Origin of the sequence: Bradyrhizobium sp. MOS002 (genome assembly GCF_003020115.1) — a bacterium.
Lineage (GTDB): Bacteria > Pseudomonadota > Alphaproteobacteria > Rhizobiales > Xanthobacteraceae > Bradyrhizobium.
Genome location: NZ_PYFX01000001.1, coordinates 275,725 through 385,000, shown reverse-complemented (window position 1 = coordinate 385,000; position 109,276 = coordinate 275,725). Strand labels below are relative to the sequence as shown.

106 protein-coding genes, 1 tRNA gene and 2 pseudogenes (1 of these 109 cut by a window edge) are annotated in these 109,276 nt (G+C 64.3%); 58 read left to right on the top strand and 51 right to left on the bottom strand.

The genetic code is table 11. The features are described 5' to 3' along the window. Window positions 1–145: 145 nt before the first annotated feature. Window positions 146–742 carry a hypothetical protein gene (locus C7G41_RS01965; protein ID WP_106940992.1) on the top strand — a complete coding sequence of 199 codons (597 nt, stop codon included), beginning with the start codon at window positions 146–148 and terminating at the stop codon, window positions 740–742. A 244-nt stretch (window positions 743–986) separates the two neighbouring features. Here the strand turns inward: C7G41_RS01965 and C7G41_RS01960 are convergent, their stop codons facing one another. Further along, window positions 987–2,075, bottom strand: coding sequence for a TRAP transporter substrate-binding protein (locus C7G41_RS01960; protein WP_106940991.1), 1,089 nt, complete (start codon window positions 2,073–2,075; stop codon window positions 987–989). Window positions 2,076–2,378: 303 nt separating this feature from the next. On the opposite strand from C7G41_RS01960, the gene C7G41_RS01955 reads away from it, so the two are divergent. Then, window positions 2,379–3,464 carry an SDR family oxidoreductase gene (locus tag C7G41_RS01955; RefSeq protein ID WP_106940990.1) on the top strand — a complete coding sequence of 362 codons (1,086 nt, stop codon included), beginning with the start codon at window positions 2,379–2,381 and terminating at the stop codon, window positions 3,462–3,464. A 129-nt stretch (window positions 3,465–3,593) separates the two neighbouring features. On the opposite strand, the pseudogene C7G41_RS01950 reads toward C7G41_RS01955, so the two are convergent. After that, a pseudogene (locus C7G41_RS01950) lies at window positions 3,594–3,749 on the bottom strand (alpha/beta hydrolase); the annotation flags it as partial. Window positions 3,750–3,829: 80 nt separating this feature from the next. Next, the gene (locus C7G41_RS01945) at window positions 3,830–4,600 is read right to left on the bottom strand and encodes an alpha/beta hydrolase (RefSeq protein WP_106940989.1); all 771 of its coding nucleotides are present in this window, start codon (window positions 4,598–4,600) and stop codon (window positions 3,830–3,832) included. A 214-nt stretch (window positions 4,601–4,814) separates the two neighbouring features. Here C7G41_RS01945 and C7G41_RS01940 point away from each other — a divergent pair, with 214 nt between their 5' ends. Both C7G41_RS01940 and C7G41_RS01935 read left to right on the top strand, forming a co-directional pair. Then, window positions 4,815–5,777, top strand: coding sequence for an AraC family transcriptional regulator (locus C7G41_RS01940; protein ID WP_106940988.1), 963 nt, complete (start codon window positions 4,815–4,817; stop codon window positions 5,775–5,777). Window positions 5,778–6,186: 409 nt separating this feature from the next. Beyond that, window positions 6,187–7,116: a transglycosylase SLT domain-containing protein gene (locus C7G41_RS01935; protein WP_245446433.1), complete on the top strand. Its 930-nt coding sequence runs from the start codon at window positions 6,187–6,189 to the stop codon at window positions 7,114–7,116. Window positions 7,117–7,294: 178 nt separating this feature from the next. Here C7G41_RS01935 and C7G41_RS01930 read toward each other — a convergent pair. The 4 genes and pseudogenes from C7G41_RS01930 to C7G41_RS01915 all read right to left on the bottom strand — a co-directional run. Continuing rightward, window positions 7,295–7,664 (bottom strand): annotated as a pseudogene (locus tag C7G41_RS01930) (SAF domain-containing protein); the annotation flags it as partial. 20 nt (window positions 7,665–7,684) lie between these two features. Continuing rightward, complete coding sequence (locus C7G41_RS01925) at window positions 7,685–8,074, bottom strand: putative quinol monooxygenase (protein WP_106940986.1); 390 nt, start codon at window positions 8,072–8,074, stop codon at window positions 7,685–7,687. A gap of 60 nt (window positions 8,075–8,134) precedes the next feature. Then, window positions 8,135–8,530: a cupin domain-containing protein gene (locus C7G41_RS01920; RefSeq protein ID WP_199198152.1), complete on the bottom strand. Its 396-nt coding sequence runs from the start codon at window positions 8,528–8,530 to the stop codon at window positions 8,135–8,137. Window positions 8,531–8,646: 116 nt separating this feature from the next. Continuing rightward, window positions 8,647–9,429, bottom strand: coding sequence for a carboxymuconolactone decarboxylase family protein (locus tag C7G41_RS01915; protein ID WP_106940985.1), 783 nt, complete (start codon window positions 9,427–9,429; stop codon window positions 8,647–8,649). Between the two features lie 280 nt (window positions 9,430–9,709). On the opposite strand from C7G41_RS01915, the gene C7G41_RS01910 reads away from it, so the two are divergent. Further along, complete coding sequence (locus C7G41_RS01910; protein WP_106940984.1) at window positions 9,710–10,609, top strand: LysR family transcriptional regulator; 900 nt, start codon at window positions 9,710–9,712, stop codon at window positions 10,607–10,609. Between the two features lie 50 nt (window positions 10,610–10,659). On the opposite strand, the gene C7G41_RS01905 is transcribed toward C7G41_RS01910, so the two are convergent. The 5 genes from C7G41_RS01905 to C7G41_RS01885 all read right to left on the bottom strand — a co-directional run bounded on the left by C7G41_RS01905 (window position 10,660) and on the right by C7G41_RS01885 (window position 15,576). Then, window positions 10,660–11,973 (bottom strand): NAD(P)H-dependent oxidoreductase, encoded by a 1,314-nt coding sequence (locus C7G41_RS01905; protein ID WP_106940983.1) that lies wholly within the window; start codon window positions 11,971–11,973, stop codon window positions 10,660–10,662. 155 nt (window positions 11,974–12,128) lie between these two features. Further along, entirely contained in the window at window positions 12,129–12,929 is an 801-nt protein-coding gene (locus tag C7G41_RS01900; RefSeq protein ID WP_106940982.1) for a phytanoyl-CoA dioxygenase family protein, read from the bottom strand. Window positions 12,930–13,069: 140 nt separating this feature from the next. Further along, entirely contained in the window at window positions 13,070–13,747 is a 678-nt protein-coding gene (locus tag C7G41_RS01895) for a GntR family transcriptional regulator (RefSeq protein WP_106941459.1), read from the bottom strand. A 195-nt stretch (window positions 13,748–13,942) separates the two neighbouring features. Continuing rightward, window positions 13,943–14,755 (bottom strand): alpha/beta fold hydrolase, encoded by an 813-nt coding sequence (locus C7G41_RS01890; RefSeq protein WP_106940981.1) that lies wholly within the window; start codon window positions 14,753–14,755, stop codon window positions 13,943–13,945. A gap of 2 nt (window positions 14,756–14,757) precedes the next feature. Further along, window positions 14,758–15,576 carry an alpha/beta fold hydrolase gene (locus tag C7G41_RS01885; RefSeq protein WP_106940980.1) on the bottom strand — a complete coding sequence of 273 codons (819 nt, stop codon included), beginning with the start codon at window positions 15,574–15,576 and terminating at the stop codon, window positions 14,758–14,760. A 138-nt stretch (window positions 15,577–15,714) separates the two neighbouring features. Here C7G41_RS01885 and C7G41_RS01880 point away from each other — a divergent pair, with 138 nt between their 5' ends. Beyond that, the gene (locus C7G41_RS01880; RefSeq protein ID WP_106940979.1) at window positions 15,715–16,257 is read left to right on the top strand and encodes a methylated-DNA--[protein]-cysteine S-methyltransferase; all 543 of its coding nucleotides are present in this window, start codon (window positions 15,715–15,717) and stop codon (window positions 16,255–16,257) included. A 140-nt stretch (window positions 16,258–16,397) separates the two neighbouring features. Here the strand turns inward: C7G41_RS01880 and C7G41_RS01875 are convergent, their stop codons facing one another. Both C7G41_RS01875 and C7G41_RS01870 read right to left on the bottom strand, forming a co-directional pair. Continuing rightward, window positions 16,398–17,942, bottom strand: a complete 1,545-nt coding sequence (locus C7G41_RS01875) for an acyl-CoA synthetase (protein ID WP_106940978.1) — start codon at window positions 17,940–17,942, stop codon at window positions 16,398–16,400. Between the two features lie 186 nt (window positions 17,943–18,128). Further along, window positions 18,129–19,301, bottom strand: coding sequence for an acetyl-CoA C-acetyltransferase (locus C7G41_RS01870; protein WP_106940977.1), 1,173 nt, complete (start codon window positions 19,299–19,301; stop codon window positions 18,129–18,131). Window positions 19,302–19,510: 209 nt separating this feature from the next. Here C7G41_RS01870 and C7G41_RS01865 point away from each other — a divergent pair, with 209 nt between their 5' ends. The 8 genes from C7G41_RS01865 to C7G41_RS01830 all read left to right on the top strand — a co-directional run bounded on the left by C7G41_RS01865 (window position 19,511) and on the right by C7G41_RS01830 (window position 28,578). Continuing rightward, the gene (locus C7G41_RS01865) at window positions 19,511–20,113 is read left to right on the top strand and encodes a TetR family transcriptional regulator (RefSeq protein WP_106940976.1); all 603 of its coding nucleotides are present in this window, start codon (window positions 19,511–19,513) and stop codon (window positions 20,111–20,113) included. 67 nt (window positions 20,114–20,180) lie between these two features. Continuing rightward, complete coding sequence (locus C7G41_RS01860; protein ID WP_106940975.1) at window positions 20,181–20,939, top strand: SDR family NAD(P)-dependent oxidoreductase; 759 nt, start codon at window positions 20,181–20,183, stop codon at window positions 20,937–20,939. Between the two features lie 186 nt (window positions 20,940–21,125). After that, window positions 21,126–21,932, top strand: coding sequence for an enoyl-CoA hydratase/isomerase family protein (locus C7G41_RS01855; protein ID WP_106940974.1), 807 nt, complete (start codon window positions 21,126–21,128; stop codon window positions 21,930–21,932). A 45-nt stretch (window positions 21,933–21,977) separates the two neighbouring features. Then, window positions 21,978–23,849 carry an AMP-binding protein gene (locus C7G41_RS01850; RefSeq protein ID WP_106940973.1) on the top strand — a complete coding sequence of 624 codons (1,872 nt, stop codon included), beginning with the start codon at window positions 21,978–21,980 and terminating at the stop codon, window positions 23,847–23,849. A gap of 27 nt (window positions 23,850–23,876) precedes the next feature. Then, window positions 23,877–25,004: an acyl-CoA dehydrogenase family protein gene (locus C7G41_RS01845; RefSeq protein ID WP_106940972.1), complete on the top strand. Its 1,128-nt coding sequence runs from the start codon at window positions 23,877–23,879 to the stop codon at window positions 25,002–25,004. Window positions 25,005–25,121: 117 nt separating this feature from the next. Then, window positions 25,122–26,366: an acyl-CoA dehydrogenase gene (locus tag C7G41_RS01840; RefSeq protein ID WP_106940971.1), complete on the top strand. Its 1,245-nt coding sequence runs from the start codon at window positions 25,122–25,124 to the stop codon at window positions 26,364–26,366. Between the two features lie 135 nt (window positions 26,367–26,501). Further along, a complete protein-coding gene (locus C7G41_RS01835; protein ID WP_106940970.1) occupies window positions 26,502–27,746 on the top strand; it encodes an acyl-CoA dehydrogenase in 1,245 nt (414 codons plus the stop codon). 133 nt (window positions 27,747–27,879) lie between these two features. Beyond that, entirely contained in the window at window positions 27,880–28,578 is a 699-nt protein-coding gene (locus tag C7G41_RS01830) for a nitroreductase (protein WP_106940969.1), read from the top strand. 95 nt (window positions 28,579–28,673) lie between these two features. On the opposite strand, the gene C7G41_RS01825 is transcribed toward C7G41_RS01830, so the two are convergent. Together C7G41_RS01825 and C7G41_RS01820 are read right to left on the bottom strand one after the other, a co-directional pair. Beyond that, window positions 28,674–29,222 carry a sigma-70 family RNA polymerase sigma factor gene (locus C7G41_RS01825; RefSeq protein ID WP_084251855.1) on the bottom strand — a complete coding sequence of 183 codons (549 nt, stop codon included), beginning with the start codon at window positions 29,220–29,222 and terminating at the stop codon, window positions 28,674–28,676. Beyond that, on the bottom strand, window positions 29,222–29,452 hold the full coding sequence (locus tag C7G41_RS01820; RefSeq protein WP_027565572.1) for a NepR family anti-sigma factor: 231 nt from the start codon (window positions 29,450–29,452) through the stop codon (window positions 29,222–29,224). The genes C7G41_RS01825 and C7G41_RS01820 overlap by 1 nt, the downstream gene beginning before the upstream one ends. Window positions 29,453–29,672: 220 nt before the next feature. Here C7G41_RS01820 and C7G41_RS01815 point away from each other — a divergent pair, with 220 nt between their 5' ends. From C7G41_RS01815 to C7G41_RS01790, 6 genes are all read left to right on the top strand, one after another. Next, entirely contained in the window at window positions 29,673–30,479 is an 807-nt protein-coding gene (locus tag C7G41_RS01815) for a response regulator (protein ID WP_027565571.1), read from the top strand. A gap of 160 nt (window positions 30,480–30,639) precedes the next feature. Then, entirely contained in the window at window positions 30,640–31,239 is a 600-nt protein-coding gene (locus tag C7G41_RS01810) for a nuclear transport factor 2 family protein (protein WP_106941458.1), read from the top strand. Between the two features lie 266 nt (window positions 31,240–31,505). Next, a complete protein-coding gene (locus tag C7G41_RS01805; RefSeq protein ID WP_106940967.1) occupies window positions 31,506–31,922 on the top strand; it encodes a hypothetical protein in 417 nt (138 codons plus the stop codon). 120 nt (window positions 31,923–32,042) lie between these two features. Then, a complete protein-coding gene (gene htpG / locus C7G41_RS01800; RefSeq protein WP_106940966.1) occupies window positions 32,043–33,920 on the top strand; it encodes a molecular chaperone HtpG in 1,878 nt (625 codons plus the stop codon). A 128-nt stretch (window positions 33,921–34,048) separates the two neighbouring features. Then, window positions 34,049–34,324, top strand: a complete 276-nt coding sequence (locus C7G41_RS01795) for a DUF3551 domain-containing protein (RefSeq protein WP_106940965.1) — start codon at window positions 34,049–34,051, stop codon at window positions 34,322–34,324. A gap of 33 nt (window positions 34,325–34,357) precedes the next feature. Continuing rightward, complete coding sequence (locus C7G41_RS01790; RefSeq protein ID WP_106940964.1) at window positions 34,358–34,627, top strand: DUF3551 domain-containing protein; 270 nt, start codon at window positions 34,358–34,360, stop codon at window positions 34,625–34,627. A gap of 44 nt (window positions 34,628–34,671) precedes the next feature. Here C7G41_RS01790 and C7G41_RS01785 read toward each other — a convergent pair whose 3' ends face one another. Together C7G41_RS01785 and C7G41_RS01780 are read right to left on the bottom strand one after the other, a co-directional pair. Further along, on the bottom strand, window positions 34,672–35,379 hold the full coding sequence (locus C7G41_RS01785) for an SGNH/GDSL hydrolase family protein (RefSeq protein WP_106940963.1): 708 nt from the start codon (window positions 35,377–35,379) through the stop codon (window positions 34,672–34,674). A 97-nt stretch (window positions 35,380–35,476) separates the two neighbouring features. After that, window positions 35,477–36,457 (bottom strand): tripartite tricarboxylate transporter substrate binding protein, encoded by a 981-nt coding sequence (locus tag C7G41_RS01780; protein WP_106941457.1) that lies wholly within the window; start codon window positions 36,455–36,457, stop codon window positions 35,477–35,479. A 233-nt stretch (window positions 36,458–36,690) separates the two neighbouring features. On the opposite strand from C7G41_RS01780, the gene C7G41_RS01775 reads away from it, so the two are divergent. From C7G41_RS01775 to C7G41_RS01755, 5 genes are all read left to right on the top strand, one after another. Beyond that, window positions 36,691–38,505, top strand: coding sequence for a long-chain-acyl-CoA synthetase (locus tag C7G41_RS01775; protein ID WP_106940962.1), 1,815 nt, complete (start codon window positions 36,691–36,693; stop codon window positions 38,503–38,505). Between the two features lie 140 nt (window positions 38,506–38,645). Further along, window positions 38,646–38,891: an acyl carrier protein gene (locus C7G41_RS01770; RefSeq protein ID WP_007597226.1), complete on the top strand. Its 246-nt coding sequence runs from the start codon at window positions 38,646–38,648 to the stop codon at window positions 38,889–38,891. Beyond that, window positions 38,878–40,260, top strand: a complete 1,383-nt coding sequence (locus C7G41_RS01765) for a class I adenylate-forming enzyme family protein (protein ID WP_199198079.1) — start codon at window positions 38,878–38,880, stop codon at window positions 40,258–40,260. Before C7G41_RS01770 ends, C7G41_RS01765 begins: the two co-directional genes overlap by 14 nt. Further along, window positions 40,253–40,975, top strand: a complete 723-nt coding sequence (locus C7G41_RS01760) for an SDR family NAD(P)-dependent oxidoreductase (RefSeq protein ID WP_106940961.1) — start codon at window positions 40,253–40,255, stop codon at window positions 40,973–40,975. Before C7G41_RS01765 ends, C7G41_RS01760 begins: the two co-directional genes overlap by 8 nt. Window positions 40,976–41,101: 126 nt before the next feature. Then, entirely contained in the window at window positions 41,102–41,317 is a 216-nt protein-coding gene (locus C7G41_RS01755) for a hypothetical protein (protein WP_106941455.1), read from the top strand. A 4-nt stretch (window positions 41,318–41,321) separates the two neighbouring features. Here the strand turns inward: C7G41_RS01755 and C7G41_RS01750 are convergent, their stop codons facing one another. Further along, window positions 41,322–41,747, bottom strand: coding sequence for a ribbon-helix-helix domain-containing protein (locus C7G41_RS01750; RefSeq protein WP_106940960.1), 426 nt, complete (start codon window positions 41,745–41,747; stop codon window positions 41,322–41,324). A gap of 175 nt (window positions 41,748–41,922) precedes the next feature. Here C7G41_RS01750 and C7G41_RS01740 point away from each other — a divergent pair, with 175 nt between their 5' ends. Continuing rightward, window positions 41,923–43,062: a DUF3095 domain-containing protein gene (locus C7G41_RS01740; RefSeq protein WP_106940959.1), complete on the top strand. Its 1,140-nt coding sequence runs from the start codon at window positions 41,923–41,925 to the stop codon at window positions 43,060–43,062. A 4-nt stretch (window positions 43,063–43,066) separates the two neighbouring features. Here the strand turns inward: C7G41_RS01740 and C7G41_RS01735 are convergent, their stop codons facing one another. The 3 genes from C7G41_RS01735 to C7G41_RS01725 all read right to left on the bottom strand — a co-directional run bounded on the left by C7G41_RS01735 (window position 43,067) and on the right by C7G41_RS01725 (window position 45,590). Continuing rightward, on the bottom strand, window positions 43,067–43,501 hold the full coding sequence (locus C7G41_RS01735) for a DUF2147 domain-containing protein (protein WP_106941454.1): 435 nt from the start codon (window positions 43,499–43,501) through the stop codon (window positions 43,067–43,069). 93 nt (window positions 43,502–43,594) lie between these two features. Further along, a complete protein-coding gene (locus C7G41_RS01730) occupies window positions 43,595–44,980 on the bottom strand; it encodes an MATE family efflux transporter (protein ID WP_106940958.1) in 1,386 nt (461 codons plus the stop codon). Between the two features lie 82 nt (window positions 44,981–45,062). Beyond that, window positions 45,063–45,590: a GNAT family N-acetyltransferase gene (locus C7G41_RS01725; RefSeq protein WP_106940957.1), complete on the bottom strand. Its 528-nt coding sequence runs from the start codon at window positions 45,588–45,590 to the stop codon at window positions 45,063–45,065. 238 nt (window positions 45,591–45,828) lie between these two features. On the opposite strand from C7G41_RS01725, the gene C7G41_RS01720 reads away from it, so the two are divergent. The 11 genes from C7G41_RS01720 to C7G41_RS37635 all read left to right on the top strand — a co-directional run bounded on the left by C7G41_RS01720 (window position 45,829) and on the right by C7G41_RS37635 (window position 53,920). Beyond that, on the top strand, window positions 45,829–46,425 hold the full coding sequence (locus C7G41_RS01720; RefSeq protein ID WP_106940956.1) for a superoxide dismutase: 597 nt from the start codon (window positions 45,829–45,831) through the stop codon (window positions 46,423–46,425). Window positions 46,426–46,703: 278 nt separating this feature from the next. Continuing rightward, window positions 46,704–47,315 carry a permease gene (locus C7G41_RS01715; protein ID WP_106940955.1) on the top strand — a complete coding sequence of 204 codons (612 nt, stop codon included), beginning with the start codon at window positions 46,704–46,706 and terminating at the stop codon, window positions 47,313–47,315. Beyond that, window positions 47,312–47,812 (top strand): hypothetical protein, encoded by a 501-nt coding sequence (locus C7G41_RS01710; RefSeq protein ID WP_106940954.1) that lies wholly within the window; start codon window positions 47,312–47,314, stop codon window positions 47,810–47,812. The genes C7G41_RS01715 and C7G41_RS01710 overlap by 4 nt, the downstream gene beginning before the upstream one ends. 43 nt (window positions 47,813–47,855) lie before the next feature. Beyond that, a complete protein-coding gene (locus C7G41_RS01705; protein ID WP_106940953.1) occupies window positions 47,856–48,119 on the top strand; it encodes a hypothetical protein in 264 nt (87 codons plus the stop codon). A 2-nt stretch (window positions 48,120–48,121) separates the two neighbouring features. Continuing rightward, the gene (locus tag C7G41_RS01700; RefSeq protein WP_199198078.1) at window positions 48,122–48,877 is read left to right on the top strand and encodes a metal ABC transporter ATP-binding protein; all 756 of its coding nucleotides are present in this window, start codon (window positions 48,122–48,124) and stop codon (window positions 48,875–48,877) included. Window positions 48,878–48,883: 6 nt separating this feature from the next. Continuing rightward, window positions 48,884–49,753: a metal ABC transporter permease gene (locus tag C7G41_RS01695; protein ID WP_106940951.1), complete on the top strand. Its 870-nt coding sequence runs from the start codon at window positions 48,884–48,886 to the stop codon at window positions 49,751–49,753. 5 nt (window positions 49,754–49,758) lie between these two features. Then, window positions 49,759–50,619 (top strand): metal ABC transporter solute-binding protein, Zn/Mn family, encoded by an 861-nt coding sequence (locus C7G41_RS01690; protein WP_199198077.1) that lies wholly within the window; start codon window positions 49,759–49,761, stop codon window positions 50,617–50,619. Between the two features lie 54 nt (window positions 50,620–50,673). Beyond that, window positions 50,674–51,717, top strand: coding sequence for a GTP-binding protein (locus C7G41_RS01685; protein WP_106940949.1), 1,044 nt, complete (start codon window positions 50,674–50,676; stop codon window positions 51,715–51,717). Beyond that, complete coding sequence (locus C7G41_RS01680) at window positions 51,717–52,736, top strand: WD40 repeat domain-containing protein (protein ID WP_199198151.1); 1,020 nt, start codon at window positions 51,717–51,719, stop codon at window positions 52,734–52,736. The genes C7G41_RS01685 and C7G41_RS01680 overlap by 1 nt, the downstream gene beginning before the upstream one ends. Window positions 52,737–52,766: 30 nt before the next feature. After that, entirely contained in the window at window positions 52,767–53,483 is a 717-nt protein-coding gene (locus C7G41_RS01675; protein WP_106940947.1) for an MgtC/SapB family protein, read from the top strand. Between the two features lie 101 nt (window positions 53,484–53,584). Further along, on the top strand, window positions 53,585–53,920 hold the full coding sequence (locus tag C7G41_RS37635; protein WP_199198076.1) for a hypothetical protein: 336 nt from the start codon (window positions 53,585–53,587) through the stop codon (window positions 53,918–53,920). A gap of 231 nt (window positions 53,921–54,151) precedes the next feature. On the opposite strand, the gene C7G41_RS01665 is transcribed toward C7G41_RS37635, so the two are convergent. From C7G41_RS01665 to C7G41_RS01640, 5 genes are all read right to left on the bottom strand, one after another. After that, entirely contained in the window at window positions 54,152–55,594 is a 1,443-nt protein-coding gene (locus tag C7G41_RS01665) for a homospermidine synthase (RefSeq protein WP_106940946.1), read from the bottom strand. A gap of 48 nt (window positions 55,595–55,642) precedes the next feature. Then, window positions 55,643–56,032, bottom strand: coding sequence for a RidA family protein (locus C7G41_RS01660; protein WP_106940945.1), 390 nt, complete (start codon window positions 56,030–56,032; stop codon window positions 55,643–55,645). A gap of 134 nt (window positions 56,033–56,166) precedes the next feature. Further along, window positions 56,167–56,754 carry a GNAT family N-acetyltransferase gene (locus C7G41_RS01655; protein WP_106940944.1) on the bottom strand — a complete coding sequence of 196 codons (588 nt, stop codon included), beginning with the start codon at window positions 56,752–56,754 and terminating at the stop codon, window positions 56,167–56,169. Between the two features lie 132 nt (window positions 56,755–56,886). Next, entirely contained in the window at window positions 56,887–58,029 is a 1,143-nt protein-coding gene (locus tag C7G41_RS01650) for a type III PLP-dependent enzyme (protein ID WP_007615165.1), read from the bottom strand. A gap of 672 nt (window positions 58,030–58,701) precedes the next feature. Continuing rightward, window positions 58,702–58,956, bottom strand: a complete 255-nt coding sequence (locus C7G41_RS01640; RefSeq protein WP_027514072.1) for a hypothetical protein — start codon at window positions 58,954–58,956, stop codon at window positions 58,702–58,704. Window positions 58,957–59,092: 136 nt separating this feature from the next. On the opposite strand from C7G41_RS01640, the gene C7G41_RS01635 reads away from it, so the two are divergent. Genes C7G41_RS01635 through C7G41_RS01625 form a run of 3 tightly spaced genes read left to right on the top strand, consistent with a single transcriptional unit; the run spans window position 59,093 to window position 62,909 of the window. Next, window positions 59,093–61,174, top strand: coding sequence for a M3 family metallopeptidase (locus C7G41_RS01635; RefSeq protein ID WP_106940943.1), 2,082 nt, complete (start codon window positions 59,093–59,095; stop codon window positions 61,172–61,174). Further along, entirely contained in the window at window positions 61,174–61,812 is a 639-nt protein-coding gene (locus C7G41_RS01630) for a DUF1007 family protein (protein ID WP_106940942.1), read from the top strand. The genes C7G41_RS01635 and C7G41_RS01630 overlap by 1 nt, the downstream gene beginning before the upstream one ends. Beyond that, window positions 61,809–62,909, top strand: a complete 1,101-nt coding sequence (locus C7G41_RS01625) for a nickel/cobalt transporter (protein ID WP_199198075.1) — start codon at window positions 61,809–61,811, stop codon at window positions 62,907–62,909. Before C7G41_RS01630 ends, C7G41_RS01625 begins: the two co-directional genes overlap by 4 nt. Window positions 62,910–63,016: 107 nt before the next feature. Here the strand turns inward: C7G41_RS01625 and C7G41_RS01620 are convergent, their stop codons facing one another. Beyond that, window positions 63,017–63,415 carry an MAPEG family protein gene (locus C7G41_RS01620; protein ID WP_007615161.1) on the bottom strand — a complete coding sequence of 133 codons (399 nt, stop codon included), beginning with the start codon at window positions 63,413–63,415 and terminating at the stop codon, window positions 63,017–63,019. Window positions 63,416–63,495: 80 nt separating this feature from the next. Between C7G41_RS01620 and hemH the strand changes: the two genes are divergently transcribed. The 4 genes from hemH to C7G41_RS01600 all read left to right on the top strand — a co-directional run bounded on the left by hemH (window position 63,496) and on the right by C7G41_RS01600 (window position 67,325). Next, window positions 63,496–64,533, top strand: coding sequence for a ferrochelatase (hemH, locus tag C7G41_RS01615; RefSeq protein ID WP_106940940.1), 1,038 nt, complete (start codon window positions 63,496–63,498; stop codon window positions 64,531–64,533). A 25-nt stretch (window positions 64,534–64,558) separates the two neighbouring features. Continuing rightward, window positions 64,559–65,533: an ABC transporter substrate-binding protein gene (locus C7G41_RS01610; protein WP_106940939.1), complete on the top strand. Its 975-nt coding sequence runs from the start codon at window positions 64,559–64,561 to the stop codon at window positions 65,531–65,533. Between the two features lie 273 nt (window positions 65,534–65,806). Then, entirely contained in the window at window positions 65,807–66,805 is a 999-nt protein-coding gene (locus tag C7G41_RS01605; RefSeq protein ID WP_106940938.1) for an SPFH domain-containing protein, read from the top strand. Between the two features lie 73 nt (window positions 66,806–66,878). Then, a complete protein-coding gene (locus tag C7G41_RS01600) occupies window positions 66,879–67,325 on the top strand; it encodes an NfeD family protein (RefSeq protein WP_106940937.1) in 447 nt (148 codons plus the stop codon). Between the two features lie 118 nt (window positions 67,326–67,443). Here the strand turns inward: C7G41_RS01600 and C7G41_RS01595 are convergent, their stop codons facing one another. After that, entirely contained in the window at window positions 67,444–67,782 is a 339-nt protein-coding gene (locus tag C7G41_RS01595; RefSeq protein ID WP_106940936.1) for a helix-turn-helix domain-containing protein, read from the bottom strand. Between the two features lie 71 nt (window positions 67,783–67,853). Here C7G41_RS01595 and C7G41_RS01590 point away from each other — a divergent pair, with 71 nt between their 5' ends. Beyond that, window positions 67,854–68,408: a carboxymuconolactone decarboxylase family protein gene (locus C7G41_RS01590; protein WP_106940935.1), complete on the top strand. Its 555-nt coding sequence runs from the start codon at window positions 67,854–67,856 to the stop codon at window positions 68,406–68,408. A gap of 108 nt (window positions 68,409–68,516) precedes the next feature. Here C7G41_RS01590 and C7G41_RS01585 read toward each other — a convergent pair whose 3' ends face one another. Next, complete coding sequence (locus tag C7G41_RS01585; RefSeq protein ID WP_199198074.1) at window positions 68,517–69,524, bottom strand: SIS domain-containing protein; 1,008 nt, start codon at window positions 69,522–69,524, stop codon at window positions 68,517–68,519. Window positions 69,525–69,715: 191 nt separating this feature from the next. On the opposite strand from C7G41_RS01585, the gene C7G41_RS01580 reads away from it, so the two are divergent. After that, window positions 69,716–71,482: an outer membrane beta-barrel protein gene (locus tag C7G41_RS01580; RefSeq protein WP_106940933.1), complete on the top strand. Its 1,767-nt coding sequence runs from the start codon at window positions 69,716–69,718 to the stop codon at window positions 71,480–71,482. 210 nt (window positions 71,483–71,692) lie between these two features. Here C7G41_RS01580 and C7G41_RS01570 read toward each other — a convergent pair whose 3' ends face one another. Continuing rightward, window positions 71,693–73,144 carry a glutamate synthase subunit beta gene (locus C7G41_RS01570; protein ID WP_106940932.1) on the bottom strand — a complete coding sequence of 484 codons (1,452 nt, stop codon included), beginning with the start codon at window positions 73,142–73,144 and terminating at the stop codon, window positions 71,693–71,695. Window positions 73,145–73,291: 147 nt separating this feature from the next. Beyond that, window positions 73,292–78,025 (bottom strand): glutamate synthase large subunit, encoded by a 4,734-nt coding sequence (gene gltB / locus C7G41_RS01565; RefSeq protein ID WP_106940931.1) that lies wholly within the window; start codon window positions 78,023–78,025, stop codon window positions 73,292–73,294. Window positions 78,026–78,515: 490 nt separating this feature from the next. On the opposite strand from gltB, the gene C7G41_RS37630 reads away from it, so the two are divergent. Beyond that, a complete protein-coding gene (locus C7G41_RS37630; protein ID WP_199198073.1) occupies window positions 78,516–79,277 on the top strand; it encodes a hypothetical protein in 762 nt (253 codons plus the stop codon). A gap of 236 nt (window positions 79,278–79,513) precedes the next feature. Here the strand turns inward: C7G41_RS37630 and C7G41_RS01555 are convergent, their stop codons facing one another. Next, entirely contained in the window at window positions 79,514–79,975 is a 462-nt protein-coding gene (locus C7G41_RS01555; RefSeq protein ID WP_007597127.1) for an Hsp20 family protein, read from the bottom strand. Between the two features lie 220 nt (window positions 79,976–80,195). Here C7G41_RS01555 and C7G41_RS01550 point away from each other — a divergent pair, with 220 nt between their 5' ends. Then, a complete protein-coding gene (locus C7G41_RS01550; protein ID WP_106940930.1) occupies window positions 80,196–81,143 on the top strand; it encodes an alpha/beta fold hydrolase in 948 nt (315 codons plus the stop codon). 179 nt (window positions 81,144–81,322) lie between these two features. On the opposite strand, the gene C7G41_RS01545 is transcribed toward C7G41_RS01550, so the two are convergent. After that, window positions 81,323–84,088, bottom strand: coding sequence for a di-heme-cytochrome C peroxidase (locus tag C7G41_RS01545; RefSeq protein ID WP_106940929.1), 2,766 nt, complete (start codon window positions 84,086–84,088; stop codon window positions 81,323–81,325). Window positions 84,089–84,262: 174 nt separating this feature from the next. After that, the gene (locus C7G41_RS01540; RefSeq protein WP_199198072.1) at window positions 84,263–86,059 is read right to left on the bottom strand and encodes a tetratricopeptide repeat protein; all 1,797 of its coding nucleotides are present in this window, start codon (window positions 86,057–86,059) and stop codon (window positions 84,263–84,265) included. Between the two features lie 247 nt (window positions 86,060–86,306). Here C7G41_RS01540 and C7G41_RS01535 point away from each other — a divergent pair, with 247 nt between their 5' ends. After that, on the top strand, window positions 86,307–86,939 hold the full coding sequence (locus tag C7G41_RS01535; RefSeq protein WP_106940927.1) for a LysE family translocator: 633 nt from the start codon (window positions 86,307–86,309) through the stop codon (window positions 86,937–86,939). 6 nt (window positions 86,940–86,945) lie between these two features. On the opposite strand, the gene C7G41_RS01530 is transcribed toward C7G41_RS01535, so the two are convergent. Further along, window positions 86,946–87,698 (bottom strand): sulfite exporter TauE/SafE family protein, encoded by a 753-nt coding sequence (locus C7G41_RS01530; protein ID WP_106940926.1) that lies wholly within the window; start codon window positions 87,696–87,698, stop codon window positions 86,946–86,948. 89 nt (window positions 87,699–87,787) lie between these two features. On the opposite strand from C7G41_RS01530, the gene C7G41_RS01525 reads away from it, so the two are divergent. Beyond that, window positions 87,788–88,678 (top strand): LysR substrate-binding domain-containing protein, encoded by an 891-nt coding sequence (locus C7G41_RS01525; RefSeq protein ID WP_106940925.1) that lies wholly within the window; start codon window positions 87,788–87,790, stop codon window positions 88,676–88,678. Window positions 88,679–88,686: 8 nt separating this feature from the next. On the opposite strand, the gene C7G41_RS01520 is transcribed toward C7G41_RS01525, so the two are convergent. From C7G41_RS01520 to C7G41_RS01510, 3 genes are all read right to left on the bottom strand, one after another. Continuing rightward, a complete protein-coding gene (locus C7G41_RS01520) occupies window positions 88,687–89,652 on the bottom strand; it encodes a tripartite tricarboxylate transporter substrate binding protein (protein WP_106941452.1) in 966 nt (321 codons plus the stop codon). A 75-nt stretch (window positions 89,653–89,727) separates the two neighbouring features. Continuing rightward, the gene (hisN, locus tag C7G41_RS01515; RefSeq protein WP_106940924.1) at window positions 89,728–90,510 is read right to left on the bottom strand and encodes a histidinol-phosphatase; all 783 of its coding nucleotides are present in this window, start codon (window positions 90,508–90,510) and stop codon (window positions 89,728–89,730) included. Window positions 90,511–91,046: 536 nt separating this feature from the next. Then, window positions 91,047–91,937: an N-formylglutamate amidohydrolase gene (locus C7G41_RS01510; protein WP_106940923.1), complete on the bottom strand. Its 891-nt coding sequence runs from the start codon at window positions 91,935–91,937 to the stop codon at window positions 91,047–91,049. 381 nt (window positions 91,938–92,318) lie between these two features. On the opposite strand from C7G41_RS01510, the gene cpdR reads away from it, so the two are divergent. Continuing rightward, a complete protein-coding gene (cpdR, locus tag C7G41_RS01500; RefSeq protein ID WP_007597092.1) occupies window positions 92,319–92,678 on the top strand; it encodes a cell cycle two-component system response regulator CpdR in 360 nt (119 codons plus the stop codon). A gap of 74 nt (window positions 92,679–92,752) precedes the next feature. Then, window positions 92,753–92,827 (top strand) — tRNA-Val (locus tag C7G41_RS01495). Between the two features lie 126 nt (window positions 92,828–92,953). Here C7G41_RS01495 and C7G41_RS01490 read toward each other — a convergent pair. Then, the gene (locus tag C7G41_RS01490; protein ID WP_106940921.1) at window positions 92,954–93,478 is read right to left on the bottom strand and encodes a nuclear transport factor 2 family protein; all 525 of its coding nucleotides are present in this window, start codon (window positions 93,476–93,478) and stop codon (window positions 92,954–92,956) included. A gap of 215 nt (window positions 93,479–93,693) precedes the next feature. Here C7G41_RS01490 and C7G41_RS01485 point away from each other — a divergent pair, with 215 nt between their 5' ends. After that, window positions 93,694–94,179: an L-2-amino-thiazoline-4-carboxylic acid hydrolase gene (locus tag C7G41_RS01485; protein WP_106940920.1), complete on the top strand. Its 486-nt coding sequence runs from the start codon at window positions 93,694–93,696 to the stop codon at window positions 94,177–94,179. Further along, entirely contained in the window at window positions 94,176–94,436 is a 261-nt protein-coding gene (locus tag C7G41_RS01480) for a hypothetical protein (RefSeq protein ID WP_106940919.1), read from the top strand. The genes C7G41_RS01485 and C7G41_RS01480 overlap by 4 nt, the downstream gene beginning before the upstream one ends. Window positions 94,437–94,575: 139 nt before the next feature. On the opposite strand, the gene C7G41_RS01475 is transcribed toward C7G41_RS01480, so the two are convergent. Continuing rightward, complete coding sequence (locus C7G41_RS01475; RefSeq protein WP_106940918.1) at window positions 94,576–95,031, bottom strand: NUDIX hydrolase; 456 nt, start codon at window positions 95,029–95,031, stop codon at window positions 94,576–94,578. A gap of 119 nt (window positions 95,032–95,150) precedes the next feature. Here C7G41_RS01475 and C7G41_RS01470 point away from each other — a divergent pair, with 119 nt between their 5' ends. Next, window positions 95,151–95,573, top strand: coding sequence for a RidA family protein (locus C7G41_RS01470; RefSeq protein WP_106940917.1), 423 nt, complete (start codon window positions 95,151–95,153; stop codon window positions 95,571–95,573). A gap of 9 nt (window positions 95,574–95,582) precedes the next feature. Here C7G41_RS01470 and C7G41_RS01465 read toward each other — a convergent pair whose 3' ends face one another. After that, a complete protein-coding gene (locus C7G41_RS01465; protein ID WP_106940916.1) occupies window positions 95,583–96,674 on the bottom strand; it encodes an enolase C-terminal domain-like protein in 1,092 nt (363 codons plus the stop codon). A gap of 178 nt (window positions 96,675–96,852) precedes the next feature. Here C7G41_RS01465 and C7G41_RS01460 point away from each other — a divergent pair, with 178 nt between their 5' ends. Next, on the top strand, window positions 96,853–98,415 hold the full coding sequence (locus C7G41_RS01460; RefSeq protein ID WP_106940915.1) for an adenylate/guanylate cyclase domain-containing protein: 1,563 nt from the start codon (window positions 96,853–96,855) through the stop codon (window positions 98,413–98,415). Between the two features lie 242 nt (window positions 98,416–98,657). Here the strand turns inward: C7G41_RS01460 and C7G41_RS01455 are convergent, their stop codons facing one another. The 5 genes from C7G41_RS01455 to C7G41_RS01435 all read right to left on the bottom strand — a co-directional run bounded on the left by C7G41_RS01455 (window position 98,658) and on the right by C7G41_RS01435 (window position 103,026). After that, the gene (locus C7G41_RS01455) at window positions 98,658–99,881 is read right to left on the bottom strand and encodes an ABC transporter substrate-binding protein (RefSeq protein ID WP_106940914.1); all 1,224 of its coding nucleotides are present in this window, start codon (window positions 99,879–99,881) and stop codon (window positions 98,658–98,660) included. 384 nt (window positions 99,882–100,265) lie between these two features. After that, window positions 100,266–101,195, bottom strand: coding sequence for an alpha/beta hydrolase (locus tag C7G41_RS01450; protein ID WP_106940913.1), 930 nt, complete (start codon window positions 101,193–101,195; stop codon window positions 100,266–100,268). A 136-nt stretch (window positions 101,196–101,331) separates the two neighbouring features. Beyond that, complete coding sequence (locus tag C7G41_RS01445) at window positions 101,332–101,826, bottom strand: hypothetical protein (RefSeq protein ID WP_106940912.1); 495 nt, start codon at window positions 101,824–101,826, stop codon at window positions 101,332–101,334. 23 nt (window positions 101,827–101,849) lie between these two features. After that, window positions 101,850–102,254: a DUF3606 domain-containing protein gene (locus C7G41_RS01440; protein WP_106940911.1), complete on the bottom strand. Its 405-nt coding sequence runs from the start codon at window positions 102,252–102,254 to the stop codon at window positions 101,850–101,852. Window positions 102,255–102,456: 202 nt separating this feature from the next. Beyond that, a complete protein-coding gene (locus tag C7G41_RS01435) occupies window positions 102,457–103,026 on the bottom strand; it encodes an alpha-ketoglutarate-dependent dioxygenase AlkB (protein ID WP_106940910.1) in 570 nt (189 codons plus the stop codon). Window positions 103,027–103,105: 79 nt separating this feature from the next. On the opposite strand from C7G41_RS01435, the gene C7G41_RS37625 reads away from it, so the two are divergent. Continuing rightward, the gene (locus tag C7G41_RS37625; RefSeq protein WP_007597071.1) at window positions 103,106–103,246 is read left to right on the top strand and encodes a hypothetical protein; all 141 of its coding nucleotides are present in this window, start codon (window positions 103,106–103,108) and stop codon (window positions 103,244–103,246) included. On the opposite strand, the gene C7G41_RS01430 is transcribed toward C7G41_RS37625, so the two are convergent. The 3 genes from C7G41_RS01430 to C7G41_RS01420 are packed head-to-tail and all read right to left on the bottom strand — an operon-like array spanning window position 103,243 to window position 107,040. Further along, entirely contained in the window at window positions 103,243–104,829 is a 1,587-nt protein-coding gene (locus C7G41_RS01430) for an ATP-binding protein (RefSeq protein WP_106940909.1), read from the bottom strand. The genes C7G41_RS37625 and C7G41_RS01430 overlap by 4 nt on opposite strands. Next, a complete protein-coding gene (locus tag C7G41_RS01425) occupies window positions 104,826–105,530 on the bottom strand; it encodes a response regulator (protein ID WP_106940908.1) in 705 nt (234 codons plus the stop codon). The genes C7G41_RS01430 and C7G41_RS01425 overlap by 4 nt, the downstream gene beginning before the upstream one ends. A 19-nt stretch (window positions 105,531–105,549) precedes the next feature. Further along, window positions 105,550–107,040, bottom strand: coding sequence for a DUF4173 domain-containing protein (locus tag C7G41_RS01420; RefSeq protein ID WP_199198071.1), 1,491 nt, complete (start codon window positions 107,038–107,040; stop codon window positions 105,550–105,552). Window positions 107,041–107,223: 183 nt separating this feature from the next. Between C7G41_RS01420 and C7G41_RS01415 the strand changes: the two genes are divergently transcribed. Further along, entirely contained in the window at window positions 107,224–108,567 is a 1,344-nt protein-coding gene (locus tag C7G41_RS01415) for a glycoside hydrolase family 3 N-terminal domain-containing protein (protein WP_106940906.1), read from the top strand. Here C7G41_RS01415 and C7G41_RS01410 read toward each other — a convergent pair. Then, window positions 108,564–109,276: the end of an ABC transporter substrate-binding protein gene (locus tag C7G41_RS01410; protein ID WP_106940905.1), read on the bottom strand. 907 nt of this gene lie beyond the right edge of the window; only the last 713 of its 1,620 coding nucleotides appear in the window; the start codon falls outside the window, past its right edge; it ends in the stop codon at window positions 108,564–108,566. The two genes, C7G41_RS01415 and C7G41_RS01410, sit on opposite strands and share 4 nt — an antisense overlap.

Genomic DNA, 109,276 nt, shown 5'->3' with positions numbered 1-109,276 from the left:
CGGCGCTCGCCGCCCGCTGCATCCATTGTCCGTGCTCTCGATGAGTTGAAAGCGGTCAGGCGGAAGTTCATGAGGCATTCACGCGGGGATCGATAATCCGATCCCGGCTCTGACCCCTGCCAATCAAAGATCCGAGGAGACCTCCATGCCAGCCTTGCTTCGTCCCGCCCTCACCGCGCTCGGCCTCGCGTGCCTTCTGTCCGCGGCATCGCTTGCATCATCCGGCACCGCGCTCGCGCAGGCCAAGCAGCAGGCGGCGCCGGCACAGCAGGCCGCACCCGCACAGGCCCAGGCACCTGCGCTGAAGCAGATCGCGCTGACCGACAAGCAGCTCGACGGCGTGCTCGCCGCGCAGAAGGACATGGATGCGATCACGGAAAAACTCCCGGAGAACACGGCGCCCGACCAGAAGGTGATCGGTCAGCTCGACGGCGTCGCCAAGAAGAACGGCTTTGCCAGCTACGATGATTACAACAACGTCGTCGACAACATCAGCCTCGTGCTCGGCGGCTTCGATCCCGCGACCAAGAAATATGTCGGCACTGAAGCCGTGATCAAGGCGCAGATCGCGCAGGTCCAGGCCGACAAGAAGATGCCGGCCAAGGACAAGAAGGAAGCGCTCGACGAGCTCAACGAAGCGCTGAAGACGCCCGCGCCGCAGATCGAGAACAAGGCCAACATCGATCTCGTCGGCAAGTACTACGACAAGCTGGTCGCCGCACTGGGTGACGACCAGAATTGAGGAGGCAACTCTCACTGCTGTCATGCCCCGGCTTGACCGGGTCATCCAGTACGCCGCGGCGGTTACGATGAGAGCGAGCTCCATAACGCAGGCCTCTGGATACTGGATCGCCCGGTCAAGCCGGGCGATGACACCTTTGGTGACGCCAGCTTTCGCTTAACTCCACCATCATTGCCGCAACGAAAAGCCCCGGAGACATCTCCGGGGCTTTTGTCGTTTTCGACCTCACGCGTCGCTCAGCGTCTCACGTCCGTGTCCGCATCCGCATCATGAAACTGTCGAAGCTCAGCTCGGCGACCTGCATCCAGGCCAGCGATTCGCTGCGGAAAGCCGTCAGGCTCGCATACATCTTGCCGAAATGCGGATTGGTCTTGGCGAGATCGGCGTAGATTTCGTTGGCCGCGCCATAGCAGCTTTCGAGCACTTCTTGCGGGAACGGCTTCAGGATCGCGCCGGCCACCAACAGGCGCTTCAGCGCCGGCGGATTTACGTAGTCGTATTTGCCGGTCACCCAGGTGAAGGTATCGCGCGACGCGGCATCGACCGCGGCCTGATAGTGCTTCGGCAGCGTATTCCACTTGTCGAGATTGATGATGTTGTGACCCTGGCCGGTGCCTTCCCACCAACCGGGATAGTAATAGTATTTCGCGACCTTCACGAAGCCGAGCTTCTCGTCGTCATAGGGCCCGACCCATTCTGCGGCATCGAGCGTGCCCTTCTCCAGCGCGGGATAGATATCGCCCGCGGCAATCTGCTGCGGCACGCCGCCGACCTTGGCGATGATCGTGCCGGCAAAGCCGCCCACCCGGAATTTCAGTCCCTTGAGATCGTCGATCGACTTGATCTCCTTGCGGAACCAGCCGCCCATCTGTGCGCCGGTCGACCCGGTCGGAATGCCGATGGTGTTGTACTCCTTCAGGAGATTGTTGATCAGGTCCTGGCCGCCGCCCCACTGCAGCCACGAAATGTGCTGGCGCGTGTTCAAGCCGAACGGCAGCGAGGTGCCGAAGGTGAAGGCGGGGTTCTTGCCCCAGTAATAGTACAGCGCGGTGTTGCCCATCTCGACCGTGCCGTTCGCGACGGCGTCGAGCACCTGCAGGCCCGGCACGATCTCGCCCGCGGCGAATGGCTGGATCTGAAAACGATTGTCGGTGATCTCGGCGACGCGCTTGGCGAAATACTCGCAGCCGCCGTAGAGCGTATCCAGGGCCTTCGGCCAGCTCGCGGCATATCGCCATTTGATCTCGGGCATCGACTGCGCGATCGCCGGCGAAGCGACCGCACTTGCGGCCAGGCCCAATCCGCCTGCCGTGAGGAATTTACGACGTTCCATGCGCTTCCCTCCGTTAAGTCGATGCTTCGACCTGGGAACGATCTTGGTGTCGTCTTGTCTTCGTCGACGCTCGACGTTTTCTGTTGAGACGGTGTGGCGTTTTTGAACGGCCCTTGAGGGCACTCGTTGATGGAATTCCGATCGTTGCGGATCCGCGCGCGAGGATGACCGGGCGCTTCGCCAGAATCAAGCCTCACCTCTCAAGCCTCATGGGCGCCTCGCATTTGCGAACGCCAACCTGACGCAAGTCGGGCCTGCACGCGATCTGCTATTCAGTCGCTTAAAAAACCCGGAGACTTGCGAATGACAGGCAAGACGGTCGTGGTTGCCGGAGCGAGCGGTCTCGTCGGCAATGCCGCGTTGCGACACTTCGGCATATCGGGCGGCTGCGATGTCATTGCCCTCTCCCGGCGGAAGCCGCGCGAGCTCTATGGCGCCCATCATGTCCCGATCGACCTGACCAGCGCAGCGGATTGCCGGCGCGCCGCCTCGGAACTGAGCGGCGCAACGCATCTGATTTACGCCGCGCTCTACGAGGCGCCGCAGCTCGTCGACGGCTGGCGCGACCCGCAGCAGATCAAGACCAACGACCTGATGCTGCGCAATTTGATGGGTGCGCTCGAGCCGGTCTCACCCGGCCTCAGGCACGTCGCCCTGCTGCAGGGCACCAAGGCCTACGGTGTCCACGTGCGCCCCTTGACCGTGCCGGCCCGCGAAGGCCGCTCCGAAATGTACGAGCAGCCCAACTTCTACTGGGCGCAGGAGAACTTCCTGCGCGACCTCCAAGCCGGCAAGGGCTGGCATTGGAGCATCCTGCGGCCGGTGCTGATCGTCGGTCTCGCCATGGGCGGCGCCATGGATTTGATTCCGCCGCTCGGCGTCTATGCCGCGATGCTGCACGAGCAGGGCAGGCCGCTCGATTACCCCGGTGGCGCCGCGCGGGTGGGGCAGGCGGTCGATGTCGATCTCCTCGCCCGCGCCATCGCCTGGTCGGGCGAGGCCGAGGCCGCGCGTAACGAGGCTTTCAACGTGACCAATGGCGACGTCTTTACCTGGGAGAACATCTGGCCTGCGGTCGCCGATGCGCTGGGGATGAAGCCGGGCAAGCCGGTCCCGCTGTCGCTCGCCAAGGCGTTTCCATCCTGGGTCGGCCCCTGGGATGCGCTGCGCCGCAAGCACGACCTCGTATCGCCGGCGTTGGCCGAATTCGTCGGCCTCTCGTTCCAATACGCCGATTACAGCCTGCGCTACGGCCACACCGAATCCGGTCCGCCCTCGATCGTCTCGACCGTGAAGATCAACCGCGCCGGCTTCACCGAGATGATGGACACCGAGGACATGTTCCGGAAGTGGTTCAGGCAGGCGAAGCAAGAGCGACTGCTGCCGTGACGCTCAGCTGAGTCCTCGCGCCTCCGCCGGGGGCTGTCGTATCACGTGCCCCGCGTTCCGCGATTGGTATCAGCTGCCATATCCATCGGCCGAAGACGTCATCAGGACCCTTCAGCTCGCACATTCGCTCAGCGGCGTTCCGGTAGCAGGGCCGAGACGGCGATAGGCGAAGCGGATTCCGTGGCCCTCGACGTAATACGTCGGCGCCGTCTCGAGCATGGCGACGTCTTCGTTCGCAATGGCAAGTTGAGTCATGTTATCCTCCGGATGCTTAGCATGAAATATTCGAGTGGGGGAAATGCGTTCTGCATTCCTCTGAGCGAGGCCGGTGCGCTCCCGGCGCGAAAGCGCCAGGAGCAGTACCGTCACTTCACGAGTGCTGCCTTCTCGATGACCTCAGCGACTTGCGTCGCATGGACGACGAGCGAGGCATGACTGCCGGCGACTTCCGTTATCTGCGCCTTCATCCTCGCTGCGAACAACTTCTGGGCCTCGGGCGCGAGCAACTTGTCCTTGGTGCTGATCACATCGAATGTCGGCTTGTCGCGCCAAGCCGCAATGGTGACCGGAGCCTCGAACGCAACGTGATTTAACGGAAGTTGCGAGGCTGCCAGGTGCGCGGCTATCTCCGCGGGAAGATCAGCCGCGACCGCCGAAGGAAATACCTTCGGGTCGATGTAGAGGTTGCCCTTGTCGTCGGGATGAATGGCGTTGCCGCCTTCGGTCGGCGGGCCGGCTTTGGACAGCGATGCCAGAGACTCTCCGACGTTGGGCGCGAACGCGGAGACATATACCAACGCCGAAACCTTGGGATCGTCCCCTGCTTGCGTGATGACGATCCCACCCCATGAGTGGCCGACCAGAACGGTCCTGCCGTCCTGCTTCGCGAGCGCCTGTTTGGTGGCATCAACGTCCGCGGCGAGCGAAGTGAGCGGATTTTCGACGAGCGTGACGTTGTAGCCTTTCTTCGTGAGAATATCGGCAACCGGCTGCCAGCTCGTCTGGTCCACGAAAGCGCCGTGCACGAGCACGATATTGTGGGCTGCTCCCTTGGGCGGTTCGGCGGAGTGGACGGAGCCGACCAATGTCGTGCCGGCCAGGAGGACGGTGGCGGCTGAGAGGAGGATATTTCGCATTGATTGTTCCTGTTGGTGTGTCGGACGAAAACAGTCCGGGGAAATGGACAGGCGTTTCCAGCAAGGTCGCGGTTCTTCCATCTGCCCTTTGCGAAATGGTTGCCGCACGTCACGTCGGCCCGCCGCGGCATGACCTATTCCGCGGACCTCTCGGACGATAGGGACCAATCGTCCGGATCTTGTGTCCGATCGTCCACGGTTCTAGTCTCGGTGGATGGATATACTCACCCAGGTTCTCGATCGGGTTCGTCTCGGCGGGACGCTGCTCTTTCATTTCGAGCTCGGCCATCCATGGCATCTTGAGTTGCCGGCGCGCCCCTACGCCCTGTTTCACTATCTCAGCCAGGGTTCAGCGACCCTCGCGCTCGAACAGGGAGAGGAAATCCAGATCACCGGCGGCGATTTTGTCGTCATCACGCGTGGCGAGCCGCATGTGTTTTATTCGGATCGCCAGGCCGAGCCTTTGCGCATCGTGGATATCGAACGGTCGTCGCCACGCCTCGGATTCGTTCGTCACGGCATCGGTGCAAAGCCGCTCTCAACCATGCTCTGCGGCAATTTCACGGTGTCGCGGCCGATGTTTGGCAGCGTGCTGGAGTTGCTTCCACCCGTGCTCTTGCTGAAGCCGACGTCGGACCGTGGTTGGCTTGAAGCCATCCTGCGCCGCATGATGAGCGAGTCCGCGCTCGATCGTCCTGGCCAGGGCGTCGCGCTTTCACGACTGACGGAAGTGCTCTTCGTCGAGGTGCTGCGAAGCTGGATCTCGTCTCTCAGTCCCGGACAAGGCGGCTGGATCGGGGCCATATCTGACCCGCATATCGGACCGGCGCTCAAGCTGATTCACGAAAGTCCGGAGCAGCTTTGGACGCTGAGCGAGCTTGGCCGTCGCGTCGGGCTAGGCCGTTCGGCATTTTCGGCGCGCTTCACCAGGCTCGTCGGCCAGCCCATGCAACGTTATGTGATCGAACGCCGGATGGCGGAAGCGGCGTTCCTGCTCGAAACCAGTGATGAGCCGATCGCACGGATCGCGAGCCGGGTTGGTTACGAGACGGCGGCGGCGTTTTCAAAACTGTTCAACCGGCATCACGGATTGTCGCCCGGCCGCTATCGGGCCGCTCGGCGCCTTGATGGAAGCCATCCACAACCGGACGGTTCGGCAGCACAAGTAACCGATTGATCACGACCAAGCGCGCCGCGTTCTGACGCGGCGCACACGATAGCCGGCTCCTGGCCCATCACGTCGGTTGAGGCGGTGCCGTGTTATGTCCGTTCCTTGGGGCAGACCGGAAGCCGCTTGCATGGGTCGGAACGACGCGATTGCCCCTTAGCCGACCCCGCGAGCGTGTCCCGCCAGGGGAGTGGCGAGGCGGAAAGTCTGCTCTCGTTCACCACATTTAAACCTTAAGATTTTACGAAGAAGGCTCACCACAGGGCGCAGGAAACATGCGAACACCCTTCGTACAGAAGCCATCCGTGGACTTCAGGCAATGAGGGTTTTGCAGACGAGCTGCGTCGTGTGCGTTATCGCATCCGTGGGACTTTATCTGGCCGGCGGAAACAGACCGGCCGCGACGGAGCCGGATGTCATGCCGGAAGCTGCAGCGAACATGACGGCTCCGGCGCACATGGCGGCGCCCGCGTTGTACGCAGAGGCATCCGCCAGACTTGCGGCAGCGCTTCGGGCAGAAAGAGCAGAGCTTGGCGCGGCGACGTCAGCAGGTTCCGGACCATTGAGCACCGGAGCCGAGATCGTCGATGAACCCGTCGCACCGAAATTGGCGTCTTTGGGACAGGATATCGTCCGGCCGGTGCTGGCAGAGCGCGATGCGTCTGACGATGCTCCGAAAGCGGCATCGACGCAGGATTTCCGCTATCTGGTCTACTACGTCTGGTCCGAACTGCCGCCCGCCGAGAAACCGGCGGAGATCGTCTTGCGTGCGTTCAAGGACATTCCGGTCGGAACGCCGGCCGAGGAGATCAAGCGCGCTTCCGACGCGTTTGGTCTCGATTTCAATTTCATGATGGCCGTTGCGAAGATCGAATCCGGTTTTAATCCCAATCAGCGCACCGGGTCGTATATCGGCCTGTTTCAACTGAGCCTCTATGAGTTCGGGAAGTTCGGCTTCGGGCAGATTCGCAATCCGCGGGACAACGCCGTTGCGGCCGCCTACAAAATCATTACCGAAGGCGTCCAGTTCGGGTGGATCACGCACCGGACGCCGGACATGAGCGATCTTTACCTGATCCATCAGCAGGGCTGGGAAGGCGCCGCTGAGCACATCAGCCGGCCCGCTCGCAGCGCCTGGAAATCCATGTGCGCCACCAGCGAAGGCAAGGAGAAGGGCGAGAGGTGGTGCAAACGCGCGATCTGGGGCAATGTACTTCCCGCGTTCAAGCGCTCCTGGAAATCGGTGGACAACGTGACGTCAGAGGCGTTCGTCGGCATGTGGCGTGGCCGGGTCGCCGATTTCTACACGAAATATGTGGCGACCGCTGCTGCGGCGGCAAGCCAATAATTCCGTTGTCGGCAGGCCTTGCCACGATTGCATTGCCTTTAGCCGCCGTGGCGAAACAGACCGTGTCGGGTAGACCAAGTCCGCTCATGCCCCATAGCTGACCTGAATCGATGTTCAGCTTGATTCCGCAAAGCGTCGGGCAGCGGAGATCGCTCAGGCCGCACCAATGAATCTCGATCTATGAGTGCGCGGCCTGATCTGCGCTGACGAACGCCGCTTCCATTGCCTTCCGCGTCTTGATCGTCTCGTTGCCCGCGTCGAACTCGACGTCGCTCCAACGCACGATCTCGCCGTGGGCGACGTCGTGCTTCAGCTTCAGCCGATGCGCCAGGCCGATCGGCAAGGCACCGGCCCTGAGGCTCGCGGCGGCCGGCACCAGCTTGCCCCAAACGGTATAGCCGCCTTCGCCGTCCAGCATCTCGCCGGCGCGCAGATTGCGTTTTTGCCACGGCGGCGACGTCGCCGCGGAAACCATGAGGCTGCCCGGTCGGTTCGCCCCGCAGCGCGGCCGACAGCACCGAGATGTTCAACTGGAGGCCGATCAGATGCCTTGAGGCAGACCAAAACCTCACTTCGTTTTTGCTCCAAGTGCGATCGGCGTCGCCTGCACCAGCTTGAGCGACTTCACCATCTTCTCCACCGTCGCCTTGTATTTCCGGAAATGATCCGATCCGAGGTGTGCTTCGTACGCCTTCCTGTCGCGGTAGATTTCGAAGACCTTGACCCGGTACGGCTCGTCCTTCTCGGACACTGCGTAGAGCACCAGAACGCCCGGCTCCTTTTGGATTGCCGTGTCAATTTGCTCTTGGACTGCGGCCCTGTAGGTCTCCAATTGAGCAGGATCGACCTCGATCTCCGCCACCTGGACGTACTGTCCGCCCGCCTCTTGGGCGACGGCGGCGCCTAGCGACGTCGCCAGCAACGATGCACCGTAAACGTAAAGCTGCAACACATTCATGGCCTGCTCCCGTTGCGTGGCATGATCCTAAGGCTCGCGAACCGGGCGCGCGCCCAGACCTCACTTCCGGTAGTGGTCATCGGCGACCTTCTCCAGCCAGTCGACGTTTTTTCCGCCGAGGGATTCCTGAATAGCGACGTGCGTCATGGCCGTCGTTGGCGAAGCGCCGTGCCAATGCTTGAGGCCCGGCGGAAACCACACCACGTCGCCGGGGCGGATTTCCTCGATCGGTCCGCCCTCGCGCTGCACCCATCCGAGACCGGCGGTGACGACCAGCGTCTGGCCGAGCGGATGCGTGTGCCAGGCCGTCCGGGATCCGGGTTCGAAGGTGACCTGGCCGCCGCTTACCCGCCCCGGGTCTGGAGCCTGGAAGAGAGGATCCACTCGGACAGAACCGGTGAACCAGTCGGAATTCCCCTTCGTCGAGGGTCGCGAACCGTTTCGTTTGATGTCGATGTCCATGACTGCGTTCCTTTGCATGTTCGCCTCGTTGGCGTGTGCATCCAGCGCCGCCGATGCGGCGAAACCGGCGACGATGCCAATGGCTTGCCGACGGGAGTACGGCGACATCTCTACCGGGACCTTTTCTCGATGACTTCCTTGATCACCGGCGCCGCCGAGAACGCGTTGGGCCAACCGGCATAGAATGCAAGATGTCCGACGACCTCGCCGGCTTCTTCCTTGGTCAACCCGTTATCCATCGCTCGGTTCAGATGGTAGGTGATCTGCGCGACCTGGCCGGTCGCGATGAGGGCGCTGACCGTGGTGAGACTGCGGTCGCGCGGGGCGAGCCCCGGCCTGAGCCAGAGATCGCGGAATAGCACGTCCGTCGTGTACTGGACGAGGCTGGGCGTGATCTTGCCGAATTGCTCGCCGACTCGGGTCGCTCGCTGCGCCTCTGCCGCCTCGTCGAGGGGAAGCTGGGGACCGGAGGCGGGCGGAAGCTGGTCGGTGCCGATGTTGCGGCTCTTGAACACATCTTTGGCCGCGGCAACGGCATCCATCGCATTGGCCCATCCGGTGTAGAATGCCAAATGCGTGATGATCTCCGACAGTTCGGCCGGCTTCACGCCGTTGTCGAGCGCGACGTTGAGATAGTACGGCAATTCGACCGTCTGATCGCGAGCGATGAGCGCGGCGACCGTGACGATGCTCCGGTCGCGCGCGGTCAGCCCCGGCCGCGTCCAGAGATCGCCGCGCACGACGTCCTTTGCATATTTTTCGAGGGCGGGCGCGACGGCGCGAATGTCTGCGGTCGTGGGCATGGCTTTTTTTCCTTCGATGGTTGTCTGTTGACCGTTGGCCGCACCGGCAACGAGCGAAAGCGAAAGTACGGTTGCTGCGAGAAGCTTCATTGATGTCCTCCACGGTTGGGGTTTCATCATCAGCCACGACGCGACTAACGCGACGCAGGAGTACGGTGACGGCGCTGGTGGGAAACACGGCGTTCAGCCCGGCTCACTTGGCGACCAGGCCAAGCGCGGGCTTGCCTTCCGTCAATCCCTCCTCCGCCCGCCATTCCATTCCTGCTCGACGTTCGGCCGTCGGAGCCGCCGGTCAGCATCCAAAGTAGGCGCTTGGGCCCATTCAGATTAGATGATAAAAGCCAATTAGATTGATTGGAGTAGCCTATAAATGGAACGCGCCGATGCGAGCGATCTGCTCGCCTTCCTTGCCGTTGCGAGGGAGCGCAGCTTTACCCGTGCGGCGGCGCGGCTGGCGATCGCTCAGCCGACGCTCAGTCAAATCGTCCGGAATCTGGAAGAGCGGCTGGGCGTAAGGTTGCTGAACCGTACCACCCGCAGCGTTACGCCGACGCAGGCTGGCGAGCGGCTGCTGCAGAAGATCGGACCCAAGTTCGACGAGATGGATGCCGAGCTCGGAGCCTTGAGCGAACTACGCGAAAAGCCGGCAGGGACGATCCGAATTACCGCGACGGAATATGCGGCGCAGGCGATCCTGATGCCTGCCATGGCCAAACTCGCGCCGCTGTATCCGGACATCAAAGTCGAGGTGATGATCGACGTTGGCCTCACGAACATCGTGGCCGCGCAGTACGACGCCGGGATTCGGCCAGGCGAACTAGTCGCGAAGGACATGATCGCGGTGCGGGTCGGTCCGGACTTGCGCATGGCCGTGGTGGGCTCGCCGTCCTATTTCGCGTCCCGAGTGAAGCCGCGGACGCCGCAGGATCTGACGCAGCATAACTGCGTCAACCTTCATCTACCTACCCACGGCGGAAGTCTCTACGCGTGGGAGTTCGAGAGAAACGGACGCGACGTCAGAGTGCGCGTGGACGGGCAGCTTGTCTTCAACAGTTCGGGCGCCCTGCTTCAGGCGGCACTGCAGGGTCTCGGCCTAGCCTATCTGATCGAAGGCAACGTGCAGCCCTATCTCTCTAGCGGCGAACTCATTCGTGTGTTGTCGGATTGGTGCCCGCCGTTCTCCGGATATCACTTGTACTATCCGAGCCGCAGACAATCGTCGCCTGCGTTCTCACTGTTGGTTGATGCTCTTCGATATCGCGGAAAATAATGGAAGCCGAAGACTAACCTTCAGGAGGGTGAAGTCCATCCCGGCTCGGTCTACCCCTCTTTCGTGAACGCCGCTTCCATTGCCTTCCGCGTCCTGATCGTCTCGTTGCCCGCGTCGAACTCGACGTCGCTCCAGCGCACGATCTCGCCATGGGCGACATCGTGCTTCAGCTTCAGCCGATGCGCCAGGCCGATCGGCAGCGCGCCGGCCTTGAGGCTCGCGGCTGCCGGCACCAGCTTGCCCCAAACCGTGTAGCCGCCTTCGCCGTCCAGCATCTCGCCGGCGCGCAGATTGCGTTTTGCCACGGAGGCGACGTCGCCGCGGAAGCCATGGGGCTGCCCGGTTGGCTCGCCCCGCAGTGCGGCCGACAGCACCGAGATGTTCAGCTCGAGGCCGATCAGATGGTAGGGCTTGTACATCGCAGCGTACCGTCCGCTGCCGTCGGTCTTGAGGCCGTATTGCCTGAAGCAATCGGCGGCATAGTCGTTCGGCGCCTCCAGCACGACGTAAACGCCCCAGCGCAGATCGCGGAAGACCGGCCTTCCGTCGCGCTCGAGCGAAGAAACCACCTCCACCACGCCCGACCGCTCCAGCACGCCGCCCCTGCTGCGCGGCCGCATGATATGCGGCAGGTCGTCGACGCCGCAGGGCGGAAACAGAAGGCCCTCTGCAGGCACGTCCAGTCCGCAGGCGTTCGCAATCGCGGCCATCTCGATCGCCGATTTGGTGCCGTCGAGGAAGGAGTTGAACATCTGCGGATTCATCCCCGCCGATTGCGCCTCGCCCGCGGTCAACCCGTAATGCAGCCAGACGCTGTCCGGCGTCACGTCGTGATAGGCCGGCAGATACTTTGTCCCTTTGCCGGCGGCAACCACGTGAAAACCGGTGGCGCGGGCCCAATCCACCATCTCCGCGGTCAGCGCCGGCTGGTCGCCATAGGCGAGCGAATAGACCACGCCGGCCTTGCGGGCTTCCTGGGCGAGCAGCGGACCCGCCAGCACGTCGGCCTCGACATTGACCATCACGATATGCTTGCCCGCCGCGATCGCCGCGCGGGCGTGCCTGATGCCGACGGTTGGATTGCCGGTCGCCTCCACCACCACGTCCATCGCGCCGCCGGCAATGGCGCGCGCGCCGTCATCGGTGAAGACGGTGGCGGCGATCCGCGCCGCGTCCCAGCCGACGGTGCGGCAGGCCTCGCGCGCACGATCGCGATCGATGTCGACGATGATGGGCACCTCGAGCCCCGGGGTATGAGGCACCTGCGCCAGGAACATCGAGCCGAATTTGCCGGCGCCGATCAGCGCCACACGGACGGGCTTGCCGGCGGCAGCGCGGGCCTGGAGGAGGCGGAAGAGGTTCATGGGGCTTGTCCGACTGTGATCGTGTCCCGGACGCGGTGCAGCGCGTAGCGCTGCTCCGCAGAGCCGGGACCCAGTGTAAGGGATACCGTGTAGCTGGGCCCCGGCTCTGCAGCGCACCGCTTCGCGCTGCGCTGCGTCCGGGGCACGAGACGTGTTTACTCCGCCGCCTGCCGCGGCGCACGTGCCAGCCGCACCAGCGCGTCGTCGTCCACCGTCTTGATCGGCGCGAAATCGCGGTGCGCAATGTACTCCGGCCGCGTCGGGCTTCGGATGTAGTTCGAAACCGCGTTCAGCGTCAGGTACACGATCTTGCGCGGGTAGGGCGTGATGTTGCCGGCCGAGCCGTGCACAAGATTGCCGTGGAACATCAGCATGCCGCCGGGCTTGCCGGTCGGCGCCACGATGCCGCCCTGCTTGACGAGGCGCGTCACCGTCTCCTCGTCCAGCGTCCACAGCGGATAGGAGGTCGTCGCAAGGTCGTGCGAGGCCTTGAGGTCGCCGGCGTTCTGGCTCTGCGGCACCAGCATCAGCGGGCCGTTGATCGGCATCACCTCGTCGAGGAAGATCGCGATGTTCATCGCGCGCGGCTCCGGCATACCGTCGTCGCGCTTCCAGGTGCCGTAATCCTGGTGCCATTGCCAGACGTCGCCGGTGAAGGCGGATTTTGCGTTGATCTTGAACTGGTGCATGTAGACCTTTTCGCCGAACAGTTGCTCGACCGGGTCGATCATGCGCGGATGCGCACCGAGAATGCCGAACGCCTCGTTGTAGAGATGCGCGGCAAAGGCGGTGCGCGGCGCGCCGCTCTTCTCGCGCCAGACTTCCGGCCGGTTCGCGTCATAGATGGCGACCGCCTCGCGCGCGAGGAGATCGACCTCCTCCTGGCTGAACAGCTCAGGCAGGAACAGCCAGCCCTCGCGGTGGAAGAACTCCAATTGCTCCTGGGACAGTTTCATGCGGCGTCCTCCTTTGGTTCGTTTTTGTTATATTCGTCGTTCCGGGACGGTCCGAGGACCGAACCTCAGGTGCGCAATTGCGCACCGGGGAACCTCGAGATTCCGGGCTCACGCTTCGCGTGCCCCGGAATGACAGCGACCTACGCCGCCGCCTCGTCCGTCGCCATCAATCTCTCCTCGGTCATCCGTCCCGCCGTCTGCGCGTGCGCAAGCGCCGCACGTTCGGCCGCCTTCGCATCGCCTGCGAGAATGTGTCCGGCAATGTCGGCATGCTCGGCCCAGGCACTGCCGCGATAATCGAGCTCGGACAGCACCGTCGCCATTGAGCGGCGCATATGCGGCCATTGCGGCGTGATCGTCTCCTCGATCACGGGATTGCCGGAGAGCCGATAGATTGCCCGATGAAATTCGACGTCGAGCGCGATCAGCTCGGCGAGCGTGGTCTTGCCATCGATCCCGCGTCCGGCGGCGAGCGCCGCCTCCAGCCGCATGCGTCCCGCCGCATCGGTGCCTGCGCGCTCTGCTGCCAGCCGCGCTGCCAGCGCATCGATCGCGCCGCGCACCTCGTAGAGCTGGCGGATGCGTGCGGGATCGAGCTGGGTGACTTCAAAGCCGCGCCGGCCGCTTTCGGCGACGAGTCCCTGCCGGTGCAACAGGTGCAGCGCATGCGACACCGGTTGGCGCGACACGCCGAGCCTGTCGGCGAGCTCGTTCTGCCGGATGCGCTGGCCGGGCTGCAGCGTGCGGTCGGAGATTGCCTCCAGGATCCGCGCATAGACCTGGTCGATCAAGTTCGGAAGCGGGTCGAGAGGGATCACGCCGACAGCTCCCATGACCGTGAAAGGGAATACGGAATTCCGTATTCGAAGATAAGGCGAGAGCATAAGCGCGTCAAGCGCGACCAACGGGGCGTCCGACCCCGCTTTTTGCGCTCCTCTAAGTCATTGATATTGCTATGATCGGCTACTGTGCATGGGGTTGTTTTCGAGGAAAAGAAAAGAGGTGTGAGGCGCTTACTCCGCCAGGAACGCGCTCACCGCCTCGCCGAACTCCAGCGGCGCCTGCTCGAACATCCAGTGGCCGGCCTTGGGGATCACGGCCGTCTTCGCCCCGGCGATATGCTCAGCGAGCACACGCCACATCACCGACAGGCTGCCGGTGGTCGCGCCGCCGCCGACCAGCAGCGTCGGGGTCCTGATCGCCTGCGCGTCCGCGAGCGTGTAGGGCCTGCGCTGCTCGTTGATCTGGCCGAGGAAGGTGATCGCGTTGTCGCGCAATTGCTGCTTCGCCGCCGCCGGCACGCGCCGCCACGAGCCGTCGCCCTCGATGCCCTCGTAGAAGTTCTGCAGCGCGCCCTCGATGTCGCCGGCGCGGATCATCTCGACCGAGCGCGCCGTGCGCGCGGCCAGCGGTGGATGCGCGGGCGTGCCTGCAGGCACCGGCAGGCTGGCATCGAGATCGCCGCCGGGCTCGGCCAGCACCAGCTTTCGCAACAGATCCGGCCGCGTCTGCGCCACGCGAAACGCGATGTGGCCGCCGCGCGAATGGCCCATCAAATCGACCGGCGCGGGTTCGACCTGCTCGATGAAAGCGATCACGTCAGCGACGTGCTGGGCCATCTTGTAGTCGTCGCCGACGGCGTCCCAATGCTCCGGAAAGAAGTGCCGCAGGCTGACCGAGATCACGCGATGCGATTTCGACAGGGGACCGAGCACGGAATACCAGGTGCGGAAATCGCCCAGCGTGCCGTGCACGCAGACCAGCGGCGGGCCCTCGCCGACTTCGAGATAGGCCATGTCGTAACCATTGACGCGAAATGTCTGCATGTTCAGCCCGCCAGAAAATCCAGCACCACTTCCGAGTATCTCTGCGGCGCCTGCTCGAACATCGGGTGCGTTGCGTTCGGGATGACCGCCGTCCTGGAATACGGCACATGCGCGGCGAGCGCATGCAGCACTTTCGGCAGCAGGCCTTTGGTCCGTGCGCCCAGGATGAACAGCGTCGGCATCAGAATCGACTCCGCGTCCGCCTTCGAGAACGGCGGGCGGTTGTCGCGGACCTGGCCGATCAGCGTGAAGGCGTTGTCACGCAGATTCTGCTTCACCAGCGCCGGCAGCCGCGGCCAGGTGCCGGCGCCTTCAAGCGTGTCGACGAAGACGGCGAGGCCGCCATCGACGTCGCCGGCCGCGATCTTCTCGGCCGAGGCCGTGAACCGCGCCAGCAGCGGCGAGGGGCCGCCGGCATAATCTGGATCGAGGCTCGCATCGAGCTCGCCGCCGGGCTCGGCCAGGACCAGCCGCCGAAGCAAATCCGGCCGCCGCTGCGCCACGCGGAAGCAGATGTGCCCGCCGCGGGAATGGCCCATCAGATCGACCGGGCCGAGGTCGAGTTCCTCGATGAAGGCGATGACGTCGTCGACATGCTGGGCGATCGAATAGGTGTCGCCGACGCCATCCCATTGGGCCGGGAAAAAGTGCCGCAAGCTGACAGGGATCACCCGGTGCCGCTGCGTCAACGGACCGAGCACGCAGCCCCAGACACGGAAGTCGTTGAGCGAGCCATGCACGCAGACCAGCGGCGGCCGGCCTCGGTCTTCGCCCACGTCGAGATAGGGCATGTCGTATCCGTTGACGTGGAGGCTTTGCATTCTGGGCTCGCGAAAGGGGAGGCGGAACTCCTGTGTACGATTCCCGGAAACCGGGTGGATCGCAACTATTTCCAAGCCTAGATTTCGGCTCAGTTCACATTGGGGGCATGCGAGGGAACGCAAGCCAGGGACCAAACCATGACCGACCAGCATTTTGCCCTGTTCGATAGCAAGATCGGCCTGTGCGCCATTGCCTGGGGTCCGCGCGGCATCAACGGCACGCAACTGCCAATGGGCGGTGAGCAGAAGATCCGCACCCGCATCAGCCAGCGCCATGCCGGCGCCGGCGAAGCCGAACCGACCACCGACGTGCGGCAGGCGATCGACCGCATTACAAAACTGCTCGCGGGCGAGCCGGATGACCTCACCGACATCCCGCTCGATCTCGACGGCGTGCCCGACTTCAACCGCGGCGTCTACGCGATCGCCCGCACCATTCCGCCGGGCAAGACCGTCACTTATGGCGACATCGCCAAGCAACTCGGCGGTGTCGAGCTGTCGCGCGACGTCGGACAGGCGCTCGGCCGCAACCCGTGCCCGATCGTCGTGCCGTGCCATCGCGTGCTGGCGGCCGGCAACAAGCCCGGCGGCTTCTCCGCGAATGGTGGCGTGGTGACGAAGCTGAAGATGCTCGAGATCGAAGGCGCGCTGGTGAACCACACGCCGAGCTTGTTTGATTGAGGATGGGCTCTCGTGCCCCGGACGCGGTGCGGCACATAGTGACGCACTGCAGAGCCGGGGCCCAGCACCTCAGCGAGATGGGTCCCGGCTCTGCGGCGCACCGCTACGCGCTGCACCGCGTCCGGGACGCGAGATCTCTGCTAAATCTTCGCTGCCGCCTTCGGCCAATATTTGTCGCGCAAATGCCGCTTCACCAGTTTGCCGGTCGGCGTGCGCGGCAGCTCGGCTTCGAAATCGATCGAACGCGGGCATTTGATCGTCGAGAGGCGGCTCTTGCAGTAGGCGATCAGATCGGCCTCGAGCTCCCTGCCGGCGCGCTTGGGATCGTGCGGCTGCACCACCGCCTTGACCTCTTCGCCCATCTCCTCGTTCGGCACGCCGAACACGGCGACGTCGGCGACTTCAGGATGGGTGACGAGCACGTCCTCGGTCTCCTGCGGGTAGATGTTCACGCCGCCCGAGATGATCATGTAGGACTTGCGGTCGGTGAGGAAGAGAAAGCCGTCTCTGTCGAGATAGCCGACGTCGCCGAGCGTCGACCAGCCTTTTGCGTTGTAGGCCTTCTTCGTCTTCTCGGGGTCGTTGTGATAGGTGAAAACAGGCGCATCGGCGAAATAGACCGTGCCAATCTCGCCCGTCGGCTGCTCCTCGTCGTTCTCGTCGAGGATCTTGATCTTGCCGACCACGGCGCGGCCGACGCTGCCGCGGTGCTCCAGCCATTCTTTCGAGTTGCAGACGGTGACGCCGTTGCCTTCGGAGCCTGCGTAATATTCGATCAGGATCGGCCCCCACCATTCGATCATCTTGGCCTTGACCTCGACGGGGCAGGGGGCGGCGGCGTGGATTGCGCCCTTTAGGGTCGAGACGTCGTAGCGGTTGCGAACCTCGTCCGGCAGCTTGAGCATGCGCACGAACATGGTCGGCACGAGCTGTGCCTGGGTCACCTTGTACTTTTCGACCAGCTTCAGGAAATCTTCGGCGTCAAAGTGCTCCATGATGATGGAAGTGCCGCCGAGCGCGATCGCCATCATGTTGAAGCGCAAGGGAGCCGCGTGATAGAGCGGTGCCGGTGAGAGATAAGTCGTCTCGGCATTCATGCCGCACATGCTGGCGCAGAGCACGCGCAGAAACGCGTTCGGCTCGTCGATCGGCTTGCCCTCGAACGCCTTCTTGATGCCCTTGGGCCGGCCGGTAGTGCCCGACGAATACAGCATGTCGTAGCCGGCGACTTCGTCGTCAATCGGCGTTGTCGGCTGTGCGGCGGCTTCCTTGTCGTAGGAGCGGAAGCCGGCTTGCGGCTCGTCCATCATGTAGAAGACCGGCTCGTCCGCAGTGCCCTTGATCAGGGCCTTGATCTGGTCGGCGCATGTCGGTGTCGTGATCACGACCTTGGCGCCGCAATCGGCGATGATGTAGTCGATCTCGTCCTGCTTCAAATAGCGGCTGATCGCGGTGTAATAGAGCCCGCTGCGCTGCGCCGCCCAGCAGATCTCCATGAAGGCGAGGCGGTTCTCCATCAGCAGCGCGATGTGGTCGCCGGCCTTAAGCCCGAGCGAGCGGAACAGGTGCGCGCCCTGGTTCGAGAGCTCCTCGAGCTCGCGATAGGTGATCGCCTTGCCGGTCCCGGCCATCTGATAGGCGATCTTGTCGGCTGTGGCGCGGGCGTGGATGGACGGATGCGTCATGGTCGAGATCTCTCAACAAGAAAGGTGTCATCCCGGCGAAGGCCGGGATCCATAACCACCAGTCTAAATTGTTGAAGCACGCTGTCGCCCAAGCCCGACATAGCCATAGACTGCTGTGGTTATGGGTCCCGGCTTTCGCCGGGACGACACCGTTGTTGAGCGACGCGTCAGCGAAGCATCGGCAGCTTACAGCCGCTCCACGATCGTCACGTTGGCCATGCCGCCACCCTCGCACATGGTCTGCAGCCCGTAACGCTTGCCGCGCTGATGCAAGGCATGGACCAGCGTCGTCATCAGCTTGGTGCCGGAGCCGCCGAGTGGATGGCCGAGCGCGATGGCGCCGCCATTGACGTTGAGACGTTCCGGATCGGCGCCGGTGGTCTTGAGCCAGGCGGTCGGCACCGAGGCAAAGGCCTCGTTGACCTCGAACAGGTCGATGTCGTCGACCGCCATGCCGGCCTTTTCCAGCGCGCGCTTGGTGGCGTGCAGCGGTGCGTCCAGCATGATCACGGGATCGCCGCCCATCATGGTCATGTGGTGGACGCGCGCCAGCGGCTTCACGCCGAGCTGCTTCAGGCCACGCTCGTTCACCACCATCACGCCGGAGGCGCCGTCGCAGATCTGGCTGGCGCTGGCCGCGGAGAGCTTGCCGTTCTCGACGATCAGCTTGACGCCCTTGATGCCGTCGAGTGTGGCGTCGAAACGGATGCCCTCGTCGATGTGGTGGGTGTCCTTGGAGCCGTCGGCGCGGGTGATCTCAAGCGGCACGATCTCCGTCTTGAAACGGCCGGCCTGCGTTGCCGCGATCGCGCGCTGATGGCTGTTGTAGGAGTACTCGTCGAGCTCATCCTTGGAGAGACCGTATTTCTCGGCCATCATCTCGGCGCCGGTGAACTGGCTGAACACGATGTTCGGATAACGGTGCTCGATACCCGGGCTCTTGTTGCTGCCAAAGCCGTTCTTGGCCGGAAGCTGCGACGACAGGCCCATCGGCACGCGCGTCATCGATTCCACGCCGGCGGCGATCACCACGTCCATCGCGCCGGACATCACGGCCTGGGCTGCGAAGTGCAGCGCCTGCTGCGAGGAGCCGCATTGGCGGTCGATCGAGGTGCCCGGCACGCTCTCCGGCAGTTTCGAGGCCATGATGGCGTTGCGCGCGACGTTGTTGGACTGCTCGCCGACCTGCATCACGCAGCCCATGATCACGTCCTCGACCAGCGCGGGATCGACCTTGGTGCGGTCAACCAGCTCGTCCAGCACCTTCGCGGCGAGATCGGCCGGATGCCATCCGGCGAGGCGGCCCCCCTTGCGCCCACCGGCGGTACGCGCAGCGGCGACGATATAAGCCTCGGCCATGTCGGTTTCTCCCTGGATTATTTTGAACGGCTGGTTGTCGGGGCGGATTTAAGGGGCGACTGGCTATTTAGTCAATCGATCAATTAACTCTTGTGGCGAGGCGCTGCTTGGGCTTATCTGCGGCCGCTCTCGCGCCAAAATCAGGGATCTCCGTGACTACCAGCGTACCGAACAGGCTCCCAAGCGCAAAGAATTCCACGGCAGAGAAATTGCTCGTGGCCGCGAGCGAGCTGATGATCGAACGCTCCTCGATCGAGATTTCGCTGAGCGACATCGCCCAGAAGTCCGGCGCCAACGCCGCGCTGGTCAAATATCACTTCGGCAACAAGGACGGACTGCTGCTGGCGCTGCTGGAGCGCGACGCGGGAACGGAACTGTCCAATCTCGAATACTTGCTGGCGCAGCCGATCACGCCGACCGCGAAGCTGAAGCTGCATATCGGCGGCATCATCCGCGCCTATCACCGGTTTCCCTACATGAACCGGCTGATCCACTATCTGCTGCACGAGAGCGTCGCGGGCTCTGCGGACGAGGTCTCGAAATTCTTCGTCGCGCCGCTGCTGGACTTCCATCGGCGCCTGCTCGCCGAAGGCGTCAGTCAGGGCGAGTTTCGCGCGACCGATCCGGTGCTGTTCTACACCAGCCTGATCGGCGCCTGCGATCATTTGTTTTTCGGCCGGCATGCGATGTCACGCGCGACCGGCGTCGGCCCCGTCACCGACGACGTCTGCCGGCAATACATCAAGCACATGGAAACGCTGATCTGCGGCGGCATCCTCACGCAAGGCGAGGAAGCTGTCGCGGCCGGATGATCCGGCCAGAACGCCGAAGTCTAGAGAAGAAACGCCCAAGGAAAAGGTAGAGGAAAGGTAGCTTACGATGCAGTTGAAAGACGTAGCCGTTCTCATCACGGGCGGCGGGTCGGGCCTTGGTGCTGCGACCGCCCGCGCCATGGCGGCCAAGGGCGCCAAGATCGGCGTGATCGACCAGAGCAAGGAAAACGCCGAGAAGGTTGCCGCCGAAGTGAAGGGCATCGCGCTCCACGCCGATGTCACCAACGAGGAGCAGATCAAGGCAGCGATCGCCAAGGCGGAAGCTGCGCACGGCGTCGCTCGCGTGCTGATGAACTGCGCGGGCATCGGTGGCTCGCAGCGCATCGTCGGCCGCGACGGTGTCTACCCGCTGGAGAAGTTCGCGCGCATCATCAACGTCAATCTGATCGGCACCTTCAACTGCCTGCGTCTGTTCGCCGAGCGCCTCGTCACGATCGAGCCGGTCGGTGAAGAGCGCGGCGTCATCGTCAACACCGCTTCGGTGGCCGCCTACGAAGGCCAGATCGGCCAGATCGCTTATGCGGCGTCGAAGGGCGGCGTCGTCGGTCTCACGCTGCCGGCCGCGCGCGACCTCGCGAGCCAGAAGATCCGCGTCAACACCATCGCGCCCGGCCTGTTCCTGACGCCGCTGCTGATGGGCTTGAACGAAGAGGCCCGCAAGAGCCTCGGTGCTCAGGTGCCGCATCCCGCGCGTCTCGGCGACGCCAATGAATATGGCTCGCTCGCCGTGCACATCGTCGAGAACCCGATGCTTAATGGCGAGACCATCCGCCTCGACGGCGCGATCCGCATGGCGCCAAGGTAGGGCTCTTTCCCTTCTCCCCTTGTGGGAGAAGGTGGCGCGCGTAGCGCGACGGATGAGGGATCTCTATCCGCGGAGACAGAGCCCTCACCCAAGCGAATTCCGGGCTCACAGCGTACATGCCCTCTCCCACAAGGGGAGAGGGCGCAGCAATCGGCACCGCGAATCGCGGCAAGCACGAGGCGCCTCATGTCCCAACCGCTGCTGATCGAGCACAACGACGGCGTCGACACCGTGACGCTCAATCGTCCCGAACACCTCAACGCGCTCGATCCTGCGCTGATCGACGCGCTCAACGTTTATTTCCAGGGCCTCCAGCGCAACCGCGACACGCGCGTGGTGGTGCTGAAGGGCGCGGGCAAGAATTTTTGTGCCGGCCTCGATCTCAAGGCCGCGATGGCGCGCCGTGCCGGGCAGCAGGAGCCGCCGGGTGTTACGGAGTCATTGGACTCGCAGCGGCGCATCGCCGACATCGTGATGCTGATGCGGCGCTGTCCGCAGCCGATCATCTCTCTGGTGCAGGGCGCGGCGGCCGGCGGCGGCTTTGCACTGGCGCTCGCCTCCGACATCCGCATCGCGACGAGATCGGCGCGGATGAACTGCGCCTTCATCAAGCTCGGTCTTGGCGGCTGCGACATCGGCACCAGCTATTTCCTGCCGCGCCTTGTCGGTGTCTCGGTAGCCTCGGAGCTGATCCTCACGGGGCGCTTCATCGGCGCCGAACGCGCGCTCGCGGTCGGGCTGGTCTCCGAGGTCGTCGACGAGGACAAGCTCGATGCCGCCGCCGAGCCCTATGTCGACGCGATGATCACGGCCTCGCCCGTGGGTCTGCGCCTGTCCAAGGAATGTCTCAACATGAGCGTCGATGCCGGATCGTTGGAAGGCGTGATCGCGATGGAGGATCGCAACCAGGTGCTGTGCAGCCGCTCCGAGGAATTTTCGGAAGGCATCAGGGCCTTCCTTGAGAAGCGAAAGCCTGTCTATATCAAGCGCTGAAGCAACGAAGATCCGTAAAGGACGAGAAATTCCGGGAGACGCAAAATGAGTGGAAGCGCGGCGGCGGTGATGACGAAGCCCGCCTTTCGCAAGGTCGAGTGGCTGGCGCGCGACATCGACGTCGAGCGCCGCGACGACGGAACGGTGGTGCTGAAGTCGCGCATCCCGCTGCAGACCTACGAGAAGCATATCCCGGCTTCGCTGGCAAAATGGGCGAAGGAAGCGCCGGAGCGGATCTGGCTTGCCCAGCGCGGTGGCCCCAACGGCGAATGGCGCAAATTGTCCTATGGCGAAGCCAAGCGCACCGTGGATGCGCTGACGCAGGGCTTGCTCAATCTCGCGCTCGACGGCCGCCCGGTCACGATCCTCTCCGGCAATTCCATCGAGCACGCGCTGATGACGCAGGCCGCGATGCAGGCGCGCGTCCCGGCCGCGCCGGTCTCGCCGGCCTACTCGTTGATGAGCCATGATCACGTCAAGCTGAAATATCTGTTCGACCTGATCAAGCCCGGCGTGGTGATGGTGCAGGACGGCCCGACCTTCGAGAAGGCGCTGAAGGCGCTCGATCTCACCGGCGTCACCGTCGTTCACGTCTTACGGCCCTGCGAGGGCATTGAGAGCGTCAGCTTCGCCCAGCTCGCGGCGACAGCCGTGACCGCCGATGTTGAAGCGTCGATCGGGAAGATCACGCCTGAGACCGTCGGCAAGCTGCTGTTCACGTCAGGCTCGACCGGCATGCCCAAGGCCGTCATCAACACGCAAGCGATGATGTGTGCCAATGCGGCGATGATGATGCAGGTACGGCCGCGCGATCCCAGCGGTCCGATCTCGACCATGCTGGACTGGATGCCATGGAACCACACCATGGGCGGCAATGCGGCGTTCCATCCGATCCTGGTCGACGGCGGCACGCTCTATATCGATGACGGTCGGCCGATGCCGGGCCAATTCGATGAGACGCTGCGCAATCTGCGCGAGATCTCGCCGACCTACTACGCCAACGTGCCCGCCGGCTATGCCGCGCTCGCCGCAGCCATGGAGAAGGACGACGCGCTGTGCCGTTCCTTCTTCAAGAACCTCTCGATCATGGCCTATGGCGGCGCGCGACTGCCGGATGATCTCTACGATCGCATGCAGGCTCTCGCCGTGAAGACCACCGGCGAGCGCATCGTGTTCTACACCGGCTGGGGCTCGACCGAGACCGCGCCGACCTCGACCGGGACCTATTGGGACACCGAGCGCGTCGGCCTGATCGGCCTGCCGTTCCCCGGCGTCGAGTTGAAGATGGTGCCGTGCGGTTCGAAGTACGAGCTGCGTCTGCGCGGCGTCAACGTCACCCCGGGCTATTTTGGCCAGCCTGACCTGACGAAGAAGATGTTTGACGAGGAAGGTTATTATTGCATCGGTGACGCCGGCATCTTCGTCGACGACACCGATCCGGTGAAAGGCATCATCTTTGCCGGGCGTGTGGTGGAAGATTTCAAGCTGACCACCGGCACCTTCGTCCATGTCGGCTCGCTGCGTACAGATGCGATCGCCGCCGCGACGCCCGTTGTGCATGATGCGCTGGTCGCGGGGCAGGATCGTGCCTTCATCGGCCTGCTGGCCTGGCCGAACCTGCATGCCTGCCGCCAACTCGTCGGCAACGCCGATCTCGGCTTCGATGATGCAGTGAAGCATCCCGAGGTGATCGCTTGCTTCAGGCGCGGGCTGGAGGCTCACAACAAGGCGTGCGAAGGCGCCAGCAGCCGCATCATCGCCCGCGCCATGCTGATGGCCGAGCCGCCCTCGATCGACGGCAACGAGCTCACCGATAAGGGCTACATCAATCAGCGCGCCGGCCTGGAGCGCCGTGCCGCGCTGGTGGAGCGGCTTTATGCCGACAAGCCCGACCAGGACGTCATCATTCTCAAGTAATCGACATCATCAACACGGATACGCGCCATGAACTTCGATTTCTCCGACGACCAGAAGCAGCTCCGCGACCAAGCGCGCAAATTCCTCGCCGAGAAGTGCCCGCCCAAAGCTGTGCGCGCAGTCCTCGACGGCAAGGCGCCGTATGACAAGGAGCTGTGGAAAGGCCTCGCCGAGATGGGTTTCCTTGGCGTCGCCATTCCCGAGGATTTTGGTGGTGCTGGCGCCGGCCATCTCGAACTTTGCGTGATCGCTGAAGAGATGGGCCGGGCGAACGCGCCGGTGCCGTTTTCCTCCACCGTCTATCTCGTCGCCGAAGCGCTGCTGATCGCCGGCAGCGACGCGCAGAAGAAGAAATGGTTGCCGGCGATTGCCTCGGGCGAGGCGATCGGCACGCTGGCGCTGTTCGAGGGTAAGGGCAATCCGTCGCCGAATAACGTCAAGCTCGCGGCTGCGAACGGTGTGCTCAACGGTGTCAAGAAGCCGGTCGCCGATGGCGCGATCGCCGACTTCGCGGTGGTCGCGGCACGCACGGGATCGAGCGGACGCGACGGCGACATCTCCTTGTTCATTGTCGATCTCAAGGACGGCGGTGTCGAGGTGAAAGGCCTGACCAATCTCGATCCGACCCGCGGGCAGGCCGAGATCACTTTCAAAGACTGCAAGGCGGAGCCGCTGGGCGCGGCCGGCGAAGGCTGGAGCATCTTGACTCAAGTGCTGGACCGCGCCGCGGTGCTCTGCGCGTTCGAGCAGGTCGGCGGCTCCGACCGCGCGCTGGAGATGGGCCGCGACTACGCGCTCGACCGTATCGCCTTCGGCCGACAGATCGGCTCGTTCCAGGCCGTCAAGCACATGCTGGCGGACATGTATGTGTCGGCGACGCTGGCACGTTCCAACAGCTATTACGGCGCCTGGGCGCTCTCGACCAACGCCGCGGAGCTGCCGGAAGCCGCCGCCGCGGCCCGCATCAGCGCGACGCAGGCGTTCCAGCACTGCGCCAAGAACAACATCCAGGTTCACGGCGGCATGGGTTTCACCTGGGAGTTCGACTGTCACATGTACTATCGCCGCGCCAACGCCATGGCGCTCGGGCTCGGCAGCCTGTCCTATTGGGAAGACCAGTTGATCGACCGCATGCGCAAGAAGAACGCGGCGTGATGTCATTCCGGGGCGCCGCAACGCGGCGAACCCGGAATCTCGAAATGAGTCGATAACCTCTGGATTCCGGGTTCGATGCTTCGCATCGCCCCGGAATGACGGAAGAAGAGAGACACCATGAACTTCGACGACACCCCGCAAGAGGCCGAATTTCGCGCCACTGCCCGCGCCTGGATCGGTGCGAACGCGCCCAAGCAGTACGAGGAGGAGCTTCGCAAGTCCTCGCTCGGCCGCACGCAATTGAAGAACGCCAACATTCTGGAAGTGGCAAAGGCCTGGCAAAAGAAGAAGGCCGATGCCGGCTGGGCCTGCCTGCATTGGCCCAAGGATTATGGCGGGCGCGGCTCGTCGCCGATCGAGCGTGTGATCTGGCAGCAGGAAGAGGGGCCGTTCGGCCAGCTGTCCCGCATGTTCATCATCGGCCACGGCATGTGCGGGCCGACCATGATGGCGTTCGCGCGCGAGGAGCATAAGCGCAGCTATCTGCCGCCGCTTGCCTCCGGCGAAAAGGTCTGGTGCCAGCTGTTCTCCGAGCCGGCCGGCGGCTCCGATGTCGCGGGCCTGCGGACGCGCGCAGAGAAGGACGGCGACGACTGGGTCGTCAACGGTCAGAAAATCTGGACGTCGGGCGCGCATTACTCGGATTACGGCATCCTACTGACCCGCACCGATCCGACCGTGCCCAAGCACAAGGGCCTCACCATGTTCTTCCTGGACATGAAGAGCCCGGGCGTCGAGGTGCGGCCGATCAAGCAGGCGAGCGGCGCTTCCGACTTCAACGAGGTCTATTTCACCAACGTCCGCATTCCCGATCATCAGCGCCTCGGCGAGGTCGGTGACGGCTGGAACGTCTCGCTGACCACGCTGATGAACGAGCGCAGCGCGATCGGCGCGGCCGTCTCGACCGGCTTCCCCGAACTGTTCGAATATTGCTCGAGCTTGATGCTCGATGACGGCCCGGCGATCGAGGATCGCGCGGTGCGCTCGAAGCTGGCGAGCTGGGCGGTGAAGGCGAGTGGGCTGAAATACACCAGCATGCGCGCGATCTCCGCGCTGTCGAAGGGCGAGCGGCCGGGACCGGAAAATTCCATCGGCAAGTTGGTGGCGGGCTCGATGATCCAGGATGTCGCGACCTACGCACTGGACTTGCAGGGGGCGGGCGGAGTGGTCAGCGGCGAGGATGCCGAACTCGCCGGCCGTTTCCAGGCGATGCTGCTGCGCGCACCCGGCACCCGCGTCGAAGGCGGTACCGACGAGATCATGCGCAACATCATCGCCGAGCGGGTGTTGGGCCTGCCCGGCGACATCCGGGTCGACAAGGACGTGCCGTTCAACAAGATCCCGACGAAGGGAAGAGGCTGATGATCCTCATCCTGAGGAGCCGCGGAACGCGGCGTCTCGAAGGATGCGGCCCGACTGGGGCCTCGTGGTTCGAGACGGCGCTGCGCGCCTCCTCACCATGAGGGACTAAGACAGAGCAAGAACGAAGAGGTCGCCATGAATTTCGACGACACCCCGCAGGAAGCCGCTTTCCGCGAGACCGCGCGCAAATGGATCGAGGCCAACGCGCCGAAGGAGTTTTTGGCTGAGCTGTCAAAATCCTCGCTCGGGCGCATCCGCTTGGCCAATCACGACATCGTCGATGTCGGCAAGGCCTGGCAGAAGAAGAAGGCCGAAGGCAATTGGGCCTGTCTGCATTGGCCCAAGGAATATGGCGGCCGGGGCGCGACGCCGATCGAGCGCGTGATCTGGCAGCAGGAGGAAGGCGTCTACGGCAAGCTGACGCAGCCGTTCCAGATCGGCGAGGGCATGTGCGGCCCAACCGTGATGGCTTTTGGCAGCGAGGACGCCAAGCGGCGCCATTTGCCGAGGCTAGCCGCGGGCGAGGAGATCTGGTGCCAGCTGTTCTCCGAGCCGTCGGCGGGCTCTGACGTCGCGGGCTTGCGCACACGCGCGGAGAAGAAGGGCGATAATTGGGTCGTCAACGGCCAGAAGATCTGGACCTCCGGTGCGCACTATTCCGACTACGGACTTTTGATCGCGCGCACCGATCCCAATGTGCCCAAGCACAAGGGGCTCACCATGTTCTTCCTGGACATGAGGAGTCCCGGCGTCGAGGTGCGGCCGATCAAGCAGGCCAACGGCATGCAGGAGTTCAACGAGGTCTATTTCACCGACGTCGTCATTCCCGACAGCCAGCGCCTCGGCGCCATCGGCGAGGGCTGGAGCGTGTCGCTGACCACGTTGATGAACGAGCGGATGTCGATCGGTTCGCGGCTTGCGACCGGCGTCCCCGAGATGTTCGAGTTCTGCTCCAATCTGATGCTGGAGGATGGCCTCGCCATCGACGATCCCGCCGTGCGCTCAAAACTTGCGAGCTGGGCGGTGAAGTCGAGCGGGCTGAAATATACGAGCTACCGCGCGATCTCGGCGCTGTCCAAGGGCGACCGGCCAGGGCCGGAGAACTCGATCGGCAAGCTCGTGTCCGGCATGATGCTGCAGGACATCGCAACCTATGCCATGGACCTCCAGGGAGCGGCCGGCGTTCTCACCGGCAGCGACGAGGAGACCGTGCAGGGCCAGTTTCAGCAGATGCTGCTGTCCTCACCCTCGATGCGCATCGCGGGCGGAACCGACGAGATCTTGCGCAACATCATCGCCGAGCGCGTGCTGGGATTGCCGGGCGACATCCGCGTCGACAAGGACGTGCCGTATAACAAGATCCCGACCAAGGGACGTTGATATCCCGTGTCCCAAACGCGCGAAGCGCGAGCAGGGACCCAGGAGCCACAATGGACAGGCCACAATAGGCCCCGGCTCAGCGCCGCATCACTTCGTGCTGCGTCGCATCCGGGGCACGAAAGCGAGCTAGGCAATGGACGCACAAGTACAACAAACCGACCGCATCGGCGTGCTCGAAGAGCTACTCAACGAGCGCTACTCGGTGCGCGCCTTCCTGGCCAAGGAGGTCGATCGTGCGACGATCGAACATGTGCTGACCACCGCGCAGCGCACGGCGTCCTGGTGCAACAGCCAGCCCTGGCAGGTGATCATCGCCAGCGGCGAGGCGAAGGAGCGTTTCCGCAAGCTGATTTACGCGGAAGCATCCAGCGGACTCGGCGGCGATTATGATTTCACGCCGCCGCGCGAATATCTCGGCGCCTATCTCGAACGCCGCCGCGAGAGCGGCTTTCAGCTCTACAACACGCTCGGCATCGCGCGCGGGGACAAGGCGGCGTACGCGAAGCAGGCGCTGGAGAACTACAATTTCTTCGGCGCGCCGCATGTGGCCATCATCCACACCGATGAGCCGCTTGGTATCTACGGTGCGATCGATTGCGGCGCCTATGTCTCGAATTTCATGCTCTCCGCGCAGGCGCTCGGGCTCGGCACCATTCCGCAGGCGGCGATCGCGCGCCACTCCGGCCTGATCCGCCGCCATTTCAAACTGCCCGATGATCGCCGTATCGTCTGCGGCATTTCGTTCGGCTATGCCGACGACGCCCACAAGGTCAACAGCTACCGCACGTCGCGTGCGAGCGTGGCCGAGACCGTGACCTTCGTGGACGAGTGATCGAGGCGACGCGCGATGTGATCACGTCAGACGCGCGAAGACGGCCGCGGAAGCGGCCGCCTTCATCACGGTCTCAGTCCGATTGACGCCGGCCGTCAGCCGCCGCTGCCGCCGATCACGGCGCGAATGGTCTCGTCCGGCCCGAAATCCTCGGCGCCATCGACATAGAGCAGCGCCGCGAGCTTGGAGCGCGCACGGTTGACGCGGCTCTTGATCGTGCCGACGGCGCAGCCGCAGATCGAAGCCGCATCCTCATAGGAGAAGCCTGAGGCGCCGACGAGGATCAGCGCTTCACGCTGGTCCTGCGGAAGTTTTTCGAGCGCCGTGCGGAATTCCTCGAACTCGAGGTGGGCGTTCTGCGAGGGCTGCGTCTTCAGCGTCTTGGCATAGTTGCCTTCGGCATCCTCGACTTCCCGCCGCCGCTTGCGATAGTCCGAGCGGAACAGGTTGCGCAGGATCGTGAACAGCCACGCCGGCAGATTGGAGCCGGGCTGGAACGAGTCGATGTTGGCGAGCGCGCGCAACAGCGTCTCCTGAACCAGATCGTCGGCGCGATCGGCATTGCCGCTGAGCGAGATGGCGAACGCGCGCAGGCTGGGCACGGCCGCCAGGATGTCGTTACGCAGGGAGTCCGTGAGAGGCATTAATCCCTCCCATTGTTGTCGTTAGAGCCGCCACCATTTTCCACTTGGGGTGCCGCTCCCGGCGCATCAAGTTTCTTGATCAGTTCCGCGAACCGGTCCGGAACCCCCTGGCGCACCACGTCGTCGTACATGGCGCGCAGCTGGTGCCCGATCCGGGACTGGATCTCCGGAGTGAGCCCTCCCTTGCCGGGGGTCGTGCTTTTGCTGGCTTGAGACTTGAGATCTTTCATGACCTGTTCCACGTTTCCCCGAGTTAAGTGACTGTAAAATCGAGAAGTTCTCTCAACCGGGAGCCGTTCCCTGGATAGGCTCAATGCGAGCTGCGAGAAAAAGTTCCGCGCCCATGCGGAACTTTTCTAAGTCTGAGACGTAATCAGCCCAGCAGGGGAACCCGGGCCCCCCGCCTAACGCCTGCACGTCAAGGTCGGCCCGAAGATATATGGAGTGGGGATGTCCCGTTCACAGCTTGTTGCTGAACACTTGCCGTTGTTGCGCCGGTACGCACGCGCCCTGACGGGCAGCCAGTCCTCCGGCGACGCCTATGTCGCAGCCATGTTGGAAGCCATGCTGGGAGATCCGTCGGTGCTCGACGAGAGCCACGGGCCGCGCGCCGGCCTGTTCCGGCTGTTCACCCAGATCTGGAATTCCGTTTCCGTCAACGACGATTCCGAGGTGACGAACCTGCCGATGCCGCCGGAGCGGCGGCTGTCGAACATCACGCCGTTGCCGCGGCAGGCCTTCCTGCTGCTCTCGCTCGAGGGATTTTCGGAAGAAGAGGTCGGCTATATTCTCGGCACCGACGTCGGCGAGACGCGCCGGCTTGCCGATGCCGCAGGGCGTGAGATGGCCGCCGAGATCGCCACCGACGTGCTGATCATCGAGGATGAGACCTTCATCGCCATGGATCTCGAGAGCCTGGTGAAGAATCTCGGCCACAATGTCGTCGGCGTCGCCCGCACCCACGCCGATGCGGTCGCCTTGGCAAAGAACAGGCGGCCCGGCCTGATCCTCGCCGACATCCAGCTCGCCGACGGCTCGTCGGGCCTCGACGCCGTCAACGAGCTGCTCCGCACCTTCGAGGTGCCGGTGGTGTTCATCACCGCCTACCCCGAACGCTTCCTCACCGGCGAGCGACCCGAGCCGGCGTTCCTGATCTCGAAGCCGTTCCAGCCGGCGATGGTGTCGGCGGTGGCGAGCCAGGCGCTGTTCTTCCAGCGCAACTCCCGCAACCGCGCGCCGAAAGTGCCGGCAGCGTAAGAAGCGCCGGCGCCCGGCATTTGACGAAATCCCGATCCGGCGCGCCGCAAGGTGCGCCGGATTTTCGTTGACCCGGTTGCCTCGCTTGACGGCCATCGAATTCGCCGCTCATACCTCGCGCAGCGGCCGTTGCAGCCGCAGTGCAATCGGAGACGTGTTCATGGACCAGCAACTCCTCGACCGCCTCGCCATTCGCGACCTCGTCGAGAACTGGGCGGTGTGGCGCGACGCCGGCGATTGGGAGCGCTTTGCCACCGTCTGGCACGGGGAAGGCTGGATGTCCGCCACCTGGTTTCAGGGGCCGGCGCGGGATTTCATGCGGGTCAGCCAGGAGGGGTTCGCCAAGGGCGTCCGCATCCTGCATTTCCTCGGTGGCACCAGCATCGATCTCGAGGGGGCGCGCGCGATCGCGCAGACCAAGATGACCATCTCGCAGCGCGCGCCGGTGCACGACGTGCCCTGCGACGTCGTTTGCACCGGGCGCTTCTACGATTTCCTGGAGAAGCGGTCAGGCGCGTGGGGCATCGTGCGCCGCCAGCCGATCTACGAGAAGGACCGGATCGACCCGGTCGACCCCGCCGCGACGCTTCAGCTCGACCAGAAAGCCCTTGCCGCGCTGCCCGAAGGCTACCGCCACCTCGCCTACATGCAGGAGCTGATCGGGTACAAGGTCAAGCGCGACATGCCGGGCCTCACCGGGCCCGAGGTCGAGAAGCTCTATGCCGAGGGACGGGAGTGGCTCGCGGGAAAGGCGAACTGAACGCCAGACAAAAGTAAGGCGCGACTGGCATCACCACAGTCGCGCCCTACGTCGCCGGCTTATGGGGCAGGGGGGAATAGCCGGCTGTTGAGACGACTCCCGTCCGCCAAAGTCGTTCCAGGCGGTTGCAAAATTTTTCGCGGGCCATGTTTTTTCTCACGCCCATGCCTTTTTCGCACACGGTTAAGTGATCTTAATGACTGAGAACTCCCGGTCCTCTCCTTGCGTTGTTCCCGCGATCGCCATGGGGCGAGGGACCGACATCCATGTCACAGATTCAAAAGGTATTTTTAGGCGCCATCGCGATCGCCGCGACGCTTGGCGCCGTCCAGGTGGGCGCCGTGCAGCTGGCCTCCGGTCACGATCTGGCCGACCGCTGGCAGGCGGTCGCTGACAAACCGGACCATAACGTCAATCGCTCCAGCAAAGCTGACCGGCTCGCCGACATCAAGCAGGCGGAGGTTCCGACCCGCACCGTGTCGATGCGGCTGAACGATCTGGCCGACACGTCGGTGCTGCTGCGGGTCCCCGCGGTGATCGAGACCGGTAACGCCGCCAAGCCGCCGGTGCTGCTCCCGGACCAGAAGCAGAGCCGCAAAAAGCCGACGATCGCCTGCGAGCCGATGGTCAGCTCCCTCACCGAGGTCGCAAAACTGCTCCAGCCCGGCCGCTGCGTGACCTGATCGGAATTTGCCACGGAAAGTCGCCCTCCGCCCGGAGGGCAATTGCTGACGTCCACTTGATCCCCTGCCCCTCGCGTTATATCCCGGGTTTCTTCCCCTTTCGATTGACCGGGTAAACGCATGACGACGTCAGACACGGCTGTGCATACGCAGCCTTTCCAGGCCGAGGTTTCCGAGCTTTTGCACCTGATGGTGCACTCCGTCTATTCCGAGACTGACATCTTCCTGCGCGAGCTCGTCTCCAACGCATCGGACGCCTGCGACAAGCTGCGCTATGAGGCCATCGCCAGTCCGGCGCTGCTGGGCGAAGGTGACGCGCTCAAGATCCGGATCATTCCGAACAAGACGGCCGGAACGCTTGCGATCGCCGACAATGGCATCGGCATGGAGCGGCAGGAGCTGATCGACCACCTCGGCACCATCGCCCGCTCCGGCACCAAGGCCTTCGTGTCGAAGCTCAAGGAGGCCAAGGAAGGACTCGGCCTGATTGGCCAGTTCGGCGTCGGCTTCTATTCCGCCTTCATGGTCGCCGACAAGATCGTCGTGGTCAGCCGCCGCGCCGGCGAGAGCGACGTCTGGACCTGGACATCCTCGGGCGGCTCGGGCTTCGAGATCGCGCGTGCCAGCGAGGAGGATGCGGGCCGCGTGCAGCGCGGCACCGAAATCGTCCTGCACCTCAAGGACGAGGCGAAGAAATATCTCGAAGCTTACGAGATCGAGCGCATCGTCGGCGCTTATTCCGACAACATCCTCTTCCCCATCGAGCTCGTGCCTGAAGAGGGCGAACCGCGTCAGATCAATTCTGCAAGCGCGCTGTGGCAGCGCTCGAAATCCGAGCTCGCGCCGGAAGACTACAAGAAGGCCTATCAACAGATCGCCTCCGCCTTCGACGATCCCGCGATGACGCTGCATTATCGCGCGGAGGGGCGTTACTCCTACGCCGTGCTGCTGTTCTCGCCATCGACCAAGCCGTTCGACCTGTTCGAGCCGAACCGCAAGGGCCGCGTCAAGCTCTATGTCCGCCGCGTCTTCATCACCGACGATGCCGATCTGCTGCCGGGCTACCTCCGCTTCATCCGCGGCGTCGTCGACAGCGAGGATCTCCCGCTCAACATCTCCCGCGAGATGCTTCAGAACAATCCGCAGCTCGCGCAGATCCGCAAGGCCGTGGCGACCCGCGTATTGTCCGAGCTCGAAAGCCTTGCGGAGAAGGATCCGGAGAACTTTGCGAAGATCTGGGAGGCCTTCGGCGCGGTGCTGAAGGAAGGCATCTACGAGGATTTCGAACGCCGCGAAAAGCTGCTCGCGCTGTCGCGTTTCACCACGACCTCGGGTGAGAAGCGTTCGCTCAAGGACGTCATCGCCGATTTCAAGCCGAACCAGACCGAGATCTATTATCTGGTCGGCGACAGCATCGAGCGGCTGAAGTCGAACCCCCGGCTCGAGGCGGCGACTGCGCGCGGCATCGAAGTGCTGCTGCTGTCCGATCCCGTCGACGCCTTCTGGACGTCGATGCCATCGGAGTTTGACGGCAAGCCGCTGAAGTCGCTGAGCCAGGGCGATCTCAACCTCGATCTGATCCCGCGCGTCGACGAGGCGGACGAGGCGAAGAAGGACGAGCCGGCCGCCGACGAGGCCGCCACCATCGCCGTGATCAAGGCCGCGCTCGGCGAGCGCGTCAGCGACGTCAAAGCCTCGACGCGCCTTACCAGCTCCGCTTCCTGCCTCGTCGCCGACAGCCAGGGCCCGAGCCGCGAGCTCGAGCGCATCCTGTCCCAGCAGAACCGCGGCATGCGCACCAGGCCGATCCTCGAGATCAACCTGCGCCATCCGCTGGTGACGGCGATCACGAAGGCTCAGGCCGGCTCCTCTGCGGTCGACGACCTCAGCCTGCTCCTGCTCGAACAGGCGCAGATCCTGGACGGCGAGCTGCCGGAAGACCCTGCGGCGTTTGCGGCAAGGTTGAACCGGCTGGTGTTGCGGGGGCTCGGCGGGTAGCGGCCGCAGTGCACCGCACTCACCTTGCCGTCATCCGCACGCAGGAACGGTCGCCTCTGTCGTGGTGTTGTGCCATATGAGGCGGCCGGCATCCCGGCCGCCGACATGAACGATTCGAGGATTTCTCCATGCGTTTGCCGATCCTGACCCTCACTGCGATTGCCACGCTGTTCGTTGCGGCAGATGCCAGCGCCCAGACCTACGATCCGCGCTATCCGGTGTGCATGCACGTTTACTCGCCCGGCGGCTTCGGCGGCGGCGGCGATTATTACGACTGCTCCTTCACCTCGATTCCGCAGTGCCGCGCCACGGCTTCGGGTCGCTCGGCAAGCTGCGACGTCAATCCCTACTATGCCTTCGATGAACCGCCGCCGCCGCGCCGGCGCTACAAGAAGGTGCACTAGCAATCCGCAATGCGGATTTCAGGGGCATTTTTCATGCGTCGCTCATTCGGCCTGATCATGACCGTCGGTGCCCTGCTCACGGCCGCGCCGTCGCATGCGCAGACCTTCGATCCGCGCTATCCCGTCTGCATGCACGTCTATTCCGGCGCGAACGAGGGCGGCGGGGAATGGTACGATTGCTCCTTCACCTCGCTGCCGCAGTGCCGCACCACCGCTTCGGGCCGCTCCGCGAGCTGCGATCTCAATCCGTATTATCCGGTCAACGCACCGCCGCCGCGCTTGCGCCATAAGCGAGGCGGCTAGCGCTCAACGCCCGTTCGGCCGTCAATCCGACGGAGCATGCAGGACTAGCTGCCGTGAGGCGCCTTGTTGGCCGCGGTGGCGATCGCGTCGGTCAACTGCCAGGTCATCTTGTCCGTGGTCCAGTCGCTTGCGTGCAGCCTGCTATCGTCGCCGGGGTCGACCATGCGGTCGAACGAAATTCTTGCAACATCGTGCCAGCCCTTCATCAGTGCGAAGCGACGAAAGACGTTGACCCCCTTCGCATGCGCGATCTCGCTGATCGCCGCGACCATCGCATTCGCCTTGTCGGCCTTGGCCGGTGTCAGCAGCGCCGGCACATATTGCAGGTCCATCAGGATGACGTCGATCCGCTTGGCGCCGAGCAGCCGGTCAACGCCCTCACGGATGGCGTGCGTGGTGTCCTTGAACGCGGGCGGATCGGTGGATTGCCACACTGAATTGGTGCCGACCTGCCAGATGACGAGATCGGGGTTGAGATCGAAGACGTCATGGTCGAACCGCTTCAGCTCCAAAGGGGCCTCTTCGCCGCCAACGCCTCGGTTGACCACTTCGATCATGACATTTGGAAATCGTATCCGAAGGTCGGCCAGCAGCCGCTGCGGATAGGGAGCGATGCCTCCTTCGCCCGCCGTGGTCGACGAGCCGATCGCGACCACCTTGGCCTGTCCGTCCTTCAACCGGCGAGCAAAATTGGTCAGCGGCTGCTCGAACGGCGCGGCCTGGACGGGAAACTCAGACGAGTCGAGAGCCACAGGTCGTCTCCCTTTCGCAACCCGGACAATGCAGGGTAGAGAAGCCTAACCCGTTTACCCCGTGGCCGCCTAGCCTCGCGCGCCCGGATACAGGTCGCTACTCCTTCCTGATTCCCGACAACTCCACCACCTTGCGCCAGCGGTCGGTCTCTGCCGTCAGCATGCCGCCGAATTCGTTGGCATTGCCGTGCAGCGGGATTGCGCCGAGCCCGGCGATGCGGGACTTGATCTCGGCGTCGGAGAGGGCTGCATCGATCTCGCGATTGAGCAGATCGACGATCTCGCGCGGCGTGTCGTGCGGGGCGCCGACGCCATAGAACGACGAGGTCTCGTAGCCGGGAAGCGTATCGGCGATCGATGACACGTCCGGCAGAATTTCCGAACGCTCGCGCGTGGTGACGCCGAGCGCGCGCAGCTTGCCGGCGCGCACCAGTTCGAAGGATGAGGTAACGTTGTCGAACATGCCCTGGATCTGGCCGCTCATCACGTCGGTTAATCCGGGTGCCGAGCCGCGATAGGGCACGTGGGTGAACTGCACGCCGGCCAGTGACTTGAACAGCTCGCCGGAGAGATGCAGCGAGGTACCGATGCCGGAAGAGGCGATCGACATCTTGCCGGGATTGGTCTTGGCGTAGGCGATGAAGTCGGCGACGGTCTTCACCGGCAGGTCGTTGTTGACGACCAGCACCAGCGGAATTCGCGCCACGCCGGCGACCGGCGCGATGCCCCTGGCGAAATCATACGGCAGCGCCGGGTCGAACGAGGCGTTGATTGCGTTCGCGGTCGAGGTCAACAGCAGCGTGTGACCATCGGGGGCGGACGTGATCACCGCCTGTGTCCCGATATTGCTGCCGGCGCCGGGCTTGTTCTCGACGACGAAGGTCTGGCCGAGCCGGTCGGAGAGGCGCTGGCAGAGCAGCCGCGACAGCACGTCGGTGGCTCCGCCCGGCGCATAGGGCACCACCCATTTCACGCTGCGCGAGGGATAGGAGGGATTGCCGATAGCAAAGGCGCGCGGCGTGGCGAGCATAGCTGCGGCAGAGGCTGCAGCCTGAAGGAAATGTCTCTTGGTGATCATCACGCTCTCCAGCTCGCCTCGCCCCGCAAGCAGGGCAAGGGGGACACGCACAGCGCGCCCGACAACTGGCTTTGCTATCGCAAGAATTGCGAGGCCGCGCACGCCGATCCCACCGGCTTGGTAAAGGATGACTAGAGTTAATCACGCACTAACCCGCTTTTACCTTGTCTCTTAACACCTGGGCAGGGCGTGCGAGCTAAGCTGCCGGGAACCAGCACACACGTTCCGAAAGAATGAACGGCATGACAACCGGCGTCATCGAGCAACCGAAAGCCGCGCGCGCACCTTCTGCTTCGAAAATCTGGCTGAAGGCGATCGAGCTCACCGCACGGATCGAGACGTTGCCGGGCAGGCTGTTCGCCGACGTCGTCGATGATTGGGCGCAGCGCCAGCCCGATCGCATTGCGCTGGCCACCGATGACGCGAGCCTCGACTATGAGGGGCTTTCGAAACGCATCAATCGTTATGCGCGGTGGGCGCGCTCGGCCGGCGTGGCCAAGGGCGACACTGTCGCGCTGATCATGCCGAATGGCATCGACTATGTCGCGGCCTGGCTCGGCATCAGCCGGGTCGGCGGCGTGGTCGCGCTGATCAACACCAAGCTCGTTGGCCAGTCGCTCGCGCATTGCATCGGAGTCGCAAAGCCCGCTCACGTCATTGTCGCACACGAGCTCAAGGATGCACTGGACGGCGCGTCGCCGCACCTGAAGACGGAAGCAAAGGTCTGGACCCATGGCGATGCTCGCTGCGAGCGTGCGATCGATGTCGCACTTGCCGCCCTCGATGACGGGCCGCTTTCGCCGGGCGAGCGTGGCGATGTCACCATCGACGACCGGGCCCTGCTGATCTACACGTCAGGGACCACCGGCATGCCGAAAGCGGCCAGCATCAGCCACCGCCGCATCCTCAACTGGGGCTTTTGGTTTGCCGGCCTTACCGGCGCGACGCCGCAGGATCGGCTTTACGATTGCCTGCCGCTGTTCCACTCGGTCGGCGGCATCGTCGCGCCATGCAGCATGCTCGCTGCCGGCGGCTCGGTGGTGATCGCGGAAAAATTCTCAGCCTCGAATTTCTGGCCCGACATCGTGCGCCACGACTGCACGTTGTTTCAGTATATCGGCGAGCTCTGCCGCTATCTGCTCAAGGCACCCCCGTCGGAATACGAGAACCGGCATCGCCTGCGGCTCGTTTGCGGCAACGGCCTTCGCGGTGACATCTGGGACGATTTTCAGGCGCGTTTCGCCATTCCGCGCATCCTCGAATTCTACGCGGCGACGGAAGGCAATTTCTCGCTGTTCAACGTCGAGGGCCAGCCCGGCGCGATCGGCCGCATTCCGCCGCTGCTCGCGCATCGTTTTCCTGCCGGTCTCGTCAAGCTCGACCCCGATAATGGCGCGCCGCTGCGCAATGCAGAGGGATTTTGTATCCCCTGCGCGCGCGGCGAGGCTGGCGAAGCCATAGGCCGCATCGGCACGGCGGATGAGGGCGGCGGTCGCTTCGAGGGCTACACCGAGGCGAGCGAGACCGAGAAGAAGATCCTGCGCGATGTCTTTGCCAAGGGCGATTCCTGGTTCCGCACCGGCGACCTGATGCGCCTCGACGAGAAGGGCTTCTTCCACTTCGTCGATCGCATCGGCGACACCTTTCGCTGGAAGGGCGAGAACGTCGCGACCTCGGAGGTCAACGACGCCGTGCGCGATTTCACCGGCGTGATCGACGCCACGACCTACGGCGTCAGCATTCCCGGCACCGATGGTCGCGCCGGCATGAGCGCGATCGTTGTGAACGAGGGCTTCGCCGTCGAGGCGCTGGCCGCCCATCTCGCACAGCGCCTGCCGGCCTATGCTCGCCCCGTCTTCATACGCATCTCGCGCGAGCTCGATGCGACCGAGACCTTCAAGCAGAAAAAGGCCGAGCTCGCGCGCGAGGGATTTGATCCGGGTGCGGTCTCCGATCCGCTGTTCATGCTGGACCCGCAGACCGGTACCTATGTCGTGCTGGACGCGGAGACGTATGCGCAAATCGACGAGGGTACGATCCGGCTCTAGCCGCGCGAAAATTCGGAGATAGGTCCAATTTTATCCGAATTGTCCAAGAAGCCATTTACTTCTGTCGGGTAAACAAGCGGCCAAGGGAGGCGGTCATCAAGAACCGCCGCAACACGAACGACAACAGAAGCGAGCCAGCCATGTCGGTACGGTCTAAGGTCATTGAAGCGATCCAGCAGATCGCCAAGGAGCAGCACGTCGCGCTTCCCGCACTCTCGGACGATCTGTCCCTCCACGAGACGGGCTTCGACTCGCTCGCCTTCGCCATCCTGGTGGCGCGCCTCGAGGACGAGACCGGCGTCGACCCCTTCACCATTTCCGAGGACGCAGCGTTCCCCGCCACCGTGGGCGATTTCGTGCGGGCCTATGAAAATGTCCCCGCGTGAGATCTTTGCGCTTCGCGACTATCTCGGCGCGGAGCTGACCGGCCGCACGCTGTCGGATGCGTACGATGCCGTGTCGCTGACGGATATACTGTCGCAGACGGTCCTGGGTGGCCGCCTGCGCGAGCTGTCCGGCCGTGCCGTGCTGCTGAAATTGTCCGACCAGCTCCGTTCGGGCCTTGCCATGATCGAGCTCGACGGTGTGGCCCGCCGCATGCTGCTGTGCCCGCCCGATCTCAACCCCGCGCATCTCGACGCGCTGATCGCGGACGCCGGGATCGATGCCGTCGTCACCGACGAGCCCGATCGCTGGGCCGAGACCGGCGTGCCGTTGGTCGTCACCGCACAATTGCCGCGTCAGGCTACCGCACCGGCCATGACCGAACGCGCCACGGAATGGCTGATGCTCACTTCGGGCACGTCGGGCGTGCCGAAAATTGTCGGCCATACGCTGGAAGCACTCACCGGCGCCATCGTCGCCGAAGGCCCAGCGCGCGGACCCGCGCCAGTATGGGCGACGTTCTACGACATCCGCCGCTATGGCGGCCTGCAGATATTCCTCCGCGCCGTCCTCTCGGGCGGTTCGATGGTGCTGTCCGACCCGCATGAGGCGCTCGCCGATCACGTCACGCGGCTGAACGCGCGCGGCGTCTCCCATATCTCCGGCACGCCCTCGCACTGGCGCAAGCTGTTGATGAGCGGCTCGGCCGCGCAGTTCGCGCCGCGCTATGTCCGCCTCTCCGGCGAGATCGCCGACCAGGCGGTGTTGGACGGGCTGAAGGCGGCGTTTCCGAATTCCTCCGTCGGCCATGCCTATGCATCGACCGAGGCCGGCGTCGGCTTTGCCGTCAATGACGGGCTGGAAGGCTTTCCCGCCGACTATCTCGGCAACCGCAACGGCGTCGAGATGAAGGTCGTCGACGGCTCGCTCCGCATCCGTTCGACGCGCACGGCGCACGCCTACATCGGCCGCGACGCGGCTGCGCTCACCGATGCAGACGGCTATGTCGACAGCGGCGATGTCGTCGAATTGCGCGGCGACCGCTACTATTTCGTCGGTCGCCGCGGCGGCATTATCAATATCGGTGGGCTGAAGGTTCACCCCGAAGAGATCGAGGCGGTGATCAACCGTCATCCCGACGTGTGGATGTCGCGGGCGAAGTCACGCAAGAGCCCGATCACCGGCGGCATCGTCGTCGCCGACGTGATCCTCGCCGACGGCACCGATCCGGCGCGCGCGAAAGAGATCCGCGACCAGATCCTGGATCAGTGCCGCGCGCAGCTCGCGTCCCACAAGGTGCCGGCGGTGATCCGCTTCGTCGAGGCGCTCGACGTCACGCCGGCCGGAAAACTGGCGCGCACCGATGCATAATGTTCTCGTCACCGGCGGCAGCCGCGGTATCGGCCTTGCGATCGGCCAGCGCCTCATTGGCGCCGGCTACAACGTGATCGCGGCGGCGCGGCGCGAGAGCGACGAGCTCAAGGCCGCGATTGCCGGGTCGGAGGGGCGCCTGCATTTCCGCGCCTGCGACCTCGCCGTAATCGACGCGATTCCGACCTATGCAAAGCTCGTGCGCGACGAATTCGGCCCGATCTACGGCCTCGTCAACAATGCCGGCCTCGGCACCGAAGGCCTGCTCGCGACCATGCACAATTCCGAGATCGAGGCGCTGGTGCAGCTCAACGTGCTGTCGCCGATCATTCTCACCAAATATGTCGCGCGCCAGATGATGGCCGATGGCGCCGGCCGCATCATCAACATCTCCTCGATCATCGCGACGACAGGCTATAACGGCCTGTCCGTTTACGGTGCGACCAAGGCCGCCGCCACAGGCTTCACCCGTTCGCTCGCGCGCGAGGTCGGCAAGCTCGGCATCACCGTGAACGCAATCGCGCCCGGTTTCATCGACACCGAGCTGACGCACAATCTCTCCGACGACAGCCGCAAGCGCATCGCCGGCCGCAGCGCGCTGCGCCGCCTGCCGGAGACCGACGACGTCGCGCGTATGGTGGAATATTTGCTGGGGGAGGGCGGTCGCAATGTGACGGGGACTGTGTTCACGGTCGACGCCGGCAACACGGCGTAGGCGGAACTCCACCGCCACAATTGCGTTGATCCCGCGCAATGACATCATCCGGATTTGGTCGTAAGATACCTCGCAATCGATTGGTGTTACGTCAATCGATCTGCCCTATTCGATAGGGAGCAGTCCATGACCGCTTCAAACCCGGGCAAGGCGTCGGCAAAGCCATCTTGCGCACAGCAAAGCGACGTTCACTGCCAGCCCATTCACTGCCAGCCGATGTCTCATCAAAATTGCGGTGATAACGGTTACGAAATGTATCCGCAGAAATTCGTGCGTCTGGTCGGCTGCCACGACGTGCCCGCATCTACGCTACGCAAGCGTCAGGATGAGAAGCTGCACTAGACATTCAGGTCCGGTGCTTCGGCAGGTCAATCCGCTCGTGTGAGAACTCCGGCGGGCCGTCGGTCAGGCGGCGGATCCGGCGCTCGCGCTCGTCTTCAGACAGGGCAGGATCGAGCAGCCCCTCGAGTTCATGCACCGCAAGCTCTTCGATCCTGGTGGCATCCGAAGCGAGCGGGTGGCCTGGTGTGAGTGCCGGGGGCGCGACCTTCAGGCCCAGCTCGACCAGCTCGCGGATAGCATCCGAGCGCGACAGGTGACGGGTTTCGGCCCACATATCGACGGCCGCGGTCAGGCTTTCCGGCATCTTCACCGCACTGATCGGATCGCGCCCGGTGCGCCGGCGTAGCGGAGCGATGGAGTCCTTCCTGTCGAAGTCAGACACGTCGATGTTCCCGCGCAACCATGTCAGATCATCGAGACTAGACGCCATTTGCGGCCGGCTGTTTGATGCCGATCAATGACCTCCTGTGGCATTGCAGCGCCCTCATCTTGTTGTCCGGGTCCATTTCAGCCAATGATTGCGAGGGGGCGCCGCCCGGCGAACCCGGATCGATCCTGCTCCGTATGTCTTTTGGACGCGCGTCCCAACCATCCGGCATCATCCGATGACATCAGCCTTCTATAGCGGCATTCCGGTCTTTCGCGGCTTCACCAGCCTGATGGACCCCGCTTTGTATTCGCCGCTGCCGGACGACTGGAGCATCGGCGTTGCCGACATCGTGGATTCCACCAAGGCCATCGCGGCGCAGCGCTACAAGGCGGTGAATATGGCCGGTGCCGCCGTGATCGCGGCGGTGACGAACGCATTGGAGGGACGCGAATTTCCCTTCGTGTTCGGCGGCGACGGCGCGAGTTTCGCGGTCGCGCCTCGCGATCTCGAGCTGGCCCGCGAGGCTTTGGCTGCGACCGCGACCTGGGTGCGCGAAGATCTCGATTTGGGGATGCGCGTCGCGTTGGTGCCGGTGAGTGCCATCCGTGCGCGGGGCCTCGACGTCCGCGTCGCGCGCTTCGGTCCGTCGGCCAATTTGTCCTATGCGATGTTCTCGGGCGGTGGGCTCGCCTGGGCCGACGCCGCGATGAAGCGCGGCGAGTTTGCGATAGCTGAAGCGCCGGCGGGCACGCAGCCCGATCTCTCCGGCCTGTCCTGCCGGTTCGAGGTGATTCCGGCTGCGCGCGGCCTGATTCTGTCGGTGCTGGTGATGCCGACGGAGGGCGCCGACCCGCGGGCCTTCCGGAAGGTGATCGAGGACGTCATCCATCTCGTCGAGCGCAGTCCGGACGCCGGTCGGCCCGTGCCGTCGCAAGGGCCGCCGCTGACATGGCCGCCGCAGGGGCTGGACTATGAGGCGCGTACCAAGCGCGGAGGTCCGCTCCTTGCACGCCGCGCCAGCGTGCTGGCCTATACGCTGTTCGTCTATCTGATCATGCGCTTCGACCTCAAGGTCGGCGGCTTCGTGCCGAAGCTCTATACGCGGCAGGTCGTGGAGAACTCCGATTTCCGGAAATATGACGATGGCCTGCGGATGATCCTCGACTGTACGCCGGAACTCGAACGCGCCCTCAGCGATCGCCTCGCTGCGGCCGCGCGCGACGGCATCGTGCGTTACGGCCTCCACCAGCAGGACGCCGCGATGATGACCTGCTTCACCCCGTCGGCGCTGCGCAGCGACCATGTCCATTTCATCGACGGCGCGCGGGGTGGCTACGCCTCGGCGGCGACGGCGCTGAAGGCGATGACGGCGTGAAGCGTTAGCGCCCCGCGCGCGTCCACGTTTCGCCGCCGCAGAGCGCGCCGATGCAGCCTTCGACCCGCAGCGAATCCGCTGATGTCATCGTAACGCTGCTCGCATAGGTGCTGCCATCGTCGGCATTGTAGATCTGGCCCGACCATTTGTTCGGCCCTGAAGGCTGCATGCCGCTGAACAATGGCAAGCCGATCATCGGGCGCCTGGCGAGGGCGGGATTGGGATTCTTGCTGTCGGTGGCGGGCTGGCCGGTCGCGGTGTCGTGGGGTTCACGCAGCCAGACGACATTGCCGCAGATGCCGCCGCCGCATTTGCCGATCTTGACGCGGGCATCGCCGGCCTGGGTCAACCAGGTCCCGTCGGCGCTCTGCGCATGGGCGGCAGTCGCGCCAAGGAGTGCAGCCAGAAGGACGATGAGAGCAGCGAATCCGGAAGTCATGGAGAGAGCCCCGAAATGGAGCGCCTCCATAGCAGCCTAGCGGGATAGTGCAACGCTGGACGGAATCACATTCCTGCGTTTGTTTGCCTGTGCTCATTTGCCCCAGCGCGCGAAGGCGACCGAGCCTGCGGTCGACAGCCCGAACACCGCCATGGCGCCGCCCACCAGCGCGAACAGGGTCCAGGCCGGAGCCTGCGCCATCATCAGGCTGCCGCCGCCGATCGCGACGATCAGAAGCCGCGCGGTGGAGGCGAGCACGGGGCCGCCGACGCGCGCTGCGCCTTGCGAGGAGAAATACAGCGACACGCCGATGCCGAAGAACACGAAGGTCGGGCCCGCCCAGTGGAAGTAGCTGTGCGCGGCGGCGGCAACGCCGGGATCCCTGGTGAAGAGCGAAACCCACAGTGACGGATCGAGCGCGATGATGACGCCGATCAGACCCACCGTGATTCCCGAGGCCGCGGCCGCGGTCCAGGCCACGCGCCGCGCGCGCTTCACCTGTCCGGCGCCCATCGCCATGCCGACCATCGGCACCGAGGCGATGCCGAAGGCGAAGGTGATCGGAATCAGCAAGAATTCCAGCCGTGAGCCAATGCCATAACCGGCCAGCATCTCGGTACCGAACGTCGCCAGGATCTTGGTGAAGATCAAAATGGTGAGCACGGTCTGGAGCGGCGACAGGCAAGCGACCGCGCCGACCTTGAGGATGTCGAAGAACAACGCGCGATCGAAATGGAAGGCGCGGAAATCCAGCGGCAGCCGGCTGCGGCCGGACCAGAGATACCAGAGGAAGAAAATCGCGGCGCAGGTGAACGCGATCAGCTGACCGGCGGCGACACCGGGCATGCCGAATTGCGGTACGCCGAACAGGCCGAGCCCCAGCGTGCCGCCGAGCGCGATCTGGAGCACGCTCGTCCCGATCAGTGCCATCGAAGGCAGACGCATGTCGCCGGTGCCGCGGATCACAGAGGCCAGCGTGTTGACGAGCCAGATCGCGACCGCGCCGGAGAACAGCATTTGCGAATAGCCGCTGGCTTCCTCGAGCACGCGCTCGCGCCCGCCCAGCAGCGTGAAGAACGAGCGCCCGAAGACGAGCATCGTCACCGTGAAGAAAAGCCCGCCGCAGAGGCCTATGATGGCGGCATGCAGCGCCAGCGTCGCCGCACGGGTCCGATCGCCTGCGCCGAGCGCGCGGCTGATCGCAGACGAGACGCCGCCGCCCATCGCGCCAGCGCTCATCATCTGCGTCAGCATGGCGAACGGAAACACCAGCGCGATCGCTGCGAGCGGGATGGTGCCGAGCCGGCCGATATAGGAGGTCTCGGCAATCGCGACCAGCGTGCTGCCGACCATCGCTATCATATTGGGGATCGCGAGCCGCAGCAGGGTGGGCAGGATCGGTGCGGTCAAAAGACTGGCGATGGAGGAGGCGACCGGGGCAGGCGGCGGCACGGCGTCTATCGAGGCGTCGATCGTCATGTGTCACCGCGCGGAATATTAGATGATGATCGACATATTACAGAACGTGCAGCGCCGGCGCCAGCGTCGCTTCACGCAGGGCTCACCAGGGCAGGCCGCAGAGGTCGATGGTGCCCAGCGTCGGCGCGCTGACGATGTTGCAGACATAGGGCGCCATGTGGGTGAAGCGGATCCGTCCCTCCGGCTGCTCGCAATAGACCTCGCCCTTAAAGGGGAGCCAGCTGCGGGCCTCGTAGAACGCAAAATTGTGCGGCTCGCAGAACAGCAGCGCGAAGCGGACCGCCTCGTTGGCGCGCATGGTGTGCAGCGCGGCGTCGATCGCCATGGTCGCATAGCCGCGCCCGCGCCGGTCCTCCCGCGTGCAGACGCCGCCGATGCCGCCGATGTGAACCTTCTGCCCGTTCCAAGTGACGGTGCGGAAGTAGATGCCGACGTGGCAGACGAGACCATCCTCGGGCGTCTCGATCAGCACGCGCAGGTCGGCATTGGCCCATTTGACGTGAGCCCAGGGCTGCTTCCCGACGATATCAGGTCCGAAGACCGCCTGGTGCAGCGGCTCCGCCATCCGCCACGAGGCGCCGCCGTTCAAAATGTCAATCTCGATGCTCATCGCTCTCTCTTTCGCATCTCCGCGCCGTCGGTGCGTTTCGTTCTGCCATAAGCACCTCAAAGGCAATGATATTTTACGGCCCGGTTGAAACGCCCGACATCCTTGCGACGATTTTATGCAATCCGGCCAAGCCGCCGAACCGCGCCTTTTGGAAAAATCGCGGTATTTAACGGCCACGGAACCTTCTATAAGGGGTGACCGTTAAGTCTCGTTCCCCCATCAGTCGCGGACAACACCCATGACCTTTACGCTGCCCCCACTCCCCTACGCCTATGACGCCCTCGGGCAATTCATGTCGAAGGAAACGCTCGAATTCCACCACGACAAGCATCATCAGGCCTATGTCACCAACGGCAACAACGCGCTCAAGGGCACCGAATGGGAAGGCAAGTCCCTTGAGGAGATCGTCAAGGGCTCGTTCGGCAAGAACCCCGCGGTGTTCAACAATGCCGGCCAGCACTACAACCACATCCATTTCTGGAGCTGGATGAAGCCCAATGGCGGCGGCACCAAGCTGCCGGGCAAGATCGAGAAGAAGATCAACGAGGACCTCGGCGGCTTCGAGAAGTTCAAGACGGACTTCAAGGCGGCTGGCGTCGGCCAGTTCGGCTCCGGCTGGTGCTGGCTCCAGGTCAAGAACGGCAAGCTCGAGATTTCCAAGACCCCGAACGGCGAGAATCCGCTGGTGCACGGCGCCACCCCGATCCTCGGCTGCGACGTCTGGGAGCACTCCTACTACATCGACTACCGCAACCGCCGTCCTGACTATCTGAAGGCGTTTGTCGAGAACCTCGTGAACTGGGAATATGTCGAGTCGCTGTTCGACAAGGCCTGAGGCTTCACTCCGTCATTCCGGGGCGATGCGCAGCATCGAACTATGGTGCGGGCTCCCGCACCAGAGAATCTCGAGATTCCGGGTTCGGCTTGGCCGCCCCGGAATGACATAAACAAAGAGGCGGTCGCAGGAGCGGCCGCCTTTTTGCTGTTCGGAATTCGCACTTCGTCCGCATGGCCCTGCGCGAGGTGCGCATCGCTCCCGTCATCGTACTGTTTGCATCGCATCTGCGGCGCCCTTAATCAGGACGGGCATCACCCTCGAGCCGAACGCGCCCGTTGTCAGAACCCTCCCCGAAAGACCCGGCGCCCGCCGAGGACGCGGAATCAGAGCCGCGGCCGGGTCGCGTGCGAAAGCCGATCGGCTGGTCGACTATCATCATCGCAGCACTGGTGGCGGTGAGCGCTGGTCTGGTCTGGCGGCGTGACGGCACCGACGGTGTTCTCGAAATACTGACCCACGATCTCTCGTTGTTTGGCGGCATCCTGCCCCGCGTGCTGGCCGGCTGCCTGCTCGGCGCGTTCATCTCCGAGATCCTGCCGCACGAAAAAGTCTCGCGCGCGCTCGGGCCGAAATCCGGTTTGAAAGGCCTTCTGATCGGCACCGCCTTCGGCGCGATCCTGCCCGGCGGTCCCTTCACCGCCTATCCCGTGGCGAGTGCGCTGCTCGCGGTCGGCGCCGATTTCGGTGCCACCATCGCCATGGTCGTGAGCTGGACCTTGATCGGCTATGGCCGGGCGGTGGCCTGGGAAATCCCGATCATGGGCACCGACTTCACGCTGTGGCGCATCGTCATCTCGCTGCCCTTGCCGGTGCTCGCAGGCGCGCTCGGCCGCTTCGTCTATGTCCGGCTTTATCCGAAGCCGGCCACCAAGGACGATGAGAATTGAGCGCCGCGCTTCTGATAGACATCCTGTTGTGGGGCTCGGTGTTCGGCGTCGGCCTGATCGCCTTTCGCCGCGGCCCACCGGTGTTCAAGGCCTCGCTGCGCGAAGGCTCGATGGACTTCGTCAACATCGTGCCGCGCATCGCGTTAGGGGTGATCGGCTCCGGCTACATCGCTGCCATCATCCCGCAGGAGGTGATCAGCGGCTGGCTCGGCCCGGACAGTGGCTGGCTCGGGGTCGCGACCGCCGTGGTCGCCGGGGCCGCGACGCCCGGCGGTCCGGTGATCGGGTTCTCCATCGGGACGGTGGCGCTGAAATCGGGCGGTGGGGTGCCGCAGGTGGTCGCCTATGTCGTCGCCTGGGCGTTATTTGCCTTCCAACGGGTGATTTTGTGGGAAATTCCGTTCATGCCGGCCCGTTTCGTCTGGTTCCGCTGTGCGGTTTCGGTCCCGTTCCCGTTCGTCGCCGCCGCCATCGCCATGCTAATCGGCAAGCCCTGAGCCCGTCGTGGACAGAGGTAATGTTATAATATAACGTCCCGACATGGTTCCCGTCGCGTCCCCAGCTCATCATCACGACCATGCCCATGGCCATTCCCATGATCATTCCCATGACCACGGGCATTCGCACGGACACGATCACTCCCACGCCCATCACTCTCACGCCCATGTCCACGATGCGGCCTCTCCGCATCCGGCTCAGGCGGCGCACTGGTCGATCCTGCGCATGACCATGGCCGCCCGCCTCGCGGCCGCGCTCGCGGTCTGCGCCGTGCTCTGGGGCGTGGTCTTCCTGGCGATGAGGTGACCATGGCGGCGCTGCATTTCCACAACGTCACGCTGGGCTATGACCGCCATCCGGCTGTGCATCACCTCAATGGGGAGGTCGCGCCGGGTGCGTTGCTGGCCGTGATCGGCCCGAACGGCGCCGGCAAGTCGACGCTGCTGCGCGGCATCGTCGGCATCCTCAGGCCGCTCGACGGCAGCATCCATCTCGGCGGGCTCGACAGCCGCGATATCGCCTATCTGCCGCAGAGTGCGGAGATCGACCGCAGCTTCCCGATCTCGGTGCTGGACTTCGTTGCCACCGGGCTGTGGCGTGGGACCGGCCTGTTCGGCGGCATCGGCAAGGCGGCGCGCGATAAGATCCTCCGCGCCATCGCTTCCGTTGGCCTCAACGGTTTCGAAAACCGCCCGATCGGCACACTCTCGGGCGGCCAGATGCAGCGCGTGCTGTTTGCGCGCGTGCTGCTCCAGGACGCGCGGCTAATCGTGCTGGACGAGCCCTTCAACGCCATCGACAGCAAGACCACGGCCGATCTGCTGGCGCTGGTGAAGCACTGGCATGGCGAGGGCCGCACCGTGCTCGCCGCGCTGCACGACATGGAGATGGTGCGCACCCATTTCAGCGAGACGCTGGTGCTGGCGCGCGGCCCCGTGGCGTGGGGGCCGACGGCGGAGGTGCTGACGCCGGAAAACCTGATGGTCGCAATGCGGATGTGCGAAGCCTTCGACGACGGCGCCGCCGCCTGCTCGGCCGATGATGCCCGCTCACGGGCGGCTTGATATCCGATGCTCTATGACGCGCTGATCGGCCCGTTCACCGAATTCGAGTTCATGCGACGTGCGCTCGCGGCCGTCATTGCGCTGTCGCTCGCGGGTGCGCCAATCGGCGTCTTCCTGATGTTGCGGCGGATGAGCCTGGTCGGCGACGCCATGGCGCATGCGATCCTCCCCGGCGCCGCTGTCGGTTTCCTGCTCTCGGGTCTCAACCTGTTCGCGATGACGGCCGGTGGCCTGATCGCCGGTTTTGCCGTCGCGATCCTCGCAGGCCTCGTCGCGCGCTCGACCGGGTTGAAGGAGGATGCCTCGCTCGCGACCTTCTATCTGGCCTCGCTGGCGCTGGGCGTGACCATCGTCTCGATCAAGGGCACCAATATCGACCTGCTGCACGTGCTGTTCGGCAATATTCTCGCGATGGACGACCAGACGCTGCTGGTCGTCGCCTTCAACGCCACGGTGACGCTGCTGGTACTCGCTGTGATCTATCGCCCGCTGGTGATCGAAAGCGTCGATCCCTTGTTCTTGCGCACCGTGAGCCGGGCGGGCGGGCCTGCGCATCTCGCTTTCCTCGCGCTGGTCGTGATCAACCTCGTCAACGGCTTCCAGGCGCTCGGCACGCTGCTCGCGGTCGGTCTGATGATCCTGCCTGCCGGCATCGCGCGGTTCTGGTCGCGCGATCTCACCGTCATGATCTGCATCGCGGTCGTCGCTGCCGCCGTCTCCGGCTATGCAGGTCTCGTGCTGTCGTTCCAGACCCGTGTGGCCTCGGGCCCTGCGATCATTCTGGTGGCGAGCGCGCTCTACACCGTCTCCGTCCTGTTCGGCCCGGTCGGTGGCGTCGTCAGGCAGCTGTTTCCCGGCCGGCATCTGGAAGCGTGACAGCGATGCGGCGCATCATGCTTTGTGTGCTCTTGCTCGCCTCGCCGCTGCACGCCGCGGAGCAGCTGAAGGTCGTCGCGAGCTTCTCGATCCTCGCCGATTTCGTCCGCAATGTCGGCGGCGACCGGATCAATCTGACGACGCTGGTCGGGGCCGACAGCGACGTCCACGTCTACACGCCCGCGCCAAGCGATGCGAAGCGGATCGCGGACGCAAAACTGGTCATCGTCAACGGACTTGGTCTCGAGGGCTGGCTGCCGCGCCTCGTGCAGTCCTCGGGCAGCAAGGCGCAGGTGGTCACTGTGAGCGCAGGCATCGCACCGCTCAAGCTCGGCTCGGCCGCCGACCCGCATGGCTGGCAGTCCGTCCCCAACGCGAAGATCTACGTCACCGACATCGCCAATGCACTGGCTGCGGCCGACCCTGACGATGCGGAGTTCTTTCGCGCCCAGGCCAAGGCCTATCTGGAAAAGCTGGAAACGCTCGACCGCGAGGTCCGCGAAGCCGTGGTCAAAATCCCGCAGGAGCGGCGCAAAGTGATCTCGACCCATGACGCCTTCGGCTATTTCGCCGCCGAATACGGCGTCCAGTTCATCGCGCCGCTCGGCGTCTCCACGGAAACCGAGCCCAGCGCGCGGGACATCGCCACCATCATCGGCCAGATCAAGGCCCAAAAAATACCGGCCGTGTTCCTGGAAAATATCAGCGACGACCGGCTGATCCGGCGGATCGCGGCGGAGACCGGCTCAAAAGTCGGCGGGACCCTGATTTCGGACGGTTTGACCGGCGAAAAGGGGCTTGCACCCACTTACATTGATATGGTCAGGCACAATATAAAGGCCCTTACCAGCGCGCTTGACCACTAGGGCAGGGGCCACCCCGCCTCGCGTCGCGCGAAAAGCCCGAAGTCCGGAGTTGTTATGTCTGAAGCGACCGCCCAGAAGATTCCCGTGACCGTCCTGACCGGCTATCTCGGTGCCGGCAAGACCACGCTGTTGAACCGTATCCTGTCGGAAAACCACGGCAAGAAGTACGCCGTCATCGTCAACGAATTCGGCGAGATCGGCATCGACAACGACCTCATCATCGGAGCCGATGAGGAAGTGTTCGAGATGAACAACGGCTGCATCTGCTGCACCGTGCGCGGCGATCTCGTGCGCATCATGGAAGGCCTGATGAAGCGCAAGGGCAAGTTCGACGCCATCATCGTCGAGACCACCGGTCTTGCCGATCCGGCCCCCGTCGCCCAGACCTTTTTCGTCGACGAGGACGTGCAGAAGAACGCACGCCTCGATGCCGTCGTGACGGTTGCGGACGCCAAGTGGCTGTCCGACCGTCTCAAGGACGCCCCAGAGGCCAAGAACCAGATCGCCTTTGCCGACGTCATCGTGCTGAACAAGATCGATCTCGTTTCCAAGGGAGAGCTTGCCGAGGTCGAGGCCCGCATTCGCGCCATCAACCCCTATGCGAAGCTGCACCGCACCGAGCGCTGTTCGGTGGCTTTGGCCGACGTGCTCGACCGCGGCGCCTTCGACCTCGACCGCATTCTCGACATCGAGCCGGACTTCCTGAATGCCGATGACCACGACCATGATCATCATCACCACGGCCACGACCATCATCACGATCATGATCACGGCCACGGCCTGAAGCACTATCACGACGAGGACATGCAGTCGCTGTCGCTCAAGAGCGACAAGCCGCTCGATCCGAACGTGTTCATGCCCTGGCTCCAGAATCTGGTGCAGGTGGAGGGCGGCAAGATCCTGCGCTCCAAGGGCATCCTTGCTTTCCACGACGACGATGACCGCTACGTCTTTCAGGGCGTCCACATGATGCTGGAGGGCAACCACCAGCGGAAGTGGAAGGACGGCGAGCCGCGCGAGAGCCGCCTCGTCTTCATCGGCCGCGAATTGCCGCAAGATCTCATTCGCCAGGGTTTTGAGAGCTGCATCGTCTCGTGATGAAAGAGTTTACGCCGCCCGCCGATTCCGCCTCGATCGTCTCCGTCACCGAGCGCGTCAAGCCGCTCGCGCTCGGCATGGTCGTGACCTCCGTGCATTTTCTTGGCAACCGCGCCGCCTTCGTCGGCGGCGAGGAGAATGTCGCGTTTGTGGATGGCCAGGGTGAGATCAGCAAGGTCGCTGTACACAGCGGCGGCATTCTCTCGGCCGCCTCCGACGGCAAGCGCCTGGTGATGGGCGGCGACGATGGAAAAGTCGTGTCGCTCGACACAAAGGGCGAGGTGACGCTGCTTGCCACCGACCCGAAGCGGCGCTGGATCGACGCGGTGGCGCTGCATCCGGACGGTGCCTACGCCTGGTCGGCCGGCAAGACCGCTTTCTTCAAGAGCGGCAAGAGCGAGGAGAAGTCGCTCGAAGTGCCCTCGACCGTCGGCGGCCTTGCGTTTGCGCCAAAGGGCCAGCGCCTCGCGATCGCCCATTACAACGGCGCGACGCTGTGGTTTCCCAACATGGAGGGGTCGGCCGAATTCCTGCCCTGGGCCGGTTCGCATCTCGGCGTCACCTTCAGCCCGGACAACAAATTCCTGGTCACCACGATGCACGAATCGGCGCTGCACGGCTGGCGGCTTGCCGACAACAGGCACATGCGCATGACCGGCTATCCCGGCCGCGTCCGCTCGATGTCGTGGAGCGCGGGCGGCAAGGCGCTGGCGACCTCGGGCGCCGACACCGTCATCCTGTGGCCGTTCGCCAGCAAGGACGGGCCGATGGGAAAGGAGCCCGCGATGCTCGCGCCGCTGCAAGCGCGCGTGTCGATGGTCGCCTGCCATCCCAAGAACGACATCTTCGCCGCCGGCTATAGCGACGGCACCGTGCTGATGGTGCGTCTGGAGGACGGCGCCGAGATCCTGGTCCGCCGCAACGGCACCCCGCCCGTGGCCGCGCTCGCCTGGAACGCGAAGGGGACGCTGCTGGCGTTCGCCGACGAAAATGGGGATGGCGGCCTGCTGGAGCTTTAATCTGTCATCGTTCTGACCGTAGATGGCGCCATGCGGTTTCTGACGACCTTCCAGATTGCTGACTTCGCGGACACGCTGGTCAGCCTGTTCACGGCCTTCGTGCTGGGCACGCTGATCGGCGCCGAGCGGCAATACCGGCAGCGCACCGCGGGCCTGCGCACCAACGTGCTGGTCGCGGTCGGCGCCGCCGCCTTCGTCGATCTCGCTATGCACCTGACCGGCGCCGACGGCGCGGTGCGGGTGATCTCCTACGTTGTCTCGGGCATCGGCTTTCTCGGCGCCGGCGTCATCATGAAGCAGGGCATGGACGTGCGCGGGCTCAATACCGCGGCGACGCTATGGGCTTCGGCCGCGGTCGGCTCCTGCGCCGGCGCCGACATGATCGCGCAGGCGGCGGCGCTGACGGTGTTTGTGATTGCCGGCAACACCATGTTGCGGCCATTGGTCAACGCCATCAACCGCATTCCGCTGAACGAGAAGACCTCCGAGGCAACCTATTACTTCAAGCTCGCGGTCGCACCGGAAGCGTTGCCCGACATGCGTGACCGCCTCGTCGAGAAGCTCGAGGGCGCAAAATATCTGGTGGCTGATATCGAAATGGTCGAGACCGGGGACGATCTGATCGAGATCGTGGCAAAGCTGGTCGCGACCGCCGTCGATCCGAACGAGCTGAATGCAGTGGCGACCGATCTCCAGCACCTGCCCGGCGTCCGCCACGCCACCTGGGAAGTCAGCACCACGGATTGAGCGCGGCGATTGGGCGCGCAGCCGTCGAGTTCCGGCCGCCAGGGGCAGGGAACCGCAGACCGGCCATTTCGTTGATCCTACGGACAAAGGCGGTGATCGACATGCCCGGCCAATATGACAAGCGTAGACTGAAGCTCGACCTGATGGTCGCCTGCTCGCTGTTCGCAGCCGGCATCGTGGTCTCAGGCATGTCGCTGGCGCAAATCCGCGCCGAGACCCGGATGCAGACGGCCCAGGCGACCCAGCCGCTTCAGGGCACGCCGTCCGACGACCAGAACAAGCCTGCCGAGGCCAAGCCCGGCGGCGACCGGCCGACCACGCCCGCCCCAGAGCCCGCGCGGCCCGACGCGCAGACGCAGGGCGCTGCGGGCGCGGCCAAACCAGCATTGCCCCCGGCGCCAGCCGAGAAGATCGCGCCGCCGATCGAGAGGAAGTAGGCAACTAGTGGACGCTGTCATCGTCCGCGAAGGCGGACGATCCAGTATTCCAGAGGCCATGCGTGGATACGAAGAGGTCGCGGCGTACTGGATGCCCCGCCTGCCACCTACGCTAAAGCTTCGGCGCGCCTAGACATCAACCTCGGCGAAGCCTTGGCGTAGCCGGGTCGCGGGGCATGACTGCGCTATGTGGATGAGCGTCGCCCCGCAACGGCGGGCTGAGACGGCCCCTCACCGCACCAGAACGTTCCGGAACTGCCAGGGATCGCTCGTGTCGATATCTTCCGGAAATAGTCCCGGACGATCCGTCAGCGGCGTCCAGTCGGTATAAAAACCCTTCACCGGACCGAGATACGGCAACTGAATTTCCAGCAGGCGATCGAAATCCATCTCGTCGGCTTCGACGATGCCTTCATTCGGGTTTTCGAGCGCCCACACCATGCCGCCGAGCACGGCGGAGGTCACTTGCAGGCCGGTGGCGTTCTGATAGGGCGCAAGCTTGCGGGTCTCTTCGATGGAGAGCTGCGAGCCGTACCAGTAGGCGTTCTTGTCATGACCGAACAGCAGCACGCCGAGCTCGTCGATGCCGTCGACGATCTCGTTCTCGTCGAGGATGTGGTGCTTTTCCTGCATCTTCGCCGCGCGGCCGAACATCTCGTGCAGCGACAGCACGGCATCGTCAGCCGGATGATAGGCATAGTGGCAGGTCGGCCGGTAGACCGCCGTACCTGATGCGTCGCGCACGGTGAAATAGTCGGCGATCGAGATCGACTCGTTGTGGGTGACGAGGAAGCCATATTGCGCGCCGCGGGTCGGGCACCAGGTGCGCACGCGCGTGTTGGCACCGGGCTGCATCAGATAGATGGCGGCGCCGCAGCCGGCTTCGTGGGTTCGCGCATTCTCGGGCATCCATTTTTCATGGGTGCCCCAACCGAGCTCGGACGGCTGCACGCCTTCCGACAGGAAACCTTCTACCGACCAGGTGTTGACGAAGACATCAGGCTCTTTCGGCGACTTGGAGCGCTGGGTGTCGCGTTCGGCGATGTGGATGCCCTTGATGCCGGCCTGCCGCATCAAGTCCGCCCATTCGGCTTTGGTCTTCGGCTTGGGGGCATTGAGCTTCAGATCAGCGGCGACATTGAGCAGCGCCTGCTTGACGAAGAACGAGACCATGCCGGGATTGGCGCCACAGCAGGAGACGGCCGTCGTCGAGCCCGCGGGGCGCGCCTTCTTGGCGGCCAGCGTCGCTTCGCGAAGGGCGTAGTTGGAGCGCGCCTCCGGGCCCTTCGAGGAATCGAAATAGAAGCCGAGCCATGGCTCGTTGACGGTGTCGATATAGAGAGCGCCGAGCTCGTTGCAGAGCTCCATGATGTCGGTGGAGCCGGTATCAACCGAGAGATTGACGCAAAAACCCTGGCCGCCGCCTTCGGTGAGCAGCGGGGTCAGCAACTCCCGATAATTGTCCTTGGTCACACCCTTCTGGATGAAGCGCACATTGTGCTTCTCGCAATGCGCCTTGCGACCCTCGTCCTTGGGATCGATCACGGTGATGCGCGACTTGTCGTAATCGAGATGCCGCTCGATCAGCGGCAGCGTGCCTTTGCCGATGGAGCCGAAGCCGACCATGACGATGGGACCGGTGATCTTCGCGTAGATCTGCGAGGCGGGGCTCATGGGATGGTTTCTCCGGAACGTGCTGGCGAACAAATGGTGAGGGATGGATCAGGCGCTGCGGCGCTTGGCGGTGACTTCGATCTCGACCTTCATCTCGGGCTTGGCGAGGGCGGAGACGACCAGCAACGTCGCAGCCGGCCTGATATCGCCGAGAACCTCGCCGCAGACGGCGAAGTGGGCATCGATGTAGCTGGCGTCGGTGACGTAATAGGTCGCACGGACGATATCGGCCATCTCGAAGCCGCCCTCCTTCAGGGCTGCTTCGATGGTCTTGAAGCAGTTGCGTGACTGGCTCGTGACATCTGCCGGCATCGTCATCGTGGTGTAGTCGTAGCCGGTGGTTCCCGCGACGAAGGCGAAATCGCCGTCGATCACGGCACGGCTGTAGCCGACGGTCTTCTCGAGGGGAGAGCCGGTGGAGATCAGGCGGCGGGACATGGTCGTGGGCCTCGACTGAAGGGGTGTTTGGCGGGTTAAAGGGCGTTTCTCAGGCCCGCGCAACCCTAAAGGAATGGGCACGCGCGGGCTTCGCCGCGGTTCGCGGCTTTGGTCGTCGCCATCATGGCAATCCCTTAGGCCGCGTGCGCCTCGAGGCCGCGAACTACCCTCCGTTTGGGCAGGGCCGCGCCAGTCGGGACGATCATCCCGGCGGCGCCGTCCAGCGCACCAGCCTGGAATTCGATCGCCAGCAGGCGGTCGCGCTCGAACGGGCCGGGCAGCGACAGCGCGCCGGTGTTGGCAGCCGAGAAGCCGAAGCGGGCGTAATAGGGGGCATCGCCGAGCAGGATCACGGCGGCATGCCCGCGCGCCCGGGCGGCAGCCAGCGCTTGTTGCATCAGCGCGGCGCCGATCCCGAGCTCGCGGCAGGCAGGATCCACCGCCAACGGTCCGAGGACCAGAGCGGGCCTGCCTCCGGCGCTGACGTGCCACAGCCGCACGGTTCCCACGAGCTTCCCCTCGCGCATCGCAGCCAGCGCAAGGCCGGCAGCGGGTGCGCGTCCGTCACGCAGGCGCTGACAGGTGCGGCCATGACGGTTCTCGCCAAAGGACGCATCGAGCAGCGCTTCACGCATCGCAACGTCGGCAGCACGCTCGCTGCGGATCGCGAACGGAGCAGCTTTCGAGGTGGGGGCAACCTGTGTCTTCCGAAGAGCAGTCATGGCGCGTCAGTCCCCGCTTGAAACGGACGTGCGCAAAGCACGCCGGTCCAAGGCGTCGTCAGAAATCGAAATGTCAGGGAGGGAGCCGGCAAGCCGGCTCCCGGGTTCGTCAGGCCTCAGAAAGAGAGGCGATCAGATGTGATAGGTCTTCAGCGGCGGGATGCCGTTGAACGCCACCGCCGAGTAGGTCGACGTATAGGCCCCGGTGCCTTCGATCAGCAGCTTGTCGCCGATCTCGAGCGTCACCGGAAGCGGATACGGGTTCTTCTCGTACAGCACGTCGGCGCTGTCGCAGGTCGGGCCCGCGAGCACGCACGGCGTCATGTCCGCGCCGTCATGCGGAGTGCGGATGGCGTAACGGATCGACTCGTCCATCGTCTCGGCGAGGCCGCCGAATTTGCCGATGTCCAGATAGACCCAGCGCACCTCGTCCTCGTCGCTCTTCTTCGAGATGAGCACGACCTCGGACTCGATGATACCGGCGTTGCCCACCATGCCGCGGCCCGGCTCGATGATGGTCTCCGGAATCTGGTTGCCGAAGTGCTTGCGCAGCGCGCGGAAGATCGAGCGCCCGTAGGTCACCACCGGCGGCACGTCCTTCAGGTACTTGGTCGGGAAACCGCCGCCCATGTTGACCATGGTCAGGTTGATGCCGCGCTCGGCGCAGTCGCGGAACACCTGCGAGGCCATCGCCAGCGCACGGTCCCACGCCTTCACCTTGCGCTGCTGCGAGCCGACATGGAAGGAGATGCCGCACGGCTCCAGGCCCAGACGCTTGGCAACGTCGAGCACGTCGACGGCCATCTCCGGATCGCAGCCGAACTTGCGCGACAGCGGCCATTCGGCGCCGGCGCAGTCATAGAGGATGCGGCAGAACACCTTTGCGCCGGGCGCGGCACGGGCGACCTTCTCGACCTCGGCGGTGCAATCGACCGCGAACAGCCGAATGCCGAGCGCGAAGGCGCGCGCGATGTCGCGCTCCTTCTTGATCGTGTTGCCGAAGGAGATGCGGTCGGGCGTCGCACCGGCGGCCAGCGCCATCTCGATCTCGGCGACCGTCGCGGTGTCGAAGCAGGAGCCCATCGAGGCGAGCAAAGCCAGCACTTCCGGCGCCGGGTTCGCCTTGACGGCATAGAACACGCGGCTGTCGGGCAGCGCCTTGGCAAAGGTCTGGTAATTGTCGCGCACGACTTCGAGGTCGACGACGAGGCACGGTTCGGTGTCGAGGCCCTCGCTGCGGCGGTTGCGCAGGAATTCCTGGATACGGTCGGTCATAGCACTCTCCCAAACGGCCCAGCGACGGGGATCCGTTCAAAAAATGACGTCGGATAAGAGCGCTCCGGCCAGATCGCGCGATGGAGGCGCGACGAGCCAAAGACTCACATCAGACTGTGCTGCCGTGGATTGGTTGGGAATGTTCCCGCCCGCACACCTGGCAATGAAGGACAAGCCTTTTCAGTAGCCCGCGCCGGCGTTGGACTGCCGGTAGAGACCAAAAAAGCCCGATCCGTCGTTGCTTTAAGTCGCGTCCCCCGTTGAGAGCGGGGTGCGCCGGTTCGCCTCCGGCTGCCAGTCACGGTTGCAAAGAGCAAAGTCACCTTCGACAAGGCATCTCTTTGAGAGAGATGCTGGACGCTCCGGGTTTGCTTTCGTCTTCCGGCTATGAGCCTTCCGACTTCCGCACTTCCGAAGAGCCCCTCGGCTTCTTCACCCCTTGGCGGCTGTCCGGCCTCTTGTCCGGATACCTACCGACTGACACACGACCACAGGCACGTGCGAAATTGGGCAATCCGCACATAAGTGTTTTGACTCTGCTTCGCAAGAGATTTTTTAGGCTGCGAACAGAATTGCCTAACATCTGCTTGCGCAGTGTTGCGCGAGCGACGCGAAAGATGAACGCGCGTTAAGTTTTCGGTGCGGCGCGCGTCACTCGCGCGCGTACGTGCTTCAGCCGCGCTTCGTGAACGGCTCGACGCGCTGAGCGGCGCGGATGAAGGCGGTCATCACGAGCACGCCGAGCGCGAACAGCGCGGCCTGAAGGATGTGCGTGCCCTGCTCGCCGAGCCCGAACAGGATCGCGAGCGCCCAGCCGCCGGCAAACGCCGCGCCGAACACCTCGGCGCCGATCAGGATGGCGGCGCTGACGACGGTGATGACGCTCGGCCAGACGATCCGACGGGAAGACGAGGAGGTCGCGTTCATGAGCTCAGGGGTCCTAGGCTTGGAGGGCCGCAATCTCCCCGAAAAGGCAGCCGGGAGCAAGGGCAAATGGCCCAAAAAAGCCCCATCGCGTGCTATAGCTGGCCGCAACAATCGAGCCACAAAATCGAGACTTGCGATGTCAGACCCCCGCCAAACTACGGACTCAGAGACCAACCCGCTGTTGAAGGCGTGGGTGACGCCATTTGCGACCCCGCCCTTCGACGAGATCAAGCCGGAGCACTTCCTCCCGGCCTTTGAACAGGCTTTCGCCGACCACTCCGCCGAGATCGCAGCTATCACCAACGACCCGACCGCGGCCGACTTCGCCAACACCATCACGGCGCTGGAGCGCTCGGGCAAGCTGCTCAGCAAGGTCGCGTCGGTCTTCTACGACCTCGTCTCGGCGCATTCCAACCCGGCCATCCTGGAGATCGACAAGGAGGTTTCCTTGCGGATGGCGCGGCACTGGAATCCGATCATGATGAACGCCGTGCTGTTTGGCCGCAGCGCCCAGCTGCACGAGAACCGCGCCAATCTCGGTCTGACACCGGAACAGCTCCGCCTGCTCGAGCGCACCTACACCCGCTTCCACCGCTCCGGCGCCGGCCTCTCCGAAGAGGCCAAGACGCGGATGGCGGAGATCAACGAGAAGCTCGCCCAGCTCGGCACCAGCTTCAGTCATCATCTGCTCGGCGACGAGCAGGAATGGTTCATGGAGCTCGGCGAAGCCGACCGCCAGGGCCTGCCGGAGAGTTTTGTCGCCAGCGCCAAGGCTGCGGCAGAAGAACGCGGCATGGCCGGCAAGGCCATCGTGACGCTGTCGCGCTCGTCGGTCGAACAGTTCCTGAAGAGCTCGGCCCGGCGTGACCTGCGCGAGAAGGTCTACAAGGCCTTCACCGCGCGGGGCGACAACGGCAATTCCAACGACAACAACACGACCATCGTCGAGGTCCTGAAGCTGCGCGAGGAGAGCGCCAATCTCCTGGGTTACCCGACCTTCGCGGCCTACCGGCTCGAGGATTCCATGGCCAAGACGCCGGAAGCGGTGCGCGGCCTTCTGGAGCGGGTCTGGAAGCCGGCGCGGGCGCGGGCGCTCGCAGACCGCGACGACATGCAGGTGCTGATCACGGAGGAGGGCGGCAATTTCAAGCTCGCGCCTTGGGACTGGCGCTTCTATGCCGAAAAGCTGCGCCTTCAGCGCGCCAATTTCGACGATGCCGCGATCAAGCCGTATCTCGCGCTCGATCACATGATCGCCGCCGCCTTCGACTGCGCCACGCGCCTGTTCGGCGTCACCTTCGAGGAGCGCAAAGACGTGCCGGTCTGGCATCCGGACGTCCGCGTCTGGGAAATGAAGGGGCGGGACGGCAAGCACAAGGCGCTGTTTTATGGCGACTACTTCGCCCGGCCGTCGAAGCGCTCCGGCGCCTGGATGACCTCGTTGCGCGACCAGCAGAAGCTCGACGGCGAGGTCGCGCCGCTGATCCTCAACATCTGCAACTTCTCCAAGGGCGCGGATGGGGAACCCTCGCTGCTGTCGCCGGACGACGCCCGCACCCTGTTCCATGAGTTCGGCCATGGCCTGCACGGCATGCTCTCCAACGTGACCTATCCCTCGCTGTCGGGCACATCAGTGTTCACCGACTTCGTCGAATTGCCCTCGCAGCTCTACGAGCACTGGCAGGAGCGCCCGGAGGTGCTGCAGCAGTTCGCGCGCCACTACCAGACCGGCGAGCCTCTTCCGGATGATCTGCTGCAACGGTTCCTGGCCGCGCGAAAATTCAACCAGGGTTTTGCCACCGTCGAGTTCGTCTCCTCGGCGCTGATCGATCTCGAATTCCACACCCAGCCGGCCTCCGCCACGCAGGATGTCCGCGCCTTCGAGAAGAAGGAGCTGGAAAAGATCGGCATGCCCGAGGAGATTTCGCTGCGTCACCGTCCGACGCAATTCGGTCACATCTTCACCGGTGATCATTATGCCGCCGGCTATTACAGCTACATGTGGTCGGAGGTGATGGACGCCGACGCCTTCGGTGCGTTCGAGGAGGCCGGCGACATCTTCGATCCCGCCGTCGCAAAACGCCTGCACGACGACATCTACTCGAGCGGCGGATCGGTCGATCCGGAAGCCGCCTATGAGGCCTTCCGCGGCCGGCCGCCGGAGCCGGACGCGCTCTTGCGCCGTCGCGGCCTGCTCGACGCTCCGAAGGCGGCCTGATGGGCATGCGTGCCCTGTTCGGATGGCTGCTCGCCGTCGGCCTGTCGCTCGCGGCAGGCGCAGCGAGCGCACATCCACATGTCTGGATCACGGCGACGAGCGAGCTGCTCTACGCCGAGGACGGCACCATCACCGGCGTGCGCCACGCCTGGACCTTCGACGACATGTTCTCGGCCTATGCGGTGCAGGGCCTCGAGAGCAAGACCAAGGGCGCCTATACGCGCGAGGAGCTCGGGCCGCTGGCGCAGACCAATGTCGAATCGCTGAAGGAATATGCCTACTTCACCTTCGCGCGAGCTGACGGCAAGAAGGAGCGATTCCAGGAGCCGGTCGACTATTTCCTCGACTACAAGGATACCGTGCTGACCCTGCACTTCACGCTGCCGCTGAAGAACCCGATCAAACCGAGGCAATTGGTGCTCGAAGTGTTCGACCGCTCCTTCTTCATCGACTTCCAGATGGCCAAGGACAATCCGGTCAAGCTGGTCGGCGCGCCCGCCGGCTGCCAGATGAAACTTGACCGGCCGAGCGACGGCACGGCGACCGCCCAGAAGCTCAACGAGCAGACCTTCATGAACGGCGAGAACACCAATTTCGGCATGATGTTCGCCAACAAGATCACGGTGGATTGCCCTTGAAGCCGCAACTCACGCCCGTGGCGCGCGGGCTGCTCACTTGCGCCGCCGCTCTGCTGGTCGTGGGCGTGGCCGATGCGGCGCTCCACGATCTCCTTGCGCAGAACCCGTTCGGCGGGCCGCGTTCGCCACAAGCGGCCCAGCCCGAGGCCAACGGCATCATCGGCTGGTTGCTGGCCAAGCAATCGGAATTCTATCGCCAGATGTCGGCGACGATCCGCGCGGCGAAAACCGACGGCTCGGCGGTGTGGACGCTGCTCTTCATCTCGTTCGCTTATGGCATCTTCCACGCGGCTGGCCCGGGTCACGGCAAGGCGGTGATCGCCTCTTATCTCGTCGCCAATCGCGAGACCGCGTGGCGCGGCATTGTGCTGTCGTTTGCCTCCGCGCTGATGCAGTCGCTGGTCGCGATCCTGATCGTCGGCATCTCGGCCTGGGTGCTGAATGCGACCGCCAAGACCATGTGCAAGGCGGAAGGCGCGATCGAGATCGCAAGCTACGCCCTGATCGCGCTGTTCGGCCTGCGCCTGGTCTGGGTCAAGGGCCGCACCTTCATCCGTGCCCTCCAGGCGGCTCAGCCGGTGCCGGCGATCGCGGGCGTGCCGCATGACCATCATGATCACGGTCACCACCACCACGATGCGCACGATCATCATGGCCACGATCATGCCCACGCCGATCATCACCACGAACATGACCACGTCCATGACGAGCATTGCGGCCATTCCCACGGCCCCACGCCGAGCGAGCTCGCCGGCCCCGGTGGCTGGGGACGCGGCTTTGCCGCGATCCTGACCGTCGGCATCCGGCCCTGTTCGGGCGCGATCCTGGTGCTGGTGTTCGCGTTGGCCCAAGGCCTGTTCTGGGCCGGCATCGCCGCGACCTTGCTGATGGGGCTCGGCACCGCGATCACGGTCGCGGCCATTGCCGTGGTCGCCGTCTCCGCCAAGGACATCGCCGCCCGTCTGAGCGCCGGGCGCGACGGCGGCGGCGCGCTTTTCATGCGCGGCATCGAATTCGCCGCCGCCGGCCTCGTGCTGCTGTTCGGCGCGGGCTTGATGTTGGGTTACATCGCGGCCGAACGGACGACGTGTTTTTGAGCGGCAGGCGTTGTAGCCCGGATGGAGCGAAGCGCAATCCGGGACAGTGCGGCCGTGGAGGGACCCCGGATTACGCTTCGCTCCATCCGGGCTACGGTTTCACGAACTCACACCGGCAGAAACTGCTTCAACGCCGGCATGAAGAATATCCCGAGATTGATCGCAAAGCCGATGCTCCAGAGGATCGAGCGCAGCGTCGGGCGGTTGCCGAGATAGGTCAGCACATAGGCGATCCGCACGATCAGGAACAGCGCCGCGAGCTCGTCGATCAGGCGCTGCGGCGACTCCCTGTATTCGGCAAGCAGGACCGCGAAGGCGAAGAACGGAAAGGTCTCGATGCCGTTCTGGTGCGCGCCGAGCGCGCGCTGCGCGATGGCGTCCTCGAAGAAGGCGGGGTCGCGCGGCCGCGAATTGTCGAAGCCGCGAAATCTGATCCATTTGATCGAGACGATCGTTAAGAGATAGAGCAGCAGCGCCCCGAAAACGCACCATTCCGCCAGCGTCATGGTTCTCTCCCCTGCGCACGGACCCTAGCGAAACCGGCCCAATCTTGACAAGTTCGGAACAACGCGCGACCCAACGGATCATGATGACAATCGCCCCCACCCAGACCGCGATGCCGGCCACGCAGCCCGCCCCCTCGCGCGTCGGCGTGCTCCTGGTCAATCTCGGCACGCCCGATACCGCCGACGCGCGCGGCGTGCGGGTCTATTTGAAGGAATTCCTCTCGGACGCCCGCGTCATCGAGGATCAGGGCTTGGTCTGGAAGGTGGTGCTGAACGGCATCATCCTGCGCACCCGCCCCCGCGCCAAGGCGCGCGACTATCTGAAGATATGGAACACCGAGAAGAACGAGTCGCCGCTCAAGACCATCACGCGCTCGCAGAGCGACAAGCTCGGAGCCATGCTGTCGGACCGCGACCAGGTCACGGTGGAGTGGGCGATGCGCTACGGTAATCCCTCGATCAAGTCGGGCGTCGATGCGCTGATTGCGAAGGGCTGCGATCGCATTCTTGCCGTACCGCTCTATCCGCAATATTCCGCCGCGACATCGGCCACCGTCTGCGACGAGGTGTTTCGCGTGCTTGCGCGGCTGCGCGCGCAACCGACGCTGCGGGTGACGCCGCCTTATTACGAGGACGAAGCCTATATCGAGGCGCTCGCCACATCGATCGAGACGCATCTGGCAAACCTGCCGTTCAAGCCGGAGCTGATCGTCGCCTCCTTCCACGGCATGCCGAAGGCCTATGTCGACAAGGGCGATCCGTATCAGAGCCAATGCGTGGCGACCACCGAGGCGCTGCGGCGCCGGCTCGGGATGGACGAGACAAAGCTGCTACTGACCTTCCAGTCGCGCTTCGGATTCGACGAGTGGCTGCAGCCCTACACCGACAAGACCATGGAGCGTCTGGCGAAAGAGGGCGTGCGCCGCATCGCGGTGATCACGCCGGGTTTTTCTGCCGACTGCTTGGAGACGCTGGAGGAGATCGCGCAGGAGAATGCCGAGATCTTCCAGCACAATGGCGGCGAGCAGTTTTCCGCGATCCCCTGCCTCAACGACAGTGACCCAGGCATGGATGTGATCCGAACGCTGGTGCTGCGCGAGCTCCAGGGCTGGATATAGTGAGCCTGGATCTGATGGGCGCCCCATGAACCGTCGCGACGTTCTGGCGCTTCTTGGGATGGCCGCGGCACTGCCGGCCTCGGTGCTGGCGCAAGCGAATGCGACCCGCCGGCTCGGCGTGCTCTCGGTCACTGCGGCGGACGATGCGATCGGGCAGACGCGTAGCGCCATTCTGGTCGAGGCGCTTGCCGGCCTTGGCTGGAAGGAGCATGACAGTCTCAAGATAGATTGGCGTAACGGCGGCGGCGATCGCGCGCGCATCGCGCAACTCGCCGATGAGCTCGTGGCGCTCAAGCCCGACATCCTGCTTGCGGTCGGCACGCCCTCGGTGGAGGAGCTGCGCCGGCGCACGACGACGATCCCGATCGTTTTCGCCGTCGTCACCGATCCTGTCAGCCAAGGCTTTGTCCAGAATCTCGCCCATCCCGGTGGCAATGTCACCGGCTTCACCGATTACGACGGCCCGCTCGCCGGCAAATGGCTGGAGATGCTGTCACAGGTCATGCCAAAGCCGTCCCGTGTCTTCGTCGTCTACAATCCCGCCACCGCGCCGTTCGCGCCGCTGATGCTGCGGACGATCGAGGACGCCGGCCGCGCGCTCGATGTGACGGTGGAGCCCGCGCCGGTCCATGACATGGCCTCGATCGCCGCCCTGGCCTCGCGGAAAGACGGCGGCCTGCTGGTGCTGCCGGACTTCTTCACCATGTTCAACCGTGCGCTTCTCCTGTCAGCGATCAATGAAGCGCGCGTGCCGGCGGTGTTCTGGAGCCGGACCTTCGTCGACGAGGGTGGCTTGATGTCCTACAGCACCGACAGCGCCGAGCAGCTCCGCCGCGCCGCCTCCTATGTCGATCGCATCCTGAAGGGCGCGCGAGCGGCCGACTTGCCGGTCCAGAATCCGACGACGTTCGAGCTGGCGATCAACTTGAAGACGGCCAGGGCGATCGGCGTCACGCTTCCGCCAAGCCTGCTCGCAACCGCGAACGAGGTCATCGAGTAGGATTTGGCTGCGACCGCCGGCATGGCTGGATTCGTTAATTTTCGCCCTAGGTCTGCGCCTGCACGCTTTCAAGAGCGCCTCGCAAATACATAATCGCGACCATTCCCTCTCCCGGAGTCTTGTGTAGAATCCTGCCGATGCCGAAATCATCCACGACCGCTGAACACTGAATCCTTTACAGAACCCTTTGCTGAACCCTTGGGGTCGTGATCCCGACCAATGACAGCGCGGAAAAGGCCTTTTCCCGCCAATCTTTTCCGCCTTGGAGGAAATATGAGCGGTTTCGACATTTTCGCGATTGTGCTGGTCCTGCTCGTCATCGTAACGCTGGTGGCCGGCGTGAAGACGGTACCGCAGGGCTATGACTGGACCATCGAGCGGTTCGGCAAATACACCCAGACGCTGAGCCCCGGGCTCAATCTGATCGTGCCTTATTTCGATCGCGTCGGACGCAAGATCAACATGATGGAGCAGGTGATCGACATTCCCGAGCAGGAGGTGATCACCAAGGACAATGCCACCGTGACGGTCGACGGCGTCGCCTTCTTTCAGGTGTTCGACGCGGCCAAGGCGAGCTACGAGGTCTCCAACCTGACCCAGGCGGTCACCGTGCTGACCATGACCAACATCCGTTCGGTGATGGGTTCGATGGATCTCGACCAGGTGTTGTCGCACCGCGACGAAATCAACGAGCGCCTGCTGCGTGTGGTCGATGCCGCCGTTTCGCCCTGGGGCCTCAAGGTCAATCGTATCGAGATCAAGGACATCGTGCCGCCGGCAGACCTCGTCGAAGCCATGGGCCGACAGATGAAGGCCGAGCGCGTCAAACGCGCCGACATCCTTCAGGCTGAAGGTGCACGCCAGTCCGAGATCCTGCGCGCCGAGGGTGCCAAGCAGGGCCAGATCCTCCAGGCTGAAGGTCGCCGCGAGGCCGCCTTCCGCGACGCCGAAGCACGCGAGCGGTCGGCGGAAGCTGAGGCCAAGGCGACGCAGATGGTCAGTGAAGCCATTGCCAAGGGCGACGTCGCGGCGCTGAACTATTTTATCGCCGACAAATATATCAAGGCGTTCGGCCAGTTCGCGGACTCGCCGAACCAGAAGATCATCATGCTGCCGATCGAAGCCACCAGCATGCTCGGCTCGCTCGCCGGCATCGGCGAGATCGCCAAGGCGACGTTCGGCGAAAGCGCGGCGTCCGCGGCCGCTGCCGCCCGCCGCGGCTCGGTGCCGTCGTCCAGCCCGACGCCGCCGGTGCCGCCGCGACAGGGATAGTCACAACGCATCCCCGGCAAGGTGGACGCCGTCTTCCGATACGGGCATGCGTTTAAATTAAAGAGGTCGTGTCATGACCGACATGTTCGTATCGCTCGGCACCTGGAACTGGCTGATCTTCGGCTTCATCCTGATGGCGCTGGAGGTGCTGGCGCCGGGAATCTTCCTGTTTTGGCTCGGACTCGCCGCGTTGCTGGTCGGGCTGATCTCGTTCGGAGTAGCGATATCCTGGCAAATCCAGCTCGTGATGTTCGCGATCTTCGCCGCCGCCGCCGTGCCGGTATGGCGCCGGCTCGCCCGGCCGAAGCCGGATGCACGTGCGGCCAGCCCCTTCCTCAACAAGCGCGCGGATGCGCTGCTCGGCCGCGAGTTCACGCTGGAGAAGCCGATCGTCGACGGCAACGGCACCATGCGTATCGGCGACACGGTCTGGCGCGTCGCAGGTCCCGATACGCCGGCGGGCACGCGTGTGAAGGTGGTGCTGGTCGACGGTGCGAATCTGACGGTGGCGGCGGCGTAGCTGTCGCCTCCTTGTCATTGCGAGCGAAGCGAAGCAATCCAGACTGTCTCTGCGGAAAGATTCTGGATTGCTTCGCTTCGCTCGCAATGACGAGCTAGTCGGGACGGCATCGCCAAACTTAGGCCCGGCTCTTGCTGCGCCACCTCTCCGCAAACCGGTGCAGCGGCATGAACGTCTCGCACAATTCCCGCCCGAGCGCCGTCAGCCCGTAACCGCCGGCTTCGCCCAGCTCCACTAACCCGGCCTCGCGCAAATCGTTCAGCCGCGCCTGCAGCACCGTCGGCGAGGCCTCGCCGCAGGCCGTTCGCAATGCGCGCGAGGTGAGGGGGGCGTCGCGCAGCTCCCACAGGATCCGCAGGCTCCAGCGTCGCCCCAGGAGGTCGAGCAGCACCATGATCGGCCGCCCGGTGCGCGAGCCGCGGACGCTGCGCGATCTGGAGGAGGTCTGTTTCGCCATCGTCGCCCTCTTGCGCACTGCTACAAATAATGTAGCGTATTGCTACAATAAATGTAGCAAAGGAGAGAGCAATGTCCAAGGCCCCGCCGCGCATTGCCCCGCTCACCCCGCCTTATCCCCCGGAGATCCAGGCGCAGTTCGACCGCATCATGCGCGGTGCGCCGCCGCTGCTGCTGTTCCGGGTGATGGCGGGCCACACCCGCGCCTGGGACAAGTTTCGCGTCGGCGGCCTGCTCGATCCCGGCCCGCTCTCGTTGCGCCAGCGCGAGATCGTCATCGACCGCACCTGCGCGCTGAACAAATGCGAATATGAATGGGGTGTGCATGTCGCGATCTTTGCCGGGTCGGCGGGGCTCAGCGAAGCCGAGGTGCGTGCAACCGTGCAGGGCGTTGCGGCGTCGTCGTGCTGGTCGCCGGCCGAACAGGCGCTGATCGCCGCCGTCGACGCGCTGCATCACCGCGCGACCTTTGACGACGCCGAGTTCGCCGCGCTGTCAGCGCATTACGACGAGGCGCAGATCCTGGAGATCATGCTGCTGTGCGGTTTCTACCGCACGGTGTCGTATCTGGCGAACGGGCTGCGGCTGCCGCTGGAGGAGAGCGCGGCAAGATTTCCGCAGCTCTAGCCACACGTCATTGCGAGGAGCTCTGCGACGAAGCAATCCAGGCAGTGTCCGCGGTGACAGTCTGGATTGCTTCGCTGCGCTCGCAATGACGAGCGGAGAGAGCTTGTCTTAAGCCACGCCGGCCCGCAGCAGATCGTGCAGGTGCACGATGCCGACCACCTTGTCGGCCTCGGTCACGAGCAGCGTCGTGATCTTGCGGGTGTTGAGCACCTCGATCATCTCGGTGGCCAGCATCGAGGGCGGCACGGTCTTCGGCTGCCTGGTCATGATGTCGTCGACCGACGCCGTCAGCAGGTCCGGCCGCATGTGGCGGCGCAAATCGCCGTCGGTGATGATGCCGACAGCCTCGTTCGCATCGTTGACGATGCAGACGCACCCCAAACCCTTGGCGGACATCTCCATCACCGCGTCCGACATCTTGGTGCCGAGCGGCTTGAGGGGGATCTCCGCTCCGGTGCGCATGTAGTCGCGGACGAATTTCAGCATCGCGCCTAACTTGCCGCCGGGGTGGAAATGCGCGAACTCCAGCGCGGTGAAGCCGCGGCCTTCGAGCAGCGCGATCGCGAGCGCATCGCCGATTGCGGCCTGCATCAGGGTCGAGGTGGTCGGCGCCAGATTGTGCGGGCAGGCCTCGCGCGCCTTCGGCAGCTCGATCACGATGTCGGCCGCTTGTCCCAGCGAGGACGTTGCGTTCGACGTCACCGCGATCATCGGGATCGCGAACCGTGCGGAATAGTTCACGAGAGTCTTCATCTCCGGCTGCTCGCCGGACCAGGACAGCGCCATGATGACGTCGTCGGTGGTGATCATGCCGAGGTCGCCATGGGCGGCTTCGGCGGTGTGCACGAAGAAGGCGGGCGTGCCGGTCGAGGCAAGCGTTGCCGCGATCTTGCGACCCATGTGGCCCGACTTGCCGAGCCCTGTGACGATGACGCGGCCCTTCGCGTTGCGGATCAGATCGACCGCCTGGGCGAAGCTCGCGCCAAGCGGGCCGCGCAGGGCGGCGGCGAGCGCGTTGATGCCCCCGCTCTCCGTTTCCAGCGTGCGGAGTGCGGATTCGACGCTGTCGGGAATGGGGCCGGATGATTGGGTCATCAGCGGTTTCGAACTCGGCATGTTCTGGTCCAGGGAGGAGGGGCGTTCGCCCGTTGGCGCCTGCTTAGCACGCCACGGCCTTCGAGGCGACGAGGGCGCCCCGACCCTCAACCGGTCGTTAACCATAATTGTTTTAACTCCATTAACGATGGTTCCCATCGATCGGTGGGGACGATCGCGAAAGTGTTTGATTTCGTTGGAGTTCTTCCATCGTGGGGTCGTCTCCAGGCACGAGCCGGAGCAAACGCGCGCATTTCCTGCGCGCGGCTTTGCCGTGCTTTGCGCTGACGGTCCTGGGAAGCGCCCCCGTGACCGCCCAGAGCCTCACCCCAGACCTGTTCAGCCCCAACCGCGGTGGCTTCGCCTCGCCCGACACGCTGCCGACGCGCCGTACCGCGGGCGTGCCGCAGGCACCGTCTGATGCGCTGCCGACACTGCCCGATCCCAACGCCGATTTGCGCAAACGCCAGCAGACGCCGGCGCGCGCGGGCCAAAACCCGACCAACCAAAGCCCGACCAGTCAGGTCCCGATCTACGGCTTGCCCGCCGCCAATGGCGCCAGCGCTTCCGGCTACGACTCGCTCAACCGCAAGCGACAGCAGCCAAAGTTTTATCCCGGACAGGCGAAGCCGAAGCGCCCGGTCGGCCCCGGCTCGCCGGTGCCGCCGGCTACGCCGGAGCGAACGCTCGGCCCGCCACGCATCGCGCCGCCGCCCTCCGAGACGGCGCACAAGACTCCGGTCGCCCCGGCGATGGCCGGCAACGTGCCTGGCCAGCCGCTGCGCCGCCGCCTCAAGATCGATGACGATGCATTCGGCGCGGTCGGCGACTATGCCGGCAGCTTCCTGATCAAGGGCGGGCTCGAGCTCTCCACCGGCTACGACACCAACCCGGCGCGTCTAAACAAGCCCATCGGCTCGCCGGCCTATGTCATTGCGCCCGACCTGCTCGTGGCGTCCGACTGGGAGCGCCACGCGCTGGTCGCGGATCTGCGCGGCTCGTTCTCGGGCTACACCAACAACATGCCGGCGACGATCGACGGCTTTGCCTCGCCCTCGCCGGTCGAGGTTGATCGCCCCGACTTCAACGGCCATGTCGACGGCCGCATCGACGTCAATCGCGATCTCAAGTTGACCACGCAGCTGCGCCTGCGGCTCGCCACCGATAATCCCGGCAGCCCGAACGTGCAGGCCGGCCTGCAAAAATATCCTGTTTACGCCGCCTATGGCACGACCGTCGGCTTCGACCAGACCTTCAACCGCTTCCAGGTCGCCGCGGGCGCCACCGTCGATCGCACCGCCTACACCAACTCCAAACTCACCGACGGCTCCACCTTCAGCAACAACGATCGCGACTTCAACCAGTATGGCGGTGTGGGGCGCTTCTCCTACGAGCTGAAGCCGGGCCTGAAGCCGTTCGTCGAGATCCAGGGCGACACCCGCGTCCACGACCAGGCCGCCGACCGCAACGGCTTCTTCCGCGATTCGAACGGCGGTTACGCCAAGGTCGGCACGTCCTTCGAGTTCTCGCGCATCCTCACCGGCGAGGTCTCGGTCGGCTATTCCGCGCGCAACTATGTCGATCCGCGCCTGAGCCAGCTCGCGGGCTTCCTGACCTCGGGCTCGTTGATCTGGAACGCAAGCGGCCTGACCACACTGAAATTCGCCACCGACACGCAGATTGCCGAGACCACGATCCCCGGCTCCTCCGGCGTGCTGGTGCACACTTACGCCGCCGAAGTCGATCACGATTTCCGCCGCTGGCTCACCGCGGTCGGCAAGTTCACCTACGGCACATACGACTACCAGGGCCAGAATCGCAACGACAAGACCTACTCGTTTGAAAGCAATCTGATCTACAAGCTCAACCGCAACATCTGGATCAAAGGCACGCTCCGCCACGACATCCTGGATTCGAACCAGCCGGGGTCAAGCTCGCAGGGGACGGTGGTGATGGTCGGGGTGAGGCTGCAGAATTAGAGGGGGAGGCGGTCCCATCGGCGAAGCCAAGCCCGAGGCGTCGTCCTGGCGAAAGCCAGGACCCATTACCCCAAGGAGTAGTTTGGCGAAGACTCGTCGTTCGGTATTGCGACCGGTCACGATCGAGGGATCACGCGGTATGGGTCCTGGCTTTCGCCAGGACGACAGCGGATTTCTTGTCTGTCTTCGAGCTAGCGCAGTCCCCCAGACTCAGCGCGGCAGATCCGTCTTCCCCATCAGAAACGTATCGATCGACCTTGCGCACAGCCGGCCCTCGCGGATGGCCCAGACCACCAGCGACTGGCCGCGGCGCATGTCGCCGGCGGTGAATACGTTCGGACGCGAGGTCTGGTAGTCGAGCGTGTTGGCCTTGACGTTGCCGCGGGGGTCGAGATCGACTGAGAGCATCTTGAGCAGGCCCTCGTGCACGGGGTGGACGAAGCCCATCGCGAGCAGGACGAGGTCGGCGTCGAGCTCGAACTCGGTGCCGGCAATCGGCTTAAACTTGTCGTCGACGCGCACGCAGTGCAGCTTCTTGACCTGGCCGTTCTCGCCGGTGAACTTCTGCGTCAGCACGGCGAATTCGCGGACCGCGCCTTCGGCCTGGCTGGAGGACGTCCGCATCTTGAGCGGCCAGTTCGGCCAGGTCAGGCCCTTGTTCTCGTGCTCGGGCGGTGCGGGCATGATCTCGAGCTGGGTCACGGAAAGCGCGCCCTGGCGCAGCGAGGTGCCGATGCAATCGGATCCGGTGTCGCCGCCGCCGATGACGACGACATGCTTGCCGGCGGCCAGAATCTCCTGAACGCCGCCCAGCGGCTCCTCGGACACGCGGCGATTCTGCTGCGGCAGGAAGTCCATGGCGTAATGGATGCCGACGAGGTCGCGGCCGGGGATCGGGAGGTCGCGCGGGGCTTCGGCGCCGCCGGTCAGCGCCACGGCATCGTACTCGTTGAGCATCTCGCGCGGATCGACATTGCCGTCGACGCCGACATAGCTGTTGTAGTGGAAGGTGACGCCTTCACCTTCCATCTGCGTAACGCGGCGGTCGATGACGCCCTTCTCCATCTTGAAGTCGGGGATGCCGTAGCGCAGCAGGCCGCCGGCCTTGGCGAACTTCTCGAACAGATGCACGTCGTGGCCGGCGCGTGCGAGCTGCTGCGCGCAGGCCATGCCGGCAGGACCCGAGCCGATCACCGCGACCTTCTTGCCGGTCTTGTGGGCGGCGACCTCGGGCTTGAGCCAGCCATTGTCCCAGGCGCGGTCGACGATCGCGCATTCGATGGTCTTGATGGTGACGGGGTTGTCGTCGATGTTGAGCGTGCAGGAGGCTTCGCACGGCGCCGGACAGATGCGCCCCGTGAACTCCGGGAAGTTGTTGGTCGAGTGCAGATTGCGCGAGGCCTCTTCCCAGTTGCCCTGATAGACGAGGTCGTTCCAGTCCGGGATCTGGTTGTTGACCGGGCAGCCCGGCGTGCCGGGCGAGACCGAGCCGGTGCCGTGGCAATAGGGAATGCCGCAGTTCATGCAGCGCGCGGCCTGGTCGCGCGTTTCCTTCTCGGAGAGGGGAACGACGAACTCTTGGAAATGCTTCACACGCTCGGCGACCGGGGTGTACTTGCGGTCATGCCGTTCGATTTCGAGAAAACCCGTGATCTTGCCCATTAAACCCGAAGTCCCTGCCGCTTAAGTTCGTTTGTTGCCTTCTCATCGTCATTGCGAGGAGCGTGAGCTTCGAAGCAATCCAGTCTGCATCCGAGGAGAAAGTCTGGATTGCTTCGCTACGCTCGCAATGACGGGCGCTGATATTTCTCACGCCCCGATCGCGATTTTCGGCTCGGCGTCCGCGTTGGCGGCCATTTCGCGCAGCGCGCGCCGGTATTCGACAGGCATCACCTTGCGGAATTTGGGCAGCCAGTCCTTCCAGTTGGCGAGGATGTCGGCGGCGCGCCTGGAGCCGGTCGCCTTCGCATGGCGCGTGATCAGGATGTGCAGCCGCTCGACGTCGGAGGCGAGCAGGTCCTTGAACACGTCGACCCGGCCGTGCGCCTCGAGGTCACCGGAGTGGTGATAGGTGCCGGCGTTGATCAGCTCTTCCGACAGCACCGGCTCGAGTTCGACCATGGCCATGTTGCACAGCCTGTCGAAGTCGCCGGTCTCGTCCAGCACATAGGCGATGCCGCCGGACATGCCGGCCGCGAAGTTGCGCCCGGTCTTGCCGAGCACGACCACGATGCCGCCGGTCATGTATTCGCAGCAATGGTCGCCCGCACCCTCGACCACCGCCACGGCGCCGGAATTGCGCACGGCAAAACGCTCGCCGGCGATGCCGCGGAAGTAGCACTCGCCTTGAATGGCGCCGTACATCACGGTGTTGCCGACGATGATGCTCTCTTCCGGCACGATGCCGCTGTTGGCCGGCGGCTTGACGATGATCTTGCCGCCCGAGAGACCCTTGCCGACATAGTCGTTGGCTTCGCCTTCGAGCTCGAAGGTGACGCCTTGCGCCAGCCACGCGCCGAATGCCTGGCCGGCGGTGCCCTTGAGGCTGACATGGATGGTCTCATGCGGCAGGCCGGCATGGCCGTAGATCTTGGCGACCGCACCCGACAGCATCGCGCCCGCGGAGCGGTTGGTGCTGTTGATCTTGGCCTCGATCTTCACCGGTGCACCGCGGTCGAGCGCAGGCGTCGCCTGCTCGATCAGCGTGCGATCGAGCACCGCCTCCAGATGATGGTTCTGGCGCTCGGAGTGATAGATCTTCTGGCCCTTCTCTTCCTTCTGCTTGACGAACAGCTTCGAGAAGTCGAGGCCCTTGGCCTTCCAGTGCGCCACCAGCTTGGTCTGGTCGAGCAGCTGCACCTGGCCGATCATCTCGTTGAAGCTGCGGAAGCCGAGCGATGCCATGATCTCGCGGACCTCCTCGGCGACGAAGAAGAAGTAGTTGATGACGTGCTCGGGCTGGCCGGTGAAGCGCTTGCGCAGGACGGGGTCCTGGGTCGCGACGCCGACCGGGCAGGTGTTGAGATGGCACTTGCGCATCATGATGCAGCCGGCCGCGATCAGGGGAGCCGTGGCGAAGCCGAACTCGTCGGCGCCGAGCAGTGCGCCGATCACGACGTCACGGCCGGTGCGGAAGCCGCCGTCGACCTGGACCACGATGCGGCTGCGCAGCCGCTCGCGCACCAGCGTCTGGTGGGTTTCGGCGAGGCCGATCTCCCACGGCGAGCCGGCGTGCTTGATCGATGTCAGCGGCGAAGCGCCGGTGCCGCCCTCGAAACCCGCGATGGTGACATGGTCGGCGCGTGCCTTGGCGACGCCCGCGGCCACCGTGCCGACGCCGATCTCGGAGACGAGCTTGACCGAGACCGCGCCGTCCGGGTTGACGTTCTTGAGGTCGTAGATGAGCTGCGCCAGATCCTCGATCGAGTAGATGTCGTGGTGCGGCGGCGGCGAGATCAGGCCGACGCCCGGCGTCGAATGCCGGACCTTTGCGATGGTCGCATCGACCTTGTGGCCGGGCAGCTGGCCGCCTTCGCCGGGCTTTGCGCCCTGTGCCATCTTGATCTGCATCATGTCGGAGTTGACGAGATACTCCGTCGTGACGCCGAAGCGGCCCGAGGCGACCTGCTTGATCGCCGAGCGCATGCTGTCGCCGTTCGGCATCGGCTTGAAGCGGTCGGCTTCCTCGCCGCCTTCGCCGGTGTTCGACTTGCCGCCGATCCGGTTCATGGCAATCGCGAGCGTGGTGTGCGCCTCGCGCGAGATCGAGCCGAAGCTCATCGCGCCGGTGGCGAAACGCTTGACGATGTCCTTGGCCGGCTCGACCTGGTCGAGCGGCACCGGCTTGCGCTTCTCTTCGTCCGCGTTCTTGATCCGGAACAGGCCGCGCAGCGTCAGGAGACGCTCCGACTGCTCGTTGAGGATCTTCGCGAAAGCGCGGTAGCGCTCCAGCGAATTGCCGCGCGCGGCGTGCTGCAGCAGCCCCACCGACTCGGCGGTCCATGCATGGTCCTCGCCGCGGCTGCGATAGGCATATTCGCCGCCGACGTCGAGCGAGGTCTTGTAGACGAGCGCATCGCCAAACGCGTCGGCATGGCGGCGCACCGCCTCTTCGGCGATCTCGCCAAGACCGACGCCCTCGACGCGGGTGTGGGTGCCGGCGAAGAATTTTCCGACGAATTCCGCCTTCAGGCCGATGGCGTCAAAGATCTGCGCGCCGCAATAGGACTGGTAGGTCGAGATGCCCATCTTGGACATCACCTTGAGCAGGCCCTTGCCGATCGACTTGATGTAGCGCTTGACGATCTCGTAATCGTCGAGCGAGCCGGGCAGGCGGTCCTTCATCGCGATGATGGTCTCGAACGCCAGATACGGATTGATCGCTTCCGCGCCGTAGCCGGCGAGACAGGCGAAGTGATGCACTTCGCGCGGCTCGCCGGATTCGACGACGAGGCCGACAGAAGTGCGCAATCCGGTGCGGATCAGATGATGATGCACGGCGGCGCAGGCCAGCAGCGACGGGATCGGTACCCGGTCGGTGCCGACCATGCGGTCGGACAGGATGATGATGTTGACGCCCTCGCGCACCGCGCTCTCGGCGCGCGCGCAGAGCTCGTCCAGCACCTGGTCCATGCCGGCCGCGCCGAGGCCGGCGTGGAAGGTGGTGTCCAGCGTGCGCGACTTGAAGTGCGACTCGGCGACGTCGGAGATCGAGCGGATCTTTTCGAGGTCCGCGTCGGTCAGGATCGGCTGGCGCGCTTCGAGGCGCTTGGTGGTGGCAAGCCCTTGCAGGTCGAACAGGTTCGGCCGCGGTCCGATGATGGAGACGAGGCTCATCACCAGCTCCTCGCGGATCGGGTCGATCGGCGGGTTGGTGACCTGCGCAAAGTTCTGCTTGAAGTAGGTGAACAGCGGCTTGGCCTTGTCCGACAGCGCGGAGATCGGCGTGTCGTTGCCCATCGAGCCTGCGGCTTCCTCGCCGGTGGAGGCCATCGGCGTCATCAGGATGGTGATGTCTTCCTGGCTGTAGCCGAACGCCTGCTGGCGATCGAGCAGCGACAGGTTGGAGCGGACGCCGGTGGTCGGCACCTTCGGCAGCTCTTCCAGCACGATCTGGGTCCGCTCCAGCCATTCGGTGTAGGGATGGCTCCTGGCGAGCTCGGCCTTGATCTCGTCGTCGGGGATGAGGCGGCCCTGCTCGAGGTCGACCAGCAGCATCTTGCCGGGCTGCAAGCGCCACTTGGTGATGATCTGGTCTTCGGGAATCGTCAGCACGCCCATCTCGGACGCCATCACGATGCGGTCGTCCTTGGTGACGAGATAGCGCGCGGGCCGAAGGCCGTTGCGGTCGAGCGTGGCACCGATCTGGCGGCCGTCGGTGAAGGCGATCGCGGCGGGGCCGTCCCACGGCTCCATCAGGGCCGCATGATATTCGTAGAAGGCGCGGCGCTTCTCATCCATCAAGGGATTGCCGGCCCACGCCTCCGGAATCATCATCATGACGGCGTGCGGCAGCGAGTAGCCGCCCTGCACCAGGAATTCGAGCGCGTTGTCGAAGCAGGCGGTATCCGACTGGCCTTCGTAGGAGATCGGCCAGAGCCGGTTGATGTCCTTGCCGTACAGCTCGGAGCTCACCGAGGCCTGGCGCGCCGCCATCCAGTTGACGTTGCCACGCAGCGTGTTGATCTCGCCGTTATGCGCGATCATGCGGTAGGGATGCGCCAGCGACCACGCCGGGAAGGTGTTGGTCGAGAAGCGTTGGTGAACGAGTGCGAGCGCGCTCTCGAAATCCTTCTCGTGCAGATCGGGATAGTACTTGCCGAGCTGGTCGGCGAGGAACATGCCCTTGTAGATCACGGTGCGGCAGGACATCGAGCAGGGATAATAGCCGGCGAGGCCGCGGTCGCGGCGCTGATAGATCGCTTGTGAGATCGACTTGCGCAGGATGTAGAGGCGGCGCTCGAAATCGTCCTCGGTCTTGGCGGTGCCGTTGCGGCCGATGAACACCTGCATGCAGGCGGGCTCGGTCGGCTTCACGGTGACGCCGAGCGAGGAATTGTCGGTCGGCACGTCGCGCCAGCCGAGCAGCGTCAGGCCCTCTTCCTTGATCTGGTCGGCGATGATGCTCTTGATGACGTTGCGCCAGGCGGTGTCGCGCGGCATGAACAGAGCGCCGATGGCGTATTCGCCCGGGTTGGGCAGCGCGAAGCCGAGCTCCTTCGCCTTGCGGCTGAAGAAAGCATGCGGGATCTGCACCAGAATGCCGGCGCCGTCACCGGCGCGCGGGTCGGCGCCGACGGCGCCGCGATGCTCGAGGTTGCAGAGGATGCTGAGCGCGTCCGCGACGATCTCGTGCGACTTCTTGCCCCTGATGTTGGCGATGAAGCCGACGCCGCAGGAATCCTTTTCCAGGCTCGGATCGTAGAGGCCTACGGCCGGCGGGCGTGAATTGTGTTCCTGAATCGGATCGGTCGTTTTCGAGGCGACCGTCGCCGACAGTTGCTCTGCCACGATGTTTCCGCGCTCGACTTGCGACCCGTTCATGTCCTCGTCCTCTCCATGCGGCAAGCTGCCTCACCGCCATCTTCGGCGCACCTTGGGCGTCCCGCGGCACCGCTTCTGGGTCACCGCTCGTCCGCTCGCGAGCCGCATTTTCTTAAATTCAGGCCAAGGCGTTCTTCGTCCCCGAGAACGGCTTTGCCTGTTGCCTTCTTGGCGCTCGAAAGCACCGAACTTCGTTGCAATCCCTATGCCGGAACCGCAAGCAAAATTGAGACAGTCTTCCTGTCCTAACCATCACCTTGCCAAATTTTTGTCTAGCACACAAGCGCGCGCAAGTCCCGATTCCCCATATGTCAATCAATCGCTTTCCAAAAGTTGCGCGGCCCTGGTTTTGAAGCAAACGCGCCCTGATCCGGCCCCGCCGACGCCGGAATCCCGAATGAAGCTTCGGATCGACCCTTCGGAAGGCGCGCCACGCCGCAAGAAGCGAAAGAGCGCGAGACGTTCGGGGGCTGACAGGAGCGTGTCGACCATGAAGTTTTTCACAGGATGTGTGGCCGCTGCCACGCTGGTGCTGGTTGCAACCGCGGCTCAAGCGCAGATTTTTGCGCAAGTTCCGGGGAACGGTATCGGGAGCGGCACCGCCATTGCGGTGTCGGGTTTCGACGGACCCTATGCGCCGTCGGACGCGGCGCCGCCACCGCCGCCGCGTTACGGCCAAGGCTACGGATACGGCTACGAAGACCGCGGGCCGAGCCCAGTGCTGCTACCATCGACCGAAGTCTACGCGGTGCTGCGCGAAAACGGCTTCTCTCCGCTGGGCATCCCGCGCCTGCGCGGCAGCGTCTACACCATCGCGGTGATCGACCGCCGTGGCGAGGACGGCCGGCTGGTGATCGATGCCCGCGACGGAAGAGTTTTGCGCTTCATGCCGGCCAGGGACGCTTACGGCATGGCGCCGGGCTACGAGCAGCCTGCGGTTGCGCCTTACCGCCCGCAAAGCGCACTGCCGCCGCCGACCATGGTCCGCAGTGGTCCGCCCCGCCCACCGGCTCCGATTCCGCATGTCGCCAGCCGCACCGTCCCGCTGCCGAAGGCCGCCCCGCCGCGCGAGGCGCCGGTCGCCGCCAAGCCGGCCGAGCCTGCGACGCCGCTAGCCCAGGCGGCCGCCGTGCAGGCAAAGCCCGCCGAGGTCGCAGCGCAAGCTGCAGCGCCAACCGTCGGTCAAGCCAAGTCGCCCGCGGCGGCGATCCTGCCGACGCAGGAGATGCCAGCCGCGCAAGGGTTGGATTAGGAAACGCTGCGCATCACACCAACGGTGTCGTCCTGGCGAAAGCCAGGACCCATACCGCGAGGTCTGTCGATTGTGCGTGGTGTGAGGACCGGATGACTAGTCTTCGCCAAACCTCTCTCCCTGGGGCAACGGGCCCTGGCTTTCGCCAGGACGACGATGCGGCGGGCGTTCAGCAAACGAAAAAAACGCCCCGGGGCACCGGGGCGTTTTCGCAACCTGGAAGTGACGTCCGTGATTTACGCGGCTACCGAGTTCTCGATCACCTGTGCGCCCTGCGCGCCGGTGTTGATCGCGATCTGGCGCGGCTTCTTCGCTTCGGGAATCTCGCGGACGAGGTCGACGTGAAGCAGCCCGTTCTCGAGCGAGGCGTTCTTCACTTGCACGAAGTCGGCAAGCTGGAAGGCGCGCTCGAAGGCACGCGCGGCGATGCCGCGGTACAGCACTTCCGCCTTCGAGTTCTCGTTGGCGACTTTCTCGCCCTTGATCGTCAGCGTGTTTTCCTTCGCGACGATGGAGAGCTCATCCTTGGCAAAGCCCGAAACCGCAACGGTGATGCGGTAGTCGTTCTCGCCGGTGCGCTCGATGTTGTAGGGGGGATAGCCGGGGCTGCCGTCCGAACCGGCCTGATCGAGCAGGTTGAAGAGGCGGTCGAAGCCGACGGTGGAACGGTAGAAGGGGGTGAGGTCGTACGTACGCATGGTCAAGTCCTCCATTGAGCGACTGTTGGTAACCCGCCCGCCAATCGGGCCGGGCTTTAGTCTGTGTGCAGCCTGATGTTCCGGTTCCGAAACACTGGTAGCGGCCTGCACCATGGTGATATGGGTTCAGGGGAACGGCGTTCAAGAGGGCGGATAATTGCGCCTTTTCGGCGCTCCCGCCCCTTGATCCGCAGGCCTTCGCGCCCAAGCCCTCCCCATCATGACGCTGGTCTCGATACCGTCCAATCCAGTTCCCGAAGACGTCGTCAGCGGCACCATCAAGACCCCCGATGGCGTCGAGCTGCGCTTTGCGCGCTGGGCACCGCCGGCGAACCGCAGGGGTACGGTCTGCGTCTTCACCGGGCGCAGCGAGCAGATCGAGAAATATTTCGAGACCGTGCGCGACCTGCGCGACCGCGGCTTTGCGGTGGCGATGATCGACTGGCGCGGGCAGGGCCACTCCTCGCGCCGCCTGCGCGATCCGCGCAAGGGCTATGTCCGCGACTTCGCCGATTTCGAGATCGACGTTGAGACCTTCGTGCAGCAGGTGGTGCTGCCGGATTGCCCGCCGCCCTTCTTTGCGCTCGCCCATTCCATGGGCGGCACCGTGATGCTGCGGGTGGCGCATGCGGGCAAGCGCTGGTTCGACCGCATGGTGCTGTCTGCGCCGATGATCGACCTGCCCGGCCGCGCCACCTCGTTTCCGGCGCGGGCTCTGCTGAAGACGATGCGCGTGTTGGGGATGGGCGGCCGCTATGTCCCCGGCGGCAGCGACCAGATCACAGGGCTCAATCCCTTCATCAACAATCCGCTGACCAGCGATCCCGTGCGCTATGCGCGCAACGCCGCGATCCTGGAGGAGGATCCGACCCTCGGGCTCGCGTCACCGACGGTCGCCTGGGCCGATACCGCCTTCCGCGCGATGAACACCTTCAGGGGCAAAAACTACCCGTCCGAGATCCGTCAGCCGATCCTGATGCTGGCGGCCTCCAGCGACACCGTGGTCTCGATCGCGGCGATCGAGGAGTTCGCCTATCATTTGCGCGCCGGCTCCCATCTCGTGATCGCCGGCGCCAAGCACGAGATTCTCCAGGAGCAGGACCGCTACCGTTCCCAATTCTGGGCAGCCTTCGACGCCTTCGTGCCGGGCACGCCGCTGTTCAAGTGAGGGGAGCATCCGCTAAGGCGGTGCTGCTCGGCGCTTGGTCGCAAGACCCTCATGGTGAGGAGCGCGGAACGCGCGTCTCGAACCATGAAGGCCCGGCTATCGCCCGCGGCCATCCTTCGAGACGCCCGCTTTGTGCGGGCTCCTCAGGATGAGGGCGGCGTGCTTGCGACAGAGCTCCGCTACAGCGTCTTCAGATACTCGATCAGATCGTAGCGCTCGTTGTCGTCCTTGAACACGCGGCCGATCACGCCGGGACGTTTTTCCTCGCCCGGCTTGCGCTCGAAGGAGTGGCCGAGCACGCTGTTGCCCTGGATCGGATCCTTCTCCGATCCCGCCGAGAACTCGGTTTCACCCGTCTTGCATTTCTCGTCGGCGGTGACCGCAAAGCCGACGGTCACGGGATCATAGTCGCGGCGGCCCATGCAGAATTTTTGCGGGCGCTCGCTTGCAGGCTTCAGCAACCAATAGAGAGACGGCACCGAACCGTTGTGCAGATAGGGCGCCGTGGCCCAGATGCCGTTCAGCGGCCGTGCCCGATAGCGTGCTCCTCCCACCGGATTGAGGCAGTTCTTGCGCGCGAGATTCCACAATTTCGCCCGCTCGGCGTCCGGAGTCTTCTCGTCGTCCATCCATTTGCGGGCGACGAGATCCACCACCGTCATCAGCCCGAGCGCATACACCATCTCGGTCGGCGAGCTCGCAGTCGAGACGTCGCATTGCCACCATTTCTGGAGGTCGGCCGTATTCACCTTCAGGAAGCCGGGCACATCGACGATCCTGTTGCTGAGCACGAGCGACTGTTCGGGATCCGTCTTGATCTCGTCGAGCGGGATCGTCACCGCGTTCAGCACCTTGCTCTCGCCGCTCGGCTCCCAATGTCCCGACGACCAGAAAGCCGGGGTGTCGATCGCCGGCAAATGGCATCCGGAGCACATCTCGGCGTAGATCTTGCGGCCATTGTCGACCTTCTTCTGATCGAGCCTCCAATTGTCGCCGAGGATCTGCGACGGCCATTTCGGCGCCAGCAGGCCGCCGAACTTCGGACCGGTGGAGGGATCCGCCGTCTTGAACGGATCGGGCCCCCTGAGCATGTCCTCGATCCAACCGAGCGTGTTGATATGAACCGAGGAGCGCCACAGCCTGTCCTCCGGGTAGGCGTCGGACAGGTTGAGCAGCGCCGTCACGCCGAGGGCTTCGCCGGCGTTGCGGATCAGCGGTTGCTCGATCGAGGCGTCGTACTGGGCGAACTTGAACCAGGGCACGGTCCAGATCGGGGGATAGCTGACCGGAGCGTCCTGGGCATGTAGGTTCTTCTCGAATCCCTTGAGCCCGCTCAGCGCGAGATCCTGCGAAAAGACCTGGTTACCGATGCGATTGAGAGCGTCGAGGCGACCGAACCCTTCCTCGGTGTCCTGCTGCTGCCTGCCGTTCCAGGTCTTCTTGGCTTCAATCGTCTTTTGCTGGAGCTGCGCCCAGTCGATCAGGAAGTTGCCGATCGCGCTGAGCTTCTGCTTGAGCGCGTTGCGGTCCGTCTTGCTGGCATCGGGGCCGAGCACGCGATCGGCGAAGCGCTGGAAGCGGAACGGCACGTAAAGCGTGTAGGCGATCGACAGGCCGGTGGAGAGCTCGAGCTTCTTCAGATCGGTCATGGCCGGGCCGCCGTCGAAACGCAAGTCCACGCCCTGGTAATGGATCTGGCCGGTATGGCAGGCCGCGCAGGTCAGCCCGATCTTGTCCTCTTCGCGCCGGCCGGTCGCGGGATCGCTGATCCCGGTCAGTCGTGCAAAGCCGACCGGCAGGCCGTCGACGTTCTCCGCCGGCGTCCACCTGGTCGACCAGTCCGACACTTCCGTCGTCTCGTAAACATTGGCGTAGCCGAAGCGGCGCAGTGACGTCGCGTCGGTCTGGATCGACTGCGGGCTCGGGATGAAGCCGAAGCGCTCGAGATAGGCGCTGTCCGTCATCATGCCCGGCCGCGAGAACAGATGCAGGCGCGGCTGCTCCAACGCCATGAACCATTCATAGGGTACCGGGAAAGTCGCGGTGCCCTGGCTGGCATGGTGAAACCAGTGCCTATCCTTCAGTGACCAGTTCTGTTCGAGCCAAAAGGCCGCCTTCGTCTCGGGGACCTTGGGCAAGGGCGGCGGCAGGAGATTCACGAGAATTCCCTTTTGCGGCAGCATGGCGCGCACCTGGTCGGGGAATTCGGCGACCGCAACGAGCAGGGCGAGACCGAGGACGACGAGCAGGGCCGCAACCTTGAGGGCGCCCCGCACCACGCGCTGGCAGGTTGACAGCACCGGCTGCGATACGAGCCGCTGGTTGATGCGAGCAGGGAATTGGCGCTCGTTGAACAGAGTGCGCACGTCGGCCACGCTGAGATAGCGGTCCTCACCCGAGCCCTTGCCCACGATCTTCAGGAGGATCGGCCATTCGAACTTCATCAGCAGGGGGTAGTACCAGCGCGCGGCGCCGCCGGCGCGCTTGAGGTTGTCGCGCATGAAGGCGCCGATTTCCGAGGCGTTGAGACCCGGCTCGGATCCGCCGCCGTTCGGATCCTGGTAGGTCCGGCCGAAGCTCGCAAACCGCGCGAGCTCGTCCTCATCGACCTTGCCGTCGACGCCGAGGACGCGCGAGCCGGCACCGCGCTTGTCGAGAGGGCCGCCACGCAGCGCGTCGAGCTGCGCGCCCGAAAATATGCTCTTCAGGATGTGACCGAGACCGTTGGCGATGAGCGCGACGCCGCGGACCTGAATGCGGGCCGAGACCTTCTTCAGCCCGGTCTCGCCGCTCGCATTCGCGATCGTTTGCGACAGCGTGTTGAGCGGGACGGTGCCGCCATCAACAAAACCTTCGCCGACGAGGCCGCGCAGGAATGGACAGGGATTGTTCGGCGAGACCTGGATCGAGGGGTCGAAGGGGGGCTTCGAAGCGGAGTCATGCATGGCCCAAAATCCTGAAAACGGCGAATCGTGAAATACAGACGCGGCGATAGAGCGCGGAAAGTCCTAACAAACCGACAGCACGCTATACTACTTCAGCGTGTAGCGAAGTGTGGTGGAATTCACTGTCGTGTCAAGAAAGGCGGAGGGGAATTGCCGCGTGGCCGCGGCCGGCCTTCAGGATTCGGCGACGCGTTTGAGGTCGCTCTGGACCAGAGTCAGCTTAGCGAGCGGCACACCCGCATTCAAAAGTCCGTCGCGGTAATGGGCGAGGTCCTCGGGCCGCTTCCAGTGGAAATTGCGCAAATGACGGTCGACATTCAGGGTCGGGTAGTTGCCCATCAGCACGCGGGTCGCCTCGACCGCCTCGCCGGTCCGTCCCAATTGCGCCAGCGCCGCGGCGCGGATCGCCAGCGCCTGCAAATGGTTCGGGTTGATGTAGAGCTGTTCTCGAGCCCATGACAGGGTCGCGTCATATTGGCCCAGCAGATAATGGCTGAAGGCGTTCAGCGCGGCCCATTGGTAGCGCGGATCGCTGTTGTCGCGCTGTGCGGCCATCGAGAACAGCTCGATCGCTTCGCGGTGCTCGCCGATGACGAAATGGCAGATACCGAGCACGCCGCGCGCGCCGTTGTCGTAGGGGTTGAGCGCAACGGCGCGTTTGGCGGCGTCCATCGCGGCCTCGTAATGCCCCTCCAGCGCGTGGGTCCAGGACAGGATCGAGAACGCAAATGACGAGCGCGGATCGAGCCGGACGCTGGTTTCGGCAAGCTTCATCGCCTCGGCCCACATCTCGCGCGTGCCCTTGACCCAGCCGAAGTGGATGCTCTGGATCTGGATCGTGGCGAGATAGGCGTGCGCAATCGACAGCTTGGGCTCGAGCCTGATGGCCTCGCGGAACAGGTCGACGGCGATGGCCAGGTCTTCCTTGGTTTGCCGGTAATAGTGCGACAGCCCTTTCAGGAAGCGGTCCCAGGCAGTGACGTCGGTCGAGAGCCGCGCCGGCGCCGAGGCCTCGGCCCGGACGATCTCGGTGGCGATGGCGGCGGACAGGTTGGTGGTGATCTCGTCCTGCATCGCGAAGAGGTCGCCGATGTCGCGGTCGTAGCGGCCGGTCCAGAGCTGCTCGCCGGTCTCCGGCGCGATCAGCTCGGCGGTGACGCGGATCTTGGCTCCGGCGCGCCGCACCGAACCCTGGATCAGATAGGTGGCGTCGATCTCCCGCGCGATCAGGCGGTTGCTGACGTTGTTGCCCTTGAACACGAAGGTCGAGTTGCGGCTCAGCACGCGATAAAAGGATTGCAGCGACAGCGCGTGGATCAGATCCTCGGTCAGGCCGTCGGAGAAATATTCGTCCTGGGCGTCGCTGAGATTGGCAAAGGGCAGCACGCCGACGATCGCGGTGCGGTACTGCTGCGAGAGGGCGGATGCCTCCCTCAGCGCGGGCGCAAGCGCCGGTGCGCCCTCCGGCGTCCAGGTCCAGACCCCGATCGGATCCTTGATGTTCTTGAAGCGGTGGTTGCCGGCATCGACCAGCGGCACGGCGAGATGCTTGCTGGCCTCCTTGAAGGCCTTGGCCGAGATCGCGAAGCCGCCGGGGCTCGCCACGGATTCCAGGCGGACAGCAATGTTGACATCGTCACCGAAGACCTCGTCCTCGTCGGCGATGACGTCACCCATGTGGATGCCGAGGCGAAACTGCATGGCACGATCGGCGGGCAGATGGTGATTGCGCTCCGCCATCAACGTCTGCATCGCGATCGCGGCCTCGGTGGCGCCGACGATCGAGGGGAACTCCAGCAGGAAGCCGTCGCCGGTGTTCTTCACGACGCGGCCGCCGTGATTGAGGATGATGGGATGGATCGCGCTGCGATGGGCCTTGAAGGCGGCATGGGTGCCGGCCTCATCGGTGCCCATCATGCGCGAATAGCCGGCGACATCGGCGCAGACAATGGCAGCCAGACGTCTTTCCATATTCCGGAGCTCCAAGAGACTTGCAAGAGACTTGGAAGAGATCGAGGACCGGCCACGACGTGGCAGTCGCCTCGAATCCCCGCATTCAAAGAACCACTCCTTATAGAGCAGATGAGGCCCAGCGAAAGTATGATCCGCATTGCAAATTCGAGGTAAATCCTCGGCAATCCCGGCGGTGGACGGGGACGAGCGAACCCACTAAGCCGGCCTCTGAGGGCGACGGTTGGGCGGTGGAGGCAGGTCACACATGCTGGGCATTCACGAAATCTGGCTCTTCGTCCTGTCGGGCGTGCTGCTCAACATCACGCCGGGGCCTGATACGGTCTATGTGATCGGCCGCAGCATGCAGCTTGGCTGGCGAGGCGGCGCCGCGGCCGCGCTGGGCATCAGTTGCGGCTGCTTTTTCCACGTCATGGGCGCCGCGATCGGCCTTTCGGCCCTGTTGATGGCGTCATCGACCGCGTTCTCGATCCTGAAGCTGGTCGGAGCGGCCTATCTCGTCGTGACCGGGCTTCAGATGCTGTGGTCGCGCCCGGTGCTGGCCTCGGCCATCGACGAGCCGGTGCAGAGCTCGCTGCGGCGTGTTTTTCTCCAGGGCGTCTTCACCAACGCGCTCAATCCCAAGGTCGCGCTGTTCTTCCTGGCCTTCCTGCCGCAATTCGTCGCAGCCGACTCGGCGCACAAGCCGCTCGCCTTCCTGACGCTCGGCCTGATCTTCATCTGCACGGGAACGCTGTGGTGCCTGGTGCTGGCGGCGTTCGCGGCAAAGGCCGCCCACCGCTTGCGGAGCTCCGAAGGCGCGATCGCCTGGGTCAACCGTGCCCTCGGCGGCCTCTTCGTCTATCTCGGCATCCGCGTTGCCATGCTGGAGACGCGGTAGCTTCTTTTAAGCGAATTCCTTCAGAAGCGCGCTGCCGGCGAGATAGAGGCCGAGCAGGATCATCGCGATCAGGAACCAGCGGCGAAACGCTTCCGCCGGCATCCGCGCCCGCACCGTTTGGCCGATGTACATGCCGGCAAACGCGCATGCCATGCCCACGGCGCCCGGCACTGCGTTGGCCGGCGTCAGCAATCCGCCCGCGCTGAGATTGAAGGCGAGTGCCAGCGTCGCTGTCGTGAAGAACACGCCGAGCGCCTGCACCAGCTCGTCCTTCTCCATGCCGATCGCCTGCATGAACGGCATCGAGGGGATCACCTGCACGCCGGTCGAGGCCGAGATCACGCCGGTGACCACGCCGACCACGCCGCCGACCCATTTCTCGTTCTTTGGCGCAACGTGGAACTGGAATTTGTTCAGCCCGATGATCGCGTAGACGACCAGGAGTACGCCGAGCACGATCGTCCCGAAGCGCGCATGCGGGCCGGTGAGCGCGCCGGCATTAAGCCAGCACCCGATCACGGTGCCGATCATCAGCGGCCACAGCCGCCTCAGGATGTCGCGCAGATGGGGGCCGACAAAAGTCTGCCAGATGTTGGTGACGATGGCAGGCACGATCACGATGGCGATCGCGCGGCTGGGCGCCATGCTCACCGCGAGCAGGCCCATGGACACCGTCGGCAGGCCGAGTCCGACCACGCCCTTGACGAATCCGGCGATCAGGAAGACGGCGGCGATGAGAATGAGGAGCGGGTCGATCATATCTGCACATTGACCGATGCCGCGCGCCGGCACAATCTGTAGGTTACGGAGAAAACCTTCGTCTGGGACGAAGGCTGAAGGGACCTGCGATGCGCTTCGACCTCGTCGATCTCCAGCTGTTCATCGCGGTCGCCGACCAGCGCAGCATCACCCGCGGCGCGGAGCGGTCGCATCTGGCCCTGGCCTCGGCCAGCGCGCGCATCAAGGGGTTGGAGGATGCGCTCGGCGTCGCGCTCCTCAAGCGCGGGCGCCGCGGCGTCGAATTGACCGCGGCCGGCGAAAGCCTGCTCGATCACGCCCGTCTCGTCATCCACCAGATCGACGCCATGCGCGGCGATCTTGCCGGCTTTGCCAGCGGCGTGCGCGCGAGCGTGCACTTTCTCGCCAATACCTCCGGCCTTTCGGAGCATCTGCCGAAGGCGCTCGCCGGCTTCCTGCGCGAGCATCGCGACGTCGCTATCGACATCGAGGAGCGCGAAAGCTCCGACATCGCGGCCGCGATCACCGCCGGTGCCGCCGATCTCGGATTCGCCGCCGAGCACGCGCTGCCCGATCATATCGAGCGATTCGCCTTCAGCGAGGATCGCCTGACGCTGGTGACGTCGCGGCGCGGTCCGTTCGCCGGTCGCCGCGCGATTGATTTCCAGGAGGCGGGCGCTTGCGACTTCGTCGGGCTCACCAGCGCCACCGCGCTCCAGGTTCATATTTCGAAACACGCCGCCCGGCTCGGCATGCGGCCGCATTACCGCGCGCGCCTGCGCGACTTCGATGCGATCTGCCAGATGGTCGCCGCTGATGTCGGCGTTGCGCTGGTGCCCGAAGCCGCGGCCCGCCGCTGCGCAAAACTGATGCCGCTCGCCATGGTCCGCCTGCGCGATACCTGGGCCAACCGCAAACTCGTGATCTGCGCGCGAAGCTTCAAGACGCTGCCGCGCCCGGCGAAGATGCTGGTGGAGCATCTGCGGGCAGAGGCGGTGTGAGCTCTGCGCTACTTCGCCGTCTCGACCCCAGCGTCCTTGATCACCTTCGCCCATTTCTTCGTCTCGTCCACGATGAACTGGCGAAAATGCTCCGGCTCATCGCCGACCAGCGTTGCGCCCTGGGCGGCGAGCTTTTCCTTCACCGCGGGATCCGCCATCGCCTTGGTGGCCAGACTATGCAGCGCGGTGACGATCTCCTTCGGCGTGCCCTTCGGCGCGACCATGCCGTACCAGTTCTCGATGCGCAGATCTGGAAAGCCCGCTTCCGCCGTGGTCGGCACGTCAGGCGCGGTCGGCGCGCGCTCGGCGGAGCCGACCGCGATCGGCCGCAGGGCGCCCGCCTTGACCTGCGGCAGTAGCACGGGGAGATCCAGAAACGCCATCTGCACCTGCTGGCCCAACAGATCGTTTACCGCCGGCGCCGCGCCGCGATAGGGCACGTGGACGATGTCGATCCTGGCCGTCAGCTTGAACAATTCGCCGGCCAGATGCGGCAGGCTGCCGGGGCCGGAGGACGCGAAGTTGAGTTTTCCCGGCTGCGCCTTGGCGAGCGCGATCAATTCGCCGATGTCCTTCGCCGGCAAATTGGTAGCAACCACCAACATTTCCGGCACGGTTGCGATCAGCGTCACCGGCGTGAGATCGTTGAGCGTATCGTAGGCGACCCTTTCCATGCTCGGGCTGATCGCCAGCGCGCCGGCGCTGGAGATCGCGATGGTGTAGCCGTCAGGTGCAGCCTTGGAGACGGCATCGGTGCCGAGCACGCCGCCCTGGCCGCCGCGATTGTCGATCAGCACCGGCTGCCCTGACAGCTCCGACATGCGCTGGCCGATCACCCGCGCGATGATGTCGTTGGGGCCGCCGGCCGGGAACGGCACGATCAGCTTGATCGGCTTGGCCGGGAAATTCTGGGCGCTAGCCAGTGTCGGAAACAGAAGCAAGGCCGCGAGAAGGAGCGTGCGCCGGTTGGTCATGCAGGCTCCCTGAAGCATGATCCGGAAAAGTGTGCAGCGGTTTTCCGAGAGGATCATGCGCAAACAATAAATCGCCTAGCCGTTGAGCAGTTTCAGTGCTTCTTCGTGAACCCTGGCGTCGCCGGCCGCGATGATGCGGCCGCCGCCCTGCGCTGGCTTGCCTTCCCAGGTGGTGACGACGCCGCCGGCGCCGGTCACGATCGGGATCAGCGCTGCGATGTCGTAAGGCTTCAGCTCGGTCTCGACCACGAGATCGACGTGACCTGCCGCCAGCATGCAATAGGAGTAGCAGTCGCCGCCATAGCGCGACAGGCGCGCATCCTTCTCGATGCGGCCGAAGATGGCGCGGTCGCGCTCGTTCATCAGCAGCGGGCTGGTGGTGTAAGTCGTTGCTTCCGACAGCGAAGCGCAGCGCCGGACCTGGAGCCGGCGCTCGCCGGAGGGGCCCTTATAATGAGCCGAGCCGCTGTCGCCGGAAAAGCGTTCGCCGATGAAGGGCTGGTGCATCATGCCGTAGACCGGCGTGCCCTTGTGCAGGAGCGCGATCAGCGTGCCCCAGATCGGAAAGCCCCCGATGAAGGATTTGGTGCCGTCGATGGGGTCGAGCACCCAGACATAGTCCGAATCCTCGCGCTCGTTGCCGAATTCCTCGCCGACGATGCCGTGCTGGGGAAAGTTGGCCTTGATCAGACGCCGCATCACCGCCTCGGCGGCGCGGTCGGCCTCAGTCACAGGGTCGAAATCCTTGGTCTTGCTCTTGTCCTCGATCGACAGCGAAGTGCGGAAGAACGGCAGGATGGTTTCGCCGGAGGCGGTGGCGAGCCGTCCGATGAAGGCGGAGAAATCGATCACCGTCACGGCGTATCCTCAAAAAGCGAAAGTCGGGTGAAGCTCACTCCTGCCTAGCTCAAATCGGAAGGATCGTGCAGCGCTGTCTTGCTTTTGCACCCTGGTATTTTGGATGCCGAAGGTGTTCGCCTCATCAAAGTCATCCGCTGGGCAAATATCGATCATTGAGTTGAAACCTTAGTTCCGGGTTTGCCTCGTTCGTATGCAAATGACTATCAACCCATTGAATTTCCTTATCAAAGGAACTGAATCTGGGTTTCTCTGGAAGCAACCGAGCTATGTCCTCATTGCATGGGAAATCGCTCGAAAGCCCTTGCACTTTGTGCGTCGCGGCCGCATATTGTTGCGGTGCGGTAGCGCTTCTCGCGTTACTGCTGCCCTCCTTGGGCGTTTCCTCCCTAGACTTGGGCCGCTTCTTCATTAGAAGCGGCCCTTTTTTCTTTCAGCTCTCATTTCTTTCAGCGTTGGCTTTCATTTCGATGCGCGCCGCGAAACGCGTTCGCGCTGATCGCATCCAACACAATCGTTCGAAGAAAACGTCGCGCCTATTCCGCTGCGGCCTGGAACGGGCCGAGATCGCCGAACGGCACCGTGGTCGCCAGCACGTCGGCGAGCACGCCGAAGTCCGACGCAACTTGCGCAAAGCGCGGACTGCGCTCGCGCCGCCGCTCGTCCATGTAGATCGCTCGGTTGAGCTCGAGCTGCACGGCGTGCAGGCCACTGGCCGGGTTGCCGTAATGCTCGGTGATGAAGCCGCCGGCATAGGGCTTGTTACGGCCGATCGAATAGCCGAGCCCGGTCATGGTCTCCTCGACCCGGTCGGGCAATAGCGGGGTGCAGCTCGTGCCGTAGCGGTCGCCGATCACGATGTCGGGCCGGCGCGGCTCGTCGCGGGAGACGCCGACCGAGGGCATCGAATGGCAATCGACCAGCACGACGGTGCCGAACATCTGGTGCACCTTGTTGATCAGCCGGCGCAGCGCGCGATGATAGGGCTTATACAGCGTCTCGATCCGTCCCAGCGCATCGTCGACCAGGATACGTTCGCGATAGATCTCCTGGCCATCGCCGACCACGCGCGGAATGGTGCCAAGCCCGCCGGCGACCCGCATCGAGCGGGTGTTGGCAAAGCTCGGCAGGCGCCCGGTGAACATCCGGGGATCGAGCTCGTAGGGCTCGCGGTTGACGTCGACATAGGAGCGCGGAAAGTTGACCCGCACGGTCGGGAAGCCGCGCTCGCTGAGATGGCCGATCAGCTCGTCCATGAACGAATCTTCGGAACGCCGCAGCGTCGGCAGGTCGATTCTGGAGGCGCTGAGGAATTCGTCCGGATAGGTCGAGCCGGAATGGGGCGAGTTGAAGATAACCGGCGCGCGCCATTGCGCGGGCTCAACGATCTCGAAGGCTAGCGACTTGTCGCCGTCAAACCGGGTCATCTTCTCAGGCTTCGTCCCTTGGTGTCAGGCTTCGTCCCTTGGCAATCAGGCTTCGCCCCTTGGCGCCGCACGATCCAACGAGCCCGGCACCGGCCTCAACGCGTTGATTCGGCCGATCGGGCGGCACTTATGTGTCGTCATTGTCCGGAATCGCAACCATCCTGCCAAGCGAAAAGATGTGATCTGCGCTGGAACATGTCTTAACCCTGCGGGCAGCGAGGTGGGGACCGGCAGGTACGGCTCGATTGCTTCGTGCCGTATTCCGGTTCACAAGAGCCCGGCAGCGCGAGCTGCGGAGGGTAAAGATTTTCACCCCAAATTTACTCTCCGTCGGGCTTAGTGACCTCTGCTGATATCCTCTGGGGATTCGACATTTCCGCCATGCCAAAGATCCTGCTCGCCGAAGACGACAACGACATGCGCCGTTTCCTGGTCAAGGCGCTGGAAAACGCCGGTTTTCAGGTCTCGTCCCACGATAACGGCATGGCCGCCTATCAGCGGCTGCGGGAAGAGCCGTTCGAAATGCTGCTCACCGACATCGTGATGCCGGAGATGGACGGCATCGAACTCGCCCGCCGGGCCTCGGAACTCGACCCCGACATCAAGATCATGTTCATCACCGGCTTCGCCGCGGTCGCCCTGAACTCGGATTCGGACGCCCCCAAGAACGCCAAGGTGCTGTCCAAGCCCGTGCATTTGCGCGAATTGGTCAGCGAAGTGAACAAGATGCTGGCGGCCTAAATCGGCCCCCTTCCGTCCTTGCACCGGCTCCCCTGAGCCGTTATAGGGACCCGACCCGATCTAGACGACATCTAGGGCGCGTAGCTCAGCGGGAGAGCACTACCTTGACATGGTAGGGGTCACAGGTTCGATCCCTGTCGCGCCCACCACGCTTCGCCTTCGGCTTCGCGTGGCACAGCCTGGAAAATCACGGGGAAGCGTGTCCGGTGTAGCTCGAAGAGCGGAGACGGACTGGAGCGGCGGCCTCCTTCGCCGACACACCCCGCTGGATACCCCTATTTCAGTTCGGTGTTTGCGATCGGAAGGATGGAGGCGACGTGCCAGCCGTTCGCATCCTGAACGTAGGTCTGGCTGATCAGAAACGTATTTTGTTGTGGGGGCTTGCCCGGAAGACCGCGCGTGAAAACGATAGGGACGAGGATCTGCATGACCTCGTTCGAGATCACGGCGACGCGGAATTTCGACATGTCGGGTTCGAGGTGCCAGGTGCCCTCGTAATAGGTCTTGAACCGCGCGGCGACCTCATCGCGACCGTGCGTCTCGATGTTTCTGGCAAACAACAGCGTGCCGGGTGAATTCAGGAGCATGGCCTTCACGGCGTCCGCATCATGCGCATTCTGCGCCGCGATGAATTTCTCGAAGATGGTTCGTGCCTCGGCATCATTTGCGGCAGCCTGTGCGCCTCCGGCCGGCCAGAACGTTGCGGCGAGAAGCAGCGCTGCGGCAAACGCCGCAAACTGACGGCGCCGTGAAAACATTCGTGGCGTGAAATTGCCTGAAGGCATCTCGGGTCGGATCATGGTCACCTCTGGTCATTTGCCGGCGGCATTTGAATGGTGAGCGTCATACCATTGTGGCCAGGTCGATGTTTTCAGGATTGCACGATCGGCGATGACCCCGACATCACGGAAACGTAGGCTTCCGGATCCCACAGGACCAGGCAGGCAAACCCTCGCCGCGAGCAGCGAGTTGAGTTATCGTCTTGCGGTGGAAGTAACCCGGATGAAGCTTGCCCATGAGCGTGTCCGTCATCGAGCAGGCAAAGATCCAGGCGCAGGTGCTGGTGCCCCTGGTTAAGGCGTTGCAGGCCGAGCTCGGCGAGGCGCGCGCCAATGCATTGGTGCGCAAGGCGCTTGGCGACCTCTATCGCGGCTTCGGCGAGGAATTCTGGAAGGCCAAGAACAGCGCGAACAACGAAGCCGATCTCGGCAAGGCCGTCGCGTCGGCGTTCAAGACCTATGCCCGCGACGACGCGCTCGCCTATGACATCATCGAGCAGACCCAGGACGTCTTTGCGTTCGACGTGACGCGATGCGCCTATGCCGAGTTCTACAAGGCGCTGGGCGCGCCGGAGCTCGGTTTCCTGCTGGTCTGCACCGCCGACTTCGCGACCGCGGATGGATTTGGCGCCGACGTCAGGCTCACGCGCACGCAAACCATCATGCAAGGCGCGTCCCAATGCGATTTCCGCTACCGGCGCGACGAGCGCGGATCAAAATGAAGGGAACGCGGATGATGCGGGCGAGCTGTGTTGCCCTGATGGCGCTGGCGCTGATGTCGTCGCTTGCCGATGCTGCGGTCATCGACTGGCAGGCCGAGCTGCAGCGCTGCCGCGCATTGCGCGAAAGCGTGGCGCCGCTGCTTCAGGCCGGCGAGGGCATCTCGGCCGTGGGCCGCTCCAACAGATCCGTCCGCCGCTGCATCTGGATCCAGCGCATCGCGGTGCGCAGGAAGATTCCCGGCGCGGAGGTTTGGTAGCGTAGCTGGCCAGGCAGCGCTGCTGCCGCACACTCGTCATTCCGAGCGCAGCGAAGCAATCCAGACTGTTTCCGCGGAGGGGTTCTGGATTGCTTCGCTGCGCTCGGAATGACGATGTGCAAGCAGCAACGTGTTCGGCTCATCGCCTTCCGAGCAGCAACTCCTTCAATCCGGTTGGATAAAGGCTCGGGCCGCCCGCCACATCGAGCTCGCCAAGATCAAACCAGCGCGCGACGATCTCTTCTCCATTATCCTCGCGGAAATCAATACGGTCCTGGCCGGCGAACGCGCCATCCGGAAACGCGACCTCGGCGATGAACATCACCTCGTGCCCGGTCGATCCTTCGTGCACGAAAATATTCTCCATCACCATCGGCTCGCTGGTGATGGTGATCCCGACACCGAGCTCCTCGTGGAACTCACGCACCATCGCGGCCCGCCAGCTCTCGCCGAACTCGATCTCGCCGCCGAGCGGACGCACGCCCTTGATCCGCCCCGCATCGTCACGCACCTCGGCCGCGAGCAGCCGGTCGTTCCGCCAGTGCAGGCCGATCGCGACGACCCGGATGTTCGAATGAGGGCGCCATGTGGTCATGGGGGGATCGTTATCGTGCGCACCACCTCGGTGCAATGCGCAGCTTGATCCGCGATTCCCCGCCTGCCATTGTCCGGCCGCCCACCACGGCAGCGAGAAATGAAGGCAGGGTTATCGAAATGAGGAGCGTGAACAAGCCCGGCGGCAACTACTTGCCGGTGATCATCCATAGTGGAATTGCGTATGTCAGCGGTCAGCTGCCACGTCGCGGCGAAGACCTGCTGTATGCGGGCAAGGTCGGCGCAAATGTCGACATCGCGGCCGCACAGGAGGCGGCAGCCCTCTGCGCCGATCTCTGCATTGCGGCCATCAATCACGCAACGGGTGGCGAGGACAGGATCGTCCAGGTCCTGCAGCTCGTCGGCTACATTGCGTCAGCGCCTGGATTTACCCAGCAGTCGCAAGTCATGAACGGTGCCTCCGACCGGCTGATCGAGCGCCTAGGTGAGCGCGGTCGCCACGCGCGTACCTCCGTCGGTGTCGCCGAATTGCCGCGGGGCGCGCCGGTCGAGCTGAACATGGTCGCCGCCGTTCGGGAGTAAGAGGCGGCCCTATGTCACAAGATATTTGGCAACCGCCGCCTCGTCCCACGCAATGCCGTTGCCGGGCTCTTCGCCCGGCAGGGCACAGCCATCCTTGATTTTCAGACGCGTCGCCAGTACCGCGTCGGCCCAGTCGACATATTCCAGCCAGTGTGCTGTCGGCGTTACGCAGAGCAGATGCGCGCTGACTTCCGAGAACAGATGCGTCGACATCTCGATCCCGGCGGCGTGCGCCAGCGCGGCGGCGCGCAGCCAGCCGGTGACGCCGCCGATGCGCTGCACGTCGGGCATCACGTAGTCGCAGGACTCAGCGGAGAGCGCGGATTGCATCGCGAACGCGCTGTCGAAATTCTCGCCGATCTGAACCGGGGTGCGCAGCGCATCCGCGATACGGGCGCAGCCCTCATAATCGTCGTGACGAATCGGCTCCTCGATCCAGGTAAGGCCCTCGTCGTCGAGCATCTCGCCGCGGCGGATCGCCTCGGTGACCGTCAGAGCCTGGTTGTAGTCGCACATCAGCGTCACGTCGTCGCCGACGGCCTTGCGCACCGCGCGCACCACTTTCAGGTCTTCCCGCGCATCGGGGCGGCCGACGCGGATCTTCGCGGCCTGAAAGCCCTCAGCCAGCAACTTGTGGGCTTCCTCCACCGCGGCACCCGCCGGCATGATGCCGAGCCCCTTCGAATTGTAGGCCGGAACCGGCTTCGGCGCGCCGCCGAGCAGGCGCGCCAGCGGCAGGCTTCGAGCGCGGGCCAGCGCGTCCCATGCCGCCATGTCGATGCCGGATTGCGCCAGCCGCTGCAGGCCGGCGAGCCCGAGCAGGGTGAAGCGCTGGGTCAGCTTGCGCTCGATCTCGAACGGTAGCAGCTCATCGCCCGCAAGCAGCTCCGACATTTCCGCGACCATCGCCGTCAGCGGCTTCAAGGCCGAGGGGGTGATCGAGAACAGATAGGCGTGCCCGGTTGCGCCGAGGTCGGTCTCGCAGTCGATCAGCACCAGCGGCGCCTTTGCGACAGCCCCGGTCGAGGTCTTGAGCGGGAGGTTCATCGGCACGATCACGGGGCGCGCATTGAAGCGCTTGATACGGATGGTCTCGGTCATTTGGTGGATCTCCCGGCGGAGTGAATGCAGATTAATGCCGATCTTAGACATTCGCCATGAAACGAAAAGCCGCTTGGCACGACCACCATAAAATGGGGTTGCGCGGGAGCGCGTTTATTGGCTCTGTGCAGCAAATCCCCCCGGTTCAAGCCAAGAACACTCATCACGGAGCCAAAGAGTGAAGCAAGAGATCTCCGAAGAGCAGCGCAAGAGCGGCATCCTGACCGGTGCCGCGATCGCCTTCCTGCTGCTCGCCCTGCCGCTGGCCGTGTGGCTGGACCTGACGGAGCTGAGCAAGACGGCGCTGCGCCGGCAGGCCGCCGATCTCAATTCGGTCATTACCAGCGTGCGCAGCTATTATGCGTCCAACGTGGTCGGTCGCATCCTCGCCAATCCAAATGGCTCGACGAGGGTCGTTCACAACTACGAATCCGTCCCCGGCGCGATTCCGATCCCGGCGACATTGTCGCTGGAACTCGGGCGGGTGATCGGGGCGCAGCAGGAAAACATCACCTACCGCTTCGTCTCGGACTTTCCGTTCCAGAACCGCGCTCCGCACCAGCTCGACAAGTTCGAGAAGGATGCGCTGGAAGCTCTGCGCGCGGATCCCGAGCAGAAGATCGTCGAGACCGAGACGTCGCTGTTCAACGACAAGGTCCGGCTGATCGCTCCGGTGACGATGGGCCCGGCCTGTGTCAGCTGCCACAACAGCCACCCCGAGAGCCCGAAGAAGGACTGGAAGGTCGGCGACGTCAGAGGCATCCAGGAGGTGATCATCGCCCAGCCGATCGCCGCCAACATCTTCTCGTTCAAGTTTTTGCTGGCCTACTTCCTGATCGCTGCCGGCAGCGGCTTGTCGTTCCTCTCGCTGCAGCGCCGTCAGGCGAGCCGCATCAAGGGCATGAACAAGGAGCTCGAATCCGCCAACGATTTCCTCGCCTCGCTCTCGATGAAGATCTCGCGCTACATTCCGCCACAGGTCTACCGGAGCATCTTCTCCGGCCAGAAGGACGTCACCATCCACACCGAGCGCAAGAAGCTCACCATCTTCTTCTCGGACATCCAGAACTTCACCGCGACGGCGGAGCGGCTCCAGCCGGAGTTGCTGACCCAGCTCCTCAACGAATATTTCACCGAGATGTCGGCGGTCGCCCACGAATATGGCGGGACCGTCGACAAGTTCATCGGCGATGCCATGCTGATCTTCTTCGGCGACCCCGAGACCAAGGGCGACCGCGCCGACGCGCAGGCCTGCCTCCAGATGGCCTGGCGCATGCAGCACCGCCTCACCGAGCTCAATGCAAAATGGCGCGCCTCCGGCATCGAGCTGCCGTTCAAGGCCCGCATGGGAATCAATTCCGGCTATTGCAACGTCGGCAATTTCGGCAGCAGCGACCGCATGGACTACACCATCATAGGTGCCGAGGCGAACCTCGCCGCGCGCCTGCAATCGATCGCCGAGCCCGGCGGCATCGTGCTGAGCTACGAAACCTTCGCGCTGGTCAGCGACATCGTCCGCGCCCACGCCTTGCCCGCGATCACGATGAAGGGCATCAGCCGCGAGATCATTCCCTATTCGGTCGACGCGCTGAACGACACGGCGGCCGAAACGAGCGGGATCATCACCGAGCGAGCGCCGGGGCTGGAGCTCTATCTCGACCCTGCGGTGGTGAAATCCGGCGACACGGCGCGGGTGCGCTCGCTGCTGGAGAACGCGCTGGCCTCGCTGAAGCCGGCGTGAGGAAGCGGACAGACTTGCGGAGCGGCTTTTGTGATCGCGAGAGTCCCCGTGCGGCCCCGCAAGGGGGGAGGGAACGCAGTTGTGCGTGTGGCTACGTCAGGGTGACGACAATGGCTTTGGGGCGGTGAACTCACTGAGCTTGTGAGCCCAGCCCTCACTGCGCGGCACACTGCGCTCCCTCCCCCCTTGTGGGGGAGGGCGGGGGAGAGGGGTAGCCCAGCAAAAGGTGGGCGTCGGTCACCTCACCGCGCCGCGCCTTCCGTGAAGGCGGTTTCGATCACGTCGCCGAAGGGTTGCCAGGAACGGCCGTCGAACTGGACCAGCCGCATCTGCCTGATCGGCAGGTAGCTGTTCGGCGAGGTGTTCATCCTGATGTTGGGCAGGGCGACCGAGGGCTGATAATTCTTCAGCGAAGCCGCCTGACGCATGATGTTCTCACGCGAGAAATCGTCGCCGCATTGTTTCAGCACCTGCGTCAGCGCCTCGGCCGCGGCATAGCCATAGAGCGCCGCGCTGTTGTTGGTGCTTTCGACGTGATGGTATTTGTCCATGAAGGCGAACCAGTCCTTCATGGCGGGGTCGTCTTTCCACGCGGGATCGCTCGGGTCCTTCAGAAAGGCGGCCGAGATCACGCCGGAGGAATTCTCCAGGCCTGCGGGCGCCATCGCATTGGCGATCGAGGCGGAGGCATCGTTGACGATGAAGACCGGGCGCCATTTCAGTGCCGCCGCCAGCTTGATCACCTTGGCCGCCGTCGAGGGCACGCCGAGAAAGACGAAAATATCGGCGCCGGCGCGCTTGAGGATCGAGACGTGCCCGTCAAGATGCTCATCGGCAATGTCGAAGGCGATGTCGACGAGGACGAGACGGTTCAGATCGCCAAGACCTTCCTCCATGCCCTTGAGAAGCGCACGCCCGAACTGGTCGTTCTGCCAGAGCACCACGATCTTCTTCCTGGGATAATAGGCCTGGAGATAGTTGGCGTAGATGCGCCCCTCCGACCGGAACGACGGCTGCCAGCCCATGGTCCAGGGAAACGCCTTGGCCTGGCTCAGCTCCTCATCGCCGGAGGCGACGAACAGCTGCGGAATCTTCTTCTCGTTCAGATACCAGCGCGCGGCGAGATTGCCCGGCGTGCCGAACGAGCCGAACATCAAATGCACATCGTCCTTCTCGACCAGGTTGCGGGTCAGCTCCAGCGCGGTGGTCGGGTCGGAATTGTCGTCGCGGGTGATGAAGCGGATCTTGCGGCCGTTGATGCCGCCGCGCGCATTGACCATGTCGAAATAGGCGGCTTCCGCCTGCCCGATGGCGCCGAACTCCGAGAGCGGTCCCGAATACGGCATGACATTGCCGATGCGGATTTCGTTGTCGGCGGTGGGTTGATCGGCACGCTCCTGCGACATCGCCCCGAGCGATGCCAGGGCAACCATCAACACGAACAGCATCCTGCCGGAGATGTGCATGCCCGATACCTTGACGTTGGCCCCTCATCGAGGTCGGCTCAATCCCCAGCAAGGCGAGTTGATCTACGTCAAGCGTTTGGCAACGCTGTGGCTTGAAGGACCTCTTCTGCAAGGCAGCTGTCTGCCCGAGGAAAAGGGGCAAGCGTGCTGACGCGCCGACAATCGAGGGAGTCCCCGTGTGGCACCCCTCTCCCTAACCCTCCCCCACAAGGGGGAGGGAACGCACCTTACCTGTGGCGAGGGCACTCTGACTCATTGGCTTCATAACGACGAGCGCACAAAGAAGCCACGCGCTCCACTGCGCTCCCTCCCCCCTTGTGGGGGAGGGCGGGGAAGAGGGGGGCCCAGCAAATGGTGTGTCGTTAGCGTATCGCTGGCAAACCCTTACGGCAGACCGCGCGCCTCGAGCTGATGCACCAGCAGCAGGGTCGGCTCGGCGAGGCTGTCGCCGGAGCCGTCGAGGCCGAAAGCGCTCGCGATGCCGTCGCGGCTGCGCAGCAGCGCGCTACGCGGACAATGGCCGGCGCCGCAGAGCGTCTTCTTCAGGGTTTCGCCCTGCGCCGTGATGCCGGCGGAATCATCCGCGGCCCAGGCCAGCACGATCGGGACGTCGACGTTGAGGATGCCGGGGAACACCGAACGCGTGTTGTACTGGCTGACGTCGCTGCCGAGATAGGCCTTCTCGCTGTCGCTCGCGTCCTTGCCGGCGCGGTAGACCCCGGATATCAGCACGACCGCCGCGACATCGGCGCGGTCGGTCTGGAGCTCGGGATGGGCCAGCAGGGTGGCGACATGGAACGCACCGGCGCCGTAGCCGACCGCGACGATCTCGCGGGCATCGCCGTTGAACAGGTCGATATTGCCGTGGATCCAGGACAGCGCCGCCGCCACGTCGGTCGCACCCGCCGGCCACGTCGCCGAGGGCGCCAGTCGATAATTGACGCGCACGCCGATCATCTCGTTGCGTGCCGCAAAGCACATGGCCTGGTCCTGGATCTGGCGCGACAGCTCCGGCGCGGCGCGGTCGCCGGTGAAGGTGTCGCCGGCCACGAACAGCAGCACCGGCCGCGGCGTGTCCGCCTTGGTCGTGCTGGCGGCGACATCGAGCACATTGGCTTCGCTCTCGCCGTAGCGCAGGCCGCGCGAGAAGGTGACCTGCTCGCACAGCCGCGCGGTGCCGCCCGCGGTGGTGTCATTGTCGGTGAGGCCCACCCGGACGAGGTCGGAGGGCGCGGCCGGCCGCGCCGGCAAGGGGCCGTGTGCGGAGGCTGCCGTCACGCCCAGAATCAGAAAAAATGCGAGAAAATTCTTCATGTCGGTGTCGGCCCTGCGTGCCCGATATGGGCTCGCGCATTTGGCCCGTCTTTTCAATTCGCCTTATTAGTTAGCTGGTCATGAGGCGATTTCACGGCACCCGTGGTTCTCTCCCGCCGCGTCCGCCACGCGCGGCTCAATTCCCCGGCTCGAACGTGCACTCCGCCCCGCTGCCGTCTTTCCGGCGGATGGCATTGGGGTCGATCGTGCAGCTCAGCTTCGTCAGACTCTCGAAATTCGATCCCGCGGCGCCGTCGGGCGGAATGCCGGCCAGTGCTTCGGTGGCGAAGATCTCGTTGGCCGTGGAGCCGTTCACCGTCCTGGTCTTCTTGCCGAAAGTGACCTCGCAGTTCCGGACGGTGATGTCGACATTGCCGGCGCGACAGACGATTCGATCGGCGGTGACCACGATCGGCTTCTTGTAGGGAATGTCGCTGTTGGCGGCGAACAGCATCGCCATTGCCTTCTTCTCGGCGCCGGACAGGGCCGACGACAGCGGCGCGATCACCCCCGCGAGCGCCAGCGCCGTCGAGCCCGAGACTTTTGCGGGCGTCGCGCCGGAGGCTCCGGCGATGCCGGAGGCGGTCGCGACAACGAGGGCGCAGGCGAGGATCAATCGACCGGGTTTCATCTTGCCTCCCTGGACCCTGGATCTCAGGCCGCTTTCTTCCGCTTGGCAACCTTCCTGGTGGTCTTTTTGGCCTTTTTCTTCTTCGCCGCCTTCTGGGCTGCGAGATAGGCTTCGACTTTCTTTGACGAATGACCGGCCGCGGCGACGGCGGCCTTCAGCTTTGCCGGGGTGATCTTGAATTTCTTCGACCAGTAGCGGACCTCATAGGCTTCGCTGAGCGCGATCCGGCTCTTGTCGGCGGCGCGGTGCTTCTGAAGCTTGATGTAAGCCTCGACCTTTTTGGCGGAGTGGCCGACCTTCTTGACGGCATATTTCAGCTTGGCCGGCGTCACCTTGAATTTCTTCGACCAGTAGGCGACTTCGTACTTCTCGGTGAGCGCGATCAGCGCCCGATCGGCTCCGCCCCGCTTTGCCTTGTTGTCGGCCATGCTTCCCTCCCGCCCAATGCGTGGGTCCAATCTAGCATGGAACCCGATTCGGAAGGCAAGCCGCCAACGCCGCGATGATGGCGCGGCGCGGCCGTTTCGCACCGATGTGTCAAACCGTTGTGTGGCGCGACCTTCCCCGAACCGGCAACGGCTTTCTTCTGTGCATGGGGTTGTTTTCGCGTTTTTTTGTTTGGCCCGCCCTTCAGGCCTGCTTCATCGTCCGGAAGGTGATGGAATAGCGGCGCGCCTCGACCGGCGGGATGCTGTGCTCCCATTGCGACCGCGCCTCGCCGTCCATCATGTAAAGCGAGCGCGGCAGGGCTTCGAGCGTGTGGCGCTCCCATTTGTCGCCGCTACGGCGGCGGAAGCGGAATTTGCAGGACGAACCCAGCGACAGTCCGAGGATTTTGTCGAAATGCGGCTTGTCGCGGTGCCAGCCGATGCCGACGCCGGCCTCGTATTCGGTGCATAGTACTTGCCGCACGCTGCCGACGGCGAGCCCCGCCCATGCCTCGACCTGCCGCGCGACGGGCAAGAGCCAGTCCGGGACCGGCTCGGCCTCGGCCAGCCGCTGCGCCGTGTAGTCATAGCGATAGCCGAAGGACGCCACCCGGCGGTTGCCCTCGAAGGCGCCGAACTGGAAGCGGTGGAGCGGCAATGCTGCGATGCGGCCGATGAGCGCCTGCTCGACGGCGGCCTCGACGAAGTCATCGGTATAGCGAAGGCCGGCGGGCCCTGCTTGCGGATCGGCGAACAAACCAAGCTGCGTCATTCCTCGCATTTCCGTGATGGAACCTAATGGGTGCTGATGCGACTTACATATGACGCGGAAAGTAACGTGCGAGGCTGTCATGGCAGAGAAGCATACCGCCGATCCGGCAGAGATCATGCGGGCGACCGGTCATCCTGAGCTGGAATACGCCGCCGGCTGGACCATCGCCGGCTTGGTCACCATCGGCACCATCGTCGCCGCCTGGGTGTTCGCGATCTAGCCCATTGGAAACTGGAGCTCGAACGCCGCGCCCTGATCGGTCGGCTTGAGCCTGATCGAGCCGCCATGGCTCGCCATCACGGCGCGCGCTATCGCGAGCCCCATTCCGGTGCCGCCCTGGTCGCGGCGGGTGGTGAAGAACGCGTCGAAGATCCTGTCGCGGTTCGGCCCCGAGATCGGCTCGCCGTCATTGCTCATCGTCAGCAGCAGCGTCGTGCGCTCTTCGATCGCCTCCAGCCTGATTGTCCCAGCCTTGTGCCGCATCGCATTGTCGGCGAGGTGCGATAGCACGATCAGCGCCTTCTCGGCCGACATGCCGATCATCAGGGCGAGGCTGCCGCTGGCCTCGATCGAGCTCGCCGGAAACCGGCTCCTGAGATCGGCAATCACGGGCGCCAATTCGGTGCGCTCGTTTTGCGGCAGGCTCTCGGCACGCGCGAGTTCGCGCAGCCGCTGCGCCATCGCTTCCAGCCGCTTTGTGTCGGACAGGATGTTGGCGATGAACGTCTCCTGCTCGGCCGGCGTGAGGCTGCCCGCTTTGCCTTGAACCGAATCCTGCAACAGCTCGGCGGCGCCCTTGATCGAGGTCAGCGGCGATTTCAGCTCGTGGGTGAGGTGGGCCGAGAAGGTCGCGATGTAGTCCGAGCGGCGCGCGAGCTGCTCGGCCATGCCGAGGAAGCTGTGCGAGAGCTGGGCGAACTCGCGCGTGCCGTAGTGCCGCAGCGGCCTGAACGCCTCGCGGTCGCCGCGGCCAATTCTGGTGGCGCGATCGATCAGCTCGCGCATCGGCAGCGTGATGGTGCGCGAGAATACGAGGCCAATCGCGATCGTGCCGAGAGCCACGGCAAGACCCGCCAGCACGAACTTGGTCCGCTCCTGGTACAGATGGTCGAAGATGTTGCTCGGTGTCCGCGTCGTGTAGATCACCCCTGCGACGCGGTTGTTGACGATAACAGGCATTGCCGAAAACACGTGGACGCCGAGGCCGCGGCTGAAGGAATAGATCGACGGCGGCGGCTTGTCGGGCACTCGGTTGCGCAGGGTGGCGCGGTATTGCCCATGCAGGGCGTCCGCGATCTCCTCGATATGGGCGAGCGACTGCCCGACCTCCTGCCGCCCCGCGATCACCACGCCCTGCGGATCGAGGATCCGGAAGCCCGCCAGCGTCACCTTCTGGGTTTCGCGGATGATCGGCGTCAGTCTTGCGCCGATCCCGACATAGGCCGGCTGTGCCGGCTGCGGAGCGGCTTGCGCATCAGGCCGCCGCCGCAGGAGGTCGTTGGCGGTGAGGTCGAGCGCGGGACGGATCGGGGTGACCTGGTCGCCGGGGTCGGGCAGCACGCCTGACGGTACCTCCGCGCCGAGCATGAGGCCGCTATCGAGCCTTGCTGTGACTTCCTGCGCATAGATCGTCGCGAGCACGCGGCTCTGCGCAATCAGCTCGGCCTGGGTCTGGCGGATCAGCTGGTTGTCGTAGAGGCGGAAGAAGAACAGGCCGACCAGCGGCAACACGCCGACGGTCGCCAGCACCGTGAAGATCACCAGGGTGAGCGACGGCCGCCATTTGTCGGGCGCCGCGCTCATGCCTCTTTCTCGCAGCGGCCGAGCTTGAAGCCGACGCCGTGAATGGTCTCGATGACGTTGTCGCAGGCCAGCGCCGCGAGCTTGGCGCGGATGTTGCGGATGTGGCTGTCGATGGTGCGGTCGGAGACCTGGATGTTGAGCTGATAGGCCGCTCGCATCAGCTGCTCGCGATTGAAGACCGAGGTCGGCCGGGTCAGGAACGCGCGCAAGAGGCCGAACTCGATCGCGGTCAGCTTCAGCGGCGTGCCGGCGAAGGACGCGACATGCTGCTCGGGGTCGATCAGGAGCCCGCCTTGCGCAAGTGCTGACGGCCCCGCCTTGGCCTCGCCATTGCGCGGGCTGATACGACGCAGGATGACATTGACCCGCGCCACCAGCTCGCGCGGGCTGAACGGCTTCGTCACATAATCGTCGCCGCCGATCTCGAGGCCGAGAATGCGGTCGATCTCCTCGTCGCGGGCCGACAGGAACAGGATCGGCACGTCGGAGCTCTTGCGGATTTCCCGGCAGACATCGAGGCCGTCGAATTCGGGCATGCCGATGTCGAGCACGATCAGGTCAGGCCTGTCGGCGGCAAAGCGGGTCAGCGCCTCCTTGCCGTCGCGCGCGTCGATCACGTCCATGCCGGCTTTCTTCAAAGCGACGCGGATGACCTCGCGGATATGGCCTTCGTCGTCGACGATGAGAATGCGATGCGCCAAGAATCTCTCCGCTGCCTCGTCAGCCCGCCGGCTGAGCTTTCGCCAGCGCGTCCAGCCTGCGCTGGAGCCGCCAATTCCTGAAGCTCCAGCTCCGCCAGGCCAGATCCTGACGCTGGACTTCTACAAGCCGATCGCGCCGCGACACAAGGCAGTTGTCACCCGGGCGATGAGCGATGACCTTGTCGAGGGCAGGCAGCGCCTGCGGCCCGAGTGTGAGGAGATAGTTGGCGTCGACGCTCAAGCCCTTACCCGACATTTCGTTGCTGTGGCTCAGATTATAGTCGGCGATGAACGCATCGAAGTTCACCAGCGAGCAGCCATACAGCGCGATCGTTAACGCGATCAGATTGGCGCCGACGAGCCATTGGTTGGACCTGTCGAGCACGATACGGGCGACGATCAGTGTCAGCCCGAGCGCCACCAGCCCCATCCAGATGAAGGCCGCGATGCGCCAGTAGGTCAGCATGTAGATGTCGACGTAAAGGTCGAGGCGAAGGATGGAGGAGGCGACGAGCAGGACGTTCTGTCCCACCCAGAGATACACCAGCGGCCGGATGATCTTCGATTTCTCCGCCGGACCGCCCGGGCGCATCGCCACCAGCACGAAGGCGGCGGCGAGGAGTGCGGTCGCGATCAGCGGATAGGCGCCGCGATGGGCATAGGCCGCATAGGTCAAATTGGTCGGCAGCGCGACATGCCCCCAGAGATAGATGCCATCGAGGATTGATTGCGCCGCGAACAGCAGGTTGAACAGGATCAGCGAGCGAAGAATCGTTGAGGGTCCCAGGAACTCGGCCGATACGAAGGGCGGAAGCGGCGGTGGCACGGGGACGTCGGCGTCGGTCGTGGTGACAACTTTCCTGCGCCGCCAGCGCACATGGATGAACGGCCAGACCAGCGCCAGCATCATGGTCCAGAACAGCACACGCGGGATGCTGACATAGTCGAGGATGATCTTTGGATTGAGCAGGGACACCCACTGCTCGATCAGCGGATTGGCCGCGGCGAACAAGGCGACAAAGACGGTGCCGAGAGCTGCCGGCAGAAGCCAGAGTGCGATGCTCCGGGTGAGCGCCGACATGTTGAAGATTTGAAGCGCTTCGGGGAAGACCCTGAATGGCCCGAGCAAGGCAAAGTTTCGTAGCGCTCGGGCGCGGTCCGCGAGGCCCGTCGTCTCCGGATTGGTCGCGAGCAGCAGTGCCATGAGCAGCGCCGCGGTGAGGATCAGGAACGATAACGTGTTGAGCTCCTCTGTCGCCGGCACGAGACCGGCAACGAGAATGGCTGCACCGATCTTGGCGCGCCGCGGATCCAAGGCTGCATGATTGAAGAGCATCGACCCGCAAGCCGTCGCGATCGCAAAGAGCGTTAGCGATAGCCCGATACGCGGGCCATAGAACAGCCAGTCGGCGAGTGCAGCCAGTGCCAGTGCGAGGCCAAGCTTGGCAGAAATGGAGGAAGGCCTGATCGGCTGGAGGTCCGCTGCTATCGTCGAAGCCAGGCTCGTCATGTCCGGATGACCTTTCGTGAATGATGGCATCAGTCTGCACGTCGTTTGTGCAGAAGGCGGGATCGTCGTCTGCACGGCTTCAGGAGTCTTTTGCAGATTATGTGCAGGCGCGCTTTTGGTCCTTACGCGGCGCAAATCGCTTTGATAGGTGCGATGCGTTCATCACATTTGGCATGACGTATCATGCAATCCTTCAACCGCATCGGTCTCATTCTGCTCTGGTTGGCCGCGCCTCTCGTCGCATTTGCGGCCGCGAACAAGAACGATCCTTATCTGCTCGTGCTGCGCGGCGCCGGAAACATCGCACTTGTCGTCACAAGCATCGTGATCGCCATCGTGCTGCTGCGCCGCGGGCGTTGGCGCAGCATCGCCGGCAAGTTGCTCGTCATGCTCTGGTGCGTTGCGCCGCTCCTGATGTCGGCGGCGCACCTGAAATTCGGACTGCGCAAGCACGACGTGTTCGCGGCGAGCGCCACCGAAGCACGCGGGCTCGGATCTCACTTCATGGTCGGTTATTCCTCCTTCCCGGAGGTCGCGCACCTCGCCGAGCAAGGCTTGATCGGAGGCGTCTACGTCACCCGGCACAACATCCGCGGCCGGACCGTCGAGGCGCTGCGTGCCGAGATCGCGACGCTCCAGGACAAGCGGCGAGCCGCCGGCCTGCCGCCGCTGGTCGTTGCGGCGGACCAGGAGGGCGGCATCGTCGGCCATCTTGCGCCGCCGCTGACGAAGCTGCCGGCGCTGGCGACGCTCGCCGGGCTTGCTCCCGACGAGCAGCAGGCCAAAGCGGCCGAGTTCGGCCGCATCCACGGACGTGAACTCGCCGGGCTCGGCGTCAACCTCAATCTCGCACCGGTGCTCGATCTCAAGCCGCCGGTCCGGCGCAATCGCCTCGATTTTCACACGTTGATCGGTCAGCGCGCGATTGCGACCGATCCGGCTGTCGTCGGTGCGATCGCGAGCGCCTATGTGCGCGGGCTGGAAGAATCCGGCGTCGGCGCTACGCTCAAGCATTTTCCCGGCATCGGGCGCGTGCGCGCCGACACGCATCATTTCAGCGCCAATCTCGACACGCCGGTGAAGGAGCTGGAGGCAACCGACTGGCTTCCGTTCCGCGAGGTGCTCTCGCATTCGCGCAGTGCGCTCATGGTCGGGCACGTCACGCTCACGGCCGTCGATCCCGATCGCGCCGCCTCGCATTCCAAGCGTGTCGTCGAGGGGATCATTCGCGGCAAATGGGGCTATCAGGGCGTCGTCATGACCGACGACCTCGTGATGGGCGCGATCTACCAGCACGACGTCTGTCAGGCCGTGGTCGAGGCCATCAACGCGGGCGTCGATTTGCTGCTGGTCGCCTATGACGGCGCGCAATTCTACCGGATTTTCGCTTGCGCCCTGGATGGATCGCGGCAGGGCAAGCTCGATACGGCGATGCTGCGCGCAAGCGAAGCGCGGCTCGCGCGGGGTTTCCCGTCCGATCAGGCGCGAGCCGCCTCACGCCCTGTGAGCGTCGCCCGCCAAAACTAGCCCTTCACGAACTGCCGGTAGTCAGGCTCGCGATGAAACCAGAACTCGTAACCGGTGATGGCCTTCTGCATGGCGACATCGTGGATCGGCTGGTTGAGCGGGACGACGGGAACATCGCGCATGCAGAGCGCGATGAAATCCTTCACCGCCTTGTCATACTCGGCAGCATCCGTGGTGAACCGCGCCTTGTCGATCAGCGCGTCCATCTCTTTGTTCTGGTAGGAGGAGATGTTGAAGATCGAGTTGTTGCCGTGGAAATTCCAGTAGAAGTAATATTCGGGGTAATCGAGCCAGCCGCTGAAGCGGTTGAGCGCGAGCGGCAATTCCTTCTTGTTCAGCGTGGTGCGCCAGTTCGCGCCGGGGATCTTCTCGATCGCCGCCTTGATGCCGATCTTGGCGAGGCTTTCCTGGATCAGGATCGCGGTCGGCTCGCCGACCGTGGCGGTGCCCGTGTCGAGCGACAACGTTGTCTCCAGCCCTGACTCGAAGCCTGCCTCCTTCATCAACGCTTTGGCCCTGTCGAGATCGGTGACGTAGGGAAACGCCTGCGGCCAGACCGGCTTTGAGACGTCTGCCGCTCCGCCATACATGGGAACGGCGCGTCCGAAGAACGCACTGTTCTGGATCTGCTCATAGGGCATCGCCCAGGCGACGGCCTGGCGCAGCTTCACATTGTCGAACGGCGGCTTTGCCGTGTTCAGCGCGACCG

What these genes read in the sequence shown, in the direction of transcription:
- C7G41_RS01965 (WP_106940992.1), top strand. Translation starts at nt 146, where the DNA reads ATGCCAGCCTTGCTTCGTCCCGCCCTCACCGCGCTCGGCCTCGCGTGC.
- C7G41_RS01960 (WP_106940991.1), bottom strand. Translation starts at nt 2,075, where the DNA reads ATGGAACGTCGTAAATTCCTCACGGCAGGCGGATTGGGCCTGGCCGCA.
- C7G41_RS01955 (WP_106940990.1), top strand. Translation starts at nt 2,379, where the DNA reads ATGACAGGCAAGACGGTCGTGGTTGCCGGAGCGAGCGGTCTCGTCGGC.
- C7G41_RS01945 (WP_106940989.1), bottom strand. Translation starts at nt 4,600, where the DNA reads ATGCGAAATATCCTCCTCTCAGCCGCCACCGTCCTCCTGGCCGGCACG.
- C7G41_RS01940 (WP_106940988.1), top strand. Translation starts at nt 4,815, where the DNA reads ATGGATATACTCACCCAGGTTCTCGATCGGGTTCGTCTCGGCGGGACG.
- C7G41_RS01935 (WP_245446433.1), top strand. Translation starts at nt 6,187, where the DNA reads ATGCCGGAAGCTGCAGCGAACATGACGGCTCCGGCGCACATGGCGGCG.
- C7G41_RS01925 (WP_106940986.1), bottom strand. Translation starts at nt 8,074, where the DNA reads ATGAATGTGTTGCAGCTTTACGTTTACGGTGCATCGTTGCTGGCGACG.
- C7G41_RS01915 (WP_106940985.1), bottom strand. Translation starts at nt 9,429, where the DNA reads ATGAAGCTTCTCGCAGCAACCGTACTTTCGCTTTCGCTCGTTGCCGGT.
- C7G41_RS01910 (WP_106940984.1), top strand. Translation starts at nt 9,710, where the DNA reads ATGGAACGCGCCGATGCGAGCGATCTGCTCGCCTTCCTTGCCGTTGCG.
- C7G41_RS01905 (WP_106940983.1), bottom strand. Translation starts at nt 11,973, where the DNA reads ATGAACCTCTTCCGCCTCCTCCAGGCCCGCGCTGCCGCCGGCAAGCCC.
- C7G41_RS01900 (WP_106940982.1), bottom strand. Translation starts at nt 12,929, where the DNA reads ATGAAACTGTCCCAGGAGCAATTGGAGTTCTTCCACCGCGAGGGCTGG.
- C7G41_RS01890 (WP_106940981.1), bottom strand. Translation starts at nt 14,755, where the DNA reads ATGCAGACATTTCGCGTCAATGGTTACGACATGGCCTATCTCGAAGTC.
- C7G41_RS01885 (WP_106940980.1), bottom strand. Translation starts at nt 15,576, where the DNA reads ATGCAAAGCCTCCACGTCAACGGATACGACATGCCCTATCTCGACGTG.
- C7G41_RS01880 (WP_106940979.1), top strand. Translation starts at nt 15,715, where the DNA reads ATGACCGACCAGCATTTTGCCCTGTTCGATAGCAAGATCGGCCTGTGC.
- C7G41_RS01875 (WP_106940978.1), bottom strand. Translation starts at nt 17,942, where the DNA reads ATGACGCATCCGTCCATCCACGCCCGCGCCACAGCCGACAAGATCGCC.
- C7G41_RS01870 (WP_106940977.1), bottom strand. Translation starts at nt 19,301, where the DNA reads ATGGCCGAGGCTTATATCGTCGCCGCTGCGCGTACCGCCGGTGGGCGC.
- C7G41_RS01860 (WP_106940975.1), top strand. Translation starts at nt 20,181, where the DNA reads ATGCAGTTGAAAGACGTAGCCGTTCTCATCACGGGCGGCGGGTCGGGC.
- C7G41_RS01855 (WP_106940974.1), top strand. Translation starts at nt 21,126, where the DNA reads ATGTCCCAACCGCTGCTGATCGAGCACAACGACGGCGTCGACACCGTG.
- C7G41_RS01850 (WP_106940973.1), top strand. Translation starts at nt 21,978, where the DNA reads ATGAGTGGAAGCGCGGCGGCGGTGATGACGAAGCCCGCCTTTCGCAAG.
- C7G41_RS01845 (WP_106940972.1), top strand. Translation starts at nt 23,877, where the DNA reads ATGAACTTCGATTTCTCCGACGACCAGAAGCAGCTCCGCGACCAAGCG.
- C7G41_RS01840 (WP_106940971.1), top strand. Translation starts at nt 25,122, where the DNA reads ATGAACTTCGACGACACCCCGCAAGAGGCCGAATTTCGCGCCACTGCC.
- C7G41_RS01835 (WP_106940970.1), top strand. Translation starts at nt 26,502, where the DNA reads ATGAATTTCGACGACACCCCGCAGGAAGCCGCTTTCCGCGAGACCGCG.
- C7G41_RS01830 (WP_106940969.1), top strand. Translation starts at nt 27,880, where the DNA reads ATGGACGCACAAGTACAACAAACCGACCGCATCGGCGTGCTCGAAGAG.
- C7G41_RS01825 (WP_084251855.1), bottom strand. Translation starts at nt 29,222, where the DNA reads ATGCCTCTCACGGACTCCCTGCGTAACGACATCCTGGCGGCCGTGCCC.
- C7G41_RS01820 (WP_027565572.1), bottom strand. Translation starts at nt 29,452, where the DNA reads ATGAAAGATCTCAAGTCTCAAGCCAGCAAAAGCACGACCCCCGGCAAG.
- C7G41_RS01815 (WP_027565571.1), top strand. Translation starts at nt 29,673, where the DNA reads ATGTCCCGTTCACAGCTTGTTGCTGAACACTTGCCGTTGTTGCGCCGG.
- C7G41_RS01810 (WP_106941458.1), top strand. Translation starts at nt 30,640, where the DNA reads ATGGACCAGCAACTCCTCGACCGCCTCGCCATTCGCGACCTCGTCGAG.
- C7G41_RS01805 (WP_106940967.1), top strand. Translation starts at nt 31,506, where the DNA reads ATGTCACAGATTCAAAAGGTATTTTTAGGCGCCATCGCGATCGCCGCG.
- htpG (WP_106940966.1), top strand. Translation starts at nt 32,043, where the DNA reads ATGACGACGTCAGACACGGCTGTGCATACGCAGCCTTTCCAGGCCGAG.
- C7G41_RS01795 (WP_106940965.1), top strand. Translation starts at nt 34,049, where the DNA reads ATGCGTTTGCCGATCCTGACCCTCACTGCGATTGCCACGCTGTTCGTT.
- C7G41_RS01790 (WP_106940964.1), top strand. Translation starts at nt 34,358, where the DNA reads ATGCGTCGCTCATTCGGCCTGATCATGACCGTCGGTGCCCTGCTCACG.
- C7G41_RS01780 (WP_106941457.1), bottom strand. Translation starts at nt 36,457, where the DNA reads ATGATCACCAAGAGACATTTCCTTCAGGCTGCAGCCTCTGCCGCAGCT.
- C7G41_RS01775 (WP_106940962.1), top strand. Translation starts at nt 36,691, where the DNA reads ATGAACGGCATGACAACCGGCGTCATCGAGCAACCGAAAGCCGCGCGC.
- C7G41_RS01770 (WP_007597226.1), top strand. Translation starts at nt 38,646, where the DNA reads ATGTCGGTACGGTCTAAGGTCATTGAAGCGATCCAGCAGATCGCCAAG.
- C7G41_RS01765 (WP_199198079.1), top strand. Translation starts at nt 38,878, where the DNA reads ATGTCCCCGCGTGAGATCTTTGCGCTTCGCGACTATCTCGGCGCGGAG.
- C7G41_RS01760 (WP_106940961.1), top strand. Translation starts at nt 40,253, where the DNA reads ATGCATAATGTTCTCGTCACCGGCGGCAGCCGCGGTATCGGCCTTGCG.
- C7G41_RS01755 (WP_106941455.1), top strand. Translation starts at nt 41,102, where the DNA reads ATGACCGCTTCAAACCCGGGCAAGGCGTCGGCAAAGCCATCTTGCGCA.
- C7G41_RS01750 (WP_106940960.1), bottom strand. Translation starts at nt 41,747, where the DNA reads ATGGCGTCTAGTCTCGATGATCTGACATGGTTGCGCGGGAACATCGAC.
- C7G41_RS01740 (WP_106940959.1), top strand. Translation starts at nt 41,923, where the DNA reads ATGACATCAGCCTTCTATAGCGGCATTCCGGTCTTTCGCGGCTTCACC.
- C7G41_RS01735 (WP_106941454.1), bottom strand. Translation starts at nt 43,501, where the DNA reads ATGACTTCCGGATTCGCTGCTCTCATCGTCCTTCTGGCTGCACTCCTT.
- C7G41_RS01730 (WP_106940958.1), bottom strand. Translation starts at nt 44,980, where the DNA reads ATGACGATCGACGCCTCGATAGACGCCGTGCCGCCGCCTGCCCCGGTC.
- C7G41_RS01725 (WP_106940957.1), bottom strand. Translation starts at nt 45,590, where the DNA reads ATGAGCATCGAGATTGACATTTTGAACGGCGGCGCCTCGTGGCGGATG.
- C7G41_RS01720 (WP_106940956.1), top strand. Translation starts at nt 45,829, where the DNA reads ATGACCTTTACGCTGCCCCCACTCCCCTACGCCTATGACGCCCTCGGG.
- C7G41_RS01705 (WP_106940953.1), top strand. Translation starts at nt 47,856, where the DNA reads ATGGTTCCCGTCGCGTCCCCAGCTCATCATCACGACCATGCCCATGGC.
- C7G41_RS01700 (WP_199198078.1), top strand. Translation starts at nt 48,122, where the DNA reads ATGGCGGCGCTGCATTTCCACAACGTCACGCTGGGCTATGACCGCCAT.
- C7G41_RS01695 (WP_106940951.1), top strand. Translation starts at nt 48,884, where the DNA reads ATGCTCTATGACGCGCTGATCGGCCCGTTCACCGAATTCGAGTTCATG.
- C7G41_RS01690 (WP_199198077.1), top strand. Translation starts at nt 49,759, where the DNA reads ATGCGGCGCATCATGCTTTGTGTGCTCTTGCTCGCCTCGCCGCTGCAC.
- C7G41_RS01685 (WP_106940949.1), top strand. Translation starts at nt 50,674, where the DNA reads ATGTCTGAAGCGACCGCCCAGAAGATTCCCGTGACCGTCCTGACCGGC.
- C7G41_RS01680 (WP_199198151.1), top strand. Translation starts at nt 51,717, where the DNA reads ATGAAAGAGTTTACGCCGCCCGCCGATTCCGCCTCGATCGTCTCCGTC.
- C7G41_RS01675 (WP_106940947.1), top strand. Translation starts at nt 52,767, where the DNA reads ATGCGGTTTCTGACGACCTTCCAGATTGCTGACTTCGCGGACACGCTG.
- C7G41_RS37635 (WP_199198076.1), top strand. Translation starts at nt 53,585, where the DNA reads ATGCCCGGCCAATATGACAAGCGTAGACTGAAGCTCGACCTGATGGTC.
- C7G41_RS01665 (WP_106940946.1), bottom strand. Translation starts at nt 55,594, where the DNA reads ATGAGCCCCGCCTCGCAGATCTACGCGAAGATCACCGGTCCCATCGTC.
- C7G41_RS01660 (WP_106940945.1), bottom strand. Translation starts at nt 56,032, where the DNA reads ATGTCCCGCCGCCTGATCTCCACCGGCTCTCCCCTCGAGAAGACCGTC.
- C7G41_RS01655 (WP_106940944.1), bottom strand. Translation starts at nt 56,754, where the DNA reads ATGACTGCTCTTCGGAAGACACAGGTTGCCCCCACCTCGAAAGCTGCT.
- C7G41_RS01650 (WP_007615165.1), bottom strand. Translation starts at nt 58,029, where the DNA reads ATGACCGACCGTATCCAGGAATTCCTGCGCAACCGCCGCAGCGAGGGC.
- C7G41_RS01640 (WP_027514072.1), bottom strand. Translation starts at nt 58,956, where the DNA reads ATGAACGCGACCTCCTCGTCTTCCCGTCGGATCGTCTGGCCGAGCGTC.
- C7G41_RS01635 (WP_106940943.1), top strand. Translation starts at nt 59,093, where the DNA reads ATGTCAGACCCCCGCCAAACTACGGACTCAGAGACCAACCCGCTGTTG.
- C7G41_RS01630 (WP_106940942.1), top strand. Translation starts at nt 61,174, where the DNA reads ATGGGCATGCGTGCCCTGTTCGGATGGCTGCTCGCCGTCGGCCTGTCG.
- C7G41_RS01620 (WP_007615161.1), bottom strand. Translation starts at nt 63,415, where the DNA reads ATGACGCTGGCGGAATGGTGCGTTTTCGGGGCGCTGCTGCTCTATCTC.
- hemH (WP_106940940.1), top strand. Translation starts at nt 63,496, where the DNA reads ATGATGACAATCGCCCCCACCCAGACCGCGATGCCGGCCACGCAGCCC.
- C7G41_RS01610 (WP_106940939.1), top strand. Translation starts at nt 64,559, where the DNA reads ATGAACCGTCGCGACGTTCTGGCGCTTCTTGGGATGGCCGCGGCACTG.
- C7G41_RS01605 (WP_106940938.1), top strand. Translation starts at nt 65,807, where the DNA reads ATGAGCGGTTTCGACATTTTCGCGATTGTGCTGGTCCTGCTCGTCATC.
- C7G41_RS01600 (WP_106940937.1), top strand. Translation starts at nt 66,879, where the DNA reads ATGACCGACATGTTCGTATCGCTCGGCACCTGGAACTGGCTGATCTTC.
- C7G41_RS01595 (WP_106940936.1), bottom strand. Translation starts at nt 67,782, where the DNA reads ATGGCGAAACAGACCTCCTCCAGATCGCGCAGCGTCCGCGGCTCGCGC.
- C7G41_RS01590 (WP_106940935.1), top strand. Translation starts at nt 67,854, where the DNA reads ATGTCCAAGGCCCCGCCGCGCATTGCCCCGCTCACCCCGCCTTATCCC.
- C7G41_RS01585 (WP_199198074.1), bottom strand. Translation starts at nt 69,524, where the DNA reads ATGCCGAGTTCGAAACCGCTGATGACCCAATCATCCGGCCCCATTCCC.
- C7G41_RS01570 (WP_106940932.1), bottom strand. Translation starts at nt 73,144, where the DNA reads ATGGGCAAGATCACGGGTTTTCTCGAAATCGAACGGCATGACCGCAAG.
- gltB (WP_106940931.1), bottom strand. Translation starts at nt 78,025, where the DNA reads ATGAACGGGTCGCAAGTCGAGCGCGGAAACATCGTGGCAGAGCAACTG.
- C7G41_RS37630 (WP_199198073.1), top strand. Translation starts at nt 78,516, where the DNA reads ATGAAGTTTTTCACAGGATGTGTGGCCGCTGCCACGCTGGTGCTGGTT.
- C7G41_RS01555 (WP_007597127.1), bottom strand. Translation starts at nt 79,975, where the DNA reads ATGCGTACGTACGACCTCACCCCCTTCTACCGTTCCACCGTCGGCTTC.
- C7G41_RS01550 (WP_106940930.1), top strand. Translation starts at nt 80,196, where the DNA reads ATGACGCTGGTCTCGATACCGTCCAATCCAGTTCCCGAAGACGTCGTC.
- C7G41_RS01545 (WP_106940929.1), bottom strand. Translation starts at nt 84,088, where the DNA reads ATGCATGACTCCGCTTCGAAGCCCCCCTTCGACCCCTCGATCCAGGTC.
- C7G41_RS01540 (WP_199198072.1), bottom strand. Translation starts at nt 86,059, where the DNA reads ATGGAAAGACGTCTGGCTGCCATTGTCTGCGCCGATGTCGCCGGCTAT.
- C7G41_RS01535 (WP_106940927.1), top strand. Translation starts at nt 86,307, where the DNA reads ATGCTGGGCATTCACGAAATCTGGCTCTTCGTCCTGTCGGGCGTGCTG.
- C7G41_RS01530 (WP_106940926.1), bottom strand. Translation starts at nt 87,698, where the DNA reads ATGATCGACCCGCTCCTCATTCTCATCGCCGCCGTCTTCCTGATCGCC.
- C7G41_RS01525 (WP_106940925.1), top strand. Translation starts at nt 87,788, where the DNA reads ATGCGCTTCGACCTCGTCGATCTCCAGCTGTTCATCGCGGTCGCCGAC.
- C7G41_RS01520 (WP_106941452.1), bottom strand. Translation starts at nt 89,652, where the DNA reads ATGACCAACCGGCGCACGCTCCTTCTCGCGGCCTTGCTTCTGTTTCCG.
- C7G41_RS01510 (WP_106940923.1), bottom strand. Translation starts at nt 91,937, where the DNA reads ATGACCCGGTTTGACGGCGACAAGTCGCTAGCCTTCGAGATCGTTGAG.
- cpdR (WP_007597092.1), top strand. Translation starts at nt 92,319, where the DNA reads ATGCCAAAGATCCTGCTCGCCGAAGACGACAACGACATGCGCCGTTTC.
- C7G41_RS01490 (WP_106940921.1), bottom strand. Translation starts at nt 93,478, where the DNA reads ATGATCCGACCCGAGATGCCTTCAGGCAATTTCACGCCACGAATGTTT.
- C7G41_RS01485 (WP_106940920.1), top strand. Translation starts at nt 93,694, where the DNA reads ATGAGCGTGTCCGTCATCGAGCAGGCAAAGATCCAGGCGCAGGTGCTG.
- C7G41_RS01480 (WP_106940919.1), top strand. Translation starts at nt 94,176, where the DNA reads ATGAAGGGAACGCGGATGATGCGGGCGAGCTGTGTTGCCCTGATGGCG.
- C7G41_RS01475 (WP_106940918.1), bottom strand. Translation starts at nt 95,031, where the DNA reads ATGACCACATGGCGCCCTCATTCGAACATCCGGGTCGTCGCGATCGGC.
- C7G41_RS01470 (WP_106940917.1), top strand. Translation starts at nt 95,151, where the DNA reads ATGAGGAGCGTGAACAAGCCCGGCGGCAACTACTTGCCGGTGATCATC.
- C7G41_RS01465 (WP_106940916.1), bottom strand. Translation starts at nt 96,674, where the DNA reads ATGACCGAGACCATCCGTATCAAGCGCTTCAATGCGCGCCCCGTGATC.
- C7G41_RS01455 (WP_106940914.1), bottom strand. Translation starts at nt 99,881, where the DNA reads ATGCACATCTCCGGCAGGATGCTGTTCGTGTTGATGGTTGCCCTGGCA.
- C7G41_RS01450 (WP_106940913.1), bottom strand. Translation starts at nt 101,195, where the DNA reads ATGAAGAATTTTCTCGCATTTTTTCTGATTCTGGGCGTGACGGCAGCC.
- C7G41_RS01445 (WP_106940912.1), bottom strand. Translation starts at nt 101,826, where the DNA reads ATGAAACCCGGTCGATTGATCCTCGCCTGCGCCCTCGTTGTCGCGACC.
- C7G41_RS01440 (WP_106940911.1), bottom strand. Translation starts at nt 102,254, where the DNA reads ATGGCCGACAACAAGGCAAAGCGGGGCGGAGCCGATCGGGCGCTGATC.
- C7G41_RS01435 (WP_106940910.1), bottom strand. Translation starts at nt 103,026, where the DNA reads ATGACGCAGCTTGGTTTGTTCGCCGATCCGCAAGCAGGGCCCGCCGGC.
- C7G41_RS37625 (WP_007597071.1), top strand. Translation starts at nt 103,106, where the DNA reads ATGGCAGAGAAGCATACCGCCGATCCGGCAGAGATCATGCGGGCGACC.
- C7G41_RS01430 (WP_106940909.1), bottom strand. Translation starts at nt 104,829, where the DNA reads ATGAGCGCGGCGCCCGACAAATGGCGGCCGTCGCTCACCCTGGTGATC.
- C7G41_RS01420 (WP_199198071.1), bottom strand. Translation starts at nt 107,040, where the DNA reads ATGACGAGCCTGGCTTCGACGATAGCAGCGGACCTCCAGCCGATCAGG.
- C7G41_RS01415 (WP_106940906.1), top strand. Translation starts at nt 107,224, where the DNA reads ATGCAATCCTTCAACCGCATCGGTCTCATTCTGCTCTGGTTGGCCGCG.